This window comes from Kitasatospora sp. NPDC002522, assembly GCF_053595195.1.
In genome coordinates, this window is sequence record NZ_JBSFXE010000016.1 from 1 (window position 1) to 113049 (window position 113049).

102 protein-coding genes and 5 pseudogenes (1 of these 107 only partly in view) are annotated in these 113049 nt (G+C 72.5%); 57 read left to right on the top strand and 50 right to left on the bottom strand.

Features of this window, described 5'->3' with window-relative positions:
* Positions 1–149 precede the first annotated feature (149 nt).
* Complete coding sequence (locus tag ACWD4U_RS15810) at positions 150–2438, top strand: alpha-L-fucosidase (RefSeq protein ID WP_363460526.1); 2289 nt, start codon at positions 150–152, stop codon at positions 2436–2438.
* Between the two features lie 74 nt (positions 2439–2512).
* Here the strand turns inward: ACWD4U_RS15810 and ACWD4U_RS15815 are convergent, their stop codons facing one another.
* From ACWD4U_RS15815 to ACWD4U_RS15840, 6 genes are all read right to left on the bottom strand, one after another.
* Positions 2513–2746 (bottom strand): hypothetical protein, encoded by a 234-nt coding sequence (locus tag ACWD4U_RS15815; protein ID WP_449787204.1) that lies wholly within the window; start codon positions 2744–2746, stop codon positions 2513–2515.
* A gap of 161 nt (positions 2747–2907) precedes the next feature.
* Complete coding sequence (locus ACWD4U_RS15820; RefSeq protein ID WP_363460530.1) at positions 2908–3270, bottom strand: zinc ribbon domain-containing protein YjdM; 363 nt, start codon at positions 3268–3270, stop codon at positions 2908–2910.
* A 93-nt stretch (positions 3271–3363) separates the two neighbouring features.
* Entirely contained in the window at positions 3364–4605 is a 1242-nt protein-coding gene (locus ACWD4U_RS15825; RefSeq protein ID WP_363460532.1) for an MFS transporter, read from the bottom strand.
* 79 nt (positions 4606–4684) lie between these two features.
* Positions 4685–5518 carry an SDR family NAD(P)-dependent oxidoreductase gene (locus tag ACWD4U_RS15830; RefSeq protein WP_363460534.1) on the bottom strand — a complete coding sequence of 278 codons (834 nt, stop codon included), beginning with the start codon at positions 5516–5518 and terminating at the stop codon, positions 4685–4687.
* Positions 5519–5619: 101 nt separating this feature from the next.
* Positions 5620–6141: an SRPBCC family protein gene (locus tag ACWD4U_RS15835; RefSeq protein ID WP_363460536.1), complete on the bottom strand. Its 522-nt coding sequence runs from the start codon at positions 6139–6141 to the stop codon at positions 5620–5622.
* Positions 6138–6644, bottom strand: a complete 507-nt coding sequence (locus ACWD4U_RS15840) for an RNA polymerase sigma factor (RefSeq protein WP_363460538.1) — start codon at positions 6642–6644, stop codon at positions 6138–6140. The genes ACWD4U_RS15835 and ACWD4U_RS15840 overlap by 4 nt, the downstream gene beginning before the upstream one ends.
* Before the next feature lie 171 nt (positions 6645–6815).
* Between ACWD4U_RS15840 and ACWD4U_RS15845 the strand changes: the two genes are divergently transcribed.
* Positions 6816–7346, top strand: a complete 531-nt coding sequence (locus tag ACWD4U_RS15845) for a DUF3995 domain-containing protein (protein ID WP_363460540.1) — start codon at positions 6816–6818, stop codon at positions 7344–7346.
* A gap of 97 nt (positions 7347–7443) precedes the next feature.
* Positions 7444–8163, top strand: a complete 720-nt coding sequence (locus tag ACWD4U_RS15850; RefSeq protein ID WP_363460542.1) for a hypothetical protein — start codon at positions 7444–7446, stop codon at positions 8161–8163.
* A gap of 44 nt (positions 8164–8207) precedes the next feature.
* On the opposite strand, the gene ACWD4U_RS15855 is transcribed toward ACWD4U_RS15850, so the two are convergent.
* From ACWD4U_RS15855 to ACWD4U_RS15870, 4 genes and pseudogenes are all read right to left on the bottom strand, one after another.
* A complete protein-coding gene (locus ACWD4U_RS15855) occupies positions 8208–8507 on the bottom strand; it encodes a hypothetical protein (RefSeq protein ID WP_363460544.1) in 300 nt (99 codons plus the stop codon).
* Between the two features lie 93 nt (positions 8508–8600).
* Positions 8601–9395 carry an MBL fold metallo-hydrolase gene (locus ACWD4U_RS15860; protein WP_363460546.1) on the bottom strand — a complete coding sequence of 265 codons (795 nt, stop codon included), beginning with the start codon at positions 9393–9395 and terminating at the stop codon, positions 8601–8603.
* 169 nt (positions 9396–9564) lie between these two features.
* Positions 9565–10539, bottom strand: a complete 975-nt coding sequence (locus tag ACWD4U_RS15865) for a GlxA family transcriptional regulator (protein ID WP_363460548.1) — start codon at positions 10537–10539, stop codon at positions 9565–9567.
* 171 nt (positions 10540–10710) lie between these two features.
* Positions 10711–10863: pseudogene (locus tag ACWD4U_RS15870) on the bottom strand (alpha/beta hydrolase fold domain-containing protein); the annotation flags it as partial.
* A gap of 107 nt (positions 10864–10970) precedes the next feature.
* Between ACWD4U_RS15870 and ACWD4U_RS15875 the strand changes: the two are divergent.
* A complete protein-coding gene (locus tag ACWD4U_RS15875) occupies positions 10971–11495 on the top strand; it encodes an NUDIX domain-containing protein (RefSeq protein ID WP_363460550.1) in 525 nt (174 codons plus the stop codon).
* Positions 11496–11710: 215 nt separating this feature from the next.
* Positions 11711–14920 (top strand): hypothetical protein, encoded by a 3210-nt coding sequence (locus ACWD4U_RS15880; RefSeq protein WP_363460552.1) that lies wholly within the window; start codon positions 11711–11713, stop codon positions 14918–14920.
* Positions 14921–15009: 89 nt separating this feature from the next.
* Here the strand turns inward: ACWD4U_RS15880 and ACWD4U_RS15885 are convergent, their stop codons facing one another.
* Both ACWD4U_RS15885 and ACWD4U_RS15890 read right to left on the bottom strand, forming a co-directional pair.
* Positions 15010–15444, bottom strand: coding sequence for a hypothetical protein (locus ACWD4U_RS15885; RefSeq protein WP_363460554.1), 435 nt, complete (start codon positions 15442–15444; stop codon positions 15010–15012).
* A gap of 305 nt (positions 15445–15749) precedes the next feature.
* Positions 15750–16565 carry a cupin domain-containing protein gene (locus tag ACWD4U_RS15890; RefSeq protein ID WP_363460556.1) on the bottom strand — a complete coding sequence of 272 codons (816 nt, stop codon included), beginning with the start codon at positions 16563–16565 and terminating at the stop codon, positions 15750–15752.
* Positions 16566–16640: 75 nt separating this feature from the next.
* Here ACWD4U_RS15890 and ACWD4U_RS15895 point away from each other — a divergent pair, with 75 nt between their 5' ends.
* Entirely contained in the window at positions 16641–17207 is a 567-nt protein-coding gene (locus tag ACWD4U_RS15895; RefSeq protein WP_363460558.1) for a TetR/AcrR family transcriptional regulator, read from the top strand.
* A gap of 242 nt (positions 17208–17449) precedes the next feature.
* On the opposite strand, the gene ACWD4U_RS15900 is transcribed toward ACWD4U_RS15895, so the two are convergent.
* Positions 17450–17911 (bottom strand): MarR family winged helix-turn-helix transcriptional regulator, encoded by a 462-nt coding sequence (locus tag ACWD4U_RS15900; protein ID WP_363460560.1) that lies wholly within the window; start codon positions 17909–17911, stop codon positions 17450–17452.
* A 111-nt stretch (positions 17912–18022) separates the two neighbouring features.
* On the opposite strand from ACWD4U_RS15900, the gene ACWD4U_RS15905 reads away from it, so the two are divergent.
* Positions 18023–19417, top strand: a complete 1395-nt coding sequence (locus ACWD4U_RS15905) for a DHA2 family efflux MFS transporter permease subunit (RefSeq protein WP_363460562.1) — start codon at positions 18023–18025, stop codon at positions 19415–19417.
* 68 nt (positions 19418–19485) lie between these two features.
* On the opposite strand, the gene ACWD4U_RS15910 is transcribed toward ACWD4U_RS15905, so the two are convergent.
* On the bottom strand, positions 19486–20028 hold the full coding sequence (locus ACWD4U_RS15910; RefSeq protein ID WP_363460564.1) for a MarR family winged helix-turn-helix transcriptional regulator: 543 nt from the start codon (positions 20026–20028) through the stop codon (positions 19486–19488).
* A 65-nt stretch (positions 20029–20093) separates the two neighbouring features.
* Here ACWD4U_RS15910 and ACWD4U_RS15915 point away from each other — a divergent pair, with 65 nt between their 5' ends.
* Both ACWD4U_RS15915 and ACWD4U_RS15920 read left to right on the top strand, forming a co-directional pair.
* Entirely contained in the window at positions 20094–22217 is a 2124-nt protein-coding gene (locus ACWD4U_RS15915) for an MMPL family transporter (RefSeq protein ID WP_363460566.1), read from the top strand.
* A 292-nt stretch (positions 22218–22509) separates the two neighbouring features.
* Positions 22510–23352, top strand: coding sequence for a hypothetical protein (locus ACWD4U_RS15920; RefSeq protein WP_363460568.1), 843 nt, complete (start codon positions 22510–22512; stop codon positions 23350–23352).
* A gap of 465 nt (positions 23353–23817) precedes the next feature.
* Here the strand turns inward: ACWD4U_RS15920 and ACWD4U_RS15925 are convergent, their stop codons facing one another.
* Positions 23818–24348 carry a glycine-rich domain-containing protein gene (locus ACWD4U_RS15925; protein WP_363460570.1) on the bottom strand — a complete coding sequence of 177 codons (531 nt, stop codon included), beginning with the start codon at positions 24346–24348 and terminating at the stop codon, positions 23818–23820.
* Positions 24349–24879: 531 nt separating this feature from the next.
* Here ACWD4U_RS15925 and ACWD4U_RS15930 point away from each other — a divergent pair.
* Positions 24880–25743: a helix-turn-helix domain-containing protein gene (locus tag ACWD4U_RS15930; RefSeq protein ID WP_363460572.1), complete on the top strand. Its 864-nt coding sequence runs from the start codon at positions 24880–24882 to the stop codon at positions 25741–25743.
* Positions 25721–25927 carry a DUF397 domain-containing protein gene (locus ACWD4U_RS15935; RefSeq protein WP_449787205.1) on the top strand — a complete coding sequence of 69 codons (207 nt, stop codon included), beginning with the start codon at positions 25721–25723 and terminating at the stop codon, positions 25925–25927. The genes ACWD4U_RS15930 and ACWD4U_RS15935 overlap by 23 nt, the downstream gene beginning before the upstream one ends.
* An 80-nt stretch (positions 25928–26007) precedes the next feature.
* Here ACWD4U_RS15935 and ACWD4U_RS15940 read toward each other — a convergent pair.
* Positions 26008–26553, bottom strand: a pseudogene (locus tag ACWD4U_RS15940) (IS30 family transposase); the annotation flags it as partial.
* Positions 26554–26744: 191 nt separating this feature from the next.
* Complete coding sequence (locus tag ACWD4U_RS15945; RefSeq protein ID WP_363460576.1) at positions 26745–28142, bottom strand: ThuA domain-containing protein; 1398 nt, start codon at positions 28140–28142, stop codon at positions 26745–26747.
* Between the two features lie 376 nt (positions 28143–28518).
* On the opposite strand from ACWD4U_RS15945, the gene ACWD4U_RS15950 reads away from it, so the two are divergent.
* Positions 28519–29493 (top strand): LacI family DNA-binding transcriptional regulator, encoded by a 975-nt coding sequence (locus tag ACWD4U_RS15950; RefSeq protein WP_363460578.1) that lies wholly within the window; start codon positions 28519–28521, stop codon positions 29491–29493.
* Between the two features lie 477 nt (positions 29494–29970).
* Here the strand turns inward: ACWD4U_RS15950 and ACWD4U_RS15955 are convergent, their stop codons facing one another.
* The 5 genes from ACWD4U_RS15955 to ACWD4U_RS15975 form a co-directional block, all read right to left on the bottom strand.
* On the bottom strand, positions 29971–30354 hold the full coding sequence (locus ACWD4U_RS15955) for a VOC family protein (protein WP_363460580.1): 384 nt from the start codon (positions 30352–30354) through the stop codon (positions 29971–29973).
* 209 nt (positions 30355–30563) lie between these two features.
* On the bottom strand, positions 30564–30950 hold the full coding sequence (locus ACWD4U_RS15960; protein ID WP_363460582.1) for a hypothetical protein: 387 nt from the start codon (positions 30948–30950) through the stop codon (positions 30564–30566).
* 372 nt (positions 30951–31322) lie between these two features.
* Positions 31323–31940 carry a hypothetical protein gene (locus ACWD4U_RS15965; protein ID WP_363460584.1) on the bottom strand — a complete coding sequence of 206 codons (618 nt, stop codon included), beginning with the start codon at positions 31938–31940 and terminating at the stop codon, positions 31323–31325.
* A 560-nt stretch (positions 31941–32500) separates the two neighbouring features.
* A complete protein-coding gene (locus ACWD4U_RS15970; protein ID WP_363460586.1) occupies positions 32501–32767 on the bottom strand; it encodes a hypothetical protein in 267 nt (88 codons plus the stop codon).
* A 208-nt stretch (positions 32768–32975) separates the two neighbouring features.
* Positions 32976–33392, bottom strand: a complete 417-nt coding sequence (locus ACWD4U_RS15975; protein WP_363460588.1) for a helix-turn-helix domain-containing protein — start codon at positions 33390–33392, stop codon at positions 32976–32978.
* A 230-nt stretch (positions 33393–33622) separates the two neighbouring features.
* Between ACWD4U_RS15975 and ACWD4U_RS15980 the strand changes: the two genes are divergently transcribed.
* The 6 genes from ACWD4U_RS15980 to ACWD4U_RS16005 all read left to right on the top strand — a co-directional run bounded on the left by ACWD4U_RS15980 (position 33623) and on the right by ACWD4U_RS16005 (position 38329).
* A complete protein-coding gene (locus ACWD4U_RS15980) occupies positions 33623–33823 on the top strand; it encodes a hypothetical protein (RefSeq protein WP_363460596.1) in 201 nt (66 codons plus the stop codon).
* A gap of 65 nt (positions 33824–33888) precedes the next feature.
* Positions 33889–35298, top strand: coding sequence for a hypothetical protein (locus ACWD4U_RS15985; protein ID WP_363460590.1), 1410 nt, complete (start codon positions 33889–33891; stop codon positions 35296–35298).
* Positions 35295–35993, top strand: coding sequence for a hypothetical protein (locus ACWD4U_RS15990; protein ID WP_363460592.1), 699 nt, complete (start codon positions 35295–35297; stop codon positions 35991–35993). Before ACWD4U_RS15985 ends, ACWD4U_RS15990 begins: the two co-directional genes overlap by 4 nt.
* Before the next feature lie 209 nt (positions 35994–36202).
* A complete protein-coding gene (locus tag ACWD4U_RS15995) occupies positions 36203–37066 on the top strand; it encodes an SMP-30/gluconolactonase/LRE family protein (protein WP_363460594.1) in 864 nt (287 codons plus the stop codon).
* 210 nt (positions 37067–37276) lie between these two features.
* A complete protein-coding gene (locus tag ACWD4U_RS16000; RefSeq protein WP_363454426.1) occupies positions 37277–37672 on the top strand; it encodes an ASCH domain-containing protein in 396 nt (131 codons plus the stop codon).
* A gap of 111 nt (positions 37673–37783) precedes the next feature.
* Positions 37784–38329 (top strand): DUF4383 domain-containing protein, encoded by a 546-nt coding sequence (locus ACWD4U_RS16005; RefSeq protein WP_363454230.1) that lies wholly within the window; start codon positions 37784–37786, stop codon positions 38327–38329.
* A 70-nt stretch (positions 38330–38399) separates the two neighbouring features.
* On the opposite strand, the gene ACWD4U_RS16010 is transcribed toward ACWD4U_RS16005, so the two are convergent.
* Both ACWD4U_RS16010 and ACWD4U_RS16015 read right to left on the bottom strand, forming a co-directional pair.
* A complete protein-coding gene (locus ACWD4U_RS16010; RefSeq protein ID WP_363454232.1) occupies positions 38400–39644 on the bottom strand; it encodes an NAD(P)/FAD-dependent oxidoreductase in 1245 nt (414 codons plus the stop codon).
* A 114-nt stretch (positions 39645–39758) separates the two neighbouring features.
* Positions 39759–40889, bottom strand: a complete 1131-nt coding sequence (locus ACWD4U_RS16015) for a helix-turn-helix domain-containing protein (protein ID WP_363454234.1) — start codon at positions 40887–40889, stop codon at positions 39759–39761.
* Positions 40890–41138: 249 nt separating this feature from the next.
* On the opposite strand from ACWD4U_RS16015, the gene ACWD4U_RS16020 reads away from it, so the two are divergent.
* The 9 genes and pseudogenes from ACWD4U_RS16020 to ACWD4U_RS16060 all read left to right on the top strand — a co-directional run bounded on the left by ACWD4U_RS16020 (position 41139) and on the right by ACWD4U_RS16060 (position 51621).
* Entirely contained in the window at positions 41139–41432 is a 294-nt protein-coding gene (locus ACWD4U_RS16020; protein WP_363454236.1) for a DUF3040 domain-containing protein, read from the top strand.
* Positions 41433–41593: 161 nt separating this feature from the next.
* Positions 41594–41764, top strand: a pseudogene (locus tag ACWD4U_RS16025) (MerR family transcriptional regulator); the annotation flags it as partial.
* Between the two features lie 9 nt (positions 41765–41773).
* Positions 41774–42535 carry a B12-binding domain-containing protein gene (locus tag ACWD4U_RS16030; protein WP_449787208.1) on the top strand — a complete coding sequence of 254 codons (762 nt, stop codon included), beginning with the start codon at positions 41774–41776 and terminating at the stop codon, positions 42533–42535.
* 83 nt (positions 42536–42618) lie between these two features.
* Positions 42619–43062 carry an SRPBCC family protein gene (locus ACWD4U_RS16035; protein WP_363454240.1) on the top strand — a complete coding sequence of 148 codons (444 nt, stop codon included), beginning with the start codon at positions 42619–42621 and terminating at the stop codon, positions 43060–43062.
* 33 nt (positions 43063–43095) lie between these two features.
* A complete protein-coding gene (locus ACWD4U_RS16040; protein WP_363454242.1) occupies positions 43096–43278 on the top strand; it encodes a hypothetical protein in 183 nt (60 codons plus the stop codon).
* A 343-nt stretch (positions 43279–43621) separates the two neighbouring features.
* Positions 43622–44941 carry an alpha/beta hydrolase gene (locus tag ACWD4U_RS16045; RefSeq protein WP_363454244.1) on the top strand — a complete coding sequence of 440 codons (1320 nt, stop codon included), beginning with the start codon at positions 43622–43624 and terminating at the stop codon, positions 44939–44941.
* Positions 44938–47478: a bifunctional lysylphosphatidylglycerol flippase/synthetase MprF gene (locus ACWD4U_RS16050; RefSeq protein WP_363454246.1), complete on the top strand. Its 2541-nt coding sequence runs from the start codon at positions 44938–44940 to the stop codon at positions 47476–47478. Before ACWD4U_RS16045 ends, ACWD4U_RS16050 begins: the two co-directional genes overlap by 4 nt.
* Positions 47479–47680: 202 nt before the next feature.
* On the top strand, positions 47681–48808 hold the full coding sequence (locus tag ACWD4U_RS16055) for a DUF3103 family protein (RefSeq protein ID WP_363454248.1): 1128 nt from the start codon (positions 47681–47683) through the stop codon (positions 48806–48808).
* Between the two features lie 215 nt (positions 48809–49023).
* On the top strand, positions 49024–51621 hold the full coding sequence (locus ACWD4U_RS16060; RefSeq protein WP_363454250.1) for an alpha-N-acetylglucosaminidase: 2598 nt from the start codon (positions 49024–49026) through the stop codon (positions 51619–51621).
* A gap of 41 nt (positions 51622–51662) precedes the next feature.
* Here ACWD4U_RS16060 and ACWD4U_RS16065 read toward each other — a convergent pair whose 3' ends face one another.
* Positions 51663–51989, bottom strand: a complete 327-nt coding sequence (locus ACWD4U_RS16065) for a hypothetical protein (RefSeq protein ID WP_363454252.1) — start codon at positions 51987–51989, stop codon at positions 51663–51665.
* 159 nt (positions 51990–52148) lie between these two features.
* Positions 52149–52997: an NmrA family NAD(P)-binding protein gene (locus ACWD4U_RS16070; RefSeq protein WP_363454254.1), complete on the bottom strand. Its 849-nt coding sequence runs from the start codon at positions 52995–52997 to the stop codon at positions 52149–52151.
* Positions 52998–53084: 87 nt separating this feature from the next.
* Here ACWD4U_RS16070 and ACWD4U_RS16075 point away from each other — a divergent pair, with 87 nt between their 5' ends.
* Together ACWD4U_RS16075 and ACWD4U_RS16080 are read left to right on the top strand one after the other, a co-directional pair.
* Entirely contained in the window at positions 53085–53798 is a 714-nt protein-coding gene (locus tag ACWD4U_RS16075) for a TetR/AcrR family transcriptional regulator (RefSeq protein ID WP_363454256.1), read from the top strand.
* A 134-nt stretch (positions 53799–53932) separates the two neighbouring features.
* Entirely contained in the window at positions 53933–54343 is a 411-nt protein-coding gene (locus tag ACWD4U_RS16080) for a hypothetical protein (RefSeq protein WP_363454258.1), read from the top strand.
* A 21-nt stretch (positions 54344–54364) separates the two neighbouring features.
* Here ACWD4U_RS16080 and ACWD4U_RS16085 read toward each other — a convergent pair whose 3' ends face one another.
* The 5 genes and pseudogenes from ACWD4U_RS16085 to ACWD4U_RS16105 all read right to left on the bottom strand — a co-directional run bounded on the left by ACWD4U_RS16085 (position 54365) and on the right by ACWD4U_RS16105 (position 58056).
* Positions 54365–56200 (bottom strand): glycoside hydrolase family 15 protein, encoded by a 1836-nt coding sequence (locus ACWD4U_RS16085; protein WP_363454260.1) that lies wholly within the window; start codon positions 56198–56200, stop codon positions 54365–54367.
* A gap of 110 nt (positions 56201–56310) precedes the next feature.
* Positions 56311–56589 carry a zinc-binding dehydrogenase gene (locus tag ACWD4U_RS16090; RefSeq protein ID WP_363454262.1) on the bottom strand — a complete coding sequence of 93 codons (279 nt, stop codon included), beginning with the start codon at positions 56587–56589 and terminating at the stop codon, positions 56311–56313.
* Between the two features lie 175 nt (positions 56590–56764).
* Positions 56765–56971: pseudogene (locus tag ACWD4U_RS16095) on the bottom strand (NADP-dependent oxidoreductase); the annotation flags it as partial.
* Positions 56972–57013: 42 nt separating this feature from the next.
* Entirely contained in the window at positions 57014–57442 is a 429-nt protein-coding gene (locus ACWD4U_RS16100) for a nitroreductase family deazaflavin-dependent oxidoreductase (protein WP_363454264.1), read from the bottom strand.
* 38 nt (positions 57443–57480) lie between these two features.
* Complete coding sequence (locus tag ACWD4U_RS16105) at positions 57481–58056, bottom strand: NADPH-dependent FMN reductase (RefSeq protein WP_363454266.1); 576 nt, start codon at positions 58054–58056, stop codon at positions 57481–57483.
* 112 nt (positions 58057–58168) lie between these two features.
* Between ACWD4U_RS16105 and ACWD4U_RS16110 the strand changes: the two genes are divergently transcribed.
* The 7 genes from ACWD4U_RS16110 to ACWD4U_RS16140 all read left to right on the top strand — a co-directional run bounded on the left by ACWD4U_RS16110 (position 58169) and on the right by ACWD4U_RS16140 (position 66238).
* Positions 58169–58711 carry a MarR family winged helix-turn-helix transcriptional regulator gene (locus tag ACWD4U_RS16110; protein ID WP_363454268.1) on the top strand — a complete coding sequence of 181 codons (543 nt, stop codon included), beginning with the start codon at positions 58169–58171 and terminating at the stop codon, positions 58709–58711.
* A 121-nt stretch (positions 58712–58832) separates the two neighbouring features.
* Complete coding sequence (locus ACWD4U_RS16115) at positions 58833–59243, top strand: SseB family protein (protein ID WP_363454270.1); 411 nt, start codon at positions 58833–58835, stop codon at positions 59241–59243.
* Positions 59233–59865, top strand: coding sequence for a hypothetical protein (locus tag ACWD4U_RS16120; protein WP_363454272.1), 633 nt, complete (start codon positions 59233–59235; stop codon positions 59863–59865). Before ACWD4U_RS16115 ends, ACWD4U_RS16120 begins: the two co-directional genes overlap by 11 nt.
* Before the next feature lies 1 nt (position 59866).
* A complete protein-coding gene (locus ACWD4U_RS16125; protein WP_363454274.1) occupies positions 59867–64672 on the top strand; it encodes a putative T7SS-secreted protein in 4806 nt (1601 codons plus the stop codon).
* The gene (locus ACWD4U_RS16130; protein WP_363454276.1) at positions 64653–65156 is read left to right on the top strand and encodes an Imm50 family immunity protein; all 504 of its coding nucleotides are present in this window, start codon (positions 64653–64655) and stop codon (positions 65154–65156) included. The genes ACWD4U_RS16125 and ACWD4U_RS16130 overlap by 20 nt, the downstream gene beginning before the upstream one ends.
* Positions 65143–65547 (top strand): Imm50 family immunity protein, encoded by a 405-nt coding sequence (locus ACWD4U_RS16135; protein WP_363454278.1) that lies wholly within the window; start codon positions 65143–65145, stop codon positions 65545–65547. Before ACWD4U_RS16130 ends, ACWD4U_RS16135 begins: the two co-directional genes overlap by 14 nt.
* A gap of 64 nt (positions 65548–65611) precedes the next feature.
* Complete coding sequence (locus tag ACWD4U_RS16140; RefSeq protein ID WP_363454280.1) at positions 65612–66238, top strand: class I SAM-dependent methyltransferase; 627 nt, start codon at positions 65612–65614, stop codon at positions 66236–66238.
* A gap of 54 nt (positions 66239–66292) precedes the next feature.
* On the opposite strand, the gene ACWD4U_RS16145 is transcribed toward ACWD4U_RS16140, so the two are convergent.
* Positions 66293–68599: an FUSC family protein gene (locus ACWD4U_RS16145; RefSeq protein ID WP_363454282.1), complete on the bottom strand. Its 2307-nt coding sequence runs from the start codon at positions 68597–68599 to the stop codon at positions 66293–66295.
* Between the two features lie 238 nt (positions 68600–68837).
* On the opposite strand from ACWD4U_RS16145, the gene ACWD4U_RS16150 reads away from it, so the two are divergent.
* Positions 68838–70118 carry a chitosanase gene (locus tag ACWD4U_RS16150; RefSeq protein WP_449787206.1) on the top strand — a complete coding sequence of 427 codons (1281 nt, stop codon included), beginning with the start codon at positions 68838–68840 and terminating at the stop codon, positions 70116–70118.
* A 66-nt stretch (positions 70119–70184) separates the two neighbouring features.
* Here ACWD4U_RS16150 and ACWD4U_RS16155 read toward each other — a convergent pair whose 3' ends face one another.
* Together ACWD4U_RS16155 and ACWD4U_RS16160 are read right to left on the bottom strand one after the other, a co-directional pair.
* A complete protein-coding gene (locus ACWD4U_RS16155) occupies positions 70185–70862 on the bottom strand; it encodes a Type 1 glutamine amidotransferase-like domain-containing protein (protein ID WP_363454284.1) in 678 nt (225 codons plus the stop codon).
* 98 nt (positions 70863–70960) lie between these two features.
* Positions 70961–71527: a winged helix-turn-helix transcriptional regulator gene (locus ACWD4U_RS16160; RefSeq protein WP_363454286.1), complete on the bottom strand. Its 567-nt coding sequence runs from the start codon at positions 71525–71527 to the stop codon at positions 70961–70963.
* 153 nt (positions 71528–71680) lie between these two features.
* On the opposite strand from ACWD4U_RS16160, the gene ACWD4U_RS16165 reads away from it, so the two are divergent.
* Complete coding sequence (locus ACWD4U_RS16165; protein WP_363454288.1) at positions 71681–73012, top strand: MFS transporter; 1332 nt, start codon at positions 71681–71683, stop codon at positions 73010–73012.
* 39 nt (positions 73013–73051) lie between these two features.
* Here ACWD4U_RS16165 and ACWD4U_RS16170 read toward each other — a convergent pair whose 3' ends face one another.
* Positions 73052–73756 (bottom strand): TetR/AcrR family transcriptional regulator, encoded by a 705-nt coding sequence (locus ACWD4U_RS16170; RefSeq protein ID WP_363454290.1) that lies wholly within the window; start codon positions 73754–73756, stop codon positions 73052–73054.
* A 149-nt stretch (positions 73757–73905) separates the two neighbouring features.
* Here ACWD4U_RS16170 and ACWD4U_RS16175 point away from each other — a divergent pair, with 149 nt between their 5' ends.
* Positions 73906–74451: an NAD(P)H-dependent oxidoreductase gene (locus ACWD4U_RS16175; RefSeq protein ID WP_363454292.1), complete on the top strand. Its 546-nt coding sequence runs from the start codon at positions 73906–73908 to the stop codon at positions 74449–74451.
* Between the two features lie 327 nt (positions 74452–74778).
* On the opposite strand, the gene ACWD4U_RS16180 is transcribed toward ACWD4U_RS16175, so the two are convergent.
* The 3 genes from ACWD4U_RS16180 to ACWD4U_RS16190 form a co-directional block, all read right to left on the bottom strand.
* Entirely contained in the window at positions 74779–75387 is a 609-nt protein-coding gene (locus ACWD4U_RS16180; RefSeq protein ID WP_363454294.1) for a hypothetical protein, read from the bottom strand.
* A 305-nt stretch (positions 75388–75692) separates the two neighbouring features.
* Positions 75693–76721, bottom strand: a complete 1029-nt coding sequence (locus ACWD4U_RS16185) for a hypothetical protein (RefSeq protein WP_363454296.1) — start codon at positions 76719–76721, stop codon at positions 75693–75695.
* Positions 76722–76798: 77 nt separating this feature from the next.
* Positions 76799–78232, bottom strand: a complete 1434-nt coding sequence (locus ACWD4U_RS16190) for a glycoside hydrolase family 43 protein (protein WP_363454298.1) — start codon at positions 78230–78232, stop codon at positions 76799–76801.
* An 892-nt stretch (positions 78233–79124) separates the two neighbouring features.
* Here ACWD4U_RS16190 and ACWD4U_RS16195 point away from each other — a divergent pair.
* The 5 genes from ACWD4U_RS16195 (at position 79125) to trhA (ending at position 84808) form a co-directional block, all read left to right on the top strand.
* Positions 79125–79730 (top strand): DUF1326 domain-containing protein, encoded by a 606-nt coding sequence (locus ACWD4U_RS16195; protein ID WP_363454300.1) that lies wholly within the window; start codon positions 79125–79127, stop codon positions 79728–79730.
* Positions 79731–80478: 748 nt separating this feature from the next.
* Positions 80479–81828 (top strand): flavin-containing monooxygenase, encoded by a 1350-nt coding sequence (locus ACWD4U_RS16200; RefSeq protein ID WP_363454302.1) that lies wholly within the window; start codon positions 80479–80481, stop codon positions 81826–81828.
* Positions 81825–82700 (top strand): SDR family NAD(P)-dependent oxidoreductase, encoded by an 876-nt coding sequence (locus ACWD4U_RS16205; RefSeq protein ID WP_363454304.1) that lies wholly within the window; start codon positions 81825–81827, stop codon positions 82698–82700. Before ACWD4U_RS16200 ends, ACWD4U_RS16205 begins: the two co-directional genes overlap by 4 nt.
* On the top strand, positions 82697–84124 hold the full coding sequence (locus ACWD4U_RS16210; protein ID WP_363454306.1) for an aldehyde dehydrogenase family protein: 1428 nt from the start codon (positions 82697–82699) through the stop codon (positions 84122–84124). Before ACWD4U_RS16205 ends, ACWD4U_RS16210 begins: the two co-directional genes overlap by 4 nt.
* A gap of 9 nt (positions 84125–84133) precedes the next feature.
* Positions 84134–84808: a PAQR family membrane homeostasis protein TrhA gene (trhA, locus tag ACWD4U_RS16215; RefSeq protein WP_363454308.1), complete on the top strand. Its 675-nt coding sequence runs from the start codon at positions 84134–84136 to the stop codon at positions 84806–84808.
* Here trhA and ACWD4U_RS16220 read toward each other — a convergent pair.
* On the bottom strand, positions 84795–85883 hold the full coding sequence (locus tag ACWD4U_RS16220) for an AraC family transcriptional regulator (protein WP_363454310.1): 1089 nt from the start codon (positions 85881–85883) through the stop codon (positions 84795–84797). The two genes, trhA and ACWD4U_RS16220, sit on opposite strands and share 14 nt — an antisense overlap.
* Positions 85884–85979: 96 nt before the next feature.
* Here ACWD4U_RS16220 and ACWD4U_RS16225 point away from each other — a divergent pair, with 96 nt between their 5' ends.
* The 4 genes from ACWD4U_RS16225 to ACWD4U_RS16240 all read left to right on the top strand — a co-directional run bounded on the left by ACWD4U_RS16225 (position 85980) and on the right by ACWD4U_RS16240 (position 88922).
* On the top strand, positions 85980–87209 hold the full coding sequence (locus ACWD4U_RS16225; RefSeq protein ID WP_363454312.1) for an MFS transporter: 1230 nt from the start codon (positions 85980–85982) through the stop codon (positions 87207–87209).
* A 129-nt stretch (positions 87210–87338) separates the two neighbouring features.
* Complete coding sequence (locus tag ACWD4U_RS16230; RefSeq protein WP_363454314.1) at positions 87339–88130, top strand: heavy metal-responsive transcriptional regulator; 792 nt, start codon at positions 87339–87341, stop codon at positions 88128–88130.
* Positions 88127–88450 carry a hypothetical protein gene (locus ACWD4U_RS16235; protein ID WP_363454316.1) on the top strand — a complete coding sequence of 108 codons (324 nt, stop codon included), beginning with the start codon at positions 88127–88129 and terminating at the stop codon, positions 88448–88450. Before ACWD4U_RS16230 ends, ACWD4U_RS16235 begins: the two co-directional genes overlap by 4 nt.
* Positions 88451–88589: 139 nt before the next feature.
* On the top strand, positions 88590–88922 hold the full coding sequence (locus tag ACWD4U_RS16240; RefSeq protein ID WP_363454318.1) for a hypothetical protein: 333 nt from the start codon (positions 88590–88592) through the stop codon (positions 88920–88922).
* A gap of 643 nt (positions 88923–89565) precedes the next feature.
* On the opposite strand, the gene ACWD4U_RS16245 is transcribed toward ACWD4U_RS16240, so the two are convergent.
* Positions 89566–90132: a hypothetical protein gene (locus ACWD4U_RS16245; protein ID WP_363454320.1), complete on the bottom strand. Its 567-nt coding sequence runs from the start codon at positions 90130–90132 to the stop codon at positions 89566–89568.
* Between the two features lie 19 nt (positions 90133–90151).
* The gene (locus tag ACWD4U_RS16250; RefSeq protein WP_363454322.1) at positions 90152–90595 is read right to left on the bottom strand and encodes a hypothetical protein; all 444 of its coding nucleotides are present in this window, start codon (positions 90593–90595) and stop codon (positions 90152–90154) included.
* A gap of 257 nt (positions 90596–90852) precedes the next feature.
* Here ACWD4U_RS16250 and ACWD4U_RS16255 point away from each other — a divergent pair, with 257 nt between their 5' ends.
* Positions 90853–93168 carry an ATP-binding protein gene (locus tag ACWD4U_RS16255; protein ID WP_363454324.1) on the top strand — a complete coding sequence of 772 codons (2316 nt, stop codon included), beginning with the start codon at positions 90853–90855 and terminating at the stop codon, positions 93166–93168.
* A gap of 114 nt (positions 93169–93282) precedes the next feature.
* Here ACWD4U_RS16255 and ACWD4U_RS16260 read toward each other — a convergent pair whose 3' ends face one another.
* Positions 93283–93987, bottom strand: a complete 705-nt coding sequence (locus ACWD4U_RS16260) for a TetR/AcrR family transcriptional regulator C-terminal domain-containing protein (protein ID WP_363454326.1) — start codon at positions 93985–93987, stop codon at positions 93283–93285.
* A 54-nt stretch (positions 93988–94041) separates the two neighbouring features.
* Between ACWD4U_RS16260 and ACWD4U_RS16265 the strand changes: the two genes are divergently transcribed.
* Positions 94042–95628: an FAD-dependent monooxygenase gene (locus ACWD4U_RS16265; protein ID WP_363454328.1), complete on the top strand. Its 1587-nt coding sequence runs from the start codon at positions 94042–94044 to the stop codon at positions 95626–95628.
* A gap of 62 nt (positions 95629–95690) precedes the next feature.
* On the opposite strand, the gene ACWD4U_RS16270 is transcribed toward ACWD4U_RS16265, so the two are convergent.
* Together ACWD4U_RS16270 and ACWD4U_RS16275 are read right to left on the bottom strand one after the other, a co-directional pair.
* Complete coding sequence (locus ACWD4U_RS16270) at positions 95691–96335, bottom strand: response regulator transcription factor (RefSeq protein ID WP_363454330.1); 645 nt, start codon at positions 96333–96335, stop codon at positions 95691–95693.
* A complete protein-coding gene (locus ACWD4U_RS16275; protein WP_363454332.1) occupies positions 96323–97477 on the bottom strand; it encodes a sensor histidine kinase in 1155 nt (384 codons plus the stop codon). The genes ACWD4U_RS16270 and ACWD4U_RS16275 overlap by 13 nt, the downstream gene beginning before the upstream one ends.
* A 113-nt stretch (positions 97478–97590) precedes the next feature.
* On the opposite strand from ACWD4U_RS16275, the gene ACWD4U_RS16280 reads away from it, so the two are divergent.
* Complete coding sequence (locus ACWD4U_RS16280) at positions 97591–98823, top strand: serine hydrolase domain-containing protein (protein WP_363454334.1); 1233 nt, start codon at positions 97591–97593, stop codon at positions 98821–98823.
* Positions 98824–99212: 389 nt separating this feature from the next.
* The gene (locus ACWD4U_RS16285) at positions 99213–99539 is read left to right on the top strand and encodes a carboxymuconolactone decarboxylase family protein (protein WP_363454336.1); all 327 of its coding nucleotides are present in this window, start codon (positions 99213–99215) and stop codon (positions 99537–99539) included.
* Positions 99540–99656: 117 nt separating this feature from the next.
* On the opposite strand, the gene ACWD4U_RS16290 is transcribed toward ACWD4U_RS16285, so the two are convergent.
* The 3 genes and pseudogenes from ACWD4U_RS16290 to ACWD4U_RS16300 all read right to left on the bottom strand — a co-directional run bounded on the left by ACWD4U_RS16290 (position 99657) and on the right by ACWD4U_RS16300 (position 103989).
* Positions 99657–100118: an NPCBM/NEW2 domain-containing protein gene (locus ACWD4U_RS16290; RefSeq protein WP_449787209.1), complete on the bottom strand. Its 462-nt coding sequence runs from the start codon at positions 100116–100118 to the stop codon at positions 99657–99659.
* Positions 100110–101627: pseudogene (locus tag ACWD4U_RS16295) on the bottom strand (NPCBM/NEW2 domain-containing protein); the annotation flags it as partial. The gene ACWD4U_RS16290 and the pseudogene ACWD4U_RS16295, both read right to left, overlap by 9 nt.
* 274 nt (positions 101628–101901) lie before the next feature.
* Entirely contained in the window at positions 101902–103989 is a 2088-nt protein-coding gene (locus ACWD4U_RS16300; RefSeq protein ID WP_363454338.1) for an alpha-galactosidase, read from the bottom strand.
* A 564-nt stretch (positions 103990–104553) separates the two neighbouring features.
* On the opposite strand from ACWD4U_RS16300, the gene ACWD4U_RS16305 reads away from it, so the two are divergent.
* The 5 genes from ACWD4U_RS16305 (at position 104554) to ACWD4U_RS16325 (ending at position 109721) form a co-directional block, all read left to right on the top strand.
* On the top strand, positions 104554–105594 hold the full coding sequence (locus ACWD4U_RS16305; protein ID WP_363454340.1) for a substrate-binding domain-containing protein: 1041 nt from the start codon (positions 104554–104556) through the stop codon (positions 105592–105594).
* Positions 105595–105671: 77 nt separating this feature from the next.
* On the top strand, positions 105672–107246 hold the full coding sequence (locus tag ACWD4U_RS16310; protein ID WP_363454342.1) for a sugar ABC transporter ATP-binding protein: 1575 nt from the start codon (positions 105672–105674) through the stop codon (positions 107244–107246).
* The gene (locus ACWD4U_RS16315) at positions 107243–108277 is read left to right on the top strand and encodes an ABC transporter permease (RefSeq protein WP_363454344.1); all 1035 of its coding nucleotides are present in this window, start codon (positions 107243–107245) and stop codon (positions 108275–108277) included. Before ACWD4U_RS16310 ends, ACWD4U_RS16315 begins: the two co-directional genes overlap by 4 nt.
* Positions 108278–108509: 232 nt before the next feature.
* Complete coding sequence (locus ACWD4U_RS16320) at positions 108510–109244, top strand: DUF6333 family protein (protein WP_363454346.1); 735 nt, start codon at positions 108510–108512, stop codon at positions 109242–109244.
* A gap of 69 nt (positions 109245–109313) precedes the next feature.
* Positions 109314–109721: an NUDIX hydrolase gene (locus ACWD4U_RS16325; RefSeq protein WP_363454348.1), complete on the top strand. Its 408-nt coding sequence runs from the start codon at positions 109314–109316 to the stop codon at positions 109719–109721.
* A gap of 10 nt (positions 109722–109731) precedes the next feature.
* Here the strand turns inward: ACWD4U_RS16325 and ACWD4U_RS16330 are convergent, their stop codons facing one another.
* The 3 genes in view from ACWD4U_RS16330 to ACWD4U_RS16340 are tightly spaced (each overlapping or abutting the next) and all read right to left on the bottom strand, a layout consistent with a single transcriptional unit that may run on beyond the window.
* Positions 109732–110766: an ABC transporter ATP-binding protein gene (locus ACWD4U_RS16330; RefSeq protein ID WP_363454350.1), complete on the bottom strand. Its 1035-nt coding sequence runs from the start codon at positions 110764–110766 to the stop codon at positions 109732–109734.
* Complete coding sequence (locus ACWD4U_RS16335) at positions 110763–112037, bottom strand: cytochrome d ubiquinol oxidase subunit II (RefSeq protein WP_363454352.1); 1275 nt, start codon at positions 112035–112037, stop codon at positions 110763–110765. The genes ACWD4U_RS16330 and ACWD4U_RS16335 overlap by 4 nt, the downstream gene beginning before the upstream one ends.
* Positions 112030–113049 carry the 3' portion of a cytochrome ubiquinol oxidase subunit I gene (locus ACWD4U_RS16340; RefSeq protein WP_363454354.1) on the bottom strand. Its footprint extends 351 nt past the window's final position, so 1020 of the gene's 1371 nt are visible here — the last part of the coding sequence; its start codon lies off the right edge, out of view — the gene reads right to left on this strand; its stop codon occupies positions 112030–112032. Before ACWD4U_RS16340 ends, ACWD4U_RS16335 begins: the two co-directional genes overlap by 8 nt.

Consider the following 113049-nt stretch of genomic DNA (forward strand, 5'->3'; position numbering starts at 1 on the left):
CCCGGAGGACCGGGCGGCCATTCCTTCCGAGCCCTCGAGGGCAACGCGCCATCAGCCATACCCGGTCCTCCCGGACCGCCTCACATTCTTAGGGACGCGCCATGCCGGAACACCTCTCGCGCCGATCGGTACTCGCCGGAATGGCGGCCATGACGGTCGCCAGCGCCGTCGGCTCCGTGGCCATGTCGACGCCCGCGTACGCCGCGGCCGCCGCCGACCCGCTGCCGCTCCCGCCGCTGCGCATCCCGCAGACCGACCTGGGCCTGGAACAGCAGCCCGACTCCAAGATCCAGTGGCTGCAGGACGCCAAACTGGGCATGTTCATCCACTGGGGACCGTACGCGGGCCCGGCCCAGGGCGAGTGGTACATGCACAACTCCGCGGTCACGCCGGACAACTACCGGAAGCTCGTCACCGACGCGACCGGCCAGCAGTTCACCGCCGACGCCTACAACCCGGCGGCCTGGGCCCAGTTGGCGAAGGACTTCGGCGCGAAGTACACGACGCTGACCACGCGTCACCACGACGGCTTCGCGCTCTGGCCGCTGAACCACCCCAACGCCTGGAGCTCCGGGCAGGCGCCGCTCAACCGCGACTTCGTCAAGGACTACGTCGCCGCGGTGCGGGCCGCCGGTCTGAAGGTCGGCCTCTACTACTCGCCGATCGACTGGCGCTACCCCGGCTACTACGACGTGACCGGCACCAACTGCGCGACCAACCCGTGGGGTTACACCACCGATCCCGCGCACAAGGAGAACGCGCGGATCATGAAGACCGAGGTGTACCAGTCGGTCAAGGAACTGGTCACCCAGTACGGCGTGATCGACGACCTGTGGTGGGACGGCGGCTGGATCGCGGAGCAGGGCACCGACGCGGCGGGCGCGTTCTTCTGGGAGCCCGGCCAGTTCCGCGACGCCGCCAACCAGTGGCAGGTGGACGCCGCGTACGGCGAGACCGACGCCAACGGCAAGCCGCTCGGCCTGATGGGCATGGTCCGCAAGCACCAGCCCGACATCGTCGCCACCTCGCGCTCCGGCTGGAAGGGCGACTACGACAGCGACGAGGGCCCGGGCGTCCCGAGCGGGGCGATCCGCACGGGCCGGCTGGTCGAGAAGGTGTTCACCGTCGGCAGTGCGTGGGGTTACACCAACGGCGGCACGATGAGCTATGCCACCGCGATGAACATCCTGGTCAACTGCTGGGTGCGGAACATGACCGCGATGGTCAACGTCGGCCCCGACCGGCACGGCACCGTGCCCGACGCGCAGGCCAACCTGCTGCGGCAGATCGGCACCTTCATGAGCGCCTGCGGCCAGTCGATCTACGGCACCCGCGGCGGCCCGTGGAACCCCGTCGACGGCCAGTACGGCTTCACGTACAAGGACGACACCTTCTACGTCCACCTGCTCCCCGGCTACAGCGGCACCTCGTTCACCACCCCGGCGGTCGGCGACGCGCAGGTCACCCGGGTGTTCGACGTCCGCTCCGGCAGCAACCTCTCCTTCAGCGTCACCGGCGGCAAGGTCACCGTCACCGGCATCGACCGCACCACCCACCCGCAGGACAGCGTCATCGGCGTCGTCCTCGACCGGAGCGTGCAGCCGGGCGACATCGCCGCCGGCAAGGCCGCGACCGCCGACAGCGAGGAGAGCGCCAAGGGCAACACCGCGGCCAAGGCGATCGACGGAGCCACCGCCACCCGCTGGTGCGCCAACGACGGCGGCACCGGGCACTGGCTGAAGGTCGACCTCGGCTCGACCCGCTCGCTGACCGGCACCCGGATCGCCTGGGAGCTCGACCAGACCAACTACCGGTACAAGATCGAGGGTTCGACCGACAACAGCGCGTGGACCGTGCTGGCCGACCTCACCGCGACGACCGGCACCAGCCAGGTCCAGACCGCCCAGTTCCGCACCCAGGCGCGGTACGTGCGGGTCACCGTCACCGGGCTGCCGGCCAACGTCTACGCCTCCATCCGCAACCTCGAGGTCTACGACCGGCCGTTCGCCGCGGACCTCGGCACCGTCAAGCTGGTCAACCGCAACAGCGGCAAGGTGCTGGACGTCAGCGGCGGCTCCAGCTCCGACGGGGCCCTGGTCGTCCAGTCGACCTGGAACGCCGGGACCAGCCAGCAGTGGAAGCTGCTGCCGAACTCCGACGGGTCCTACCGGCTGTCCAACGTCAAGAGCGGCAAGGTCCTCGACAGCCCCGGCAGCTCCGCCCAGGGCGCCGACCTCGACCAGTGGACCGCCGACAGCGGCGACAACCAGTCGTGGCAGCTCTCCCCGTCCGCCACCAACGGCTACTACCGGCTGGTGAACGTCCGCAACGGCTGGTGCGCCGACGTGTCCGGCGCCTCGACCGCCGAGGGCGCCAACGTCCTCCAGTGGACCACCACCGGCGGCGCCAACCAGGACTGGCAGATCGTCGCGGTCTGAGTCCGACCGCGCGGGCGGGACGGGTCGACTGACGGGCCGTCAGGTGAAAGGGGAGGCCGGCGGATCGGCACCCGTCACCCGATCCCGCTCGCGCGGACGCGGGCCAGGTCTCGGAGCAGGTCGAGGAAGGCCGCATCGTCGGCGACGGGTTCGGGCCGGTCCTGGCCGCGCTCGACGTAGTGGACGATCCAACTGCCCGACGACGCCTCGAACTCGGCCGTGACCACCGGGTCGCCGTCCAGGAGCAGGAAGGAGGTCGTGCTCGGGTTCGGCCGGACGTCAGGGGTCAGCGGGCTGACGTCCTGCATGGCCATTCCCGGTGGGTCTCCGGCCGGCAGGCCGCGCACAGGTGGGTGCCGCGCGGGGCGGGCAGCGCCACGGCCTGCTGGAGCAGGTCGGCGGGGAGCCCGGCCGGCTCGCCCGGCGGCGTCAACTCCCGGAGGAACAGCGACAGCGACCCCTGCCCCGGTCAGGCCTTCTTGACCACGCTGGACTTGAGCTGCATGGCGCCGAATCCCTCGATGCGGCAGTCGATGTCGTGGCCGTCGACGCCGTCGACCAGGCGGATGTTGCGGACCTTGGTGCCGGCCTTGATCCCCGAGGGGCTGCCCTTGACCTTGAGCGCCTTGACGACGGTGACGGTGTCGCCGTCCACCAGCACGTTGCCGACGGAATCGCGAACGACCCGCCCGCCCGGGGCACCGGCGTCGCCGGCGTCGGCGCTCTCGGCGGGAGTCCACTCGTGGCCGCACTCCGGGCAGACCATCAGCGTGTCCATCGGGTAGGTGTACTCGCCGGCGCACTTCGGGCAGGGCGGCATGGTCGCCGTCATTCGTTCATCCTCATCTGGTGCTGGTCGCAGGGGACCGCGGGGACTGCCCGAGGGCGACCTCACAGTTGCGAATGTTAGCAACTGTGCATGTCGTCATGCGGTGAGGGGCCTCGGACCGTCGCTGCGCCGCAGCTCGGGGGTGGAGCCGGCGACCGTGAGCACCGCGAGGAGGCAGAGCAGTCCGCCGGTGACCAGGGCGGTGGCCCCCGAGGTCCAGCCGGCGACGGCTCCGCCGCGGAGGTTGCCGAGTTGCGGGCCGGCCTGGGCGACGATGGTCTCGGCCGCGGTGACCCGGCCGAGCAGGGCGTCGGGGGTGCAGGTCTGGACGATGGTGGTGCGGGAGACGACGGCGATGGCGTCCGCGGCGCCGGCGAGCGCGAGCAGGGCCAGGCCCGTCCACGCGCTGCGGGTCAGCCCGAAGACGCCGAGGGCGGCCGCCCAGGTGGCGCTCGCCCCGAGCATGACGGGGCCCGGGCGGGCGAGGCGGGTGACCGGGCCGGAGAACGCGGTGGCGGCCACGCCGCCCACGGCCAGCGCGGACATGAACAGCCCGAGCGTGCGCGGGTCGCCGCCGAAGCGCTCGCTGTTGACGAGCGGGAAGACGCTGACGGGCATGGCGAGCACGGTGGCGGCCAGGTCGGTCAGCAGAGCGCCGCGCACCACCCGATGCCCCGTCAGGAACCGCAGCCCGTCGGCGATTCCGCTCAGCCCGGGCCGGGACGCCCCGCCGACGGGCGGCATCGCGGGCAGGGCGAACGCCGCGGCGAAGGAGCAGCCGAAACTCACGGCGTCCAGCAGGTAGCAGACGCCGATGCCCCACCAGCCGATGACCACACCCGCGGCGGCCGGGCCGAGCAGCATCATCGCCTGCCCGGTGGCCTGGTTCAGTGCCACCGCCGCCGCGACCTGCTCCTTCGGCACCAGGCGCGGGATGAACACGCCCGCCGCAGGTGCGCCGACGGCCCCGAACGCGGCCTGCACCGCCACCAGTCCCAGGACGGCGGCGACGGGTGCGTGCCCGGTGAACCCCTGGACCGCCAGCAGCAGCGAGCAGCCGGCCTGGCCCGCGTTGCCCAGCAGGTAGACCCTGCGCCGGTCCGCCCGGTCCACCCAGGACCCCGCGAACAGGCCGATCCCGATCATCGGCAGCGCCTGGGCCAGCCCCACGGCGCCGCTCCACACCGCGCTGTGGGTCATGCCCCAGACCTGGAACATCACGGCGACCACGGTCATGAAGCTGCCGAACGTGGACACCGTCCGCCCGATCAGCAGCCGTCGGAACGGCGGCGACGACCGCAACGGCCGGACGTCGACCAACGCGCGGGAGAGCTTCATTCGGCCACGACCACGGGTGGCAAGGGCTGCTGCACGTCGCGACCCTAGCCGACCGGCCGGGGGTTCTCCGACGGAGTTTCTACAGGCCGACCGCCTCGGCGGTGGCGTCCCACAACGAGGCGGCAGCGGTCGGGTCGGCCGCGTGGGCGGCGGGCGGGGTGAGCCCGGTGGCCTTGGCGGCCTCGTAGTAGCCGCCGTTGACCAGCTCGGCGGCCGGGAGGGTGGCGAGGCGGACCAGTCGGGCGCCGGCCGCCCGCGGGGAGACCAGGAACGGCGCGTACCGGTAGAAGAGCCGGGACGCGGTGCCGTCGCTCCCGAAGTTCGTCCGGACGACGCCCGGGTGGAAGGCGACGCTGGTCAACTCGGGCCAGCGGCGGGCCGCCTCGGCGGTGAAGAGGATGTTCGCGGACTTGCTCCAGCCGTAGGCCGTGAACGACCGGTACTCCTGCGGGTCGCCGGTGAAGTCGGTCGGCCCGCCCGGGCCGGGGCGGCCCTGACGGTGCGCCCGGGAGGCGGTGTTCACCACCCGCGCCCCGGCGAGGTTCTCCCGCAGCAGTCCGGTCAGCAGGAACGGGGCCAGGTGGTTGCCCTGGAGGGTGGCCTCGAAGCCGTCCGCGGTCCGGCGGTAGCCCGGGACCAGGGCGCCCGCGTTGTTGGCGAGCACGTCGATCCTCGGGTAGCGCTCGGCCAAGGCGGCGGCGAGGTCGCGTACCTGGCCGAGGGATTCGAAGTCGGCGCAGAACCGGTCCGGCTCCCGGCCGTCGCCCGCGGCCCGCACCCGGTCGACGGCCGCGGCGAGCCGTTCCGGGTTGCGGCCGACCAGGACGAGGTGGTCACCCGCGGCAGCCGACTGTTCGGCGGCGGCCAGCCCGACGCCGGAGCTGGCACCGGTGATGACGACGATTCGGCTCATGGTGCTCGGTTCTCGATTCGGGTTCGGAGGTCTTCAGCGGCCGGACGGGACACCGCCCATGTCCTACCACTCCGGTCCTCGCGGCAGCCAGACCCGGGTCGTCAGCCGTCAGCCTTTCCTTCCTGGCCGATCTCCTGGTCGATGTCCTGGTCGAGGAGGGCGGCGAACCGGGCCAGGGGGCTGCCGGTGAACGGGCGCAGCGCGGGGGCGAGGAGGCGTGCGCCGGGGAAGCGCAGGCCGCCGAGGAAGGCGAAGCGGGTCGTGCGGTCGGTCTCGGGGTGGGCCGCCATCCCGCCGAGGACGAGGCGGCTCTGCATCAGGCACCACCCGGGGGAGAGGTCGATGGCGAAGGTGGCACGGAGCCGGGTGTGACCGTGGATCCGGGCCTGGAGCGGGGCGCCGGTCGTCCCGGAGGTGCGGAGAGCGACCGTGCGGACGTCGGGGATCCACAGCGGCATCGTGCGTTCCAGGTCCGCGGCGACCGACCAGACCCGGTCGAACGGTGCGTCGAGCACGGCCTCGTCGATCCGCGCCGATCCGGGCGCTGTCGCGGCGATCACGTGCAGGCGGCGGACCGGGTCGAAGTCGGCGACGGGCCACTGCGGCATCGGGGTCTCGGTCACTGCTGCCACGCCTTTCGGAAACTGAGTCGGGCCCGGGAGAGCCGGGACTTGACCGTGCCGGGGGCGACCGCGAGGAGTGCCGCGGTCTCCCGTTCGTCCAGCCCCTCCAGGTCGCGCAGCAGCAGCACGGCGCGGTGCTCCGGGGAGAGCCGGGACAGCACGTCGCGGATGTCCGCGGCGAGTTGCGGGTCGCCGGGGGCGGGGAGTTCGCCGAGCTCGGCGGGCTGCGAGCGTGCCGACCGGGTGGCGTGCCGCACCGCCTCGCGCACCGCGATGGCCCGGACCCACCCGAACAGGGCTGCGGGATCGCGGAGTTGGGGCAGCTTGCGGAAGACCGCGATGAGCGCCTCCTGGGTCGCGTCCGCGCCGTCGTCCAGCGCGATCGGGCCGCAGAGCCGGCGGACGTACGGGGTGATCAGGTCCAGCAGCCGGCCGACCGCGAGTTGGTCGCCGCCCTGGGCGGCCCGGACCAGCTCGGCAAGGCCGGGCGGTGGCTCCTGCATGGCGCGCCCTCCGTCGATCGGTGACAGGGGTCCGTGGAGGGAGGCGCCGAGACGGCGATCGGTTCCCCGCGACTTCCGCCCGGCCGTAGTGTTCCTCGCCACAGGAACGGATCGACGGGCGGGGTGCTCCTTCGGGTGTCCAAGCGTCCTGACACTCCGTGAGGTGACGACATGAAGCCGCTGACGTCGGCGAACACCCGCAGCAAGGCCACCGCGATCGGCGCGGTGCTGGCGGTGGACGGTCTGGTCCACCTGTACTGGGCCACCGGGCAGACCTGGCCGGTGCACACCACCACCCGGCTCTCCCACCTGGTCCTCAACACCCAGGTGCCGTTCACCCCGCAGGGACTGGTCCCGCTCGCGGCGCTGCTCTGCTCGGCGGCGACGCTGGTGCTGGCGCACGGCGGAGCGCTCCCGGCCCTGGCCCGCCGACTGCCCGCCGTGCTCCCGCGCTGGGCGAGCCGGGCGGTGGCCGCCGGACTGCTGGCCCGCGGCACGGTCGGACTGGTGTGGGTGACGGGGGCGTGGGCGGACCCCGGAGACGCGTTCTACTGGCTCAACCTGCTGCTCTACACCCCGCTGTGCCTGCTGCTGGGCCTCGCCGCCTGGCAGGTGGCCGGCCACCCGGCCGGCGTCGGACGAGCCGTCCGGGGCGTCATGTGGGGCTTGGCTCGGGGCGTCGTGCGGGGTGAGAACAGGTAAAGCGACATCGAGCTGTCATCCCGGCGCGGTACCGTCCGGACCGTCAGCGGCCGCGGGCCGACTGCGTACTGGTGTCGTCGGCTGCTCGGAGGGTGTCGTGGGGATCGTGGTGCGGGTGGCCGCAGGTGGGGCGGCGGTGCTGCTGGCCCTGTCGGTGACGGGTTGTACGCCTGCGGCCAAGGGGGCGAAGTCCGGAGACGGGACGAAGGCGTCGGCGGCCGGCTCGGCGGGCGCGGGCAGCGGCGGTGCGGCCATCGCGGTCGGACCGGGCCCGAAGTCCGCGTACCAGGCGCAGGCGCAGCCCGCGGCCGGCTCGTGCCACTACCGGTACACGGCCGACAAGCAGCCGCTGCCCGACACGGCCTGCACGCCGGGCGCCCTGAGCCCGGCGGTGACCCAGGCGACCGTCAACGACACCATCTGCAAGCCGGGTGGCTACACCTCCACGATCCGCCCGCCCGCGAACATCACCGGCAAGGAGAAGGCGGAGAACGCCAAGTCGTACGGCTACACCGGTCCGATGGGCGATGCCGAGTACGACCACCTGATAAGCCTTCAACTCGGCGGTGACCCGAACGACCCGCGGAACCTGTGGGTGCAGCCCCCGTCACCGGACCACGTCGCGGGCAAGGGGCCGAACAACCCGAAGGACTCCGTCGAGACCCACCTGCACACCGCCATCTGCAAGGGCCAGGTCACCCTCGCCGCCGCTCAGCAGGCCATCGCGACCGACTGGACCACCGCCGAGGCCAAGCTCGGCATCAAGCCCGCCGGGACGAGTACGCCGGACCCGGCGGCGGACGGCGACGGCGAGTGACCTGCGGCCCGCGCGACGACGCGGCATCCGGGTAGGGCGCGGGTCTACGCGGCGCCGGTGACCCCAGGTGCGACGAACCGGCGGTGGAGCGGGGCGTACGACACCTCCGGGGTGCCGGCGATGCCCGCCTTCTCGATCTCCGGGGCGAGCCGCTCGGCCATGAACGTCTCGAACGCCTGCTGGGACTCCCACACGTCGGTCACGTGCAGGGCCCCGGCGTCGAACCAGGCGACGTGGACGTGACCACCGGCCGCCGGAACCAACTCCCAGTCCACCGCGGCCCGCACCGTGTCGTACTGCTCCGGCGTCGCACCGGCCCAGACCATCGACATCACCACAGCCATGACCCTCTCCCTTGCACTCGCCTTTGCACTCGGCAGCGGATTCCCGCCCCTACCAGCCAACGCCTGGCGGTCGCGGTGCGCACGTCGCGACGGTCACCGGCGGGTGGTGGCGGGTGGCGGCGGTGCGGCGGGTCCGGCGGGTCGCTCTGCGCGGGTGGTGAGGCGGCCGGCGGCGTCGAGTCGGGCGAGGCGGTCGTGTTCGCGGGCGGCCCAGCGCCGTACCCGGGCGGGGTCGAGCGGGGTGCCGTGGCCGACGTGGAGGGCGGTCGGGTGGTGGGCGAGCATGGCGCGGAGGCTGGCGAGGTTCCGGCGGGGGTCGTCGTGGAAGGGCGGGTTGGCGGGCCTGCCCGGGATCAGGCCCATGAAGGAGTTGGCGATCAGGTCGCCCGCGACGAGGTCGCCGTCGTCGGTGAGCACGGAGACGGAGCCGGCGGTGTGCCCCGGCGTGGGCATGATGCGCGCGGCGAGGCCGAAGTCGTCGAGGCTCGTCTCGCCGCGGATGAGCACGGCGGGTTCGACGGGTTCGACCCGGGCGTGGAGCTTCCGGTTGCGGGCCATCAGGCGGCCCATCGCGCCGGTGGGCAGGTAGGGCTCGCGGACCCGGCCGGAGCGGTAGGGGCCGAGGTCGGCGACGTGGCCGGCGACCGGCGCGCCCGTGAGCCGGTGCAGTTCGGCGGCGGAGCCGAAGTGGTCGATGTGGCCGTGGGTGATGACGATCAGTGAGACGTCGGCGGGGTCGACGCCGTGGGCGGTGATCCGGTCGAGGATCTGGCGGCCGCTGCCGGGGGTTCCGGCGTCAACGATGACCGGTCGGCGGCCGAGCAGGAGGTAGGCGTTGATGTTGTGCCGTCCCATGACCGGGATGGGGACGACCTTCGTGCGGGACATGGATCTCCTCCGAGGTGTGCGGGTCGATGCCGCGTGTGTGTGCGTCGATGCCGCGCGGGTGGGCATGCCGGAGCTCGGCCGGGCCCGAGTGCGGTGGCGCGCGGGTGGGCGTGCGGGCGGGCGCGGTGCGGGTGCGCGGTGTGGGCGGGTGGTGCGGGCGCGGGTCGGGTCAGAAGCGGCGGCGGTACTCGGCCGGGGTGGTGCCCAGCCGGCGGCGGAAGACGCGGTGCAGTGTCTCGACGGAGCCGAGGCCGCTGGCCGCGGCGACCTCCGGCAGACCGTGGTCGCTGTCCTCCAGCAGGCGGCGGGCGGCCTCAAGGCGGGCCGCCTCCACGTAGGCGGACGGTGTCATCGACGTGCGTCGGCGGAACGTCCGGATGAAGTGACGCGTGCTCAGGTGCGTCCTGGCCGCGAGGGCTTCGAGCGAGAGGTCCGCGGTGAGGTGTTCGGCGATCCACCTGCGCAGGTCGTCGATCCGGTCGTCCTCGGAGCCCTGCACGGACAGCGGCACGCTGAACTGGCTCTGCCCGCCGGAGCGTTTGAGGTACATGACCATCATCCGGGCCGTCGCGAGCGCGAGTTCCTGGCCGTGGTCCTCGGCGACCATGGCGAGCGCCATGTCCATCCCCGAGGTGACGCCGGCGCAGGTCCACACCCGCCCGTCCCGGATGAAGATCGGATCGGGATCGACCCGGACGTCCGGGTGCTCGGCCGCCAGCCGGTCCGCGGTCAGCCAGTGGGTCGTGGCGGGCCGTCCGTCGAGCAGCCCGGAGGCGGCCAGCAGGTGCGCGCCCGCGCAGATCGACCCGGTGCGCCGGGATCGGGGCGCCGCACGGCGCAGCCAGTCGACGACCTGATGGTCGATCACCGGCTCCACGCCACCGTCGACGACTTCGATCGCGCCCGACACCAGCAGCGTGTCGATCGGACCGGTCACCTCGTCGAACGCCAGGTCGGCCATCAACCGGACGCCGCTGGAGGTGGTCACCGGAGCGCCGTCCGGTGTGGCGATCACCACCAGGTAGCCGGGCCGGTACGCGCCGGCGACCCGCGAGGCAACCGAGAACACCTCGGCCGGTCCGGTGGCGTCCAGCAGTTCGATGCCGGGGAAGGCGACGATCACGACGCGGTGCTGTGGGGGCATGCCCCGATCATTCCGGCCGGTCGGGCACGGCCGCAACGACCAGGATCTGTCACATCGGGCCATCCGGCGGGGCGCGGAGGGTGACGACGGATCACATCGGCGACCGAAGGGCGGGAAGGGGCGGGGCCGCTCAGCGAGCGGCGGTAGGTGAGTTGACGTCCGTTCGGTCGGGGCCACCGTGACGGTGAGGCCGCCGTCGGCGGAGTCCGCGGCGAACGCGATGGTCGAAGGGTCCTCGCCGCTGTCGAGGAGGGCGCGGCAGGCGCTCAGCGCGTCCTCGATCGCGGCCGGGAACGGGTGCTCGGGGGCGAGCCGGTAGTCCAGTCGGCTCCCCGCCGGTGATGCGTCGCGTCAGGTGTCGCGGTGACGGCCCTTGCTGCGGTCGACCGCTGCGGCCCGGTGGTGTCGGTGGCGGTCCGTAGCCTGTCGCCATGATCCGTAGCGGGTTCGAGCAGCGTCCGCTTGATGCCGCGGTCGCTGACGCCGCGAGTTCGACGCTGGAGTTCGACCGGGCCAGGGACTGGTTGCGTTCTGCGCTGGTTGGCGCCCTGGAGCCGTTGGGCGCCGAGGTGTGGGTCCTGGACGCAGCCTTGGAGCGGATCGTGCTGGTCCGGCATCCGTGGCGCGGGCTGGTCCCGCCGGGTGGCAAGGTCGAGCCCGGCGAGTGTCCGCGTGACGGCGCGGCCCGGGAGTTGGCCGAGGAGACCGGGCTGCGGCCACGGTTGTTGGAGCGGCCCGCCGCGGTGGCGGTGCGGTCGTTCGGTCCGGGTCTGCCGGAGACGCTGTCCCTCTCCTACGCCGCGATCGGCGACCCGGAACAGCCACTGACCGCGGAGGACGGTCAGCCCGCGGCCTGGCTGCGGCTGGACCAGGGCTGGGACAGCTGCTTCCCCGATGACGTGCTGCGCATCCGGCAGTACGTGGAGCTGCTGAGATCGGGTTCCCCCGCTCGGTGAGTGTGGCCGAGCCCGTGTTGGCGCCGGTGGAACGCAGCTGCGACGCGACGCGAACTGAGCGACGGCGAGTGGGATTTGGCCGAGTCGTTCGTGCCGGTCGGTCGCTACGGCCGCTACCCGCATCGGCTTGCTGATCACTTTGGAAAGGGATTCAAAAGGGCTTCCGAAGGCGCGAATATCCGGCACCCTGGCATTCAGGCGATCAACTCCCATGAGTGTTAACCGAGTTGGGTCCGCCGGGTGGGGCACTGATTCTGGCCAAGTTCTGCAAAGTGTGCCGCTGCTGTGAACGGGTTGTGTACTTTCGAGCGATCCGGAAGGCGCCATTTCCTCCGCAGACGGGAATCGTGATGACCACCCCGACCACCGGAACACCTGCCACCACACCAGCGCCGACGCCGGCGGCCCCGGCGAGCCCGGCGGCCCCGGTGAGTACGTCGCCCAAGTTCGAAGTGGACAAGGCGATGCTCGACGGCCCGACGCCGAAGGACCTGCTTCCGAGCACCGGCAACTACCCGGTGGAGATCGTCCGGTACCGCTCGGTGGTGCTCACCGACATCCCCGGAGCGAAACCGACGCGCAAGCTGACCGGCGCCATCGACCTCGGCGAGGAGAACCTGCCGTTCTACGACCGCCCGGCCGAGGGCATGATCGTCACGACGGAGCAGAGCTGGTCGGCCCAGGGTGTCACGCTCGGCCGGCTGTTACACAGCCTCGCGCTCGCGCCCGGTGAGAGCACCAAGGTCGCGGTCGTCGACTGGGAGCGCAGCACCAAGGCCACCGGCACCGAGACGACTGCCGAGAACGACACGCTGTCCGCCACCAGCGACCAGAACCGGTCGATCAGCGAAGTGGCGAACGCGATCGCCCGCGAGGAGCAGTACGGCACATCCCGGGCGTCCCAGTCGAGCAGGTCCTCCAGCTCCGGCGGCAGCGTCGGAGCTGCGCTCGGCATCATCAGCGGCGGCCTGAACTGGGGCGAGTCCTCGAACTCGGGCTTCACGACCTCGGTGTCGCGATCGACCGGCGTGCAATCGGTCGCGGCCGAGGCGACGCAGCGCATCAGCGCGCGGACCCAGCAGCTGGCGACCGCGGCCCGCAGCCGGAACATGACGGTCGTGCGCGAGACGACGCAGTCGGAGAAGGACAAGGTCCTGACCCGGGTCGTCACCAACTACAACCACATGCACGCGATGTCGGTGCAGTACTACGAGGTCGTCCAGGTCTACACAGTGACGACCAAGCCGACCAAGCTGGAGCGGTGCCTGTTCATCCCGCTGCAGGAGCTCACCTTCAACTACACCAGCCTGCAGCGGTACAAGGAGGCGCTCGCGTCGGTGGCGCCGACCGACTGGGCGGCGAAGATCCGGGCCGCCAACCCGTTCGACACCAGCATGCGCAAGCTCGACGCGTGCACGGCGCCGGAGACACCGCCGGGCATCCAGGTGTTCGACGGGGCGGAGCTGGCCGACATCGCCGCTTCGGCCATGGGCGTGTACGGGGTGCGCAAGTCCGACGGCAGTCCGGTCCGGTTCGATCCGGTGGCCCGACAGTGGAACCCGCTGCCCACCGCCGGACTGGACGGCGAGCTGATCCGCATAGCCGCGGGCAAGAGCATCGTGTGGGCGCTCAGGGCCGACAACGTACTCGTGCAGTTCGACGGGACGGCCTGGCGGCGCGACCCGAGCGACTGGGCGGGGCGGAGCCTCGCCTGCGGCCCGGACGGCACGCTCTACCTCATCGGCATGGACAGCTCGATCTATCGGCGCGACCCGAAGGGCGTATCGCAGAACCTGAACATCACGGCTGACGACGTCGCCGTCGTCGGCAAGAACAAGGTGTGGTACTGCCGGGAGGGGCGGACCTGGGAGCGCAGCGGCACCAGCTGGGTGGAGCGGCTTCCGGCACCGAACGTGAAGCGCCTGTCCGCCGGCCCGGACGGCGTGCTCTGGGGCATCACGGCAGACGGCAAGGCCCTCATGGTGGAGGACGGTGCGACGACCTGGTCCGCTCCCCAGTACCTCGGCGCGTACCCCAAGAAGTTGGATGTCGTCTCCTCCGCCGGCGGGGAGTACTGGGCGCTCCTGAGCACCGGATCCGTGCTCCGGCTCTTCACCGCATCACGGGAGACGCCCATATCCTTCGACGCCCCGCCGAAGGCCGACTCCCCCTACGCGACCAAGATCGACGTCTGGCACGACGAGGCCGGACTCCGCAGCATCCAGGTGGTCTTCCAGGGCCAGACCTTCCGCTGCGGCGACACCGGCGGCTCCGGCGTGCAGCAGCGCGCGTCCTACACCTTCGGAGGTGCCGACAAGCTGCTCTCCGTCGACGCCTGGTACGGCACGGCCGCCCGTGGCAGCCTCTCCGGGTTGCGCCTGACGATGACCTCGGGCGTGGCCAACTTCGGGGTCGCCGCGACCACCACCGTCGCCCCCGACATGACCGAGGACGCCGGCGGCGCGGCCATCTGCGGGCTGTTCGGTTCGACGGTGAAGTCCGGCAGCCGCACCTATGTCGCGTCGCTCGGCTTCCACGTGCGCGGCGGGAACGTGCCGCAGGCGGTCCTGGACCACCTGAACGACAACCGCCGCCACTACAGCCAGGCCGTCTGGGCCAACGCCGACGAGCTGACGCTCAGCCGCATCCTCGCCAACTACTCCTACACGCCCGCGGGTTCGAACGCCGCGCCGGTCCTGCTCGGCACCCTGCTGGACCCCAAGCCGATCGCCGTCACCGGCAACTACCTCGGTTTCCGGTGGAACTTCGGCAGCGAGCAGGAACGAGAGGCGTGGACCAAGGCCCGCCAACCCGGCGACGCCACCTTCGGGGCACCGGTGACCAACACGATCGCCATCGCCACCAAGGGCGTCTTCGCCGAGGCCGTACTGGGCCGGGCCAACGCGGCCGAGAAGATCGACCTCACCCGGTTCTGGAACTGGAAGGACTCGCCCATCCAGATCACGCCGGCCGACATCGCGCCGGTCGCCACCGGAACGCGCGGGCAGAACCTCGACCTCACGGTGGCCGCCCTGGGTGCTTCCGAGGCGAAGTTCACGCAGCTGGCGGCGATGCCCGACCCGGCCGGCCTGCAGACGCTGCAGGCCATCGCCACCGCGAACCTGTTCCGCGACATGAGCGGCCTCAACTCCATGAGCCAGGTGCTCACCAAGGGCATCGAAGCCGCCGCCAGCAACGACAAGGACGCCGGCGCACGCGCCCAGGAGGCCATGAAGATCGCCACCCAACACATGGAGAAGGTGGTCCAGATCGCGGCCGACGCCGCCCGCAAGGCGGCACCGGCCGCGGCAGGCGGCGGCGCCAACGTGACCGCCCTCGGCGGCATGCTCAACCAGGGCGACAAGGCCGCCTCGGACGCCAAGCCCGACGCTCCGTCCACCACCGGGTCCGCAGCGAAATCCTGACCACCGCACCACGCGGGCCCGGGCTGCCACCCGGGCCCGCCCCGCCAGAGGCGCGCGGCAGATGTGACATCACGTCACCTACCGACGTCTCAGGTCTGCGAGGCCTGCTCGACGTTCCGGCGGACCGGGTCGGTGCGGGTGCGCTCGGCGCGCTGGTGGGCGGCCCAGTCCCGCATCCGCTGGACGGCGTCCGGGTCGTTGGCGGCGCCGGTGTCGAGCGCGGTCGTCGCGCCGTCGCCGAGGTCGACGATGTGGTGCTCCATCGTTCCGGTGGCGACGATGGACAGGACTGCGAGGAGCTCGTTCCTGACCTCGGGGGTGAGGTGCGCCTCGTCCTCGTCCTGGAGGTCGATGACGTGTTCGGGGGCGGGGGCGGCGAGGGAGACCACGCTACGGCGGAGGAGCCCGCCCAGTACGCGGAACTCGGCCGGGTCCATGCGGGCCCGCAGCGTGTCGAGGTAGAGGCGGACCTGTTCGGCCCGGGTCGGGGCGGTGTCGGCGGTGTCAGCGGCGGCGTCGTCCATGCGGCCATCCTGCCAGCGGCCGACACCGCCGCGCGGAGCCTGGTGGGTCGGGCAAGGGTGCCCGGGCCGAGCAGTCCGGCCCGGCACCGGGAACGGTGGGGCCGCAGCTCAGTTGACGTCGCAGACGAGGCAGCGCACGCGCCACGTCCTCCACCGGCTCGCCCCAAGGGGACGTCTCGAGCCCGTCCCACACCACCGCCTCCAGCGCTTCCAGCGACATTCCCACCCCTCGTCATCCCGTCCGTCGGGGCGCCGCCCCCCGGCACCGGCCGTCATCGTCCACGAGATCCGCCGTCCTGTCGCTCCTAATTCTCGTAGGTGATGCCGTGGCGGGCCGCGATGCGGTTGAGGGCGCGGGGGTCGAGTCGGCCGGCGGTGCTGACGGAGGGTCGGGCCTCGGTGAAGTCCTCGACGAAGCACTCCCAGCCGCCGGGGGAGGAGATCTGGAGCACGCGCGGGGGTGGCGTGGAGCCGGGGGCCAGGGCGTGCGGGATGCCGTGCGGGAGGAGGACGAAGTCGCCGGGGGCGAGCAGGTGGTGCCGACCGTCGAACTCGACGGCGAGGTGGCCGGTGAGGACGAACACCGCCTCGTCGGCCAGGTGGTGGACGTGCCGGGGAATCGGCTGAGCCACCGTCATCTCCAGCAGCGAGAGCCGGCCGTCGGTGTCGGTGCCGCGGACCTTGGCGGCGAAGGCCGGTGGTACGGGGATCCGTCCGGGCCGCGCGGCGCCCGGTGGCAGGACGTGGGCCGGGCGGTCGGCGGCGGGCCCGTCGCCGGCGGGTCCGTCGGGGGCGGGCGTCCGGAGGCGGAGGGCGTGCAGGTGGGTGTCGGGGCGGGCGTCGATGGTGCGGGCGGTGCCGTGCGGGAGGAAGGCGCACGTGCCGGGGGAGAGGCGGTGGGTGCCGCCGTCGGTGGTGACGGTCAGTTCGCCGTCGAGCAGGTACAGGATCTCGTCGCCGCCCGACGGGTGGGCCGGCGGCAGGGGGCCGGGGCCGTGGTACTCGGTGAGGGTGAAGCGTCCCTCGGTGTCGTCGGTGCTCGCCTTGACGGTGACGCCTCGGGGGAGCGGGGTGGTGGCGGGGCGCGACGCGCCGGCCCTGAGCAGGATGAAGCGGTCCACGGCGGTATCCTTTCCGAAACGGAGGCGGATACGGAATCCGATTCCGTTTAGAGCATAGGCGGAGGAGTGACCGAGATGTCAACGAGTGCCGGCCGAAAGCCGCGGACGGACGCGGAACGCAACCGCGGCCGAGTGCTCCAGGCGGCCGCCGAGCTGTTCGCCGCGCACGGCGACGCGGTGCAGATGGCCGAGGTCGCCAAGGCGGCGGGCGTCGGCGTCGGCACGGTCTACCGGCACTTCCCGACCCGGCAGGCACTGGTCGCCGCCGTCGCCGAGGAACGGTTCGCCGGAATCCTGCGGCAGGCGCGGGAGGAGTGCCTGGTGCTTCCCGACACCCGCCAGGCGCTGGCGGGCTTCCTGGAGGCGATCGGGCGGACGCACGAGGAGGGCCGCGGGGTGTCCGGCGCGATCGAGGCGACCTTCGGCAACACCGAGCCGAGCGGCGAGGTGGGGGCCCAACTGCTGGACATCGGCGAGCAGTTGCTGGCCCGGGGCCGGGCGGACGGCACCGTGCGGGAGGACGCCGTCGTCTCCGACCTCTACATGATCGCCGGGGCGGTGGCGGCGCTGAGCCGCAACGCGGTGGGCGACTGGCGGCGCTTCGTCGAGCTCGCCCTGGACGGACTGCGCCCGCAGCGCTGACGCCGCCGGCCGGGTGGGGCGTCGTGGGATCACGTGAGGCTGATGAGCCGTCGGTTCGGGGTCTGATGGTCCGACAGCCCGACGGTAGAACTGTTCGGTGGTCCGACTCCGGCGGTCCGTCAGGCCGACGATCCGTCAGGTCGGCAGTCCGTCAGGTCGGCAGTCCGTCAGGTCGACGGTCCGGCCCAGGCCGACGGTCCGGCCCGGCCGTCCGGAGCGTGCTCTCCGGACGGCCGGGTCGCTCACTCGTCGGGGGTGACGGCGGTGCGGATGCGGGCGAGCAGGGTGCGCAGCTGCTCGCGTTCGGCGCTGCTCAGCGCGCCGGTGGCGGTGGCGAGGGCGGCCCGGTCCAGTTCCTCGGCCTCGCGGTGACGGCGCGCCCCCTCCTCGGTGAGGGTCAGCAGGAACGCGCGCCGGTCGGACGGGTGCCGGACCCGCTCGACCAGCCCGTCGCGTTCGAGGCTGTCGACGATCGTGGTCGTGGTGCGGGCGGCGTTGCCCACGTACTCGGCGAGGTCGCGCATGCGCAGCGGGCCGCCCGCGCGAGCCAGGACGCGCAACGTCCGCAGCCGGGCCACCGACGCGCCGTGCTCGCGCAGTCTGCCGTCCACGAAGACGCGCAACCTCTGTGTGGTGTCGAAGAGTTCGTCCACCAGGACGTCGCTGCTGCCGAACTGGCGTCGCGACGCCGCTTCCTCTGCCATGCCGTGCCTTCCGCGTTCTCTTCGTGCCGGCGAACTTTCTGAGCATAGTCATAGTGAGTATGCTCAGCTTCTATGAACACCAACTTGGGCCAGCGCCGTGTCGTGCCCATCATGGCTGTCCTGACCACCTTCATCTGCATCATCGACGGCGCGATCACCACTGTCGCCCTCCCCAGCATCGCCCGGCAGTTCGACCTGACCCCGGCCGCCCTCACCGGCGTCGTCGTGGTCTACCCCGTCTGCGTCGGCATGATGATCCCCGGCTCCGCCTGGCTGGTGGAGCGGTACGGCGGCCGCCGAACGCTGCTGCTCTCGCTCGCCGCCTTCACCGCCGCCAGCGGCCTGTGCGGCGCGGCCCCGAACCTCACCGCCCTCGTCGGCGCGCGCGCCCTGCAGGGCCTGGCCGCCGGTCTGCTCATGCCCACCTCGCAGGCCCTGCTGTTCCGCACCTTCAGCCAGGCCGAACAGGTCCGGCTGTCCCGGCTGATGATCATCCCGCAGCAGATCGCCCCGGCGATCGCGCCGCTGCTCGGCGGCCTGCTGATCACCGGACTGTCCTGGCGGTGGGTGTTCTACGTCAACGTGCCCTTCGGCGCCGCGGCGGTGCTTTTCGGTGCGCTCTTCCTCGCCGAGCACCGCGACCACGCCGCCGGCCGCCTCGACCTGCCCGGCCTGCTGCTCTGCGGCGCCGGCACGGCCACCCTGATGTACGGCGTCTGCGCGGGACCCGACCTCGGCTGGGACCGTCCGCCGGTGGTCAGCGCGCTGGCAGTCGGCGCCGTCCTGCTCGCGGTCGCGGTCCGGCACCAACTCCGCACACCCGAACCGATCCTGCGGCTGCGGCTGTTCCGCGACCGGCTGTTCCGCGACACCAACCTGATCAGCCTGGTCGGCTACGTGCCGATGATGGGCGCGATGTTCCTCGGCCCGCTCTTCATCCAGGAGGCCCGCGGCGGCTCGGCGCTGGACAGCGGCAGCACCACCTTCACCGAGGCGTTCGGCGTCCTGGTGACGATGCAGGTGGTCGCCGCGGTCTACCCGCGGGTGGGACCGCGCCGCATCATCGGCACCGGACTGCTGGGCGTCGCCGCCGTCATGCTGCTGTTCGCCACCGCCGACGCGGGCACCGGCCTGTGGACCCTCCGCGGCTACATGTTCCTGCTGGGCCTGGCCATGGGCGCCGTCTTCATCCCGACCACCATCGCCTCCTTCAGCACCATCGACCGCGCGGACGTCGCGCACGCCGCCACCCTCAACACCGTCGTCCGGCAGACCGCGAGCTCGCTGGCCCCGGCCGTCGTGACCACCGTCCTGGTGCTCGGCGCCACGGGCTCGCAGCGCGCCCACCCGCCCCTGGCCTCCTACCAGCTCAGCTACTTCGTCCTGGCTGCGGTCGCGGTCGCCGCCGGCCTGTTCGCCTTCACCATGCCCGACGGCCCCGCCCGCGGCGCCGTGACCGTCGGCCCGCGGGCCACCACCAGTCGCCGCCGACAGGAGGTCGGCTGAGCGGACCCGGACCTGCCGCCGGACCCGTCGCCGGACCCGGGTCGGGCGGTGGGTCCGGCGGTGGGTCGCTAGGGAGCGGGTGTTCGGGGGGCTTGGTCGAGGTAGCGGCGGTAGGCGGACGCCACCTGTTCGAGGTAGCGCCTGGCGCCGGCGCGTTCGGTGTCGTCGAGGCCCTCGGCCGCGTCGTAGAGGAGGCCGAGGAGCGGGGCCAGTTCGCCCATGACGTGCTCGAACCCGGTCGGCGTGACGTCCAGGATCTGGCGGCGGCGGTCGTCCGGGTGCGGGAGGCGGGTCATGTGGCCTTCCGACACCAGGCGGTTCACCGACTGCGTGGCGGCGGCGCTGGTGACGCCGAGCCTGCGGGAGAGCTCGACCGGTCCGATGGGTGCCCCGGAGCCCTTGGCGAGGACGACGTGCTCGACCGCCTCGACGTTCGTCAGCGGCATGCCCAGCCGTTCGGCGAGGGCGGCACGCGCCAGCTGGGTGAGGGTCAGGACCTCTCGCAGCGCCCCCGAGAGCTCGTCGCCTTCCGGTGCGCCGCCGCGGTGGCCTGACGGTCCGGCAGGCCAATCCGCGCGGGGGGCGGCTTCGAACGGGTCGTGTTGCGCCATGCCGGCAATTCTGGCACGGTGTGGATCGCTAAGTTACTTAACTACTCTCCCGAGGGTGCGCCTCCGTGTCCCGAACCCTGACCGGCCGCCCGGGCCGGTCCGCCGCCACCGCCGATCGCGTCGAGGGGCCGAGGCGTCCCCGCGTCCTCGCGTGGCTGATCCTGTTGGTGACCGTCGTCGGCCTGGGTGCGGCGTTCGCCCTCGGGCCCGCGGACGCCACCACCACCGAGGCCACCGGCACCTCCCTCCCGGCCTCGTCGCAGTCCGCCAAGGTCGCCGGGATCGTCCGGACCTTCCCGGCCGGCGCCGTCGCCCCCGCGATCGTCGTCTTCAGCAACACCGACGGCAGCCCCCTCACCGCCGCCCAACAAGTCGTCGTCGCCGAGCGGTCCGTGGCACTCGGCGCACTCGGGCTGGCCCCCGAGGCCGCACGTCCGCAGGTCGTCGAGAACAAGGTCGCCACCGTCGCCGTCCTGCTGCCGACCGGGGCTGGCGACGAAGCGAACACCGCGACCGTCGACCGCATCCGCCACAGCGCCGCGCAGGACCTCGCCGCGCCGCTGCAGGCACAGGTCACCGGCGGACCGGCCTTCCGCGCCGACGTCACCAAGGTCTTCGCCGGAGCCGACACCAACCTGCTCATCGCCACGGCCTCGGTCGTCGCGGTCCTGCTGCTCCTCACCTACCGCAGCCCGATCCTCTGGCTGGTCCCGCTGCTCGTCGTCGGAGCCGGCGACCGCGCGGCCGGTGTCCTGGTCGGCGTCCTGGCCCCGCACGCGGGCGTCGAGGTCGACGCCTCCGCGGCGGGCATCCAATCCGTCCTGGTCTTCGGCGCCGGCACCGACTACGCCCTGCTGCTCGTCTCCCGCTACCGCGACGAACTCCACCTCACCGACGACCGGTTCACCGCGATGGCCCGCGCGTGGCGCGGCACCGCCCCCGCCGTCCTCGCCAGCGGCACCACCGTCGTGCTCAGCCTGCTCACGCTGCTCGCCGCCGAACTCACCGGCAACCGCGGCCTCGGCTTCGCCGGTGCCGTCGGCATCCTCACCGCCGTGCTGTTCGGGCTGGTCGTCCTGCCCGCCGCCCTCGTCCTGCCCGGCCGCCGGCTGTTCTGGCCGCTGGTCCCCAAGGTCGGCGATCCCGTCACGGCAGACCGCCGCGGCGTGTGGTCCCGCATCGGCGAGGCCGTCGCCCGGCGCCCGGTCCAGGTCGCCGTGGCGGCGACCGCCGTGCTGCTGGTCCTCGCGTCCGGAGCCCTCGGCCTCAGGACGGGCCTGGCCCAGGCCGACTCCTTCCGGAAGACCCCCGAAGCCGTTCTCGGGCAGCGCACCCTCGCGGCCGTCCAACCCGCCGGCGCCGCCGACCCCCTGACGCTGGTGTCCACCACCGCGACGGCCGAGCAGGTCGCCGCGGCCGCCCGCCAGGTCCGGGGCGTCTCCACCGTCACCCCCGGAGCGCACACCGACCGCTGGGCACGCGCCGACGTCGTCCTCGACTCCGCACCCGGCACCGCCGCCTCCGACCTCACCCTCCGTCAACTGCGCGAGCGCGTCGCACGGATCCCCGGCTCCGACGCGCTGGTGGGCGGCGCCACCGCGCAGGCCTACGACACCTCGCGCGCCAACGCCCACGACACCCGCGTCGTCGTCCCCCTGGTCCTCGCGATCGTCCTCGTCGTCCTGATCGCCCTGCTGCGCGCCCTCGTCGCGCCGCTCCTGCTGGTCGCCACCGTGATCCTGTCCTACTTCGCCGCCCTCGGAGCGAGTTGGACGATCTTCCGGACCGCCTACGACTTCCCGGCCATGGACACCAACGTCCCGCTGCTGTCGTTCCTCTTCCTGGTCGCCCTCGGCGTCGACTACAACATCTTCCTCATTGCCCGCACCCGTGAGGACACCGTGGCCGGCCACGACACCCGCGGCGCCGTCCTCCGCGCCCTCGCCTCCACCGGCGGCGTCATCACCAGCGCCGGCATCCTGCTCGCCGCGGTGTTCGCCGTCCTGGGCGTCCTCCCGCTCATCACCCTCACCCAGATCGGCATCATCGTCGGCCTCGGCGTCCTCCTCGACACCCTCCTGGTGCGCACCGTCCTGGTCCCCGCCCTGGTCCTGCTCACCGCCCGACGCTTCTGGTGGCCGGGCCGACCCGAGACCGCACGCACGGTCGACGAGCCCCGGACGGCCTGAGCGGACCGCGGCCCGAGGTCCCTTGTCGTCCGTGCCGGAGGAACCCGATGAGCAGCTCATGCCCAAGAGGTAGGTGACTCGGGGCGGCAGGGTCGGGTTCACACGTGTCGTACGGCTGATCGGAGTAACGCGGGTGCGGGACAGCGGTCCTGCACCGGCTGCTCTGGCAGAGTCGCTGGACGCAGGGCTCCGTGGCAGACGGTGCCCGTCCCGCACCGACCCGGGGGAGCGCGATGAGTGGCACGGCAGGAGACGGGGGCCGGCTTGGCACGAGTGGTGGGGTGCCGCTCGCATGACGGAGTCCGAGCAGCGTGCCGAGGGTGCCGGGCCGTTCACCTCGCGGGTCGGGTGGCGGCTTCCCGGCGGTGGCAGTGCGGTGTGGGAGTCGCGGCTCGCCCGGCGTCGCGGGGTCATCGCCGTCCGCCCGCACGGTGCGGACCGGGCGCACCACGCCAGGGCCGACGACACCGCCCTCGCGCGGCTGCGCAGGCTCAACGTCATCGCGGCCACCGCCTTCGTGGTCGGCGGCGCGCTGTTCGCGGTCGGCGCGGGCGTCGCGCAGTTCGGCTCCGGCGACGCCACCACCTGTTGCTCGATCTACTTCGCGGGCGGCCTGTTCTTCAACACCGGCGGCTACGTCTCGCTGCTCCAGGTGGTCAACGCACCCCGCCATGTGCCCGGCGGGGAAGGGCGGTTGGTCACCCGGCCGTGGCGGTGGTGGAGTTACGAGCCGATGCGGGTGGACTGGCTGGGCGCGTTCGTCCTGTTCGTCGGCACCCTGGTGTTCGGGGTCAACCTGCTGGCGTCCTTCCTGCAGGGTCTGAGCGTCCAGCAGGTCAACCGGCTGATCTGGACACCCGACGTGATCGGCTGTGTCCTCTTCCTGATCTCCGGTCACCTCGGCTTCGTCGAGATCTGCCACGGACGGCCGTGCATCCGGCAGCGCAACCTCGGCTGGTGGATCGTCGCCGTGAACCAGCTCGGATCCGTCCTCTTCATGGTCTCCGCCCTCGCCGCCTTCACCCGCCCCGCCACCGGCAGCCTCGTCAACGCCGACATCGCCAACTGGGGCACGCTGCTCGGCGCGCTCTGCTTCTCCGTCGGCGGTGTCCTCCAACTGGTGGAACGGCCCTGAGCGTTCACCGTGCGAGGAGTGCTGCCACGGCGCCGGGGCTTGAGCGTCAGCCTGTCGTATCCCGCAGTCGATGCAACGTCTTCAGCGCTGTGGCACGCGAACGAGCCCGGCCGACGCCCGCGGGGTGGACCAGGGGGCGTCGGCCGGACGGCCGTGGATGTTCAGCCCGCATGCCGGCTGAACATTCATGCAGATGCCAGCTCTCGCTACTCGGTTGTGGCTGCGGCCGGTGGTTCGAGCAGGAAGCCGCGTGTCGGCGGGTCCCAGGGGTGCACGCCGGGCATTTTCGGGACGCTTAGGGCTGTCGGGTCCTCCGGCGTTGCCAGGGCGGGACTCGGAAGCCCCTGGAAGTACTCGACTGCTTTGGCGTACGCCGAGTTGGTCCATTCGCTCACAGGCGTGCCTCCTCTTCTTGTTGGAGGGTACCGAGCCTCACCCGGCGGCGGTTGGACTCTCGTTGAGCTTTCACACGCCGATGTCGACCGGCCAGTCCGGCTTCGGCATGGGCTTGACGGAGCAGGACGGCGGCGAGTGCTGGCAGTTGGCGGTGACGATGACGAGGCTGTCGTCGGTGGGGGCACGCCAGAGGTCGGTGTCGACGTCGAATCCGGCGCTGTGGATCGACTGCTGGGTGTGGGTGAGGATGTCGGGGTCGAAGTGCTCGGGGTTGTATCCCGGGTAGTGGTGGACGAAGGTGCCGTGCCGGGTGCAGAGCGCGGCGTACGCCTCGGTGTGGACGATGAGGGCGTGCCAGCCTTCATCGACGATGCGGCTGGGGGCCATGGCGCGGCTTGGGTTCTGGGCAGCCGTGACGACGAACTTGAGGCCCTCGGCGGCGATTCGTGCGGCCATGTCGCGGGACATGCCGGGGTTGTTGTCGAGGACGGTCGCGACGACGTTCTCGAACGTGCGGGTGGGGAGGAGCGACCGCGGGTCGCTGGTGGGAAGCAGCCCGGGGCCGGTGTCGCCCGGCGGCCGTTGGGTCGGCGTGGTCATACTGGTGTCTCCTCGCATCGTGCGGGATGTCCCGGCGCCGGTTGGCGTCCGGGCTGTGCGGTGTTGCGGGAGCCTCGCCTCGGCCGGTGGCCTGCCAGGGATGGCGGCCGGGGCGGGGCAGTTCGAGGGCCATCCACGGTGAGGGATGGCGGTTGACGGCGCGGAGTCCGTAGCGGGCACCGTTGGCGCGGCCGTTGATTCCGTAGGCGCTGATCGCGTACGACTTCAGGGGGCGTCAGGCTGCGTCCGAGCCGCTGTGGGCGGCAGGGTGGGGGCGGTGCCGGGGGCAGGCGCATGCCGGCCAGGCGAGGCTGGACACGGGCGGCCGCACGGGCTCGTCGCTGCTGGTGAACGCGCGGTGTGTGCGGGTACCGTCCGGACTCACCGTGTAGGTGGTGATGGTGAGTCGGGGCGTTGAGGACGAGTAGGTCATGGCGGTACCTCGAGGTGCTGCTTCCGGGGATCGGCGACGGTTACAGCTTCGGTACGCGGCGCTACGATCGGTAGGGGTAGCGATCCAACAGCCGATCTGTGAGACGAGGGACCTTGCCGAGCCCGCGAGACCTTGACCCGTCGGCGTCACTCGCTGCCCTGTTCGGGACCGAGCTTCGGCGGGTGCGGACCGCCGCGAGGTTGAGCCAGGACAGCCTGGGTGAAGTCCTGGGCTACACCGGCTCGTTGGTCGGGCAGGTGGAGACTGCCCGGCGCGCACCGACGCTGGAGTTCGCGGCGCGGGTAGACGGAGCGCTGGAAACCGGGGGCTTGTTCAGCCGGCTCTGGCCCCACGTCGTGAGAGGCCCCTTCCCGGACTACTTCAGGACGTACGCCGGGCTGGAGCCGAGGGCTACGGGAATCCTCGAGTACGGCGGGTTCCTGGTGCCGGGGTTGGGCCAGACCCGACCGTACATGGAGGCTGTGTTCCGCGCGGCGATGCCGCTTGCGCCTGACGCCGAGATCGAGGGCAAGGTGCTGGCTCGGTTGTCGCGGCAGGAGTTGATAGCGGGTCCAACGCGGCCGCTGTTGTGGTGGCTGCTCGACGAGGCGGCGATCCTGCGGCCTGTCGGCGGTCGCGCGGTGATGGCCGGTCAGTTGCGGCACCTCGCAGAGCTGATCCGGTCAAGGCTAGCGGTTGTTCAGGTCCTTGAGCAGCGTACTGGTGCGCACGCCGCTCTTGAGGGTGCCCTGACGCTATTGTCGTTTGCCGATGGGAGCCCGGACGTGGCATACATCGAGGGACCGCACACGGGTGTGCTGGTCGAGAGCGCGGAGACCGTCAGGCGGATCCGCCTGACCTACGATCTTGCACGGGCTGACGCCCTCTCGCCGGAGGCGTCGCTGGCTCTCATCGACAATGCGGCAGAGGAGCACGCGAGTGGAGAAGACGAAGCAGCTTGACTGGCGCAAGAGCAGCTACAGCGGCGGTTCGGGCGGCAACTGCGTTGAGGTCGCGGACCCGGACGGGGTGACGACCGCGGTGCGCGACTCGAAGGACCCGAACGGCCCGGAGTTGCGCTTCTCGAAGGAGGCGTGGGCGGCGTTCGCCTCCGCCGCTGCGGCTGGCGAGTTCGGCACGGTCTGAACCGGACGTCCCTACAACCCACGTGAGCCCCCTCCACTTTCGGCGGTTTCCAGCGGTCGTTGCAACACGTGGTTAGTTGATCAAGCGGCGATCAGTCTATGCAGGCGCTCGGCTGGGGTTTCCCAGCCGAGCGTTTCGCGTGGGCGGCCGTTGAGCCGGGCCGCGATGGCGGTCAGGTGCTCGGGGCTGTGGCCGGACAGATCGGTGCCCTTGGGGAAGTACTGCCGGAGCAGGCCGTTCGTGTTCTCGTTGGAGCCGCGCTGCCAGGGGCTGGCGGGGTCGCAGAAGTAGACCGGGACGCCGGTGGCGACGGTGAACGAGCCGTGGGCTGCCATCTCCGAGCCCTGGTCCCAGGTCAGTGAGCGTCGCAGGTGGCCGGGCAGGGCCTGGACGGTGGTCACGAGGGCGTCGCGGACGTGTTCGGCGGTGCGGCCGTTCGGCAGGTGCAGGAGCATGCCGTAGCGAGTGGTGCGCTCGACCAGGGTGCCGATCGCGGAGGCGCCGTTCTTGCCGACGATGAGATCGCCCTCCCAGTGCCCGGGGATCGCCCGGTCCTCGGCTTCGGCGGGGCGCTCGCTGATCATGACCATCGGGTCGGTGAACCGCGGTTGGCGCCGGTCGGCCCGGCGTTGCGCCACCGCTTGCCCGTCCGGACATCGATGCCGACGATTCGACAGGCCTCTCTGCTGCGGTACCCCTGACGCATGAGGTGGAAGTATGCCTCCCGCTCACGAGTCAGACGTGGCCCCTTGGCGCCCCGATCCTTCCGAATCTCGAAGTCCATCGCACCCCTTGAACTGGGGTGTTGCAACGACCACTAGAACCTAGGTTCGGTGGTGGGGGCTTCGTCGTGTCCGCGCGGGCGGGGCCGGGTGCGGGGTGCAACCGGCCCCGGGGTGGGGGATCGGGGTTGGGCGGTCAGGCGGAAGCTCTGGGCGGGGGAGTTGTCGCAGGTGCGTTGGACGAGTTGGACGGAGTTGGTCGCGGCGGTGGTGGCGACGGTGAGGCACTTGCCGCTGTGGCGGGCGACGAAGTGCTGGGTGCCGTTGGCTTCTGCGACGGGGCGCCATTGTTGGTTGGTGCCGCCGCCGTAGGTCCACAGCTGGAGGGGGGCGTTGTCGGCGGTGGAGACGCCGGTGACGTCGACGACCTGGTCGGGGTTGTTGCGGGCGGCCAGGCGGACGTAGCCGCTGTCGGTGGCGGTGAGCCGGAAGTGCTGGGCGGTGGTGCCGTTGCAGGTGTACTGCTGGATCGCGGTGCCGTTGGCGGTCGCGGCGGCGCGGGCGTCCACGCACAGCCCGTTGGCCTGCGAGGTCAGGCTGTACCAAGGGTCGGTGGTGACCGGCGCCTTGCCCAGCCACTTGAGCGCGTCGATCAGCATGCGGTTCTGGGTGGCGGACGCGAAGGTCGAGGAGGTGCGGGTGTTGGTCGAGTAGTTCATCGCGTTGTGGCCGAAGTTGGCGTACACCATCCGGTACTGGGTGTTCGTCCAGATGATCGGGTAATCACCGCTGTACCAGGCCTGGTTGGGGTCGCTGCCGAGCGGGAAGCTGGACGGGTCGACGGAGGCCAGGACCTTGATCGAGGGGTTGGCCCGCAGGTTGTTCGACCACGAGTACCACTCGCTGACCGCCGAGGTCCAGGTCGGGGGCAGCGAGGCCGCGACGGGGTGGGAGCCGTTCTCGGTGCGCAGCACGGCGGTGGTCGGACCCCAGGTGTTGGAGCGGAAGTTGCCGCTGCCGAGGAACTGGTTGTAGTACCAGTCCCAGTCGGAGGCGCTGGTGGTGAAGGCCGAGACGTGGAAGCCGAGCCAGGCGCCGCCGCCGCGCATGTAGCGCTCGAAGCCGGCGCGCTGGGTGGCGGTCTGCGGGGCGTCGTCGAGGAACAGGACGACGTTGTACGCGTCGACGCCGCCGTTGGCGAGCAGGTCCCAGTTCGTGGTGGCGGTGTAGGTGAAGTTGTTCGCCGCGGCGGTCTTCGGGAACCAGTCGTTGGCTTCCTTGTCGAAGTCGATGTGGGCGGCGTCCCAGGCACCGCTGTAGAACGCGATGACGCGGAAGTCCGGTGTGGCCGCCGCGGCTTGGGTGGCGGCCGGTACCGCAGTGCCGAGCAGTAGCGCGATCAGGGCCAGGACGGCCGGCAGGAGCCGTTTCAGGCTCTCTGCGGCGGGCGACAGCGGCCGGAGTTCGCCGGTCCGGTGGGGGCGGATGGGCATGGGGGTCCTCTCGACAGGCGTGCGGGGCTCGTCGGTGGGGCGTGCGTGGGGAAGCGAGGGCCGGTGGGGCGATGGCGGGAGGGGCAGTGGCCGGTGTGGTCTTGGCCGTGTGGTGTTGGGCGCGGCTCGTGGCCCGGTCGGACCTCGCTCGTCTGAGCCGGGAACCTAAAGGTCTGAACCAGACGCGTCAAGAGTCGGCGTCTTCGGGTCTTGAACGCTCAACGTGCTTATGCCGCCTGGCCTCTGACGATTCGTCGGTGTTGGATCGAAGTCTTGACGCCGGGCTGGAGCGGCTGTTGACTCGGTCCCACCGTCCGGAACCGGTTCCGGGACCGGTTCCGGACGGTCGCGCCGACCGGTCCAGGAGGCAATCCCTTTGACCGTCACCATTTCTGACGTCGCACGTCAGGCAGGGGTCAGCAAGAGCACCGTCTCTCGGGTCCTGAACGCCGGCGCGGACGTCGACGCCGCAACCGCTGCCCGCGTTCGAGAAGTGATCGATGCGCTCGGGTACGTCCCCCGGCTCGGCGCCGTGCAGCTCGCCCGCGGCAGCAGTCGTACTCTCGCGATGTTCGCGCCATCGGTGACATGGCCGTGGATGGGCGAGGTCCTGCAGGGCGTCGCCGATACCGTCGAGGCGGCCGGCTACGCCCTGATGCTGTTCACCGCGGGCGGCGGCCCGGCGTCGATGGCGCACTTCACCGCCCAGGTCTCCGCCCGGGCTTGCGACGGACTCCTGGCGATCGTGCCCGAGCGCAGCCTGCCCGCGATCGAGGAGATGCGCAGCCGCGGCATGCCCGTCGTCCTCATCGACGACCACGGCCACCACCGCCCCGCACTCCCCTCCGTCGCCACCACCAACCACACCGGCGGAGCCCAGGCCGCGGCCCACCTCCACGCGGCGGGCCGGAGGCGGCCCCTGGTGATCACCGGCCCCGTGCGCTTCGGGTGCGTCGGCCAGCGACTGTCCGGCTTCCAGGACGTGCTGCCGGCCACCTTCGTGCTGGAGGGTGAGTTCACCGAACGGACCGGCCACGAGGCCGTGGAACACGCCCTGGCCGCGGGGGCGGAGTTCGACGCCGTCTTCGCGCACAACGACCAGATCGCCGCCGGGGCGCTGCGCGCGCTGCGCGCTTCCGGCCGCACCGTCCCGGACGACGTCGCCGTCGTCGGCTTCGACGACCTGCCGTTGGCGCGGAGCACCGACCCGGCGCTGACCACGGTGCGCCAGCCGATGCGCGCCATGGGCCGCGCCGCGGCGACGCTGCTGCTGGCCGAACTCGGGGGCACGCCGATACCCGACGAGCCGCTGATCATTCCGACCGACCTCGTCCGTCGTGAGTCCGCCTGAGAGTGCCGGTCGCCCACACGAGTCGTCAGGAAGAAGTGGGCGGGCGGGGCTTGGGCCGCAGTGGGCGGACGGGACGTGTGCGCGGTGGTCGAAGCAGTGCGCGACGTCCGGCGGCAGGGCGCGGCCGGGGTGCTCATCGGCGGACGGGTGGCACCGCAGCAGCGGAAGCATGGCCGGTGACACCCCGTCAGAGTTCGGCATCACCTTGTCCCCGCCTGGCTTGCCCCGCTCGGGTTCCCGACGGCCCAGGCGAGCCAGTGTCCGGGTGGCCTGAGCGTGCAGGACGACGACCTCGAAACCCCTGTGCACCGAGATCGCCGCCTACCTGAGCCTGCACCCGGACCGGACCGAGGACGTCGTCGGCACGCTGTCGATATGTCGAGGCCGAGTACGGCGGGCCCGGGTTCAATGGCCGCGACGGCGGTCGGCAGATCCACCTCGTCCGGAAGCTCGCCTGGCTGCGTGACCGGGTCGGTGTCAGTGCGGCGGGGCGGGTGTGACCGGGGTCGGCTGGGTGAGGTTCACCGCGTTGCCGTCCGGGTCCTTGATGTGGGCGACGCGCTGGCCCCAGGGCATGTCGGTGGGACCGCCGCCGACCGAGCCGCCCAGCGCCTCCACCCGGCCGAGGGTCTCGTCGACGTCGTCGACGGCGATGCTGAGCAGGAGCCGCGGTGCCGCGGCGGCGCCCAGGTCGGCCCTGGCCACCAGCCCGAGGTCGGTGTCGCCGATGCGCAGGCCGAGGTAGAACGCCGGGCCGTCCGCCGGTACCCGGAAGACCTCCTCGGCGCCGAACAGGTTCGTGTAGAAGTCGCGCAGGACGTCCTGGTCGGCGGTCAGGATCACTGGCTGGATGGTGGACATGGCACTCCTGTCGAGAACGGTCGCGTCAACCGGTAGACGGTTCGAGGAGCGAGAACTCATCGGTGCCACCAGCCTGCCGGACGAGCCGACCCGCGCGCGCCGCGGCGATGCGGCGGCGGAGCGGCGCGTCGTGGTCGCGCACAGCGTCGGCGAAGGCGGTCGAGTCGGCGCGGCGGACGGCCGTGACCCATTGGCCGAGGGCGGCGGGGTCACCCCCGCGGGCGGTCCGGGGTGAGGGTGACGACGAGGGCGCAGAGCGCGGTGGTCGCGGCGAGCGTCGCGGCTGCGGCCAGGCCGGCCCCGATGACGAACAGCCCGCTCCCGTCGTCGGACCAGTCGTACCCGAGGGCGGCGGTCAAGCCGGCCGTGGTGCCGACCACCGCGTCCGCCACGTACCGCCGGAACGCAGCCCAGCCGACCGCCGGCAGCAGGGTCACGACCAGCCCGATCACCTGCCAGGCCTCGTACGGCCCGGTCACCGAGCCGTCGGGGTGGATGTCGCGGAGCTGGTCCCAACCCAGCCAGGCAGCCCACGCGGTCATCGGCACCAAGGCCAGCAGCAGGGAACGGACGGGATTCAGGGGCTTCGAGCGCATGCCCCGAGTCTCCCGAGCCGGCCCGGACCCGTCGCAGAGCGCGGGTACTCACCTCCCGCATGAGTACCCGCCCGCTGCGTGTGGGCTCTAGGGAGCGTCCTCGTCGTGCGGTCCGAGGGAGGGGAGGAGCCGTTCGATGTCGAGGTCGTCGGCTCCTTCGACGTCGATGTCGCCCGCCACGTGCAGGTCGAGAGTGTTCGGGATCGGCCGGGTCGACGGCCCGGGTGTGCGGCAGCTCCGCCAGCAACCGTTCCACCAGCCCCCGGCGGCGGGCCCCGGCGTCCGGCACGAGCCGGAAGGCCGCCTCGTCGACGAAGCCGCGGGACCACGTGAACCGCCGGGAACCGTCGGCCGGTAGCAGTCAAGGTGCTCCTACTGCAGGATGTTGATCGCGCGGGCGATCACCAGCCCGCCGATTCCGAGAGACGCCACTGCTTCCGTCATCATCAACAGCTTGGCCCACCGTCTGATCGCGGAGATGTCGGTGGGGCTGAACGCGGTGGCGGTCCAGAACGCGAGCACCAGATAGTCGGCGAAGATCGGCACCCAGGTGGTCGGCACGTAGGTCGTGTGCTGCATCTCGGGGAACACCAACGCCGGATTCGCATACGGTCGGTGCGCGCGGGCAGCGGCACCACCGCGATCCAGATCCCAGTACCACAGGCCGAAGGCGATCACGTTCGTGGCCCAGATCACTCCGCCGGTGGCCAGCAGCCCGGTGGCGTTGTTGGCGAACAGCTTGTTGTTGGTCAGGATGTCGGCGATCAGGTGGACGGCGGCGTACAGATTCGCCACCGTGATGAAGGCGATGACGACGCCGGTCGTGATCCGCAGCCATGGTTTCACGCGATCGATGCGGCCCGGGTCCCCGATGATCAGCGCGGCCAGCAACACGACCAGGACCACCGGGACCACCCATGTGGGGCTCACCCGGTACTTCGCAGGCAGCCCGACGTGGAGCAACGCGGCGACCAGAATCGCCAGCGCCACGGGCCACCACCGCTCACCCCGTGCAGTGGCCTGAACCGGCGTCAGCGGGGGCGGAGCGACCGGCTGCGGACCTGATGCCATACCGCATTGTGGCTTCGCCGGTTCCGATGGCGAAGCAGTGACGCGCCGCTTCCGCGACCATCTGCGATGACTCCCTGCACCGCGCGAAGCGGTTGCGGTCGGTGCACATGCGCCGCTGCCGCTGAGAGGGCCACCACGGATCGCAGCGGTATTCCGAGAAGTCATCATGACGGTATGTCAGATCATGTCGGGAAAGCGCCGGGGAGCAGACTCGTCCCGGATCGGGGATCATCACGATCGGCACCCTGGCCCGGCACGCCGCTCGGGTGGGCGACGCGCTTCAGCATGGGTGCCACGGTCGCGCTCGAGAGGGTGGCGACCGGAGCCTTCACGGGCCCGGCCGTGTTGATGGGCATCGGCATGTCGCCAGCGGACGAACCCAGGGCGCGCACGCGCGGCGCACGGTGGAGGACTGCCCGCACGCGACGATGGTCACGATCCCCGGCACCAGCTTCTCGAGGGTCCCGCCGGCGGGGTGCTCAGACCTCGCCGTAGAGGGTGAGGACCACGCCCTCGACCTCCATGCGGCTGTGCTTGATCAGGTCGCCGCGGCGCAGCGCGGCGAGGCAGTGTTCGAGACGCTCGGTCTCCCCTGCGGTCAGCACGGCGGCGGCCAGGTTGCGCAGGCTGGTCAGTATGGCCGAGGTGAGGGCCCCGGGGTGCGGACCTGACAGCAGGACGACGGGTTGGCCCGTGCGGTCGCGGACGATCGCGGTGGTCGAGCCTCCGTGGACGACGAGCACCATCGCCTCCGTGTCCGACGAGCACGCTGCACGTGCCGGAGGCTCGTGCGGCTCACAGCCTCGGGTAGGAGAAGACGATAGCCCTGATCTCCCGATTTTTATCCTTTTCGACCCTCGAACGGCGGTATGTCGTGCCCGGGTTCACGGCGGGCGGGTTCATGCCACCCCCTCGCGCACCACGCCGCCGATGCCGCGCGTGGGGGAGGGGGCGCTACTCCGGCTGTCGGCTGCGCCGCAGCAGGGAGTCCACGAGTGCGGCCACGTGCTGCCGGTCGGCGGCGGACAACTGCTGGAGGCTGGCGATGAGGGTGGCGACCTCGGGATCGGTGCTCGCTCCGGGCTCGCCCTCCGCGTACAGGTAGATCCCGCAGGTCTCGGCGGCCGCGCGCCGCACCGCGTCGAGTGGCAACTCCAGCCCGGCGGCGAGGCGTTCGAGCGTCGCGGGCTGCGGCATCCGCACCAGGCGCTCGGTGGTGGCGAGGTGGTGGACGGTGGAGCGGGGGAGGCCGCCGCGACGGGCGACGTCGCCGTAGGACCAGCCCTGCGCGTCCAGTTGGCGCCTCATCATTCGCTGCAGTGCGTTGTCCACGGGATGGGGTGCTTCCTGCTGTCGGAGCCGGCGGAACACGTCCGGGTGGCCCCGATTCTACGGGCGTACGGCGCGCCGTCCATGCGATCACGCATCCCACCTGCCGATTTCGCTCCATCGAGCGGCGGTGGCGCAACGTGTTCGTGTCTGTGCTTGTCGTCGCCCCCGGTGAGCGACTAGCGTCCAATCTCGTCGGACAGAACGTCCGATCTGACTGGACAGGAGTCGGGGGACCTCCCCGGCCCCGATAGAGAGGCACTGCCATGAGCATGAACGTCACCGAGCTCGACGCCGAGACCGTGGAGCTGCTGCCGAGCCGCGAGGCGCTGGGACGGCTGAAGTTCGTGAAGGTCCACGCCAACGTCGCCTTCGTCCACGCCCACAACGAGTCGTGGGCCGTGAACGACTACTCGCCGCTCGCGGTCGCGCAGTCCGAGGCGGCGCAGTCGGTCAACGTGTACCAGCGGTAACAGCCCGCACGTGGGCGGACCGCGCCCCGTGGCGCGGTCCGCCCACAAGGAAGGACGGGTCCAGCGTGGCTGGAGACCTACCGACGGCGGCCGGCGGCCGCCGGCCGGCGGCGCCCTTCCCGGTGCCGCGACTGACCACCGGGCTGCGGCTGCACGGCGAGTACCAGGGCAGCGGGTTCACCGAGCCCCGCTACCTCGCTCGTCGCGGGGACGGCCAGGTGGTGCAACTGACCCTGCTGCTGCACCTGGTGGCGGGATCGATCGACGGTGTCCGGGACACCGAGGCCATCGCGCACCGGGTCAGCGCCCGCTACGGACGCGAGGTCAGCGCGGACAACGTCGACTACCTCGTCGAGCACAAGCTCCGGCCGATGGGGATCACCGCACCGCCCGGCGGCGACGGCCACCCGGTCGGCGCCCCTCGCTCGGACCTCCTGCTCGCCCTCACCGGCCGCCGCGTGCTGCTGCGTGAGCGCCAAGTCGTCCGGATCGCCCGGTCGTTGGCCTGGCTGCACCGCCCGTGGGTGGTGGCCGTCGTCCTGACGGCCGCCGTCGCCCTGGACGTCTGGCTGTTCGCCGTCCACGGGGCGATGGGTCCCGTGCTGCAGGTGCTGGACCAGCCCGTGCTCCTGCTCGCCGTGTTCGGCCTCACGGTCGCCTCGTTGCTGTTCCACGAGTTCGGACACGCGTCGGCCTGCCGTTACGGCGGCGCACAGCCGGGCCCGATCGGCTGCGGCCTGTACGTGCTGTGGCCCTCGCTCTACACGGACGTCACCGACGTGTACCGGATCGGCCGGGCCGGTCGGCTGCGCACCGATCTCGGCGGCGTCTACTTCAACGTCGTCTTCATACTGGGCCTGGCCGGGGGCTACGCCCTCACCGGCCGGCCGCTGTTCCTGGCCGCGGTGCTCGTCGCGCACGTCGAGATCGTCGAACAGCTCATGCCGGTCGTGCGCCTGGACGGGTACTTCATCCTCGGTGACCTCGCCGGCGTCCCCGACCTGTTCGGCAGGATCCGGCCGACGTTGCTGAGCCTGCTGCCCGGACGCCCCGTCAGACCCGAGGTCGCCGACCTCAAGAAGTCCGCCCGCGCGGTGGTCACCGGCTGGGTACTGACCATGGTCCCGCTGCTCGTCGGCGAGCTCGGCTACGTCCTGTGGCACCTGCCGAGGATCCTCGCCGCGGCCGCGCACTCGCTCGCCGCGCAGGGCGCCGACGCCCTCACCGCCTTCTCGGACGGGCGGTTCTCCACCGCGGCGGTCGACGCCATCGGGACCTTCACCCTGCTGTGCCCGCTGGTCGGAGGCACCTACCTCGCCGCTCGGACCGTCGCCCGGCTGCTCCGCCGGATCCTCGTCCGCCCGCTCTCGCGCTGGCGGGCGCCCGCGGCAGCGCACCGCCGCATGCCAACCGCCCCGCACGCCTCGGCCGAACAGCTGCCGGATCCCGTGCACACCCTCAGGAGGTATTCGTGAAGCACCGTACTCCGCAACGGAGTTCGATCATCGGTCGGACGGCCGGACGCCTCGGCGTGCTGAGCGGCGCGTGCCTGGCCGTACTCGCCGTTGCCGCGCCCGCCGGCGCCGTCCCGTTCTCGGACCACCCCGGCCGCGGCGTCGCAGCCTTCGCGGACCGCGCGACCACGCACGCCAGCCGCGTACATCCGGACCAGTACGAGGACTCGTTCACCGTCCACCAACTCGGCACCGTGTTCAGCGTCGGCGCGAACAACCGGGCCACCGCCGTCTCGGCCGGCTGCTCGACCCCGCACCCGTGCCGGTCGATCGCGCTGTCCTTCCAGATCGTCACCATGGCCGGGGACGACGTCCGGCTCAATGCCACCAACCTCGGCCGAGCAGTCAACGAGCAGTGCCCCAGCTGCCAGACCCTGGCCGGCGCCTACCAGTTCATCGTCTCCACCGCGCAGCCGTTCCGGCTCAGCCCCGGGGCCAGCGGCCAACTGGCCGCCATCCACCGCAGACTGGACGCGCTTGGCGCCTCGCACGACCCGATCCCCGTCGTCAAACAGCGCGCCGACGACCTGGCCGCCCAGGTGAAGGCGATCCTCGACCACGAGGCGCTGACCGCCCCCAGGGCCGCGGGGATGTCCCCCCTGGCGAAGTCCGGCCCGAGTGTGACCATGCACCGCCACTACGACGGGGCGAACTGACGACCTGACCCGGCAGACGGGGGGTGCGTGCTGGTGGTCGCGCCCGGGGCGGCCCCGCCGTTACCCTTCCTCCCGGGGGCGGCGGGGGCATCGCCTACGACCCGCCGATCCCGGGTGCGGCGCAGGCTGACCACGCATCACCGCATCGTTCTCTCCTGAGACCGGCCGCCCTCACCGGCCACCCCGTACCCGCCCGACCAGGAGCCCCGATGCCCCGCACCCTGCACGCCGAGCCGGTCGTCCGTGACCGCGCCCACCTCAACGAGAGTCCGCTCTGGGACGACCGCCACCAGATCCTGCGCTGGGTCGACATCCTGGCCGGCCGGGTACACGGGTGGGACCCGGCCACCGGGGAGCGGACGCTCTTCGAGGCTGGCCTACCGGTCGGTGCGGTGGCGCTGCGCGAGTCCGGCGGGCTCGTCCTGGCCGTCGCCGACGGCTTCGCGGTGTTGGACGGCGAGCAGCTGACCCGGATCGCCGACCTCGACTCCGAGGGCGGCGAGCTGCGGATGAACGACGCCGTCTGCGACCCCGAGGGCCGGCTGCTCGCTGGCACCATGGCGTTCACGCACGAGCCGGGCCGCGGCACCCTGCACCGCCTGGACCCGGACCACACCGTGCACACCGCCCTCCCGTCGGTCACCATCTCCAACGGCCTCGACTGGTCCGCGGACGGCACGACCGCCTACTACGCGGACAGTCCGACCCGCGAGGTCCGCGCCTACCGCTACCACGAGGGCCGGCTGCTCGACCCCCGCCCGTTCGTGACCACCGAGGACGGCGTGCCGGACGGCCTCGCGGTCGACGCCGAGGGCGGGGTGTGGGTCGCGGTGGCCTTCAGCGGCACGGTCCGCCGCTACCTGCCCGACGGCACCCTCGACACGGTCGTCCGCGTCCCGGCCACCGTGACCACCAGCTGCGCCTTCGGCGGCCCCGACCTGGACACGCTGTACATCACCACCGCCACCGAGAACCTCACCCCCGCTCAGCTCGCCGAACAGCCGCTGGCCGGCGGGATATTCGCCTGCACCCCCGGTGTCCTCGGCCGCCGCGCCCACCGCTACCGCGGCTGACCCGGCCTGCCGCGCCGGTAGGCCCGATGAAGCACGTCGTTGCAGTGTGGCGTGCGAGGGGCGGTGGGGCAGTCGGCGATTTGCGACGTCAGAGGGGCCGATGTGACTGGCCATCAGCGCACCAAGGGGAGCGGCAACGACCCCCTTGGTGCGCTGATGGCCAGTCACATCGGTAGTCTGCGAGGCGTGAACCTCGATGATCTTCCCGTGATGGAGTTCGAGTTCCCCGGGCCGTTGCGGGACCAGTTGGTGGCTGCGGTGCTGTCCGGTGCCAAGACCTCCACCTCTGCGCTGGCGGTGGGGTACGAGCGGGAGAACGAGCCGTTGCCCGAGGTGGGCCACCTGTGGGCGGTGGTCGACTCGGAGGGGCGGCGGGTCGCGGTGATCGAGCTGACGGAGGTTCGGACGGTCCGGCTTGCGGACGTGGACCTGCGGCACGTGCTCGACGAGGGCGAGGGCTACGCGTCGTTGGCCGAGTGGCGGGCCGTGCACGAGCGGCTGTGGCACAGCGCGGAGGTGCGGGCGGAGCTGGGCGACCCGGAGTTCACGGTCGAGGACGACACCCGGGTGGTGGCGCAGCGCTTCCGGCTGGTGCAGCGGGTCTGACGGGGCGTGCGTGCGAAGCGGTGCGGGAACGCTGCAACTTTCGCCCCGGGAAGCCGTTGGCGACGGTGGGACGCGGAGGCGTTCGTCTCCGGGAACGGATGGAGGGCAGTCATGGACTTCCGCGACGAGCTTCCCGTCGACCACCGGCTCGCGCAGGTCTACCGGGTCGGGGCCGGTCTGTGCGGGGTGGTCCTGCTGGTGTTCGGGTGCCTGGGCCTGGCCGACGGGTTGTCGTTCTTCAGCACCACCGGTGAGAGCGTGGCGGGGCTGTCGAGCAACGGTCTGCTGAGCCTGGTCTCGATCGCCACGGCCGCGTGCCTGATCGTCGGGGCCGTGATCGGCGGCAACACCGCCTCGACCGTCAACATCGTGGTGGGAGGGCTGTTCGTCCTCAGCGGCTTCGTCAACCTCGCCCTGCTGGACTCGGGAGCCAACGTCCTGGCCTTCCGGATCCCCAACGTCGTCTTCAGCTTCGTGATGGGCCTGGTCATCGCGACGTTCGGGATGTACGGACGGGTCAGTGGCAGGCTGCCGCGGGACAACCCCTACTGGCGCCACCGCCACCCCGAGTCCGCCGCGGAGTCCGCCGCACCGGACAACCGGGGAGCCCTCGCCGGCCCCGCGTCCCGGCCGGGCATCGCCGGTCCGCCGCGATGAGCGCAGCGCGCGTGCTGCGGGCCACCGCGCGGTTGGTGGACCGTCAGCTCCCTGATCCGGGCGCGGGCCGTCAGCGAAGTGACCCGGTCGCGAGGTCGGCCAGGAGTTCGCGGGCGGCCCGGGCTCCCGAGGCGAGTGCGCCCTGGACGGAGCCGGTCGTGCGGTGGTCGCCGCACACGTACCGGCCCGGTGACCAGCGGCTGCCGCGGGTCAGCGGGTGCGGGGCCGGCATGGCGGGCAGGGCGCTCGGGATCCGGTACGTGGCGAGCGGGTGCCAGCCCGAGGTGTCACAGGCGTAGAGCTCCGCGAGCCGGGACCGGACCGCCGCCTCGTCGGCGTCCGTGCCCAGCACCGAGGTCGACACCAGCGAGAGCCCCGGCGGCGCGCAGCCGGGCACCACCTCCGAAAGGACCACCGAGTTGAGCAGCTGGCGGTCGGAGTCGACCAGCAGCATCGGCTCGGGCAGCGGGCTGACCTCGGCCACGTGGTAGAAGGTCGTCACCGCCCGGAGCTCGGGCACCGGCAGGCCCGGGAGCAGCGCCCCTGCCGTGACCGGGTCGGTGGCGACGACCACGCAGCGCGCCGCGGCCTCGCGGCCGTCGTCCAGGAGCGCGCCGTGCTCGCCCAGGCCGACCACGCGGGTCTCCAACTCCAGTGTTCCTGTGGGGAGTTGTGCGGCGAGCGCCGCCGGCACGGCTCCGATCCCGGCCTCGGGCAGCGCGAGCGTCCCGCGCATCATGCTGCGCCAGTAGAGGTGGAACACGCGGCTGGAGGTCGTCAGCGCGTCCTCCAGGAACACCCCGGCGAGGAACGGCCGCAGCATCGTGTCGATCGTCCGCGGCGACACCCCGGCGGCGCGCAGCGCCGCTGCCGTCGACACGTCCCGTCCGCCGCGCAGCGTACGGGCGGGCAGCAGCCGGTCGCGCGCACCGAGCAGGCCGAGCGCCAGCGCGTCCCGGGGCGGCAGCAGCCGGCCGGTCAGCAGGTCCCCGGCCAGGTCGGGCCGGCGCAGCGGATCGGCGAACCGGAACCGCCCGCGCGAACCGGCCAGGACGAATCCCGGGGTGAACCGGTGCAGTTGCAGCGGCCCCAGCTCCACGCGGCGCCTGACCTGGGGGTAGGCGGTGTTGAACACCTGGAAGCCGCGGTCCAGCCGGAACCCGTCCACGCGATCGGTGCGCATCCGCCCGCCCACCCCGTCCGACGCCTCCAGCAGCCGCACCCGCAGTCCGGCCGCCGCCGCGTCCCGCGCACAGGCCAGACCTGCCGAACCGGCCCCGACCACCACGACATCCGCCGCACCGTCCGCGCCCATCACGCCTCCTCGGTCACCGCGTCCCGTCCCGGCCGATGCCGGCGGGTACGACCTGTTCGGAGCCGACCGGCCGAACGGATTCCGGCAGCGCGAAGTGCCGCGGGAGGGGTGGGATCAGAGCGGTACCCCGAGCGTGGCGGCCGCGTCGGCCACCGCGGCGGCGGGCGCGGTGCGCAGCAGCTCGGCGACCAGGGGGTGGGTCCGGACGACCTGGGCGCCCACCCGGTCGGCGGCCAGCAGTTCGCGGGCCGCGCCCGCGGCGTCGCCCACACGGGCCAGGACGCGCGCCCGGTCGATGCCGTGCCGGGCGCGGCGCTCCGCGGGCAGGTCGCCGAGGTCCATCCCGTCGATCCGCTCCAGCGCCCCGAGGTCCTCGCCGAGCTCCAGCGCGGCGTGGACGGTGTGGACGGCCCACTCGCCCTCCCCGAAACCGGTAGCTCCGGCCGTCGACGCGTCGGTGTGCGCGAGGGCCGCCGCGGCCTCCGCCAGGTGCCCGGAGGACTCCGCCTGGCGTCCGCGCTGCCCCTCCAGGACGGCCGAGACCAGGTGCAGGGTGCCCCACACCGCCCAGGCGTGACGGTCCTGGCGGCCGAGCAACCCGCCCGCGGCCGCCAGTCCCGCCTCCAGCAGCGCGGCGGCCTCGTCCGTCGCCCCCGCACTGAGGGCGACCTCCGCCTGCAGCCACACGGTGGACGCCACCAGCGCCGGGTCCCCGCCCGCCGTGGCACTGCGCCGCGCTTCGGCTGCCGCCAACGCCGCCAGGTCGTGCGCGCCGAGCCGCTTCGCCAGCAGGGCGCTCTCGTGCAGGGCCGCCGCGAGCAGGTCCGTCACCTCGGGTGACTCGGCCGCGCGCAGGTCGTCCAGCAGGGCGGGGAGCGTCAGGGCGAGGTCCGTCCACCGCGCCTCCCGCCGCAGGCCGGTCACCGCCGAGAGCCGGCCGCGCAGACCGCCGGCCGACCCGCGCTGCGCCGCCGGCCCGGGCGGCAGTGCCGTCCGCAGCACCGCACGCCGCAGGGCCGGCAGCGCCCGGTGGGTCGCACCCGCCACGGGGTCCTCCCGCCCGCAGGGCACGCCCAGCAGCTCCCCGGTCGACACGCCCAGCGCGTCCGCGAGCGCGACGAGCATCGCCTGTCGGTCGATGCGCTGACGGCCCGCTTCGACGGTTCGCAGCCAGTCGGGGTTGCGTCCCACCGCGTCCGCGACCTCGGCCCGCGACAGGCCGAACGCCTCACGCAGCAGCCCCACCCGACGCCCTACGGACAGCCCCGCCACCACCGACGGCCCCGTACCCATTGCCACCTCGCCTCGTGGACCCGCCTCGGGCAGCGGGCGACACGGCCCACGCTAGGCCCGGCGCCCTGCTCAGCATGGAACGCCTGGCTCCGTGCCGTGTCATGTCGGCGCCGCGGTACCGCTGCACAAGCGAGGCAAGAGGACCAGGACCGGGAAGCCTGGGAGGCTCGGACCGGCACCGTTGACGGAGGTGGGAAGGTCATGGCCGTCCGACTCAGCAGCAGCGAGCGGTACCTCCTCGGTGAGATGGAGGCGGTTCTCAGAACCACCGATCCGGCGCTGGACCGGTTGCTCGGACGCCGTCGGAACGCGGTGATCCGGCTCGCCTGGCGCCCGCTGCCGCTGGTCGTCTGGGTGGCGACGACGGCGGTCGTGACGGCGGGCTGCCTGCTCTGCGCGGGCGCCTACAGCGCGGCGGCGGCCGTCCCGGCGGTGCTGGGCGCCGCCGGGACGGTCTGGGGCTTCCGGCGGCTCGCTCGGCTGGACCGGGGCTGATCTCCGTGGCCCGAGGCGAGCACGCACGGGTCCGTGAGCGCCGACCGCCCGGACCCGGCGTCGTGCCTGACGACGTGTCACGGCTCGCGCCTGACGACGTGTCACGGCCCGTGCGCGGTGAGGGCGATCAGCACCGGGGAGCGCGGGTCACGACGGGGGACGTGGCCCGCCGTTTCGGGGTGTCACCGGCGACGGTCCGCTCCTGGGAGCGTCGGTACGGCGTCGGCCCCACGGATCACGAGACCGGCCGGCACCGCCGGTGGAGCCCGCAGGACGTCGCCGTGCTCGACGTGATGTGCGGTCTGACGGCGCGCGGGGTGGCACCGGGAGAGGCGGCGCGCGTGGCCCTGCGGTCGGCCGCCGATCCGGCCGGCGCCAGCCGAGGTGCCGAGGCCGACGAGGTCCCGTCGCCCGGCGCCGAGCGACCCGCCGCGCCGGGCGGCCGGTCCGCTCTGCCGGTCGGACCCGTCCGGCCCGAGTGCCGCGGGCTGGCGCGGGCCGCGGTCCGGCTCGATGCGGCGAAGGTGTCGCGGATCCTCCGCACGGTGGTCGCCGACCTCGGGACCGTCACCGCGTGGACCGAGGTGATGGCGCCCGCGCTGCGCGCCGCGGGCCGGAAGTGGGCCACCGGTGGGGACCGCTACGTCGAGGTCGAGCACCTGCTCTCCTGGCACGTCTCGACCGCGCTTCGCGTGGTCGCGGACCGCCAGGGCGACGCCCGACCGGGCCCCTGCGCGCTGCTCGCCGGGACGCCGGGCGAACTCCACACCCTGCCGCTGGACGCCCTCGTCGCCGGACTCGCCGAACGCCGTCTGCCCTGCCTGATCCTCGGTCCGGCCGTTCCCGCGCCGGCCCTCCTCGAAGCCGTCCGCCGGACCGGGCCCGCGGCCGTCGCGCTGTGGGCCCAGAGCGCGCACACGGCGGACCACCCGCTCGCCCGGCAGACCGCGGAGGTCGCGTGGGGCGGCCGCGGCAGCCGCTCGCGCCCCACCGTGCTCGTCGCAGGGCCCGGCTGGGCGCCACGGCGGATACCGGATGAGTTGATCCGACCCCACGACCTGCCGAGCGCCCTGGACCACATCGAGCGGCTCCTCACGGTGTGACCCGCGTGAAGGCATCCGATCGCCGGTGCGCGACGAAGACCGGGGTGAGGGCAGGAGCGGGGCCGCGAGAGAGGAACGCGACGATGGTCACCGTCGAACGGAGCATCACGATCGGTCGTCCGGCCGACGAGGTCATCGCGTACCTCGCCGACTTCGGGAACGCCCCCGCGTGGGATCCGGGAACGGAGAGCTGCGACCGGATCGACGGCGGGCCTGTCACGGCCGGCGCGACCTGGCTCAACGTCTCGCGCTTCCGCGGCCGCCGTACCCGGCTCACCTACACCCTGGAACGCTACGACGCGGACCGGCTCGTCTTCGTCGGCCGCAACCGCACCGTCACCGCGACCGACGACATGACGCTGCAGTCGGCGGGCGATCGGACCCTGCTCGTCTACCGGGCCGAGCTGCGCTTCCACGGCGCCGCCCGCCTCGCGGGCCCGTTCCTGCGGCGGGCGTTCGAGCACCTCGCCGACGAGGTCGCCGAGCGGCTTCCACGGGTTCTCGCCGCGCAGGCGCCGGAGCGCTGATCCAGGGCGGCTCACCGTTCGGAGGAGAGAGCAATGGACACCGGAATCGCCGTCCACCGGCAGCGCGAGCTGGTGGACCGGATCGCCCGAGCGGTCGCGGACGACGACCGGATGACGCTGGAGATTCTGCTGATCGCCCTGGAGGCAGTGGCGGACGAGTCGATGCTCCGCCGCCTGGAAGCCGCGATGGGTCGTGCTCCCCGCGCAAAGCGCTGACCGGCGCACGCAACCGCGTCGGCGCGGCGTACGTCGAAGGTCATGGCGGACGCGCGTCGACGTGCTCTCGGTTGCCGGGTGGTGGGGGTGCGGGGGGCCGTGGCCCCGCCGATCGGCGGGTCTCGGTAGGGACGTCGTGCGTACGTGGGCTAGGGTCCCGTTCGTTTGAATTGTTCTCAGGAAACTCCCAGCAAGAGTCGGGGTTCCGCCAGGAGAGGGGGAGCGCCGTGGGCGTCCAGCAGAATCGGAGTCGGGACGGGGTCGGTCCCGACCCCGCCGGGCGCATCGACGGCGCGGTCGACCCCGTCGGCAAGGCCGTCTCCCGTCGGCCGGGTGCGGCCGCATGACGACGCTTCCCCTCGCCACCCGTTGGAACCCGGTCGACTGGCCGCTCACCCACGGACCGGTGCCGCTGGCGGTGCTCGCGGGCGGGTGGGCGGCGCTGGCCATGCTCGCGTTGTCGCGCAACGAGCGCTGGCGGGCGCCGCGGCTGTTCGGGACCCTGCTGCTGGCCGGCGGGCTCACCGCGCTGGTGAAGATCGGCGTCGACGGCTGGTGGCACCCGTTCCCGGAGGGCACGCCGGACTTCGTACTGCGCTGGATCGCCGTCGCACTGTTCGGCATATCCCTGCTCTGCTTCCGCGCGCCGCTGCTCCCCACCCGCGGCGGGCGCCTGCTGGCGGCGGGCGGCGCGGTGCTGGTGCTGGTGATGGCCGCCTCCCAGGTCAACCGGGGCTTCGACCAGTACCCGACCGCCCGGGCCATGCTGGCGCCGCCGAGCGAGGCGCTGACGGTCGGCAAGACGGCCGAGACCGTCGCGGCCGGGCCCGGCAAACCGCTGGAGGAGATCTGGCACGCACCGCCCGACCTGCCCGCCAAGGGCACCCTCTCCACCGTGACCATCCCCGGCCCGAAGTCCGGCTTCAAGGCCCGCCCGGGCTACGTCTATCTGCCGCCCGCCTACCAGGCGACGCCCCGGCCGCTGCTGCCCGTCGTGGTGCTGCTGCCCGGCCAGCCCGGCGCGCCGGAGGACTGGGTCAACTCCGGTGCGATCCGCGAGATCCTGGACACCTTCGCCGCCTCGCACCACGGCCTCGCCCCGATCGTCGTCGTCGCGGACCCCACCGGAAGCCCGTGGGTCAACACGCTCTGCATGGACTCCCGCATCGCCAAGGCGCACACCTACCTGTCCGTCGACGTCCCGAACTGGATCCACCGGAACCTGCAGACCGCCACCGGCCGCACCGCGTTCGCCATCGGCGGGCTGTCGCTCGGCGGCACCTGCTCGCTCCAACTCGCCGTCAACGCCCCCGACGTCTACGGCAGCTTCCTCGACGTCTCCGGCCAGGCCGAGCCGACCCTCGGCGGCCACGGCGAGACCGTCGCCAAGGCCTTCGGCGGGAACGAGGCCGCCTTCGACGCGGTCGACCCGCTGCACGTGATGGCCCGTCAGAAGTTCCCGGACACCGCGGGCCGGTTCGTGGTCGGCGCCAACGACGACGACTTCCGCGGCATGCAGGAGAAGGCCTTCGCCGCGGCGCAGGCGGCCGGGATGAGCGTCGCCTACCAGACCATCCCCGGCTGGCACAGCTGGGAGGTGTTCCGGCAGGCCTTCGACCAGAACCTGACCTGGCTCGCCCAGCGGACGGGGCTGGTCCGGTGACGCCGCTCCTGACGGCCCCCGCGCCGACCGACGACGAGCAGGCCCCCGCCTGTACGCCCGCCGCCGCCCGCACACCCGACCCGCGGGCCCAGCGCCTGCGCCGGGCCGCCGGCGCCCTCGGCGGCCGACTGCGCGCAGCGCCGCTGACGCTCACCCTGCTGGCCGGGCTCTGGACGCTCGGTGCGGCCACCGGCGGCCTGGCGCACGGGCCGTCCGAGGCACTGCTCGCCCACGTCGGGGTCGGCCTGCCCACCCTGGCCGAGGGTCGCTGGTGGACGCCCCTCAGCTCGCTGCTCTGGTGCTCCGGCGCCGGGTCGTACGTGTTCACCAGCCTGCTGCTGCTCCTGGTGGGACCCGCCGCCGAGCGCCGGCTGGGCCGGGTCCGGACGCTCGCCGTGCTGGTGGGCGGGCAACTGGCGGGCACCCTGGCGGGCACCTGCCTGGTCGCGGCCGGATCGCTCGCCGACGAGCCGTGGACCGCCTCGGTGGCCGACCAGACCGCGGTCGGCCCCGGCGTCGGCGTGTTCGCCCTGGCCGCGGTGCTCGGCTACCGGCTCACCGCACTCTGGCGCCGCCGCCTGCACCTGCTGGTCCTGCTCGTCCCGCTGGTCACCACGCTCTACGTCGGCCACCTGCAGAGCGTGCAGCGCTTCGCCGCCGCGCTCATCGGCCTCGCAGCCGGCGCGCTGCTCAGCCGGGACCGGCCGCGGCTGCGCACGCACCGCTCCTCGCACTCCGAGACCCGGGTGCTGGTCGCGCTCTGCCTGGTCGCCGCCGCCCTCGGCCCGCTCGTCGCCGCGCTGTACGACAACGCCAGCGGGCCGCTCAACACCTTCTCCGAGCTGTACTTCTCGCACCGGCTCAGCCCCGAGGAAGTGGCCGACACCTGCCTGATGTCCGTGCACGACTGCGCCCGCGCGCACGCCGTCGAGCGGATCTTCGACACCCCGGGCCGGCTGATGGCCGCCCTCTTCCCGGCGCTGCTGATGGTCCTGGCCGACGGACTGCGCCGCGGGCTCCGGCTGACCTGGCGGATCGCCGTCGCGACCGAGCTGCTCTGGGTGGCCCTGCTGGGCTGGCTCTACCTGGACGCCGGACCGTCCGGCGGTGACGAGGCCCCGTACTTCGCCGAGGCGATGCTGCTGCCGCTGCTCACCCTCGGACTGCTGCTGGCCACCCGGCAGCGGTTCCGGCTGCGCCTGGCCGACCGGGCGGTGCGCCGACTGGGCGTGGCGATCGGCGGCGCCGCGCTGGCCGCCTCCGCCGCCTACGCGGGCGGGGGAGTGATGGTGGCCGACCAGTTCGAGCCGGGGGCGAACCTGCGCCGCCTGCTGCACGGCCTGCCGGCGCAGTTCCTGCCGCCCGCGTACAACGACCTGACGCCGGACTACCCGATCGCCGTCGGCAGGGTGGCGGTCCTGCTGGAGACGTACTGCGGGCTGGCCTTCTGGGTGGTCACGCTGGGCGCGCTGCTGGTCGCCTTCCGCCAGCCGGTGATGCGGAGCGACGCGGCCGCGGCCGCCCGGGCCCGGGCGCTGCTGACCGCGCACGGCGGCGGGACGCTGTCCTTCATCACCACCTGGGACGGCAACCACTACTGGTTCGACGAGGAGGGCCGCGCGGCGGTCGCCTACCGGGTGCACGGCACGGTCGCGCTGACCGCCGGCGACCCGTTCGGTGCGGAGGACGCCAGGGAGCGGGCGGTGGCCGGGTTCGCCCGGTACTGCGACGCGCGCGGCTGGACCCCGTGCTTCTTCAGCGTCTCCCCGCAGACCCGGGCGGCGGCGGCCCGCCTCGGCTGGCGCTCGGTGCAGGTCGCCGAGGACACCCTGGTCGCGCTGCCCGAGCTGGCCTTCACCGGCCGCAAGTGGCAGGACATCCGGACCGCGCTGAACAAGGCGGGCCGGCAGGGCATCACCGCCGAGTGGCTGGTCTACCGGGAGGCGCCGCGCGGGGTGCGGGAGCAGATCCGCGAGATCTCCGAGGAGTGGGTCTCCGCGAAGGGCCTGCCCGAGATGGGCTTCACGCTCGGCGGGCTGGAGGAGCTGGACGACCCGGAGGTGCGGGTGCTGGTCGCGGTGGACGAGCAGGGCGTCGTGCACGGGCTGACCAGCTGGATGCCGGTGCACGAGAACGGCGTGCCGGTCGGCTGGACGCTGGACTTCATGCGCCGCCGCTCCGACGGCTTCCGCGGCGTCAACGAGTTCCTGATCGCCTCGGCCGCGCTGGGCTTCAAGGCGGAGGGCGCACGCTTCCTCTCGCTGTCCGGCTCACCGCTGGCCCGCTCCGGTCCGAGCGAGGGCCCGACCGGGCTGCAGCGCCTGCTCGACTGGGCGAGCCAGCGGCTGGAGCCGGTGTACGGCTTCCGCTCGCTGCTCGCGTTCAAGTCGAAGTTCCAGCCCGAGTACCGGCCGATGTACATGGCGTACCCCGATCCGGCCGCGCTGCCGAGCATCAGCAGGGCGATCGGCAAGGCGTACCTGCCGCACCTGACGCCGGTTCAGGGCGTGCGGCTGATGCGGCGGTTGTCGGGCTGAGCAGGTGCCCGCCCCGGCGCCCCGCCTGGACGCGTGCCGGGGCGGGGTGACGGCGGAGGGCCCACGGGCCGTTCGCTCGGCGGGGGTTGATCCTGCGTCAGGTAACCACTTCACTTGTCATGACACCGACGCCTCCCGGTGGCGGTGTCGTTCCGTGTGCCTGTTGCTCCGACGCTCACCCCGACGAGTCTGGAGATCCCGCATGCCCCAGTTCCGCCTGCGGCGCGCCGTCGCCGCCCTCGTGGCCCTGCCCGTGCTCGCGCTCGGCGCGGGCCAGGCCGCGGCCGCACCCGGCCCCGAGGCCCAGCCGCGCGCTGCCACCAGCCGCGTCCCGGCGATCGAGGACGGCGTCGCCCGCACCCTCGCCACCGCCCTCGCCGACCCCGCCCTGAGCGAGCGGGTGCGGACCGCCACGGCCGCCACCGGAGGGCCGGCCGCGCTCGGCCCGCTGGCCGCCGCCGTCCCCGGCGCCTCCGCGCGGAAGCTCGCCGGCACGACCGCCGAGGCGGACAGCGCAGTGGCGGCGGCCAAGGGACTCGGCACCGACCTCGGCCCCCTGCTGCGCGTGCAGCTGGCCGACCGCACGATGCGCACCGCGCTGGACGCCGGGGCCGCACCGCTGGTGGCGGTGGCCGCCACCGACGACCACGCCCGCACGCTGCGCGCCTACGACACCGCCGGCCGGGCCCATGTCCTGTCGACCGCGGGCCTGCCCGCCCAGCCGGTCTACCTGGTCGACGTCGACACCGCCAAGACCCTCGCCGCCGGAACGGCCCTGCTCCAGCGGGAGTTGGGCACCCGGGGGACCGGCGCGGCTCCCGCGACGGCCACCGCGGCGGGCGGCTGGTGGGCCACCAAGATCACCTCGATCGAGGTCGCGGACGACGAGGAGCCCTGGTTCAAGGGCGCCGCCGAGATGTTCGCCCTGGTGACCGGCTTCGGCCAGGACGGCAAGGTCCGGGTCGACTCGGTCGCGATGCCGTACCTCCAGTACGACGGCACGGTCTACCGGCCGAACCAGATCCTGGTGAACTGGTCGAACTACAAGTACAACCTGGCCGACGTCGTGCTGATGGAGGACGACGGCGACACCAACTACCTCGCCCTCGCCCAGGCCGTCGCCGCGGTCCTGCTCACCATCGCCGACCAGGGGGCCTACATCCCGCTGGTGAACGCCGTCCTGGGCGCGCTGCCCTCCTCGTGGTGGACCGACGACCCGGACTACGTCGACTCCTGGTACACCCTCGCCCGCACCAGCTCCGGCCGCCTCGACGGCGCCCGGGCCAACGGCTGGATGACCGTCGAACCGTACTTCGTCGAGCAGTTCTGACCCCGGTCCCGTGACGCCGTCACCGGCGGTGCGGGTGAGGAACGACCCCGGGGGCAGCCGACGTGCCGGCCGGTCACGACGACGGTCGGCGCGTCGAGGGCTCCACATCCGGGATCGGTCCGGACGGCGTCGAGACACGGCCGCGACGAGCCCTCATGGTGACGAACGCTCAGTTGATAATTGGTGCTCGTCCCGACCGGATGAGGTATCCCCACGTGAGAGCACTCCCTCCCTCGGCCACCGTCCGTGCCGCGCTGGCCGCCGCCCTCCTCGCCGTCCTGCCGACCGCCGCGCCGACGGCTGCAACCGCAGCCCCCACCGCTACCGCCGCCGTCTTCGACACCGCACCGGCCCAGGCGGCGCTGGCCCGCCTCCTGCCGCACCACGCAGGGCAGTTCACGCTGGAGGCGGTCGCCCGCCCTGCCACCGGTGACTGGTTCGGCGTCTCCGGCAGCGCGGGCGCCGTCCGCATCCAGGGCACCAGCCCGGCCGTGCTGCTCAGCGGCGTCAACGAGTACCTGCACTCCAGCGCCCACGTCGACATCGGCTTCCCCGGCGACAGCACCAGCAGTCTCCCCGCCACCCTGCCGGCACCGGTCGCGGTCACCCGCTCCGCGTCGGTGGCCAACCGGTTCGCGCTCAACGACACCGACGACGGCTACGCCGGGGCCCACCGCGACTGGGCCGCCTGGGAGCGGGAGATCGACGTCCTCGCCCTGCACGGCGTCAACGAGGTCTTCCTGCCGATCGGCACCGAGGCCGCCTACGTCGACGCGCTCCAGGAGTTCGGCTACACCAGGGACGACCTGCTCGCCTGGGTCCCCGGCGCCTCGCACCAGCCGTGGTGGCTGCTGCAGAACATGTCCTCCTTCGGCGGACCGCTCACCCCGCAGCAGCTCGCCGACCGGGCCGCGCTCGGCCGCAGACTCGCCGACCGGCTCCGGGAGTTGGGCATGACGCCCGTCCTGCCCGGCTACTTCGGCACCGTCCCCCCGGGCTTCGCCGCCAAGAACCCCGGCGCGGCCGTCGTCCCGCAGGGCAGCTGGGTCGGCTTCCAGCGCCCGGACTGGCTCGACCCGCGGACCACGGCCTACACCGCCCTGGCCGCCTCCTTCTACCGCCACCAGCGCACCCTGCTGGGCGACTCGGCGATGTACAAGATGGACCTCCTGCACGAAGGCGGCAGCCCCGGCACCGTGCCCGTGCCCGACGCGGCCAGGGCGGTCATGAACGCCCTGCAGACCGCCCGCCCCGGTGTGACCTGGGTCCTGCTGGGCTGGCAGGACAACCCCTCCACCCAGATCATCGACGCGGTCGACAAGACCAGGCTGTTCATCGTCGACGGCCTCTCCGACCGCTACGACAACCTCGACCGCGAGACCTCCTGGCACGGCGCCCCGTACGCCTTCGGCACCATCCCCAACTTCGGCGGCCACACCACGATCGGCGCCAACACCGCCGTCTGGACCGCCCGCTTCGAGCAGTGGCGCAGCAAGCCGGGCAGCGCCCTCCAGGGCATCGCCTACCTGCCCGAGGGCACGGGCGGCAACCCGGCCGCCTTCGACCTGTTCACCACCCTCGCCTGGCGCACCGGCCCGACCGACCAGCAGAAGTGGTACGCCGACTACGCCGCCTACCGCTACGGCGGACCCGACACCCACGCCGCCAAGGCGTGGGAGCTGCTGCGCACCGGCCCGTACAGCATGCCCTCCGGCACCTGGAGCGAGGCGCAGGACAGCCTCTTCACCGCCCGACCCTCGCTCACCGTCGCCACCGCCGCCTCGTGGAGCCCGACGGCCATGCGCTACGACCCCGCCACCGTCCAGCGGGCGCTGACCGAACTCCTCCAGGTCGCCCCGGCGTTGCAGACCAGCGACGCCTACCGCTTCGACCTGGTGGACGTGGCCCGGCAGGCGCTGGCCAACCGCAGCCGCACCCTGCTGCCGCAGCTCAAGGCCGCCTACGACGCGAAGAACCTCACCGCCTTTCGCGCCGCCGCCACGGAGTGGAAGAACGACCTCGCCCGGCTGGACACGCTGCTCGCCACCGACACCCGCTTCCTGCTCGGCCCCTGGCTGGACGCCGCCCACAGGTGCAGCACCCTGGACGCCGAACAGGCCGCCTGCGAGTTCGACGCCCGCTCGGTCCTCACCACCTGGGGCGACCGCTCCGGCAGCGAGTCGGGCGGACTGCACGACTACGCCGACCGCGAATGGTCCGGCCTGGTCTCCGACTTCTACACGATGCGCTGGACCAGGTACCTCGACAGCCTGGACGCCGCCCTGACGACCGGTCAGCTCCCCGCCGCCATCGACTGGTTCACGGTGGAGAACGCCTGGAACCACCAGCGGAACACCTACCCGACCACCGCGACGGGCGACCCCGTCGCGCAGGCCGCCGTGGTCCGCGACGCCCTCCCGCCGCTCGCCGCCGGCGGACCGGTCACCGGCATCGCCGGCGCCTGCGTGGACGTCACCGGCGGCAACTCCGCCAACGGCACCGGACTCCAGCTGTACACCTGCAACGGCACCCCGGCCCAGACCTGGACCCTGCCCGGCGACGGCACGCTGCGCGCCTACGGCAAGTGCATGGACGTCCGCAACGGTGCCACCACGGCCGGCACCGCGGTCCAGCTGTACGCCTGCAACGGCACGCCCGCCCAAGCGTGGGTCCACCGCGCCGACCAGACCCTGCAGAACACCAAGTCCGATCTGTGCCTGGACGCGAGCGGCGGCGGCAGCGCCAACGGCACGCCGTTGATCATCTGGACTTGCACCGCCACCGCCAACCAGCGCTGGACCCTACCGGCCTGAGCCCCGCCGCCCGCGCCTCGTCACCGAAGCCGGGTGCGGGCTCAGGGGCGCCGGGCGTTCCGGCGGACCAGCCACACCACCAGGACGATCGCCAGGACCACCAGGATCGCGACCAGCAGGAGGACGATCAGCCAGCCCTTGGACTTCTTCTTGCTCTTGCTCTTGGTCTTGCTCTTCGCCAACCGGGTGGCGGCGGCCTGCTCCCGCTGCCCGGTTGGTGCCAGGGCCGGCGCGCCGACCGCGGGTGCCTGCTGTACGGCTGCGACCGCTGCGGTGCGGGGCGCGGCCGTCGCCGTGCCGGTGGCGAGCGTGGCGCCGCCGCCCACCAGCGCCAGGGCGAGCAGTACCCCTGCCAGACGTGTTCTCATCCGATTGACCTCTTTCCCCCGGCCCGACCTGTGATCGGATCACTGTGGCAGGCGCCGGCCGCACCGCGACAGGGGGAACGCGCGGCCCGTTCCCGGACTGTGACGGTGTCACAGCACTGTGGCAGCGGGTTGCTCCGGCGCGGGGCCCGGCCGCTCTGGTCAGGAGGCGGCGAGCAACTCGCTGACGGTGCGCGGTTCGCGGCCGAGGAGCGTGCCGAGCAGCGGGTCGACACCGGCGAAGTAGCCCTGTGCGGCGGCCTGGTAGATGCCGAGGGTGAAGCGTGCCATGAACTCCTGCGTGCCCCGGGCGGTCTGGGCCGCGACCCACTCCTCGGGGTCGACGGTGACGCACTCCACCGTGCGGCCGCTGAGCTCGGAGGCGAGGGCGGCGACCTGCTGGAACGTCGGCGCCGCGCCTGCGGTGAGGGTCGTCGGGCCGTCGTGCGCGCCGTCGGAGGCGATCACCGCGGCGGCGGCCTCGGCGGCGTCCTCGCGCGCGGTCCACGACACCGGGCCGTCGGCGGGGACGGTGATGATGCCGGTCTCGCGCCATGGGCCGGCCAGCCAGGCGAGGCTGTGCGCGTAGAAGCCGTTGCGCAGGGAGGTCCAGGCGACGCCGGAATCGGCGAGCAGCTGTTCGGTCGCGGCGTGGGTGCGCGCGGGGCCGAAGGCGCTGCCGGGGTGGGCGCCCTGGTGGCTGGTGTAGAGGATGCGGCCGACGCCCGCGGCGGCGGCCGCGTCGATCGCGGTGCGGTGCAGGGCGACGGCGTCGGCGCCGGGGTCGCTGGCGGAGACCAGCAGCAGCTGGTCGGCGCCCTCGAAGGCGCGGGGGAGGGAGGCCGGGTCGGCGTAGTCGCCGTGGCGCACCTGTATGCCGAGGTCGGCGAACCGCCGGGCCTTGGCGGTGTCCCGGACGGCGACGGCGAGGTCGGCGGCGGGGACGCGTTCGAGGAGATGGTCGACGGTGGCGCCGTTGAGCGCGCCGGTGGCACCGGTGATGACGATCATGGTTCGCTCCCAGGTGTTATCGGTGATTCTCTCGTCACGTTAACAGTGAAACTCCATCGATAACAAACATGAGATACCGTTGGAAACGTGAACGATCCCGATCCCCGACCCCCGCAGACCTCGCGTGACGCCGTGCGCTCCCGACTGGTCGAGGTCGCCGCCCACCTACTCGCCACCGAAGGCCCCGACGCGGTCACCACCCGCTCCGTGGCACTCGCCGCAGGCGTCCAGGCGCCCACCATCTACCGCCTGTTCGGCGACAAGGACGGGCTGCTCAACGCCGTGACGGAACACGGCCTCACCAGCTACCTGGCGCAGAAGCACCCGGTCGACGCCGACGACGACCCGGTGCAGGGCCTGCGCACCGGATGGGAGCTGCACATCGGCTTCGGCCTCGCCAACCCGGCGCTGTTCCGGCTGATGAACACCAGGGTGCCGACCGCAGAAGGACGCTCCGCCGCCGAAGCCGGTGAGCAAATCCTGCGCCAGCGGGTGCACCGCGTCGCCCGCGCCGGACGCCTCCGCGTCCCCGAGCACCGCGCCGTCGACCTCGTGCACGCCGCAGGCACCGGCGTCGTCCTCACTCTGATCGACCAGCCCGAGGACCGCCGCGACACCGCCCTCGCGGACCTGGCCTGGGACGCACTCTGCGCCGCCGTCCTCACCGACCCCTGCGCCGCACCCCCCGGTCCGGCCGCCGCCGCCGTGACCCTGCACGCCGCGCTGCCCACCCTCACCATGCTCACCCCGCACGAACGCGCCCTGCTCGGCGACTGGCTGCACCGCATCGCCACCACCTGACACGCCGTCACCGGCCCGGTGCGGCTCGGTGCCGTGCCCATCCGGATCGGCGCGGGCTCCGAAGGAGATGGCGGGACCACACTCGGGGCGCGGTTCGTGGATGACATGATCGCGAGCGGGGAACAGGGAGTCGTGTGGAGATCACCGGGAGTAGCAGCGGGCGGGCGTGGGAGCCGTGGCCGGAACTGATGGCCGGTCACCGTCCCGTTCTCGTGGCCCCGTCGGACCCGGCACGTCCCGCGCACGCCGGGGAGGGATGGGGCGGTGACAACGCGCTGCCCCAGCTGCGGGAGGACTGGTCCGCGGCGTACGACGGCACCCGCTTGACCGTCCACCGGCTCGGCCGCGCCGCCTGGTACGACGGACCGCTCTCGGCCGGCCGCGAATGGGCGCGCGCCCTGCGCTCGCACCGCACCCTGCTGCTGCTCACCGGACCGTTCACCAGCCCGTTCGACTTCCCCGCCGCCGCTGCCGAAGGCCGCCTGCTGCTGCTCGCCGTCCCCGCCCGCGTGGTCGACGCCCACCAGCACCCGCCCGCGGCCTGAGGCGGCCGTGGTGATGCCGCGTCAGCCCAGGGCGCGGTCGAGGTTGAAGGCGGCGCTGATCAGGGAGAGGTGGGTGAAGGCCTGGGGGAAGTTGCCCAGTTGCTCGCCGGTCGGGCCGATCTCCTCCGCGAACAGGCCGAGGTGGTTGGCGTAGGTGAGCATCTTCTCGAAGGCGAGCCTGGCCTCCTCCAACCGGCCCGCCCGGGCCAGCGCCTCCACGTACCAGAAGGAGCAGATCGAGAAGGTGCCCTCGGGGCCGTGCAGGCCGTCCGGGCTGGTGGCGGGGTCGTAGCGGTACACCAGCGAGTCGGAGACCAGGTCGGTGGAGAGCGCGTCCAGGGTGGAGAGCCACTTGGGGTCGGTGGGCGAGATGAACTTGGCCATCGGCATCATCAGCAGCGAGGCGTCCAGCACGTGGCCGTCCAGCCCCTGGACGAACGCGCCCCGCCGGTCCGACCAGCCGCGCCGCATGATCTGCCGGTAGATCGCGTCCCGGGACGCCCGCCAGCGGGGCAGGTCCGCCGGCAGGCCGCGGTGGTTCGCCATGCGTATCGCGCGTTCCAGCGCCACCCAGCACATCAGCCGCGAGTACACGAAGTCCCGGCGGCCCGCCCTGGTCTCCCACACCCCCTCGTCGGGCTGGTCCCAGTGCTCGCAGAGCCAGTCGGCCACCCCGCCGACCTCGTCCCAGCGGTCACTGCTGATCGGCTGCCCCCACTTGTCGTAGAGGTAGACGGAGTCGATCAGCGCACCGTAGATGTCCAGTTGGAGCTGGCCGGTGGCGGCGTTGCCCACCCGGACCGGTGCGGAGCCGAGGTAGCCCTCCAGGTGCGGCAGTTCGCGTTCGGGCAGGTCGGTGCGCCCGTCGATGCCGTACATGATCTGCAGCGGACCGCTCTCCGCCGAGCCCCGCAGGATGCCCCGCTCGTCGAGGAACCCCATGAACGCCTCGGCCTCCGAGGTGAACCCCAGGCGCAGCATGGCGTAGACGCAGAAGGCGGCGTCCCGCACCCAGACGTAGCGGTAGTCCCAGTTGCGCTCGCCGCCGACCTGCTCGGGCAGGCTGGTGGTCGGTGCGGCGATGATCGCGCCGGTCGGCACATAGGTGAGCAGCTTCAGCACCAGCGCGGAGCGGTTCACCATCTCCCGCCACCGCCCGTGGTAGCGCGAGCGGGCCAGCCAGTGGCGCCAGAACCGGACGGTCGCCTCGGCCTGCTCCTGCGCCTCGGCCCGCGGGCAGGACCGGAGCGGGACGTCGTCGCCGATCTGGTCGAGCGCGAACACGTGGGACTCGCCCTCGAGGAGCTTGAAGTGCGACCGGACGTCCGGTCCGTCGCCCTCCAGCGGTGCGGTGGCGGTCAGGGCGAGCGTCAGCGACGGGGAGCGGAACACCGCCCGGTCGCCCTCGAGGTGCATGGTGTGCGTCTCGGCGCCGTACCCGAAGCGCGGGGCGATCCGCGCCCGGAAGGGGAGGGTCCCGCGGACGCAGACCACCCGCCGGATCAGCCGGTGCCGGGCCGCCTCGCGGGACTCGTCGACCACCGGCATGAAGTCCTGGATCTCCGCCACCCCGTCCGCGGCGAAGAACCGCGTGATCAGCACGTTCGTGTCGGGGAAGTAGAACTGCCTGGTGCGGGTCGGGACCTCGGCAGCCAGCTCGAACGACCCGCCCCGGTCTGCGTCCAGGATGGAGCCGAAGACGCTCGGCGCATCGAAGCGCGGGCAGCAGTACCAGTCGATGGTGCCGTTCGTGCCGACCAGGGCGGCGGTCCGAAGATCGCCGATCAGGCCGTGCTCGGCGATGGGCAGGTAGCGGCAGCTGTCCGCCTGCTCGAAACCAGTCAGGTCGAACGCCATGTCGGCTCCCTGCCGCTGCGGTTCGGGTCTGGAGATCAAGCCTTTTTCATGCTAGTACGCCAGTCGTAATCCGCTATGGAGGCTGGTCGGCGGCCTGGCGGCGGGGACTCCTACGGCCTGAGGACGATCTTGCCGTGGGTGTGGCGGCGTTCGAGCTCGGTGTAGGCCTCGCGGACCCGGGCCAGCGGGTAGACGTTCGCGATCGGCAGGTCCAGCCGTCCGTCGGCGATCAGGCCGGCGAGTTCGGTGAGCACCTTGGCGCCCGGCCCGGCCGCGACCCCTCCGTCGGTCTTCACTCCGTGCTTCTCGGCGGCCGTGAAATCGGCGATGGTGTCGATCCGATCGGTCGCGACGCCGAGGGCGAGGGCCAGTTCGACAGGCCGTGACACCGACGACGTACAGGCTGCCCGCCACCTCCCACGAGACCCCGTCCGGCTTGCGCGTCAGGTCCCCGGCCTCGACCAGGACCAACTCGGCCTGGGAGGACCGCCTCTGGGAGAACCCGATCACTCCGTCGCCGGGCGAGAACCCGCCGACCCCGGGGCCGACCTCCTCGACGACCCCGGCGAGGTCGCTGCCCTGACCGGACGGGAACGTCGACGGGAACAGCTGCGCCACCGCCCCCGTGCGGATGGCCGCCTCACTCGGGTTGATGCCGGCCGCCTTCACGCGTACGAGCAGCTGCCCGTCCCCGGGCGCCGGGCGCTCCACCTCGTCGACCCGCAGCACGTCGATCCCGCCGAACCCGTCGTACCTGACGGCCTTGGGCATGATCGCTCTCCTTCGACTCGCTGGAGCCGGCCGGGGCGTGGGCTACGCCCGCCGGAGTTCGAGCACCGGAATGACGCGGATTCCGGCGGTCCGGCGCTCGTAGTCGGCGAAGCCGGGGTAACGCCGCGCCTGCTCGGCGTAGACGCGGTCGCGTTCGGCGCCGACCACTTCGCGGACGGTCACCCGGTAGGTCGCGGTGCCGCGTTCGACGCTGCCCGCGCCGGCGGCGGTCAGGTTGCGGTACCAGTCCGGGTCGGTGGGGGCTCCGCCCTTGCTCGCGAAGACGTAGACGGTGTCCGGCTCGGCGTCGTGCGGGAGGTACATCATCGGGGTGACGCGCTCCTGCCCGCTCTTGCGCCCGCGGTGGTGGACGAGGACCAGCGGGGCGCCCTCGAAGGCCCCGCCGACCCTGCCCTCGTTCGCGCGGAACTCCGCGATGGTCTTCGCGTTCCAGTCGGCTGCGTCGCTCATGTCGGGCTCCTGTCGTTCACGATCGGGACGGGTGGAGGTCAGGCGGCGACGGGCGCGGCCGTGCGCAGCGGTGCGAGCGCGGCGCTCCAGGCGATGACCTGGTCGAGCATCGTGTTCAGGGCGGCCAGGTTGTACTCGCCGGGCTTGAAGACGCGGTAGTTCTCGAACTCGGTGACCATCGACAGTGCGACCTGCTGGCGCACGTCGGCCATCTGCAGTTCGGCGGCGACCATGCGCAGGTGCTCGACGGACCGGACGCCGCCGACCCCGCCGTAGGACACGAAGCCGACCGCCTTGTTGTTCCACTCCGCGTAGAGGAAGTCGAGGGCGTTCTTCAGCACGCCGGGGATGCCGTGGTTGTACTCGGGAGTCACGATGACGAACCCGTCGAACGGGGCGATCGTGGCTGCCCACTGCCTGGTGTGCTCGTGCTGGTACCGGCCGAAGGACGGCGGCAGCGGCTCGTCGAGGAGCGGCAGGGGGTGGTCGCGGAGGTCGACGAGTTCGAACTCGGCGTCGTCGCGGCGCGAGGCGATGTCGAGCACCCACTTCGCCACCTGTTCGCCGTTGCGGTTGGGGCGGGTGCTGCCGAGGATGATGCCGATCTTGACCATGACGTTTGCCTTCTCACCTGCGGCGCTTCGTCTGCGGAAGTGCGCTGTCCGATAGATCACATGCTGGCCAGATGATCTGTCCAACAACGGATCGGCGGGTACAATTCCGGTTATGAGCACGGAGAGTCCGACCACGCCGACCACGCCGACCACGCTGGCCGACGGCGCCGACTTCGCCGGGGACTTCGGTCTCTCCCTCCTCGTCCTGATCCGCGCCTACCGGACCGTCGTCGCGTCGGCCCTCGACGGCATCCCGCAGGGGGCCCGCGGCTACCAGACGCTCGCCGCCGCCGTTCGCGGGGACCAGCACAACCAGCTCGCCCTGGCCGCGTACCTGGGGATCGACCGCACGGTGATGACCTACCTGATCGACGAACTCGTCGCGGCCGGCCTGGTCGAGCGCCGGCTCACCCCCGCCGACCGGCGCCAACGCAAGATCGTCGCCACCGCCCAGGGCGTACGGACCCTGCAGGACCTGCAGCGGCGGGTACGGGAAGCCGAGGACCGGCTCCTGGCCGCGCTCGACGAGAACGAGCGCCAGGCGTTCCGAACCCTGCTGGGCCGAATCGCCTGCGACGTCCGGGACATGGACCTGAGCGATGCCCCGTGCGACGACACGTCCGACTCGTGCGACCTCGCCGAACCGGAGTCCTAGCTCGCCGGGTTGAGGGTGCGTCAGCCCGCACAGGGGCGGGACACCCGAGGTGTTTTCGGTGCCGGCGGCCCCCGGGTCGGCTACCCTCTGGCCGACGGTCGTCGTACCTCCTGGGGATGGCATGGTCGCTGTGGAACTGGCCGCGCGTGCGGCCGAGTTGGGGACGGACCGGTACGACCCGGCCGCGCTGCTGGGGGAGTTCCGGCGCAGTGCCGTGCTGGTGCCGGTGACCGGTGAGGGCGGGTGGTGGGCGGCCGACGCCGGTGGGATCCGGTGGATCCACGCCTTCTCGGGCGAGGAGGCGTTCTCCCGGTTCGCGGTGGAGCGGGACGGCCGCGCCGGGGTGGAGTGGTCGTACGTCTCGGTGTACGGGGCGCGGCTGCTGGACGTGGCGGTGCCCGCCGCGCCGGTACCGACCGGGGTGGTGCTGGACGTCGCCGGGCCCGCACCGGCGTTCTTCCCTCCGGTGCGGGGGATCGTGCCGGACGCGGCGGCGCTGGCCGGTGCGGGGGCGGACGACGGTGACCGATAGCTATGCGGTGGACCCGGCGGCGCTGAAGCTGGCCGCGGACGGCATCAACCAGGCGATCACGGAGCTGAAGACGCTGGGGATCGACGAGTCCGCCGAGGTGGGCCGGGGATTCTCGAACGTCGACCTGACCGCCCTGCAGGTCGGGCACGGCGGTCTGCACGGCGCGTTCTCCGGCTTCGCCGAGCGCTGGGCGTGGGGCGTGCGCTCCCTGGTCCAGGACGGCAACGAGATCGCGGTGCGGCTCGGCCTGTCGGCCGGGCTGTACCACGACCAGGAGCAGTACGTGTCGGGCACGCTCAAGGACGTGGTGAACGCCGCGATGGGCAACCCGGACCTGACGCAGGAACAGGTCGAGGCGCAGTCCTGGGGGAAGACGCTGTCCGACAACCCGTACACGCAGCTCCGGGACGCCGACTACTCGGCCCAGTCCGCGGCCGAGGCCGCCGACCACATGAAGCAGAGCTGGCAGGCGGAGGGCCGCGACCTGATGGACGGTCCGATGGGGATCAACCGGCAGGCGAACGAGGCGCTGGGCCTGGGGGACGCGTACGACCAGGCGCAGACCGACCTGTTCGGCACCCGGCCGGTGCCGCGGCAGCGGAGTGACGGCGGGGAGGGCTGAGGTGGGCTTCGGTGACTTCCTCGACAGCGTCGGCGACAGCCTGGAGAGCGGCTTCGACACGGTCAAGGCCGGCGTGGGCTCGGTCCTCGACGCGGAGGCCCACCTGGTCGGTGACGGCCTGGACCTGGTGGGTCTGCACGGCGCCGCGCACGCGGTCGACTCGTTCGGGGACAGCGTCGCGGACTCGCTGGGCGCGCAGATCGGCGAGGCGCAGCTCGGCGAGTCCGAGGACCCCGAGGACCTGGTGCACGGCGACGTGGGGGCGATCGGCACGTCGGTCGGACACCTGCGGAAGTTCTCGGCGGCGTTCGAGTCGACCGGCGAGGGCCTGACCCGGCTGGACCACGACCACTGGCAGGGGCAGGCGGCCGACGCGTTCCGGGCGAAGTTCGCGCCGCACCCCAAGCTGTGGCTGACGGCGGCGGACGCCTGCCGGACGGCCGCGGACGCGCTGGAGCAGTACGCGCAGACCGTGCAGTGGGCGCAGCAGCAGGCCCAGCAGGCCGTCGACGCGTACCGGGCGGCGAAGCAGGCGTCCGAACAGGCCAGGGACGCGTACAACCAGGACGTCGACCGGTACAACCGTCAGGCGCGGGCCTGGAACGAAGAGGCCGGGGCCGGGAACGACCCGGGTCCCGCGCCGACCAGGCCGGCCGCATTCAGCGACCCGGGCGAGGCCGGGCTGAAGGAGGCTCAGGAACTGCTGCGGACCGCCCGGCAGCAGCGGGACTCCGCGGGCGAGGCCGCGAAGGCCGCGGTGGACGCGGCGACCGCGACCGCGCCGGCCGAGCCGAGCTTCCTCGAACGGATGGGCAAGGACCTGTCGGACGCGTTCCAGGGGTCGATGGTCGGTCAGCTGCACCTGGCCGGCGGCATCGTCAAGGGCGCGGCGGACATCGTGAAGTTCGCCCGCGGGCTGAACTCGATGGACCCGTACAACACGACCCACCCCGCCCAGTACGCCGACCACGTGTCGACCACGGCCGTGGGTCTGCTGCACGCCGCGAACCACCCGACCGAGCTGCTGTCGGCGGTGGTCGGCTCGGGGTGGGGCTCGGACCCGTTCGAGGCGGGCGGCAAGCTGATCACCAACCTGGCGTTCGGCGCGGTGACCGGCGGTGGCGGCGAGGCGGCCGCGGTCGCCGAGCGGGCCGGGCTCACCGTCGCCGAGGACGCCGCGGAGAACGCCGCCCGCAACGTCGCCGAGGACGCCGGGCAGAACGCCGCGCGCAACGCCGCAGAGGAGACCGCGGAGAACGCCGCCCGGCAGGACGCCTCGGTGGCCGCCCGGGACGCGGCGGAGGACGCGCCGAAGGAGGCCCGCGCCCCGGAGGAGGTCAAGACCTGCGGCGACCCGGTCGACGTGGCCACCGGGCAGATGGTCCTCCGGCACACCGACCTCTCGCTGGCCGGCTCGCTCCCGCTGCTGTTCGAGCGCGCCCACACCTCCGCCCACCGCTCCGGCCGCTGGCTCGGACCGAGCTGGGCGAGCAGCCTGGACGAGCGGCTGGTGATCGACGCCGAGGGCGTGCTGCTGCTGCGCGCGGACTGCGGACTGCTGTCCTACCCGCACCCGGTGCCCGGCGTGCCGACCATGCCGGTGGCGGGCACCACACGCTGGCCGCTGGCCCGCGACGCCGAGGGCGCGTACACCGTGGTGGATCCGCGGGCCGGGCTGACCCGGACGTACCTGCCGGAGCCCGAGGACCCCTCGATCGCGCTGCTGACCGAGGTCCGCGACCGCAACGGCCGCTGGATCGCCTACGACTACGACGACGCGGGCGCCCCGGTGGCGATCCGCCACCACGCCGGACACCGGGTCGAGGTCGACGTCGCGGACGGCCGGATCACCGCGCTGCGCCTCGCCGACGCGGGGCCCGACGGCGCCGAGATCGTCCGCTTCGCCTACACCGACGGCCATCTGACGGGCGTTCGGAACTCCTCCGGCCTCGCTCAGCGCTTCGCCTACGACCAGCGGGGCCGGATCACCGCCTGGCTGGACCGCAACGACCGGCGCTACGACTACGCCTACGACCACCTCGACCGCTGCACCGACCAGGGTGCGCCCGGCGGCGAGCTGCGCTACCACTACGACTACGCGCCGCGCGACCCCGCGACCGGCCACCGGACCACGGCCGCCACCGACTCGCTCGGCCACACCACGCGGTACCTGGTGGACGAGCAGAGCCGGGTGGTGGCCGAGACCGACCCGCTGGGCCACACCACCCGGTACGCGTTCGACCGCCACGGCCGCCCGGCGACCGTCACCGACCCGATGGGCCGGGTCACCGCCTACACGTACGACGAACGCGGCAACGTCACCACCGTGATCCGGCCCGACGGGGCGCAGATCCTGGCGGTCCACAACGAGCTGGACCTCCCGACCGTGGTGGTGGACGCCGACGGCTCCACCTGGCGGCACAGCTACGACGAGCGCGGCAACATGACGGTCTCGGTCGACCCGGAGGGCGGGACGACCCGGTACGCGTACGACGGGCTCGGGCACCTGGTGGCAGTGACCGACCCGCTCGGCGCGGTCACCCGGGTGGTGCGCGACGAGGCGGGCCGGCTGCTCCGGGTCACCGATCCGCTCGGCGCGAGCGTCAGTTACACCCGGGACGCCTTCGGCCGCGCGGTCGCCAGCGAGGACCCGGTGGGCGGGGTGACCCGCTACCGGTGGACGGTGGAGGGCCGCCTCGCCGAGCGGGTGACACCGGCCGGGGGCCGCGAGCAGTGGCGCTACGACGGCGAGGGCAACGTCGTCGAGCACGTCGGCGCGGCGGGCGGGGTGACCCGCTTCGCCTACTCCCACTTCGACCAGCTCGCCGCGCGCACCGGCCCGGAGGGCTCCCGGGTGGAGTTCGGGTACGACACCGAGCTGCGGCTGGTCCGGGTGACCAACGCCGAGGGGCTGACCTGGGACTACGTCCGGGACGCGGCGGGCCGGGTGGTCTCCGAGTCGGACTTCAACGGGCGGACGCTCGCCTACCGGCGCGACGCCTGCGGGCGGGTGACGGTCCGCACCGACGGGGCCGGCGGAACCGTTCGCTACGAGCACGACGCACTGTCGCGGGTCGTCCGCAGGCTGGTGGACGGCGCCGCCACCGGCTTCGAGTGGGACCGGGCGGGCCGGATGGTCCGCGCGGTCGGACCCGACGTGGAGCTGACCCGCGAGTACGACCGGCTGGGCCGGATCACCGCCGAGGTCTGCGACGGCCGGCGGATCGAGAGCGCCTACGACGGCGCGGGCCGCCGGGTCCGCCGGGTCACGCCCTCCGGCGTGGCGAGCCACTGGCAGTACGACGCGGCGGGCAACCGCACCGCGCTCAGCTCCCTCGGCGGCCGGATCGACTTCGGCTACGACCGGGCGGGCCGGGAGACCGAACGGACGCCGGGGCCGGACCGGCGGGTGACCGTCGCCAGCCGCTGGGACGCCGACCACCGGCTCGCCTGGCGCGGCCTGCTGCGCGCGCAGGACCCGGCCGAGCCGGTGCCCGCGAAGCCCTTCCACGGGCGGAGCTACACCTACCGCCCGGACGGCCTGCTCACCGCCGTCGACGACCACCTGTCGGGCCGTCAGGACATCGCGCTGGACCTCGACGGCCGGATCACCGCGGTGACCGGCCAGGAGTGGAGCGAGCGGTACGTCTACGACACCGCGGGACCGATCGCCGAGGCCCACTGGCCCGAGTCGGCCGGCACCGAGGGCACCACGGGCACCCGCGCGTACGCGGGCACCCGGGTCGTCCGGGCCGGGCGGGTCCGCTACGAGTACGACGCCCAGGGCCGGATCACCCTGCGGCAGAAGACCCGGCTGTCGAAGAAGCCCGACACCTGGCGGTTCAGCTGGGACGCCGAGGACCGGCTGACCGGCGTGGTCACACCGGACGGCGCGTCCTGGGCGTACCGCTACGACCCGCTGGGCCGCCGGGTGGCCAAACTCCGGCTGGAGGCCGACGGCTCCATCGCGGAGGAGACGCGCTTCACCTGGGACGGGTTCAACCTGGCCGAGCAGCGCAGCCGGGAGGCCGGCTCCCCGGACCTCCACGTGCTCACCTGGCAGCACAAGGGCACCCACCCGGTCGCGCAGATCGAGCAGGTGGTCCGTGGCGGTGGGCCGGCTGCCGTCGACCAGGCCGCCGTCGACCACCGGTTCTTCGCCATCGTCACCGACCTGGTCGGGGCCCCGACCGAGCTGCTGGACGCGTCCGGTGCGATCGCCTGGCGCAGCCGCCGGACGGCCTGGGGGTCGACCACCTGGCCGCGGAAGAGCGCGACCTACACCCCGCTGCGCTTCCCCGGGCAGTACTTCGACCCCGAGACCCGGCTGCACTACAACGTCCACCGCTACTACGACCCGGAGTCCGGGCGGTACGCCTCGGCGGACCCGCTGGGCGCCGCGCCCGGCCCGGACAACTACGCGTACGTCGCCAACCCGACCGGCTGGATCGACCCGCTCGGCCTCACGCCCTGCCGGGAGGCCGCCAAGCAGCAGGCGCTGCGCGACGCCGGGGTCCCCGAGGGTGCGGAGCCGCTGGAGGAACGGCTGGTGCCCGCGACCACGCCGCGCGGCAAGCAGATCCTGGACGCCAACCACCAGCCGGTGTACTTCAAGGAGGAGGTCTACCTCAACGCCGACGACGAGCTCGTGGTGTTCCAGGACCACCACACCGGCCACCTCTACGGTGAGGGCGGCGTGGGCGACCAGCCCCCGCACGTCCACGTCCGCCCGTTCGACGACCCCCGCAACGGACAGATGCCGCCCCCGGCACAGGAGCACTACTACTATGACCCCGACCTGGGTTGACGCCCTGCGCAACCCCGAACAGCTGCTCGCGCTGTTCCGCTACCCGCCCGCCGACGAGCCGCTGCGGCTGCACTCCTGCCACCTCAACCGGCGGGGACCGGCCGTGACCCTGCGGCTGTCCACGCTGCGCTTCGTCGACGTCCCGCCCGCCGAGTGGCGGGCGGAGGAGGGGCTGGACGTCTTCGAGTTCCAGCTCCGCTTCCTCGACGTGGCGCAGGTCGCGATCACCGGCGGGCGGCTGCCGGTGGAGTGCCGGATCTCGCTGGCCGAACGTCCGGAGAACCGCTTCGCCGTGGTGGTGGAAGGGCCGGGCGTCCGGCTGGAGTTCAGCGCCAACCGGGAGCTCGCCATCGGCCACCTGAACGCCCACGCCTCGGCCGCCGGCCCGTACGGCACACCGCGCCGCCACCTCGGCAAGGTCGACGCGATCCGTTATCCGCAGACGCCGGACACCTGGGAGAAGACCTACTTTGAACGGCTCTGACTGGACCTCGCTGCTGCGCAACGGCGACGTGCTCCGCGGGCTGTTCGACCCGGTGCCGGCGCTGGAGTCGCTCGACCTGTTCTCGCTCCTGGTGGACGAGCGCGAGCACGGCCTGACCCTCGGGTTCGAGTCGCCCGGCCTGCCGGCGCAGGCCCCGCGACCCTGGGTCGAGCAGGGGCTGAACACCGTGGAGTTCCACCTGGTGTTCACGGGCCTGCGCCACCTGGACATCACCGGCTGGTCGTCCACCGGGATGACCGGCTACCGGTTCGAGCCGGAGGCCCACGGCGGCCTTCACCTGCTGATGACGGGGCCCGACGCGTTGGTGCGGCTGTCGGCCGACTCCTGCCGCGTCGAGGGCGTGCGCGCCTACCGGGCCGGCGGCGTCTAGCACGTTCACCGACCGAGACTGCCGGTCCCGGTGCCAGACTTGGTGGTGAGGGTTGGAGGCCGTGATGGGGTTCTACGCCGAGCAGGTCGTGCCGCGGATCGTCAACGTCGTCTGCGGGATGAAGGAGGCCGAGGAGCTGAGGCGCCGGGTCTGCGAGGGCCTGGAGGGCGAGGTCCTGGAGCTCGGGTTCGGCTCGGGCCTGAACGTGCCGTTCTATCCGGCGGCCGTCACGAGGGTGGACGCGGTCGAGCCCTCCGACGTGGGCTGGAAGCTGGCGGCGAAGCGGCTGGCGGCGACCTCCGTCCACGTGGAGCGCGGGGGGCTGGACGGCCAGGCGCTGCCGTTCGCGGACCACAGCTACGACGCCGCACTGTCGACCTGGACGCTGTGCACCATCCCCGACGCCGGTGCCGCGCTCCACGAGGTGCGGCGCGTCCTCAAGCCGGGCGGGACGCTGCACTTCCTGGAGCACGGCCTGGCCCCGGTCGAGGACGAGAGCGTGCGGCGCTGGCAGCAGCGGCTCGACCCGCTGGAGCAGCGGCTGTTCGCCGGGTGCCACCTGACCCGCCCGATCGTCGACCTGCTGACCGAGGCGGGCTTCGTCGTCACGGACCTGGACGTGTTCTACGAGAAGGGCGCCCCGAAGCCGATGGGCGCGGACTCGCTCGGGATCGCGATGTCACCCGCGTGAGGTGACCCGGGGCCGCGCGGTGCTCGAAGCCCCCGCGGTGCGGCGGGCGGGGCTTCAGTGGTCCGTGTGCGTTCTCGTCGCGGTGGCGAGGCCGGGTTGGAGGCGGCGGGCCACGTCGACGTGGTCGCCGGTCCAGATCAGCCGGATCGCGGCCGCCGTGGGCCTGCCGGTCCGGCCGGTCAGGTCGGTCCGGACGGATTCGACCAGGCGCGCCTCGGCGGCGGGACGGTACGCGACCGGTTCGGGGATCGGCGAGCGCTGCTCCAGGCCGGCCGCGAGGCCCCGGTACCACCCGGTCACCGCGGCGGTGGCACCGATGACCTCCCGGTGGGCGCCGGTGCGCGGGTCCGCCGCCCGCCCCGTCTCCGCGCGCCGCCACAGCGACACCACCGAGTCGGCGGCCAGCCGCAGTCCGACCACCCCGGTCACCAGCGTGGTCATCGCCGCCAACGGCACCCGCTTCGCGCCCCGCTCGGCGAGGTAGCTGCGGAACGCGTCGTCGAGCCGGCGCGCGGCGGCGGCCGCCGCCCGACTGGCCCGCTCGGGATCGTCGCCAGGCTCGGTGGTTCCGGCCGCGCCGGGGCCGAGGGCGTGCCCGACCGCGGCGGACAGGTACCCGGCGCTGGCCGTGTAGGCGTCCGCCAGGGCCCGGTCGATGGCGGCCGAGGCACCCCGGGGCCAGAAGAACAGCGCGACCAGCACGCTCACCGCGCACCCGAGGCCGATGTCCTGGACCCGCAGCAGGACGATGTGCCAGTCCGGGGCCTGGTTGATGTTGAACAGGATCGCCAGGGTGACCGTGAAGGCGGCCTGGCCAGCGGTGAAGGAGATCGCCGCAGGGGCGATCCCCGCCAGCAGGACGGCGAGCGGCAGCAGGAACCACAGGACCGTGCCGTGATGGCCCAGCAGCTGCAGCAAAGCCGCGCCCAGGACCGAGCCGATGACCGTGCCGAGCACCGCCCGCGCCGCGTTCTGCCCGGTGTTGAGGGCGTTCGAGCGCAGCACCGACAGCGTGCCGAGCAGCACCCAGAACGAGTGCTGGGCGCTGGTCACGTTCGCCAGCAGCACGCCGACGCCGAGGCCGACCGCGCCGCGCAGGCTGTTGTGCAGCCAGACGGAGTGCGGCTGCAGGTGGGCCGCCGCCCGCTGCCGTGCCGAGGCGAGCGGCATCGTCACCGCGCCGGGTTCGCGCCCCAGCAGCCGCTCCGGCCAGCTGCGCCGCTCGGCGGAGCCGGCCCGTTCGACGTTGCCCGCGACCTGCAGAACCGCGAACGCGAGTTCCTGGGCGCGGAACGACGGGTCGAGCGCGGCCAGGTACGCGTGGACCTCGGTGAGCGCCAGGCCGTCGGCACCGGTCGGCGGAGGTCCGGCGGGCAGCCGGGTGGTCGCGCCGGCCTCCAGGTCCGCGAGCGCCGCGCGCAGGTCCGCGGCGGCGGCGTGCAGCGGTCCCTGGTCGCCGCGCAGGTCGTCGAGGAGCTCGGCCGTGCGGTCGAGGACGGCCGCGGCCGAGCGGCGCACCGTGCGGGCGGCGGGATCGCAGGCCGGCGGCGTGTCGGTGTACACGGGGCGGTCGGCCAGGATGTCGCACAGCCAGGTGAGTTCGTCGACCAGCCGGACCAGGGCCCGCGAGGTCGTGGACAGCCCGGTCGGACGGTACGGCGTGGCGCCGAAGGCCCGGCGCAGGTCGGTCGCGGCGCGCGCCGTGCGCTCGGCCGCGGCGAGGCACGCGGACCGGTCCGGGGCGCCGCTCCCACCGGCCAGGAGGGCGGCCTCCGTCCGCAGCCGGTCCGAGGCGGCGCGGCACATCCGGGCGGCGGGTCCGCTGAGCGGGTCCGTGCCGGACAGCGGCCACAGCAGCGCGATCGCGGGGAGGGCCGCAGCCGTCGCCAGGCCCGCGCCCGCCAGCCGTTCCGGCAGCTGCGACACCGCCGCCGGCGCACTGACCGGCAGGACGAACGCCAGCAGCAGCGCGGTCGACGCGCCCGCGAGCACCGAGCTGACCACGCCGGAGAAGAGCACCAGGAAGGCGACCGCCATGGTCCCGACGACCGCGGTCCAGGTGTGCTGGGCCGCCAGCGTGCCGAGACAGATCAGCACCGCCCACGCGAGTCCCAGGCCCGCCTGCGCCCGCAGCCGCTCCACCATCGGCCCGCCGAAGTCGACCAGCAGCAGCATCGAGAACGACCCGAAGGCGGCGTAGCTCGCCATCGCCGGAGAGTGGAACACCTGGTTGCACAGCGCGAACAGCGCCGGCATCACCAGTGCCGTCCGGGCCGCCCGCCTGGTCGCCGCCAGCCGTGGGTCGCGAGCGCGCAGCCAGGCCGACACCCGTCCGGGCAGCAGACGCTCCGGCCATCGCACGGCTCAGCGCACCTCCCCTCGGCGGGCGGACACACCTACGAGTCTGAGCACCGTCCCCGATCCCCGCCCGCCGTACCGGCGGAAGGCGATCGCTCCGGTCTCTTTACCCGATGTTGGACGGGGCATTGCGGAGGCCGACCGGCGGGCCCTAGGCTCACCCCGCCATCAGTTAGGAAAGTTTCCTAATGTGAACAGGCATGTGAACCGGCACCCATCCCGTCCCCACACGAGGAGTGGCATGTCCTTCATCGGAACCGCCCGCGGCACCGCGATCGCCGTCGCCGCCGCGGCCACCGGCGGCCTGCTGGCCGCCGCGATCGGCACCACCACGGCGACCGCCGCCAGCACCAACCTCGCGCTGAACCGTCCCGTCACCGTCTCCTCCACCGAGTCCAGCAGCTACGGCGGTGCCAAGGCCGTCGACGGCTCCGGCACCACCCGCTGGGCCAGCACCGAGGGCGTCGACAACCAGTGGATCCGGATCGACCTCGGCACCGCCACCGGCGTCAACCGCGTGGTGCTGAAGTGGGAGGCCGCCTACGCCAAGGCGTACCGGATCGAGCTGTCCGACGACGGCTCCACCTGGCGGCAGATCTACTCGACCGGCACCGGAGACGGCGGCACCGACGACCTCGCGGTCAGCGGCACCGGCCGCTACCTGCGGGTCTACGGAACCCAGCGCGGCACCGCGTACGGCTACTCGCTCTGGGAGGTCGAGGCGTACGGCTCCGGCACCGCCACCCCCAGCCCGTCGCCGACCCCCACGTCCAGCGCCAGCCCGTCGCCCAGCCCCAGTCCGACGTCCTCGCCCTCCACCGGCGTGAACCTGGACGACCCGGCGAAGAAGGAGATCGCGATGAAGCTGGTCTCCAGCGCCGAGAACTCCTCGCTGGACTGGCGTGCCCAGTTCTCCTACATCGAGGACATCAACGACGGCCGCGGCTACACCGCGGGCATCATCGGGTTCTGCTCGGGCACCGGTGACATGCTCGACCTGGTCGAGGCCTACACGGCCAAGAAGCCGGGCAACGTGCTGGCCCCCTACCTGCCCGCGCTGCGCTCGGTCAACGGCACCAGCTCCCACCAGGGTCTGGACCCGGGCTTCCCCGCCGCCTGGCGGCAGGCCGCCACCGACCCGGTCTTCACCCAGACCCAGGAGTCGGAACGCGACCGCGTCTACTTCAACCCGGCCGTCGCCCAGGCGAAGTCGGACGGCCTGCGGGCGCTCGGCCAGTTCGCCTACTACGACGCCGCCGTGATGCACGGCCCCGACGGCCTGGCCGCCATCCGGAAGGCGGCGCTCGCCAAGGCCAAGCCCCCGGCGCAGGGCGGCAACGAGACCACGTACCTGAACGCGTTCCTCGACGCGCGCGAGACCGAGATGCGCAAGGAGGAGGCGCACAGCGACACCACCCGGGTCAGCACCGAGCAGCGGAAGTTCCTCAACGAGGGCAACTTCGACCTGACCCCGCCGCTGTCCTGGAGCGTCTACGGGGAGCCGTACACCCTCAACTCCTGACCTGACGGCACGCCGCTTCCCCGGTCCGCGCACGCGACCGGGGAAGCGGCATGCCGGCGCCCGATGTCATGACGGCAGGTTGAACGGCCGCCAGTTTCCCTCGGAGACGATCTCGACCTCGCCGTCGACCACCATGACGGCGGTCTGGTCGTCGATGGCGTACGCCGGACCCGTGATCTCGGTGGCGGCCCACCGCTCCGCCTCGGCCGTGGTGTTCTCCGGGCAGGCCGGGTGGTCGAGGTGCGGGAAGAGGGAGAAGTCGACGACTCCCAGGGTGCGGTCGTCGCCGGTGGGCGACCTCCAGCCGACGAAGGCCTCCCCGATGCGGGGCGTCAGGACCATGCTCCCGGCGCTGAGTCCGACGTAGACCGTGTCGTGCAGCGACGGGAGGAGGGCGGCGAGTCCGGACTCCCGCATCCAGTGGCCCAGGTACAGCGCGTCCCCGCCGTTCACCAGCAGGACGTCCGCCTCCCGGACCCAGGAGACCCAGCGCTCCTCCTCGATGCTGGGCAGCGCAGTGAGCTCGAGCAGGCCCACCGACTTCCACCCCAGGTCGGTCATGGGGTGCTGCGTCCGCCCGCTGACGAACCGCCACGGACCGGTCGGACCGCCGTGCGGGCCGCCGTACCCGGCGGTGGGGATGCACAGGGCGGTGGCCTCGGCGACGGGCTTGCCCAGGAGCTCGACCAAGGCCGCCAGGATGCTGGGGTTCGTGACCCCGGAGTCGGTCAGCAGAAGCTTCATCGCACCACCGTAGGGCGGGGGTACGACACCGGCGGCGGCCTGCCTCGGCGGGCGTCCGGATCGCGCAGCCGATGGCGAGAGCGGGTCGTGACGGGCCGTCAGTCCTGCGACGTCCCGGAGCCCGCGCCGCTGTCGGGGCCGGGGGCGGGGTCGGCGAGGCCCTGGCGGGTCCAGCCCGGGGAGTGGATCTCCAGGGTGAGGTCCGGGTTGCGCACCTCCGTCCCGCAGGTGCGGCAGGTCCAGGCCGCGTCCAGCGGGTGGTCCGGGTGGTCGGAGTGGTCGGGGTGGTGGCGCAGCACCACCGGGGGCTCGGGCGACAGCCAGCGGTCGCCCCAGGCGAGCAGGGCCTGGGTGACCGGGGCGAGGTCGCGGCCGGCCTCGGTGAGGTGGTACTCGAATCGCGGCGGGCGCTCGCTGTAGGCGCGGCGTTCGACCACCCCGGCTTCCTCCAGGGCGCGCAGCCGGGCGGTGAGCCGGTCGCGCGGGGCTCCGGTGTTGCGGGCGATCCGGTCGAACCGGTGGTTGCCGTAGAAGAGTTCACGCACGGCGAGCAGCGCCCACTTCTCGCCGAGGACCTGCAGCGCGGCCGCGATGGAGCAGGGACGGCCCGGCAGCGCGGCGGCGGAGCGGGCGGCGGTGGGCTTGGCATCGGTGTGCGGGGTCACCCTGCCAGCCTGCCATGGAGGGTTGCGAATTCAAACTCACTGCCGCTAGCGTTCCCGGCCATGGAGACAGTTGGAATATCAAACCCACTAGTCGCGCCGCCCGGTCGGGCCCAGCCCCACCGCCGCGCCGCGTTCCTGGTGGTCGCCGCCGCGGTGTTCGTCTCGAACCTCGACCTGTTCATCGTCAACGTCGCCCTCCCGGCGATGCAGCAGCACTTCCACGGCAGCAGCCTGGCCACCCTGTCCTGGGTCCTGAACGGCTACGCCATCGTCTTCGCCGCGCTGCTGGTCCCCGCCGGACGGCTCGCGGACCGCATCGGCCACCGGACGGTGTTCCTCGCCGGACTGGCCGTCTTCACCACCGCCTCCGCACTCTGCGCGCTCGCCCCGGCCGTCGGCTGGCTCGACGCCGCCCGGGTGGTCCAGGCGGCGGGCGCCGCCGCGCTGATGCCGACCTCACTGGCGCTGCTGCTGGACGCCACGCCGCCGGCCGAGCGGCCCGGCGCCATCCGGGCCTGGGCCTCGATCGGCGGGATCGCCGCCGGGCTCGGGCCGGTCCTCGGCGGGCTGCTGGTCGAAGCAGACTGGCGCTGGGTGTTCATCGTCAACGTCCCGGTCGGCATCGCCGCCATCGCGGTGGGCGCACGCGTCCTGCCCAGGCTGCGCGGCAAGGAGGACGGACCCCTGCCGGACCTGTTCGGCGCGGTCCTGCTCACCGCCGCCATCGCCGCCCTCACCGTGGCCCTGGTCAAGGGCGACGACTGGGGCTGGGTCTCGCTCCGGGTCCTGGGCAGCCTGCTCGCGGGCGCCCTGCTGACCGCCTGGTTCCTCCGCCGCTCGGCGCGCCACCGCGCCCCCATCGTCGAACTCCCGCTGCTGCGCGTGCCCAGCTTCGCCGCCGCCAACACCGCAGCCCTGCTGTTCACCCTCGCTTTCGCCGGCATGCTGCTGACCTCGGTCCTGTGGTGCCAGCAGATCTGGGGGTACTCGGCGCTGCGCACCGGCCTCGCCATCGCCCCCGGACCGCTGCTGGTACCGCCGGTCGCCCTGGGCAGTGCCGCACTGGTGTGCAGGCTCGGCCCCGGACGACTGGCCGCGCTCGGCACCCTGCTGTTCGCGGCGGGCATCGCCTGGTGGGCCACCGCCATCGACGTCCGCCCCGGCTACGCCACCGAACTCCTGCCCGGGATGCTGCTCACCGGCCTGGGCGTCGGACTGACCCTGCCCACCCTCATCGGATCCGCCGCGGCGGCGCTCCCGCCCACGCGCTTCGCCACCGGTTCCGCGATCACCACGATGGCCCGGCAGATCGGTGCGGTGGTGGGCGTCGCGCTGACGGTCAGTCTGATCGGCAGCCCGCACGGGCCGCAGGCCGCGCTGGACGGCTTCCGCCGCGGCTGGACGGCCGTGATCGTGGCGGCATTGCTGGCTTCCGCGGCCGCCCTGGTGCTCGCTGCCGCCCAACGTCGGGCCGCGGCGAAGTAGCACCGTCCCCCTGGGGCCCGCGGGGCTCGGCTGCCTGTCTCAGGACGCGGAGGCGAGCGGGGCGGCTCCGCAGTGGTGGGTGAGGCGGGCGACCAGGTCGCGCCAGCCGGCGGCGAGGTCGTCGGGGGTGCGGCCGCGGCGGGTCAACAGGTCGTGGACGAGGGCCGGGTCCAGCATGCCGAGCAGCGTGTCGGCGAGGAGTTCCAGGTCGCCGTGGACGCCGGCCTGGCGCAGCAGGACGACGACGTGCCGGGCGCGGACGGCGCGCGGTGCGGCGGTGTAGCGGGTCGCGGTGCGCTGGTCGGACTCGAGGTAGACGTCCATGTGGTCCAGCTGGTGGCGCAGCGCCGTCTCGCCGAAGGCGTTCAGCCGGGCGAGCGGGTCGGCTCCCGGTCCGAGCGGCGGCGGGCCGAACATGAAGGCGGCCTGGAACTCGCGTTCGCTGCTGTCCAGCACGGCGTACAGCAGGCCGATCCGGTCGCCGAAGCGGCGGAAGACCGTCCCCTTTCCGACTCCGGCTGCGGCGGCGACCGCATCCATGGTGAGGTGTTCTGCGCCCCGTTCCTGGATCAGTGCGGCGGCCGCCGCGAGCACCTTGGTGCGGTTCCGTGCGGCATCCGCGCGCTCGAACGACTCCTGGTCGCAGAGCGGCAGGACGAGGCCGGCGGCCGGTCCGGCGGCCGGCGTGGGCGGGACCGGTTGACACGGGCCGCAGGGGTCGGACGGGCCGGGGGAGGAGGTCATGGCGCCAAGCCTAGCCCCCGGAAGACGAAAATGGACTGTGGTCCGCTTTCGTGGCAGACTTCAAGCGGACCGCAGTCCGGTAGTTCCGGTCCGATCCTTCCCCGCGACCCGGCAGGGTCTCGGGCAGATGCCGTCTCTCGGGAGTCTCCATGTCCGTCCGTATCCTCGCCCTCGTCGGCAGCCTCCGCGCCGGCTCGCACAACCGTCAGCTCGCCGAGGCCGCCGTCAAGCTGGCGCCCGAGGGTGCCGAGGTGACCATCGCCGAGGGCCTGGCCGAGATCCCGTTCTACAACGAGGACATCGACGTCGAGGGCAGCGTCCCGGCCGCCGCCGTCGCGCTGCGTGAGGCCGCTGCCGCCGCCGACGCCCTGCTGCTCTTCTCGCCCGAGTACAACGGCACCATCCCGGCCGTCCTCAAGAACGCGATCGACTGGCTGTCCCGCCCCTACGGCGCCGGCGCCCTGACCGACAAGCCGGTCGCCGTGGTCGGCACCGCCTACGGCCAGTTCGGTGGCGTCTGGGCCCAGGACGAGGCCCGCAAGGCCGCCGGCATCGCCGGTGCCAAGGTGCTCCAGGACGTCAAGCTCTCGGTCGCCGGCTCGGTCGTCCGCTTCGCCGAGACCCACCCGGCCGACGACGCCGAGGTCGCCGACCAGCTGACCGCCGTCCTCGGCCAGCTCACCGCGGCTGCCTGACCCACGCGTTCTCGCTGCCCGCGACGGCCGCGCTCCGCTTCCCCGGAGCGCGGCCGCGCGCATTCCGGGAGCAACTTGCCGGTAGCCCGAGCGCCGTTCCGCGTGGCTGCAGAGGCAGGAAACGTCCGGCTCCCGCCATGCCGCAGGGGCACTGGTCGAGACGGACCGCCGGGCGCGGGACGCCGCCGCCGATGCCTCGCCCGTCGGGAGCCCGGGGGAGCCCCCCCGAGGGCTGGCCGGTTCGGGCCTGCCTCGAGGGCGGTCTGCAGCCGGCTCTGCCTACCGTCTAGGTCCCGCCCGTGCTGACGGGCCGTCAGCGGGCTGGTGTCAGTGCCTGCGCGGGCGGTGGCGGTCGGTGGGCCTGCGCCTGCGCCGGATCCTGAGCGCGAGGAGGACCAGTCCGGCCGCGGTCGCCAAGGCAGCGGCGGCGACCGCCGCGAGCGTCCTCCAGGGCGTGCCGCCAGCCCGGGCGGCGGCCGTACTGTCGGCGGACCCTGCGGGGGCCGAAGGTTCGGGCTGGCCGGGGGCCCCGGCCGTGGAACTTGCGGACGGGGAGGCGGATTCGGTGGTCGCCGTGGTGGCCGTCAGCTCGAGGTGATCGGTCGTGCGGGCGAGCGAGAAGGTCGCGCCTGCCACGCTGAGGGTGTCGCCGGAGAGGGCGGCGTCCTGTGAGCCCACGGTGAAGTCCTGGAGCCCGCCGGGCAGAACGATCTTCGCGCCCGGGACGACCTCGAGCCTGCGCAGCGTCGTCGATTTCGCCGCGCCGAGGTCGAGGACCGCGGACGCGCCGGTGAGGGCGACCCCGCTGGACGAGGTGAGCGAGGTGCCGGTCACCGCGAGCGTCCCTTTGGCCACAGTGGTGGCGCCGGTGTAGGAGGCGGCGGTCAGCGTCGTCGTCGCGGTGCCGTTCTGCGTGACCGATCCGGAGCCGGACACCGTCGGGAGGGTGACGGGCGTCCGGACGTTCTGAACGACCAGCGAGCCCTCGTCGCTGATCGCGTCGAGGGCGCCCTTCGTGTAGAGGCTCCCGTCCGCTCCTGCCGTCCCGGATCCGAGGCGCAGCGTCGCACCCCGCTGGATGGTGGTCGAGCCGTCGTAGAACTGCGCGGCGGCGAAGGTGACGTCGTTCCCGGACGTGCCGGCGATGACGATGTCGCCCGCCCCGGGAGCGGCGAGGGTGTCGTGGTACTTCCCGCCGCCGATGGGCAGGCCGAGGGTGACCGGGCCGTTGTAGTCGAAGGTCAGCCGCGAGCGCTGCGAGTTGGCGTGCAGGTTGATGTACGCGGTCTCGGGGTTCCCGGCATGAAGATCTGGTGGGTGCTGCCGTCCCCCCAGTGGACGTCGGCGCCCTCGATGTTGGTGCCGCGCTTGTTCAACTGGTGGGCGACCGGTACCAGGTTGAGGTTGCCGTTGCTCAGCGCCGGCGAGGCCGTGCCGGTGTTGTCGCTGTAGCTGTAGGTGCCCGTCAGGACCACCTTGCTGCCGGGCCGGGAGTGGACGTTGACGTCGTTGCCGTATTCGCGGCTGTAGAAGTTCTGGCGCTGGACGACCGTCTGGTTCAGCGGGGTGTCGATGATCCACGAGCCGCGGTTGATGACGGCCTTGGCGTTCGGCAGGTCGGCGGCGCAGGTGGTGGCGGCGTAGTTGGCGCCGGTGCCGATGTCGAACACCCCGGAGAAGGGACTGCTTCCGCACAGTTGGAGCGTGCCCCACAGGTTGCGGGGCTGGAAGACCGTCCCGGAGCCGCTGATGGTGCCCAGGTTGAACAGCCGCGTGAGCGACAGGTTGAGCGTGCCGTCGACCCGGATGTTGTCCTGGTTCTGTTGGTAGCCGGGCGAGTTGTAGGGGAAGGCACCGATCAGGCCGGTGCTTCCGCCGTTGCCGTACTGCAGGGTGGCGCCGGCGTCGACGGTGATCGCGGGCCGGTCGGGGTTGTCGACCACCACGTAGGGGTGGTTCCCGCCAGGGATGCTGACCGACTGGCCCTGCTGGGAGCCGGGCAGGGTGAAGGTGCTGTCCTTGGTGAGGATCAGGGTGCCCGTGCCGGAGACCCGCAGGGACCCCTGCCCGCTGATCACCCCCGAGTAGGTGTGCGCCCCGGGCGGTACGTTCACGACGGCGTTTCCGCCGAGGACGACGTCGCTGTTGGCGAGGATCGACGAGGTGATGTCACCGTCGGCCGCGACGGCGCCGGTCGGTGCCAGGGCCACGGGCGCGGTCGTCGCCGCCACGATCGCGGACGCCAGCAGTGCATGCCATGAACGTTTCATCGGGGTGCTTCCTGGGTGCGGGCAGGGAAAGTAGGCGGTGCCGGCGCGCTCCTCGGAGGCGCCGGCACCCGGTCGGGTCAGCTGGTCACGCGGAAGGTGGCGTCAGCGCGACCGGTCGCGGTGGTGATCGGGTCGAGCTTCAACTCGTACGCGTAGTGCCGGATGTAGTGGTCGGGGTGGTTGTACGACTGGAACGAGGACCAGGTCGGGTCGGCGAGTCCGGCGACCTGGCGGAAGGTCGCGTCCTCGGCGAACTGGGTGGTGCCGTCGTTGTAGACGAGCTGGAAGTCGTAGTTGAAGTGCCGCAGGAAGTACTCGGGGAAGTTCACCGACTCGAAGGAGACGGTGCCGGTGCCCGCAAGGCCGGGCCGCAGCCGGAACCGGGAGTCGTCGAGGGGGCTGACGTTCGGGTCGATGCGCGCGTCGAAGTCGGTGTGCCGCACGTACCGGTCCGGGAAGTTGAAGGACTGGATCCGCTGGGCGGGGGTGTTGGGCCAGCGGGCGAGCACGCGGCTCTCCTCGGCGGCCGTCAGGTTCAGGATCCAGCCGTGGCGCTTCTTCGTGCCTCCCATGTCGTAGGCGCTCGACGACTGCCGCTGGTAGACCGCCGGGTTGGACGGGTCGGTGGTCAGGACCGGCATGTAGCCGCGGTTGCTGGCGTACTGGTCGAGGTAGAGCCCCCACTTGTCGGTGCCGTTGAACTTCATCCACATCGGGCCCTCGACCTGCGAGCCGGTGAGGCCGATGCCGGAGAGGTCGCCCAGGTTGGTCCACGTCCCGAAGATCGAGCTGCTGCCCTCGAGGGTGATCTGTCCGTCACCGGAGGCCCGCACGTAGCGGAAGTTGCCGACGCCCGGCGGCACTTCGATGATCTGGGTGTCGATGATGCCCTGGGTGCCGGGGCGGTCGATGTAAAGCTGCGGGGTGGTGATGGTGTGGAAGTCCGTGGTGCGGGCGGCGTAGATGCGGTGCTTCAGCACGCCGTTCAGGGTCGCGTTGGTCGCCCAGTACAGGACGTAGCTGTTGCTCTCAGGGTCCCAGATCGCCTCGGGCGCCCAGGCGTTGCGGCCGTCGGGGATCGCGCCGGCGACGTTGAGCAGCCACGGCTGGGACCAGGTGGCCAGGTCGGTGGACTCCCACACCACCAGGTTGCGGCTGGCGTTGTTCACGGCCTGGTCCCAGTTCTGCCCGCAGCCGATGCACAGGTCGGTCGCGATGATCCAGTACCGGCTGCCGTCGGGGGAGCGCACCAGCGCGGGGTCGCGCACGCCGTGCGTGCCGACGGTCGAACGCAGGACCATCCCGCCGCCGTTGAGGTCGGTCCAGTGCACGCCGTCCGTGCTGTGCGAGAGGTACATCTGCTGACCGGTCGATCCGTCGCCGGTGAAGTGCACCATCAGGTAGCCGGGACCGGCGGCCGCGGCCTGCTGGGGGACGGCCGCGGCCAGGCCGGTGAAGAGCAGGCAGGCGGCGAGCAGCATCGCCGACAACCGTGCGCGAAGCGTGGACATGGACATCTCCTGTCGATCTGCGGTGCCACCGGGTGGATGGGTCCGGGCAGCGGTGTGGGCTGAACCGGAGGTGGCTGCACCGTTTCGCTCTCGGGAGAGTGTTAACGCTAACAATTCTGCGGGCAAGACGCCGGGGCGCGCGTTACCCAATCTTGACCGGTCGCGCACAAGTCTGCTGAATCCGGCGGCCCGAGCCCGAGTTGACGGCCAGTCGGCAGACCCGGGCTCAGGTCGCCGGGCCGGCGGTTCGGATGTGCCGGGTCGGGAGGCGGGCCACTGAGGGCGGCGCTGCCGGATCGGCTCTGTCGGTTCACGGGGGCCGTGGGCCTGGGGTGACGAGGCTGTCGCGGATCTGAAGGGCGTCGAGAAAGCTGAGGCGTTGGAAGCCCGTACGCGTGGCCGGGCTGTCCGGCCGCGGATCTTCGACGGCGGCGCGTCGCTTCTCGACGACCCGGACGAGACGGTTCGGGAAGCGCGCTCGGCCGGCGGCCAGGGCGACAGCAGCCTCGACTTTGCCGAACCCCGGAAACGTCAGCTCCAGGCAACCCTCGACGCCAGCGGCACCACCGTCCTGACCTGGGGAAACGCCTGGCCCCGGCCTGTGTGCGTGCCCTGCTCGCCTTCCCGATGGACCCCGCGAGCGACGCCACCCACCTCGTGGACAACACCATGGCGATCAGGACGGCCGGGGAGCAGGCGCAGCAGGACTGACAACCCGTGGTGCGGCGTACGGCGCTGAATTGCATGCACCGTGGACAGGGCGAAACGGGTCAAGCGGGGTGAGTGCGGGCGCAGCCTGTCGCGACCGCAGTCGAGCTGACCGCCCGGGCGTGACGCGTGATCCTCGCGGGCCGAGAATGGAGGTGCCGCGGCCCAGGAAGGGAGCTTCCCCATGGCATGGCGTATCGAGGGGACGTATTTCGAGAACTGCAACTGCAACATGGTGTGTCCCTGCTCCACCTCCGGCCTCTCGGCTCCGGCGGACTACGACCGCTGCCGGGTGGTCCTGGCCTTCCACGTCGACTCCGGACAGGTCGACGAGGTCGACGTGAGCGGTCTGACGGTCGCCGTGGTGGCCGATGCCCCGCCGCTCATGAGCGAGGGCAACTGGCGGCTGGGCATGATCATGGACGAGGCCGCCTCCCCGGAGCAGGCCGAAGCGCTCGGGGCGGTCTTCTCCGGTCAGCGCGGCGGCCCGATGGGGGACCTCGCACCGCTGGTCGGCGACATGCTCGGGCTGGAGGTCGCCCGGATCGACTACGCCGATGACCGCCGGATCCACCGCGTGGCGATCGGCGACGCGGTCGACATCGAAGTCGAGGACTTCGTCTCCCCGCTCGACGCGACCGGAAAGGGCATCAGGGTCAGCGGGGTGGGATTCCCCGCGGACACGCTCGCGGCCGGAGTCGCGACGAGGTCGCGGGTGAACGCGTTCGGCCTCGAGTTCGGCAACGAAGGGAAGAACTCCTTCTCGGCGCCGTTCTCCTGGGCGGCCTGAAATCCGCCGCGGCTTCGTCGACGGGCCGCGGTCCCGGGCGAGCCACCCTCGGGGCGGCGCCGCTTGACACGCGCCCAGGTTCCGGACGGACTGTCAGCCCGGAGCCCGCGGCGTCAGCGCACCCGGATCCGCACCGGGGCCGCCACTCGTCCCGAGGTTGAGCTGCCGCGCGGCGACCTGGGCCGGCGTCCTGTACAAACCCGTGCGGGACAGCGTCGAGTTCCTCTTCTTCGAGTCCACCCCGTGCGGTCTTGGTGCAGTGCAGCGATGGAGTCGTTGAAGAGGAACTTGGTCAGCGTGGTCGACCTTCCGGGTCGCCCTGCTCGGCGCCGCCGTCTCGTGCTCGCAGGAGCGGGTACTGCGCCACGAGGCCCGTGCCGCCCGCCGCCCGCAGACGTTAGCTGTTCGACGGATGCGTCGCGGCGCTCGCGCAGATGCCGTGCGAAGTGTTCTAGACAGGGTGCGCGCCCGCCGTTCCGGGCTCGTCGCCCGGTCCCTGCGTCACTCCCAAGTCATCGAGTGGCGGGCCGCGTGCGATGCTCATCGGCGCTGCAGGCCGGCGGCACATGGCCTTTGACCTCACGCGGAAGCGGCCGGCGGTGCGCGGGCAAGTCGACTCCGGGCAGCTACGGGATGCCAACCGCATGGCCGCTACGGTCCTCCCGGTGGCCGCGCGGGCCAGTCCGCGCTGACCTGCGGGTCCGTAGGTTTCCCTCATCGGCGGATCGCGACAGAGGGAGGCGGACCCGTGGAAGACATCCAGTACGACACGTGTGTGATCGGAGCGGGACCTGCTGGACTGGCGGTCGCGCGGGCGCTGGCGGAGCGGGACATCCCCTACACGCACATCGAGCGGCACACCGGCCCAGGGGGTCTGTGGGACATCGACAACCCCGGTGGTCCGATGTACGAGTCGGCCCACTTCATCTCCAGTAAGACCCTGTCGGGCTTCGGCGGGTGGCCGATGCCGGACCACTTCGCGGACTACCCGTCGCACCGTCAGATCTTCTCCTATCTCACGTCGTTCGCCGACGTGTACGGACTGACGGACCGGATCGAGTTCGGCACCGAGGTCCGCAGCATCGGGAAGAACGCGGACGGCAGTTGGACGGTGACGCAGGCCGACGGGCGGCAGAGCGTCCACGGGCAGGTCGTGGTGTGCACGGGCTCGCAGTGGCATCCCAACGTCCCCGTCCTGCCTGGTCACTTCACCGGTGAGGTACGGCACACGGTCGGTTACCGCAGCGCGGACGAGCTGCGAGGCAAGCGCGTGCTGGTCGTCGGGGCCGGGAACTCGGGCTGCGACATCGCCTGCGACGCGGCCCGGGCCGCCGACCATGCGGTGATCAGCATGCGGCGCGGCTACTGGTTCATCCCCAAGCACCTCTTCGGCCGGCCGGTGGACACGATCGCGCAGAGCGGGCCGAAGCTGCCGATGTGGTTGGAGCAGCGGGTCTTCGGTGCGCTCCTTCGCGTCATCAACGGCGACCCGCGCCGGCTGGGCCTGCAGAAGCCCGACCACAAGCTGTTCGAGACGCACCCCGCGATCAACTCGATGCTGATCCATCACCTCCAGCACGGGGACATCACGGCCAAGCCGGGGATCGCCCGTACCGAGGGCCGGACGGTGCACTTCACGGACGGAACCCGCGACGACTTCGACCTCGTCCTGCTGGCGACCGGATACGTGCACAAGGTGCCGGTCGCACAGCAGTACTTCGGCAGTGAGCAGCACCCCGATCTCTACCTGTCGTCGTTCTCCCGCGAGCACCGAGGGCTGTTCGGCGTCGGCTTTGTGGAGACGAACTCCGGGGCCTACCAACTCTTCGACACCCAGGCGCAGTTGATCGCCGGGTTCATCCAGGACACGCAGCGCGGGCTGCCGAGCGCGCAGCGCTTCGCCGAGCTGATCCGAAGCGACCGTCCGGATCTGTCCGGTGGACTCAAATTCGTCGCCTCGCCCCGGCACACCGGCTACGTGGACGGCGGGGCCATCGTGAAGCACCTGGCCAAGGTGGCCGGTCAGATGGGCTGGCGCACCCAAGGCAACCCGCCCTCGGCCTCGGCCTCGGCCCGCCAGGCGGCGGTGCGGTCATGAGCTACGACTTCAGCGGCAGGGTCATCCTGGTCACGGGCGGTGCGGGCGGGATCGGCAGCGCCCTGTGCCGCCGGTTCGCCGCCGGCGGCGCGCGGTGCATCGTCGTCGACATCGACGCGGCCCGCGCCGAGCAGGTCGCCGGTGACCTGCCCGGGACGGGGCACGCCGGGATGGCATGCGATCTGCTGGACCGCGCTGCGGTGCAGCGGCTGTTCGACCAGGTCGCGGCCACCCACGGACGCCTGGACGTCCTGGTCAACAACGTCGGCATGACCAGCGCCGAACGCTTCGACGTGCGCAGCATCGAGAGCATCGAGCGGGAGATCGACCTGAACCTGCTCTCTCCGCTGGTCACGACAAGGATCGCGATCCCGCTGCTGCGGGCGTCGAGCGACGCCCGGGTGGTCACCACGGTCTCCCTCGGGGGCATCTTCCCGCTGGGCGAGACGCCGATCTACACCGCCTCGAAGTTCGGGCTGCGCGGCGCGATGCTCTCCATCGCTCTCGACCTGCGGGACAAGGGCATCCTGGCCGGGTCGGTGCTGCCGTCGGCCACCGACACCCGGATGCTCCGTCAGGAGGCCGTGGACGGCGGCAACGCCATGCAGTTCCAGGACCCGCCCCAGCAGCCCGCCGACGTCGTGGCCGCAGTGGTGAGTCTGCTGGACAGGCCCCGCCTGGAGGTCTATCCCAAGCCGAGCGAGTCCCTGCTGGTGCGGCTGGCGATGCTGGCCCCGAACCTGCTGCCCAAGGTCTTCCCGCTCTTCCGCGGGCGGGGCGAGCGCGGCATGGCCCGCTACCTGGAGGACCTGCGAAGCCGAGGGCTGGCGCGCCAGGTCGGCGGCCGCTGGGAACTCGTGGAGGAAGCATGACCGTGACGGATGCGACTGAGGAAGCGGTGCTGCGGGTGACCAACCCGGCGACCGGAGAGCTGATCACCGTACTGCCCGCTGTGAGCGCCCGTCAGGTCGCCGAGGCGGCCGAGCGGGCCCAGCGGGTCTTCGAGAGCGGGTCGTGGTCCCGACTGCCGCCCAGGGAACGGGCGTCGGTGCTGCTGCGGCTCGCCGACCTGATGGAACGGGACGCCGAGACGCTGGCCCGTCTGGACAGCGAGGACGCGGGCAAGCCGATCACCGAGTGCCGCACCGGCGACGTGCCCGGTGCGATCGAGTCGATCCGCTGGTTCGCCGAGGCGGCCGACAAGCTCTTCGGGCGTCTCGCCCCCACCGGCCGGGACCACCTCGGGCTGATCAGCCGTGAGCCGGTCGGGGTGGTCGCGGCGATCCTGCCGTGGAACTACCCGCTGGCCATGGCCGCCTGGAAGGTCGGGCCCGCACTCGCCGCCGGCAACTGCCTGCTGCTGAAGCCGGCCGAGGCGACACCGCGCTCGGCGCTGCACCTGGCGCGCCTGGCCACCGAGGCCGGTCTGCCGGACGGGGTGCTCACGGTGCTGCCCGGTCACGGGCCGGTTGCCGGCACGGCACTGGCCCGCGATCCCCTGGTGGGGGCGCTGTCCTTCACGGGCTCCACCGCCACCGGGCGCCGGATCCTGACCGACGCGGCGCAGACCAACTTCAAACGCGTCTCGCTGGAGATGGGCGGCAAGAGCCCCCAGATCCTGATGGCCGACGCGCTCGGCTTCGGCGACGAGCTCATCGACGACATGACCGAGGCCGCCTTCCTGACGATGGGTCAGAACTGTACGGCCGGCTCCCGCGTGCTGGTCCACCAGGACGTCGCCGAGGAGGTGCTGGCCCGGTTCGTGGCCGCGGCCGCGTCGCTGGTCATCGGCGACCCCGCCGAACCGGAGACCCGCGTCGGCCCCCTGATCAGCCACACCGCCCGTGACCGGGTCGCCGCCGCCGTGGATGCCGCCGCCGCGGCCGGCGCGCGCATCCACACCGCGGGCCTTCCCGACGGTCTGCCCGGCGCCGGCGCCTACTACCCGCCCACCGTCGTCACCGGAGCCCCCGCCGGCAGCGACGTGCTGACCAAGGAGCTCTTCGGACCGGTCGTCACCGTCCAGACCTTCACCACCGAGCCCGAGGCGATCCGCCTGGCCAACGCCACCGAGTACGGGCTCGCGGCCTCCGTGTGGACCCGCGACCTCGACACCGCGCTGCGCCTGTCGCGCGAGGTCCAGGCCGGCGTGGTCTCCGTGAACGCCTACAGCGAAGGGGACATCAGCACGCCGTTCGGCGGTTGGAAGCAGTCCGGGTTCGGCGGTGCGGAGAAGTCCACCGCGGCCTTCGCCCAGTGGACCAGGGAGAAGACCGTCTGGATCCGCACCCGCTGAAAGCCGACGATGACCCATCACCTTGCCCACCCCGTACCGCCGCCCGCGCCGGTCGAGGAGCGGCCGAGGCTGCGCGGCGTCCTGCACGCCGCGACGGCCCCGCTCGCCCTGTCCGTCGGCCTCGCTCTCACCGCCACCGCTCCCGACGGCCGGGGCCGCGCGGCCTGCGCGGTCTTCGCCCTCACCGCCACGCTGTTGTTCACCACCAGCGCCGCGTACCACACCGGCCGGTGGACCCGCGGCACGGAAGAGGCGCTGCGCCGCCTCGACCACACCAACATCTTCCTGGTCATCGCCGGGACTTACACCCCGCTGGCGGTCCTGCTGCTGCCAGCACCGGCAGGTCGGGACCTGCTCTGGACGGTCTGGGGCGCGGCGGCGGTCGGCACCGCACTCCAGTGGCTGTGGCCCGCCGCACCTCGGTGGCTCTCCGCCCCCGTCTACCTGGCGGTCGGCTGGATCGTGTTGCTGTTCCTCCCGGACTTCGCCCACAGCGGTCGGCCCGTCGTCCTCGCCCTCGTGCTGGCCGGGGGCCTGCTCTACAGTGCGGGCGGCATCGTCTACGCCCGCAAACGCCCCGACCCGTCACCGGCCTGGTTCGGCTTCCACGAGGTGTTCCACGCCCTGACGACGGCGGCGTTCGCCGCGCACGCCACCGCCATCGGCCTGCTCACCTCCCGGTGACGCCGCCGGGCTCCTCGGACCGCTCGAACCGCCTGCGCAACTCCAGCGGGGCCATGCCGTGCCAGCGGCGCACGGCTCGGCGAAGGGCGCGTTCGTCGGAGAAACCGGCCTGGTGGGCGACCTCGCGCAGGGTCGGTTCCGAACGCCGCAGCAGCTGTTCGACCCGTTCGCGTCGTACCCCGTCGACGATCGCCTCGTAGGTGGTGCCGCAGTCGGCCAGCCGCCGGCGCAGGGTGCGCTCGCTGGCCGCGTGCCGGCGCGCCTGCTCGGCGAAGGACGGCACCGACGGGAGGCCCTGCGCGATCGAGACCTCCAGCACTTCGAGCAACTCCTGCTGGTCGCGCCGGGCCGCCACCTGAGCGTCCAACAGCTCGAGCACCGAGGCGAGGATGACCGGGTCGCGGCCCGGCATCATGGTGCGGGCCCACGCCGGAGGGACGACCAGCCGGTTGTCCTGCGCCCCGAAGCCCACCGGGCAGGCGAACAGGTCGCTGAACGGGGTGAGGTCACGCGGGGCGTGATGGACGAACGCGACCCGGCTCGGCGCGAAAGCCGGGCCGACGATGAGGCGGGTCAGCGTGACGACGCTGGAGAACGCCTCCTCGGTCAGGAAGACACCCACCGCCGGGTCGAGGGCGGGGTCGGGCAGCCTCGCCCGCAGCACGAAGCCGTCCTCCTCCGCCCCCGCCGACCAGACCGTCATCGCTCCGGACAGGTTCTGGTACCTCACTCCGGTCGTGATCGCGTGCTCCAGGGTGTCGCAGGCCATCAGCGCGAAGCCGAGCAGTCCCCACGCGGTCAGGTGCTGCGCCGAGCCCACCCGCAGGCCCAGACGGTCGTCCCCGGTCAGCGCCAGCGCGCGGCGGATGACGGTGCTGCCCTGGCGGTACGAGACCCGCAGGGCGGCGGACCGCATCACGGCCTCCTCCAGGCCGACCCGGGCCAGTTCGGGCCGCAGGTCGACACCGTCCTCGGCGGCCACGACCGAGAGGGAGCGCAGGATGTTCGGCGGAATGGTCGCCGAGGTGCTGCGGCTGGTTCCCGGCGGACTCGCCGGGCCGGGGGTGTCGGGCATCGCGGTCCCTCTCACCAGGGCCTGGACAGGGACGGTAGGACCACTGTAGACGGGCGGACACCTCCGGTCCGCGTGCTGGCCGCCGGAGTCCGGCAGATGGCCTCCGGCGCCCTGAGTCCGGCCCGATCCGCTCCGTACGGTTGCGGCAATCCGATCCTTCGAGATGCGCCGGTGCCCAACGAGCGCCCGGCAGTCAGGCGCGCCATGACCCTCTTCCTGCAGGCCGCGGTACCGGCGGACGATCGACGCACAGGCCCGCTCGCGGGCGCCCGACGAGTCACCGCAACCGCGTTCGCCGCCCAGGGCGCCGCCGTGGCGGCGGTGTTCACCACGGTGCCGGGCATCCAGCAGCATCTCGGGCTGTCGTCGCTGATGACCACCGTGCTGATGGTCACCGTCGCACTCGCCGCGGGCGCCGGCAGCTTCGCCGGGTTGGCCGCGATCCGACGGGTGGGCGCGGTCGCCGCCATGCGCTGGGCCGCTGTGGCGACCGCCGCCGCCCTGCTGCTGATCGGGTGGGCGCCCGGTCAGGCCAGCGTCACCGTCGCCTACCTGCTGTTCGGAACGGCCCTGGGTGGCATCGACGTCTCCGTGAACACCCGGGCCTCGGCGGTCGAGCGAGCGTACGGGCGCAGCATCTTCTCGTCGTTCTACGCCCTCTGGAGCGTGGGAGGCGTCGCCTCGGCCCTCCTGACGGCGGGCATGGCTCGCCTCGGCAGTCCGCCCGAGCAGACCCTGACCGCTCAGGCCGCCCTCGTCCTGGCTCTCGCCCTGACCATCCGCTCCCACCCGATCGCGGACCCGACGGCAGCCGGCACACCGTCCGAGAGCGCCGCGGTGCCGCTCGGCCGGAGGATGTGGGCCAAGCTCGTCCCGTTCGGCCTGGTCCTCCTCGTCGCGTACGTCATCGACTCCACGGTCTCGGCCTGGTCGACCGTCTACCTCCACCAGGTCCTCGCCGCCTCCCTGCCGACGGCTCCGCTGGCCTACGCGGCATACCAGGCGGGCACCATCACCGGACGAGCCTGCGCTGATCACCTGATCCGCAGAGCGGGGCCGGCCGCGGTGGTCCGCGCCGCCGCGCTGGTCGCCGCCACCGCCCTGGCCGCGCTCGCCGCGGCTCCGAGCTGGCCGTACGCGATCGCGGGCGCGCCTGGTGGCTCCCTCGCGGGCTCGACCGCATGCTGCCCAACGTCGACATCGAAGGCAGCCGACTGCCCGCGCGCACACCGACAGGAAACACGCCGGAGACCACTCCGATTCGGCAGCACGAGCCCGAGCCGAGCATCCGCTGATCCACAGGTGTTGCCGACCCACAGCTGTTGACGACCGCTCAGCGGGATCCGGATGCTCCGGATCCCGCAGAGCAGGAGGCCGCGGCCAGAGCGGCGCGTGATGGCCCGGCTCCGTCGGGGCTTGACCTTCGAGTCGGGTCGAAGGTCTACCGTCGGCGGTGTGACGAGCTACCGCATCTCGCAGCTCGCCGAACGCTCCGGTGTTCCGGCGACGACGCTGCGCTTCTACGAGGGCGCCGGGCTGCTGCCGGCCGAGCGGACCCCGGCCGGGTACCGCGTGTACGGGGAGGAGGCGGTGGAGCGGCTGGGGTTCATCTCCTCGGCGAAGCTGCTGGGCCTGCCGTTGGAGGAGATCCGCGAACTCCTCGACGTCCGGGAGCAGGGGGTGTGCGCGCCGGTGCGAGGGCGGATGCGGGCGCTGGTCGCCGACCGGATCGCCGACACCGACGCGCGGATCGCCGAGCTGACCGCGTTCTCCTCCCGCCTGGCCGCTGTCCACGCCGCCCTGGAGGGCCCGGCCCCCGCGGGCGGGTGCGGGCCGGACTGCGGCTGCACCACCACCGCGGCCCCCGCCGGCACCGGGCCGGTGGCCGTGGACCTGTCTCCCACGCGCACCGCATCCGAGTCGGGAGCGGGGGAGGGGGAGGAGTGGCGGCGGGCCCCGGTGGCGTGCACCCTCGGCGGCGACCAGGTAGGCGAGCGCAGCGCCCAGTGGCGCCAGCTGGTCGCCGAGGCCGTACGGCGCGAGAAGATCCCCGACGGACTGCGGCTGACCTTCCCCGCCGACCCGCGCCTGGCAGGCCGACTCGCCGAACTCGCGGCGGCCGAGCAGAGCTGCTGCGGATTCCTCGACTTCGCCCTGCATCTCACCCCCACCGCCGTCCAGTTGGCCGTGCGCGCCCCTGAGGACGGCGCCGGCATGCTGGCCGACCTGTTCGGAGCGACCCCGTGACCCGCACCCCTGCCCGCGCGTCGAAGCCGTGGGGCCTGCTGGGCACCGGCACGGCCGCGGTCGCCGCCTGCGCGGTGTGCTGCGCCGGTCCGCGGCTGGCCGCCCTCGGCGGTGTCGGCGTACTCTCCGCGATCGGCGCCCTGTGGGTGCCCGGCCTCGCCGTCCTGGCCGCGGTCGCTGTCACCGCGCTGGTGGTCGTGCGTCGGCGCCGCCGTGCCGCCGCGTGCTCCACCGGCCCGGCGAAGGCCGACCTCGGGATGCCTTCGCTCGGCCCGCCCGGCGGGAGCGACACCACGGTTCGGCGAGGCTGGAGCCGGTGACGGCTTTCGCCCGTCGGCACGGGCGAGCGATGTCGGGCTCGGCTCGGCAGGTTTCGATCGGCAGGCGGGTGCAATTCAGGTCAACTGCGTGGGAATCGACTCCATGGGGCGGGCTGCTGCGGCACTCTCGATGCTGAGGATGCCGACCGAGGGGGAGAACGTGGCGCCGTACGACCCGATGGAGCCGTTGAGGAGCAGCGCCCGCTCCGTTGCCGGCGTGGCCGACGACATCGCGGTGGGGCGTACCGGGTGGGGGCGGCCGTCGGACGTCGCCAACTCCCTGGACTGGACGCAGCGCCTGGCGGCGGCCCTCGCGGACGTCGTGCGACACCAGGCCGAGGCGCTGCCGGGGCTCACCGGTGATCCGCGGGCGTCGGAGGCGGCGAAGCTCATGTCCGTTGCGGCTGCCACCGCCGCGCAGTTGACCGACGAGCTCAAGCAGGCCCTGGACGCGGCCGGCACCGTTCGCTGAGGGCAGTGCGGCCAGATCCGCGGCGGGGTCCGCCGCGGGCGGCAGCGTCGCGGCATGCCCGCTCAGCAGGACCCGAACGGTGATGCCGACCGCCCCGGCGTGGGCTCTCGGGGCGCGCCGATGGCGGCGGCTGTGGTCGAGGGTCCGGCCGGGCAGGCACTCGACCGAGGTCGTGGAGCGAGGCGGTGCGGCGCTACGGGGTGCCGGGGTGGAAGCGGAAGAGGCGAACGCCGCGTCCCTGGCCACGGCTTCGGCCAGGGACGCGCGGAGCTGATAGCGCGTCAGCGTCGTGGGCGTGGCCAGTCCCGAGGCGGCCTCCCGCTCCAGTCGCGCGACCGCGCCGCCCGCGCCGAGGTACTCCACGACCACGTCCCGCACCCGGCCCGCTGCCGCCCACGCATCCCCTGCGGCCGGGCGCTCTCCGTCCGGGCGCGCGGTGTACGCGGCCCACGCGAACACGCAGTCCACGACGACATCCACCTCGGACACCCGACCCCCACCCGACCCGCACCGTCCCTGCGCCGACCGTACCGACAACACGGCCCGCCCGCTGGCCAGTTGTCCGAGGCGTGTGCGGCAACGGGTGCCGGATTCGAAGGCGGCGCAGGCGGGCGGGGACCGGGAGCCGGGACGAGCGCCTACCTCAGCACTTCTCGGAGGAGTGGTCCGAGCTGTTGTAGCCGTTGTAGAAGTCGTGGTAGTTGCCGTGGTAGTCGTGCTCGCCGATGCAGGTGGGGAACATGTGGCCGCTGACCGGCCCCATGATCACGGTGGTGACCCAGTTGATGGCGATGTGCGGGGTCGAGTAGTAGTAGCCGTTGAAGTCGCCGGTGTACCCGTCGATCGGGATGAACTGGGAGCCGTTGAAGCCGGTGAGGTCCTTGCCGCCGAAGTAGACCTTGCCGGCCTGGTGGCCGTAGGCGTCCTCCAGCCAGATCGAGCCGGAGTTGGCGTGGTAGTCCGAGTTGGTCCAGCGGACCTCGGCGTACTCCTTGCGGCAGGTGCCGCCGATGTAGCCGATGTAGAGGACGCCGAGGTGGTCGCCGTACATGTCGTTGATCTGCGTCGGCACGTTGGACACGATCGGCGCGGGGCACGCGCCCGCGGCGGAGGCCGGGGCGGCGAGGACGGTCACCGTCGTCGCCGCTGCGGCGAGCGCGACCAGTCCGGCGACGGCGGTCCGGACGGGCCGGTTGGACTTCGAAGTCATCTCGGAGTTCTCTCCTGGGCTAGATGCAGATGGGCTTGGACTGGGCGCCGTAGTGCCAGACGCCGGACTCGGTGAAGAACGTGACGGCCGTGTAGCAGTGGCCGGTGTGCCCGATCCCCCCGGTGCCGTTGGACGGGTCGCCGTCGCTGATGGAGCCGTTGTACGAGCCGTTCTGATAGGTCGTCAGGTTGCCCGTCGGCCAGCTCTGCGAGATGTACCAGCCGCTGTAGGGGCTGCTCGGCGGGGCCTCCATGACCGCGAATCCCATGCGGATGTCGGTGCTGCCGCCGCGGTAGGACGCGAAGCGGGTGAACTTGGGCGTTCCCCACTCCAGCCCGGTCATCGTCAGGCAGGCCTGCGCCGTGTAGTTGTAGTTCACCGCATGGGTGGGCCCGCAGAGCCGCACCGGGCTGTCGGCGTGAGCCGTGCCCGTGGCGGCGGTCAGCAGGCCTGCTGTCGACAACAGCGACAGGCCCGTAGCGGCGATCCTTCGAAAACGCATACGTCCCCCTTCTCGTGCGGGTGGTGAAGGGGGCGATCCGCCGGGACGCCGGTGCCTCGACGGCGCCTGCACGGCACCTGCCGATCGGCGTCCCGGCGGCCTCCCCCCGTGACTCAAGAGTCCCGTGGGTGGCGGCTGCGGTCACGGATCCCACACGACCCCACACACGTCCTAGACTCTGGCCGACACGGACGGGGACGGCATCGAGGGGGACGGCTGTGGCGGATGCGATCAACGGTGCTCCTCCGGATCCGCTCCGGGCCGCCGACCTGGCCGAATTCATCGGCCTGTTGGGCGAGTTACGCCGGTGGGCGGGGCAGCCGTCCTACCGCGTCCTGGCCGCCCGGACCGGACCGCTGTTGCGGCCACCCCGCACGGTCTCGGCGTTCACCGTGGTCGACGCCTTCAAGCCCGGTCGGCGGCGGCTCGACCTGGACCTGGTGGTCGGCATCGTCCGAGCCCTCGGGCTGGGCGAATCCGAGGTGGCGCAGTGGCGGGAGGCGTGCCTCGCGGTGCACGCCACAGCCAAGTCCGGAGGGTCTTCCGGGGTGTTCCGGCAGCTGCCGGCCGACCTGGCCACCTTCACCGGTCGCGACCGCGTGGTGCGCGAGGTGATGGCCGCCGCGACCGGTCCCGGCCGCCGCGCGGCCACCGTGGTGATCTCGGCGATCGAGGGGATGGCCGGCGTCGGGAAGACCCGGCTCGCCGTGCACGTGGCACACCGGCTGGTCCGGGACGGACGGTTCACGGACGCGCAGCTCTACGTGGACCTGCACGGGTTCGACCCCGAGCAGGAGCCCGCTGACCCGTCGGAGGTGCTGGCGGCGTTCCTGCGCCAACTCGGCGTACCGCCCGCCCAGGTGCCCACCGGCCGCGCCGAACGCGCGGCGATGTTCCGGGACCGGCTACAGGACCAGGCCGCGCTCGTCCTGCTCGACAACGCGGCCGACGAGGAACAGGTCCGCGACCTCGTACCGGGCGGCCCCGACTGCCTGGTCCTGGTCACCAGCAGGCGCAGCCTCGCCGGCCTCGACGGAGCCGACCTGTACCCGCTGGACGTCTTCACCGAGCAGGAGGCCCTGGCGCTGCTCGCGCGCATCGTCGGACCGCAGCGGACGGAGGCGGAACCGGCCGCCTCCCGGGCGATCGCCAAGGCCTGCGGATACCTGCCGCTGGCCCTCGCCATCGTCGCCGCGCGGCTGCGCGCCCGACCGGCCTGGTCGCTGGACCACTTCGCCGAGCGCCTCGAACGCGGTCTCTCCGAGCTGGAGACCGGCGGCCGCCGGCTGCGGCACGTGTTCGCGCTCTCGCTGCGCAGCCTTCCGAACCCGCTGCGCGCGTTGTTCCACACCCTCGGGCTGCATCCGGGCGCCGACTTGACCCCGGACTCGGTCGCCGCTCTGCACGGAGTCGACCCGGCGCGGGCCGAGGACCTCCTCGAACGGCTCGTCGACGAGCACCTGCTCCAGCAGCCGAGCCCCGGGCGGTACGCCCTGCACGACCTGCTGCGGGTGTACGCGGCCGAACTCGCCGCCGCAGCACCGCCGGAGGCCCGAGCCGCCGCGCAACGGCGGCTCGCCGACTGGTACGTGGACACGGTCCACCGCGCGGCGCTCGCCATCAGGACACCGGAGCTGCCGGAGCCCGGACCGTGCCGGTGGTCGGGAATCGCGACCTCATTCGACTCGTACGACCGGGCCCTCGCATGGTTCGACGCGGAGGCGGCCAACTCCGGTGCGGTGGTGCGATGGCTGGCGGCCTGCGACTTGCCCGACCACGTGTGGCGGATCGCGCTCTACCAGAAGGGCTACTTCATGCTGCGCTGGCGCCTGGAGGAGTACGTCCAGAGCCACGCCCTCGCCCTCGCCGCCGGCCGGGCCCTGGACGACCGGTACGCGCAGGCACGGGCCCTGCACGGGATGGGCGTCGCGCAGAGCCAGCTCGGCCGTCTGGACGAGGCCGAGCCCCAACTACAGGCGGCGGTCGACCTGTTCCGCGCGATCGGCGAGCGCGGTCTTGAGGTGGCGGCCCTCGCGGACATCGGTCTGATCCACGAGGCGCGCAAGGACTACCGTGCTGCACTCACGGCGTACGACGGGGCCCTGGCCGTCATCGGAAGCGCGGACGGCAAGCTGCGCAGCCGCGGCGTGATCCGCTTGAACGCCGGGTGGTTCCGTCACCTGCTGGGCGACCACGCCGGGGCGCGCGCGCAGTACGAGGACGCCATGGCGGACCTCCGCGCCGCGGACGAGATCCGCGGTCAGGTCATCGTCCTGGGCAACCTGGCCCTGCTGCACCGCGACACGGGAGACCACGCCTCCGCCCTGAGCTGCTTCCAACAGCAGTTCGAGACCAGCCGGTCGATCGGCGACGAGTACTTCCAGGCGCACAGCCTGATGGGAAGCACCCTCGTGCTGGAGGCCCTGGGGAGGGACGCCGAGGCGCGGTCCTTCCGCGAGCGGGCGCTCACTTTCGCGCGGAAGGCCGGAATGTCCGAGGAGGAGATCCTGGCCAGGCTGAACTCCACCGGTTGACGCGAGGCCGAGTCCAGGCCCTGGATCGTCTCGGATCCCCGGCACCGGATCCCCGGCACCGGATCCCCGGCATCGGGTTCGCGTGGCACCAGGTCCGGGTGCTCGTGGTGCCGGTCAGCGGCCCGCGCGGGTGGCGAGGCCGTCGAGGACGCAGTCGAGGCCGAATGCGAACTCCGTGTCGGGGTCGGGTTCTTGGGTCTCGTGGACGCGGCGGGCGAGCATCGGGTGTTCGCCCGCCGCGAGGACGGCGCTGATGTAGGGGCCGAGGCTGCGCTGCCACTGTTCCTCGGTCAGGCCGGTGCGTTGTTCGGCGCGCCGGGCGGCCTGCTGGGTGGCGACCGAACCGAGCACGTAGGCGTGCAGGGTGCTGAGGGCCTGCGAGGCCAGGGTGATGTCGGGGGTGAGGGCGACGGCGGCGCGGAGGGCGGATTCGGCCCGGCGCAGCGTATTGGGGCCGAGTGAGGGCCGGCCCGCGAGTTCGGCGGCCAGCCACGGGTGGCGCAGCAGGGTCGCGCGTTGGGCGTGCGCGACCGCGGCGAGGTCGGTGCGCCAGTCGGGGGTGGGCTCGGGGAGCGGGTCCTCGCCCTGGGCCGCGTCGACCATCAGGTCCACCAGCTCGTCGCGGTTGGTGATGTAGCGGTAGAGGGTGGCCGTGCCGGAACCGAGGTCGCCGGCGACCCGGCGCATCGAGACCGCGGCCAGGCCCTCCGCGTCGGCGACGGCCAGCGCGGCGGCCACGTACTGGTCCACGCCCGGGGCGCGGCGGGCCGGTTCGGGGCGGGGCCTGGTCCACACCGACCAGGGAGCGGGTTCGGTCATCGGGGGCTCCCATTCTCGTTGACCGGCATTCTAGCTTCTGGCTACGGTGTATCCATGACGGAAACAGTGTATCCAGAAGTGCCGGTCGTGGTGGTCGGAGGCGGCAGCGTCGGGCTGCTCACCGCTGCGTTGCTCGCCCACCACGGCGTCCCCGCGGTGCTCGTCGAACGCCGCCCGGGGCCGTCCGTCCACCCGCGTGCCACCGGCATCGGGCCCCGGACGGTCGAGATCCTGCGCGAACTCGGGCTGGACGCCGCCGTCGACGCCGTCGCCGTCGACCTGCGCGGTGCCACGGCCAAGGCGGTGGCGCGGACCGTCGTCGAGATGGGCGCGGGTGACGTCGTGGCCGTGCCCATGCCGGTCCCGTCCGCCACCGAGCTGGACACGACGCCGTTCCGGCTGCGCGGCGTCTGCGCACAGGACCGGCTCGACGCCGCGGTGGCGGCCGACCTGGCGCGGCGCGGAGCGGACGTGCGCTGGTCGACCCGCCTGGTCGGCATCGCGCAGGACGCCGACGGGGTCGACGTCGAGCTCGAGGGACCCGACGGTCGCTACCGGCTGCGCGCCGCGTACGTGGTGGCCGCGGACGGTGCGCGCAGCCCCGTGCGGACCGCGCTCGGCGTGGGCACCTCCGGCGCGGGCGACCTCGGCAAGTCGAAGATCAACATTCTGTTCCGCGCCGACCTCCGTCCCCACCTGCGGGGGATGTCCTTCGGCACCTGCACGATCACCACGCCCGCGGCGCCCGGCCTGCTGGTCACCGTGGACGGGGCGACCACCTGGGTCTTCCACGTCACCTGCGACGTGGACGGCGGCGAGCACCCCGAGGACTACACCGACGAACGCTGCGTCGAGGTCGTGCGCGCGGCGGTCGGCGATCCCGACCTGGACGTCGAGGTGCGCAGCGTGTTGCCGTGGCGGCCCCGCAGTGCCCAGGCCGACCGCTTCGCCGTCGGGCGCGTGTTCCTGGTCGGCGACGCCGCGCACACCGTGGCACCCCTGGGCGCGTTCGGCCTCAACACCGGCGTCGCCGACGCCCACAACCTGGCGTGGAAGCTGGCCGCCGTCCACCACGGCGAGGCGGGCGCCGGCCTGCTCGACACCTACGCGCAGGAACGCGAGCCGGTCGCCGCGGCGACGCTGGACCAGGCCATGCGCAGGTACGCCGACCCGGCACTGCACTGGGGACGTGGACCCGAGGCCGACGCCGCCCGGGCAGCGGCGGGGGTCTGGGCGGCGCCGGTCGTCCACCTCGGTCAGCGGTACGACTCAGCCGCCGTCGTCGACCCGCGGCCCGAACTCCCATCCACGGTCGACCTGGTGGCGTCGCTGGACGGGTCGCCCGGTTCCCGGGTGCCGCACGCGTGGGTCGACGACGTCTCCACGCTCGACCTGGTCGCCTCCCGGTGGACTCTGTTGGTGGGCGTCGCGGGGAAGCGCTGGCGCGCGGCCGCGGTGGCCATCGGCCTGCCGGCGCATCAGGTCCGGACACCGTGGCTGCCGGACGACGGGGCGCTGCTCGTGCGACCGGACGCGATCGTCGCGCTGCGGGCCGAGGCGCCGGTCCCGGACCCGGCGCGGCACCTCGCCGACGCCTTGGACCAGGTGCTGGCCCGCCCGGTCGCGGCACCGGCCACCTGACCCGCCGTCACCCGTGCGGCGGCGCCCGACGCACGGTCGTCCACGGGTGCCGGCCGGGCCGGCTAGCGGCGGCTGAGGTAGGTGAGGACCGCGAGGACGCGGCGGTGGCCGCTGTCGTCGGGGGAGAGGCCGAGCTTGGTGAAGACGTTGCCGATGTGTTTGTGGACGGCGTTGTCGGTGATGACGAGGCGGGCCGCGATCGTGGCGTTGTCCATTCCTTCGGCCATCAGGGCGAGGACCTCGCGTTCGCGTCGGGTGAGGGCGGCGATCGGGTCGCGAGCGGGACGGGTGAGGAGCTGCCCGATCACCTCGGGGTCCATGACGGTGCCGCCGGCGGCGACCCGGCGCAGCGCGTCGACGAACTCGCTGACCCGGCCCACCCGGTCCTTGAGGAGGTAGCCGATGCCGCCGAGACCGTCCGAGACCAGCTCGCCCGCGTACTGCTGCTCGACGTACTGCGAGAGGACGAGCACCGGCAGGCCGGGGTGCCGGCGGCGGGCGCGGATGGCGGCGTGGATGCCCTCGTCCCGGAAGGTCGGTGGCAGTCGCACGTCGACGATGGCGACGTCCGGCCGGTGTTCGGCGACGGCGGTGGCGAAGCCGGGAGCGTCCCGGGTGATCGCGGCGACGTGGAAGCCCTTGGCGGTCAGCAGGAGTTCCAGGCCGCTGGACAGCAGGACGTTGTCCTCGGCGATCACGACCCGCACGGCAGGCTCACCTCGATCGTGGTCGGGCCGCCGCGCGGGCTGTGGATCCGGACGGCGCCGTCGAACGCCAGGACCCGGTGGCGGATCCCGGCGAGGCCGGTACCCCGGGTCTCGTCGGCGCCGCCGACGCCGTCGTCGCTGACCTCGATCGACAGGTGGTCGTCGGCGCGTGCGACGCGGACGGCGGTGCGGGTGGCCCGGCTGTGCTTGGCGGCGTTGGTGAGCGCCTCGGCGACGGTGAAGTACGCCACCGCCTCGACCGCGGCGGGGATCGTGCCGAGCTCGCCGACGTCGAGGGCCGTGTCGATCGCCGATCGGGTGCCCAGCGCGGCCAACGCCCCGGCGAGGCCGCGGTCGGCGAGGATCGGCGGATGGATCGACCGGAGCACGGTGCGGAGCTCCACCATGGCCTCCTCGGTGTTCCGGTGCGCCTCCTCCAGCAGCGCGGCCACCATCGCGGGGTCCTCGTGCAGCACCTCGCGGGCCACGCCCAGCCGCAGCGCGATGGCCACCAGCCGGGCCTGGGTGCCGTCGTGCAGGTCGCGTTCGATCCGGCGGAGTTCCGCGCCGTGCGCCTTCATGGCGTTGGCCCGCGTCTCGGTCAGCGCCCCCACCCGCTGCGTCAGGCGGTCGGCGGCCGAGGGGGACAGCAGCACCGTGCAGATCCGGGCGTGCAGGCGCGCCAGCGGGGGAACCAGCCAGCAGGTCAGGGCCGCGAAGGCGACGGCCTGGGCGGTCCCCAGGGTCAACGCCGTTCCCCACCCCGAGAGTTGGAACCCGGCGGCGAAACCGCCCGCGCGGGTGCCGGCGGGCAGCGCCCACCACACGGGCACGGTGACGGCCGCGGTCACCGCGTTGCCCGCGCACAGCACCACGACCGACCCGAACGCCAGACCGGTCACGATCCAGCCGCCCAGCCAGCCGAGGACCCGCCACCCACCCACGACGACGGGACCGGTGGCCGGGATCGCCAACTGCCGTTCGGCGCGGCGCCGTTGCCAGGACGCCCAGGCCCCCGCCGTGGTCGGGACGAGGAGTACGGGCAGCGCGAGGAGGGCGAGCGCGGCGGTGCCGAGGCTGCCCAGCAGGTAGCCCAGAGCGCGCCACGTCGCCGACAGTCGATCGGCCACGGAGTGGTTCATCCGCGCAAGTCTGGGCCATCGCGACCGCGCCCGGCACTACAGCCCGCTCCACCTTTTTCCCACCCGTGGGCTGTACTGCCCGCGCTCCCCGACCCGACCTAGCGTCAACGCCCATGACGAACCCACAGATTCTCCCGGTCCGGCGACGCGGCAGGTCCGCCCGACGGAACCTGGTCCTGGCCGCCGTGGTGGCCGCGACCCTGTCCACCTGCGTGCCCGGCGTGGCGGCCGCCGGGCAGGAGGACGGCCGGCTCCGGCACCGGCTCCAGCTCCAGCGGGACGCCGATGCGATCGCCGCACTCGGTGTGACGGGTGTCCAGGCCCGCCTGGTCAGCGCCGACGGGCGGGACCTGACCGCCACGAGCGGCGTCGCCGACCTGACGAGCGGTCAGCCGGTTTCGGCGGACGGATACTTCCGGGTGGCCAGCGTCACCAAGGCGTTCGTGGCCACCGTGGTCCTGCAACTGACCGGTGAGGGCAAGCTCTCGCTGGACGACCCGGTGGAGCGGTGGTTGCCGGGCGTGGTGTCCGGGAACGGCAACGACGGACGCAAGATCACCGTCCGCCACCTGCTCCAGCACACCAGCGGCATCCACGACGACTACCCCGACTACACCTCGGCGGACGACTTCCAGGAGCACCGGTACGACACCTCCACGCCCGAGCAGACCGTCGCCCGGGCGATGCGCCACCACCCGGACTTCCGGCCCGGCAAGCACTGGCGGTACTCCAACACCGGCTACGTCCTGCTCGGCATGATCATCGAGAAGGTCACCGGAAGCCCCTGGCACCAGGATGTGGCGGACCGGATCGTCCGCCCGCTCGGCCTCGACCACACCTTCCGGCCGGGCACCTCGCCGACGCTGCCCCAGCCGCACGCCGAGACCTACCAGCGGTTCGCGCCCGACGGTCCGTTGGTGGACGTCACCGAGCAGGTCGGCTTCGGCACCAACGGAGAGGCGGGGCTGGTCTCCACCACCGCCGATCTCGACCTGTTCTTCCGCGCCCTGCTCGGCGGCCGGCTCCTGCCCCCGGCGCAACTCCGGCAGATGACGCGGACCGTCCCCGTCGGCGAGGAGTTCGAGCCGCTGATGCCGGGCGCCCGCGACGGACTGGGGCTCTTCTCCCGCCCGCTGTCCTGCGGCGGGGTGTACTGGGGCCACGAGGGCGGCGACGCGGGTTGGATCACCGCGACCGGCGTCACAGCTGACGGCCGACGGGGCGTCACCGTCTCGCTGTCGGGCGTCCTCGCCGCATCGACCGAGGACGTCCTGGGGGTGACGCAGGCGGAGAGCAGGCTGGTCGACGACGCGCTGTGCGGCGCGACGGACACCGACCGGCGCTAGCCGGGCCCCGTTCCGTACGAGGCTGCGGAACCGGGCGATCGGCGGCACGGGGAACGCGTCTTCGGTACGACGGATGAGATCCGGATCCTCCTGTCGGAGGCACGTGGCCTGCGGGCGAACGCCGTGGCGACGCGTTCCGGACGCTGACGGGAGTCGGCCTGATGACCAGCCAGAACCCGGCGCCGCCGCGGCCCGTGCCACCGGACGGGTCCCGAACCGGCCGAGCCGAGTGGTGGCGGGAGTTCACCTGGACGGCTTGCTCGTCCTGCGCCCGCTCCTACGGGTTCCTAGAGTCTGGGCGTGGGGGGCGATGCCCTCCGGCATCGCACGGGCGCTTCCGCGTCGTCTCGGGAGTCGTGCCGGTGCACTCCAGCTCTGAGGAGAGTCACGTGACCACTGCATCCGACACGCCCGTCCTCGACACGCTTGCGGCCATGACGATGGATTCGATCGAGCGCTGCGGTCTGCCGCAGGACATGCTCATTCTCACCCGCATCGCGGCCCTCGCCGCGATGGACGCCCCGCCGCTGTCCTACCTCGCACACATCGAGCCCGCGATGAAGGCCAACCTCACCGCCGCCCAACTGCAGGACGTCCTGGTCGCCATCGCCCCGATCGTCGGGACCGCCCGCGTCATGTCCGCCGCCGGACACATCGCCGAGGCGCTCGGCATCGCGATCGCCGTCGCCGACGAGGAAGTCTCGAAGGGGGCCTAGGCCCCGGCAGCCGCTCGACGGCTGCGCCGCCTGTCGGAGCTGTCGCTGCCGACGTCGAAGGCTCCGCCGGGTGGAACCGGCGGAGCCTTCGACGTCGCGGCGGAAACCGAGCGGGTGTCAGCAGGTCAGGACGGGACCGGCCCAGTCGGCGTGGTCGCTGTTGCTGCCGTCTCCGCCGTCGGTGACCACGAGGTGGAGCTCGTTGGCGCCGGTGAGGTCGGCGGTGAGGTGCTTGACGCCGGTCGAGGCGGTGACCAGGCCGCTGTCGGCGGCCTTGGCGCCGTCCTTGTAGATCTGGAAGGCGACGGTGCCACGGCCCATGGCTTCGGTGTCGACGCCGACGTCAGTGGTCAGCGTGGTGCAGGAACCGCCGAGGTAGTAGACGATCTCGCTGGACGCGTTGACGCCGAGGCCCTTGGCGTAGGTGGTGGTGCCGATGGTGAGGGTGTGGCCGTCGCCGGACTGGTTGTCGCCGTTGCTCATGTCCTTCTCGACCTGGCCCCAGCCGTTGCTCGCGGAGGACCAGGTGAGGTCGGAGAGCTGGTGCGCGCCGGCAGCGGGGCCGTTGCCGCAGGCGATCTCGGCGTCGGCCCAGTCTGCGTGGTCCCAACTGGTGCCGTCGCCGGCGTCGGTGACCACCAGGCGCAGGGTGGTGGCGCCGGTGAGGTCGGCGGTCAGCTTCTTGGCGGGGTCCTTGCCGGTGAGCTTCCCGCTGTCGGCGGCCTTGGTGCCGTCCTTGAATATCTGGAAGACCGCCGAACCGTTGCCGTAGGCCTCGTCGTCGATGCCGACGCTGGTCACCAGGTTCTTGCAGGCGCCGCCGAGGTGGAAGGTGATGTCGCTGGACGCGTTGACGCCCAGGCCCTTGGCGTAGGTGGTGCCGCGGATGGCGAGGGTGTGGCCGTCGCCCGCTGCCCAGTCGCCGTTGCTGTGGTCGCGCTCGACCGGGCCCCAGCCGCTGGACTGGCTGAGGAACGGCAGGTCGCTCAGGTAGCTCATGCCGGTGGCCGGCGGGACGGGCGCGCTCGGGGTGACCCGGAACATGGCCGTGCCGTGGCCGGGAACCGTGGCGCTGATGCTGCCGGTGCTGGTGGTGGTCTTCTTCGACCACAGGTCCTTGACCGTGTACGAGGGCGCACCGGCGATACCGACGGTCTGGACCGTGGTGGTGATGGTGGCGTCGTAGGAGCCCTCGTTGGTGAGGGTGACCGCGCGGCTGCCGTCCGCCAGCGGCTTGCTCATCACGACCAGGCCGTTGTCGCCTGAGACGACGGAGCCCTGCTTGCCGAGCGGGTCCTGGTCGACGGCGATGACGTCGGTGTTGGTGAGGATGTCGAGGGTCTCCTGCTGGGCGGTGCGCAGGTCGGCGCCGATCAGCAGCGGGGCGTTCATCTCGGCCCACAGGCTGAAGTGGGTGCGGTACTCGGTGCCGGTCATGCCGCCGTTGCCGACCTCCAGCATGTCGGGGTCGTTGTACGCGCCGGGCTTGGCGTAGGCGGACAGGCCCTGGTTGGCGTGCGCGATGGCGATCATGCTCTGCCAGGTGTCGCTGATGTCGCCGGTGGTGCGCCAGGAGTTGCCGACCGGCGGTGCCCAGTTCCACGGGCCGGTGGAGCCCCACTCGCAGATGCTGTACAGGATCGGGCGGCCGGTCTTCTTCAGCGCGTCGCCCATCGCCTGGTAGCGGGTCTGCGCGTCGACGCCCTGGTTGTTGCAGTTGTCGTACTTCAGGTAGTCGACACCCCAGGACGCCCACAGGTCGGCGTCCTGCTGCTCGTGGCCGAGGCCGCCCGGAAAGCCCCGGACGTCACAGGTCCTGGTGCCGGCACTGGAGTAGATGCCGAACTTCAAGCCCTTGCCGTGCACGTAGTCGGCGAGCGCCTTGATGCCGTGCGGAAAGCGCACCGGGTCGGGGACCAGGTTGCCGGCGGCGTCGCGTTGCGGCAGCGCCCAGCAGTCGTCGAGGTTGACGTACCGGTAGCCGGCCGCCTTGAGGCCCTTGCTGACGAACAGGTCGGCCATGCCCTTGACCAGGTCCTCGTTGAACTCGGACCCGCACCCGGTGGTGTTCCAGTTGTTGAACCCCATCTGCGGGGTCAGGTTGATCCCGTTGTCCAGCGCCGACGCGGCCGGTGCGGTGGCGAGTTGGAATCCGACGGCGAGGGCGCCGCCTCCGGTGAGCAGACTGAGCGCGGTCAACGCCGAGGCGAACCGACGGCGCGGCGTGCTGCGTGATGAGCGCAAGGCTCTTCCTCCTGTGGTGCAGGGATGCGGAACGGGACAGGTGGTGCTGGTACGGGTCGCGCCGGCCGCGGCGCGCGGCTCCGGCAGGCGCGACCCGGGCTCACGGGGTGACGGGCCGTCAGGACAGCAGCGTCCAGCTCTGGCCGGGGGTGTTGCCGTTGGGGGTGTTGGTGACGACGCCGGAGGTGGGCGTGGTGGAGGTGGTGTCGAGAATCAGGCCGGTGGCGACGTTGGTGATGGTCAGTGCGCCGGTGGCGGTGTTCTGCACGACCTTCCACTCCTGCCAGGGGTTGCCGGCGGAGTAGTTGAGCAGGTAAGCGCTGTTGCCGGGCTGGGTGCCGGCAGCGAGCACGGTGTGCTGGTGGGTGGGGGTGTAGCAGTTGTCGCTGATCCGGACGGTGCCGTCCGGGTTGGTGGTGAAGGTCCACTGCTCGGAGGTGTGGTCGGTCCACCAGGTGTTGATGTCGGCCGAGGAGCCGAGCGGGGAGCTGCAGGTGCCGGAGACCTCGAGGGCCTGGCCGCCGGTGCCGCCGGCGGTGAGGGAGTGGTAGCGGCCGTCGCCGACGATGGTGGCGGGGATGGTGGTGGGCAGCGGCTTGAGCCGGTACATGGCGACGCCGTGCGCGGGGATCGAGGCATTGATCGGCCCGGTGATGTTGCCGGTGGCACCGGTCCACAGCTCCTTGGAGGAGTAGCCGGGGCCGGTCAGGCCGAGCGCGCTCAGGCTGGTCGAGACGGTCTGGGCGTTGGTCGGGTCCTGATTGAGCAGGAGGACCGCGGTGTCCCCGCCGGAGAGTTGGCGCTTGAGGACGATCGGGGCGGTGCTGCTGTTCGGCGGGTTGCCGACCAGGGTGGCGGGCTTGGCGAGGGCGTCCTGGTCGACCTTGATGACGTCGGCGTTCTTGTAGATCGCCAGTGCGGAGGCGCCGATGCCGGTGGACCAGGTGAGGCCGTTGTCGGTGTGCTGGGAGTCGGCGGTGCTGCGCAGGTCCGCGCCGGAGATGAGCGGGGAGGCCATCATCGCCAGGACCGACATCTCGCTGCGCGACTCGGTGTCGCTCATCGGCTTGTGGCAGGTGCACGTGTCGGTGACGCCGTAGACCCCGTACGGGTTCAGCCAGCCCGCGAACATCATGTCCATGTCGTTCCAGCTGCCGGCCCGGACGTTGCCCGGGTACTGCAGGGCGGTCCGCAACTGGCCGTTGTACAGCACGCCCTCCAGGTCGGGGCCGCGGTCGCCGCCGATCCGGCAGAGGTTCGCCACCTGGCCGCACCAGACGCCGGTCGGCGCGTAGCCCGGGGCCTGACGGGCGGGGGTGCCGGTCGCACGGATGACCGGGTCGGTCCGGGCCGGGTCGTCCCCGGCCAGCAGGTACGGGACACCCGAGTGCACGGGCTGGGCGGAGACGCTGAGCGCGACCCGCGGCTTCCCCTGGGCGGCGGAGGCGGAGTCCAGGGCGCGCTGGAAGTCCTGGGTGCGGGCGTAGATGGAGCGGGTCAACTCCCGTCCCTCGCCCTGGGTGTAGTAGTCGTACCCGTCCGGGCCGATGATCTGCGGACCGTAGGGGCAGTCGTCGTACTTGACGAAGTCCACGCCCCAGGCGACGAAGTCGGTCGCGTCCGTGGACTCGTGCCCGAGGCTGCCCGGGTGGCCCTGGCAGGTGGTGTACGTGTCGGTGGCGTAGAGGCCGAACTTCATGCCCTTGCTGTGGGCGTACCAGGACAGGTACTGGATCCCGTTCAGGGTCTGACCGTTGACGACGTGTGAGGGGAAGTGGTTCGGGTCCGGGATCAGGTGGCCCGTCGTCGGATCGAAGCCGCTGCCGTCGGTGCCGCTCGTCGGGTTGCGGTTGGAGTCGTACAACTGCATCGCACCGTAGGAGTTCTTCACCAGATCGGTGCTCTGGCCGTCGCGGTGGGACAGCGACCAGCCGTCGTCGATCGTCACGGTGTTGTAGCCGGCCTGGACCATGCCGTTGGCGGACATGAAGTCGATCGTCTGGACGACCTGTTCCTGGGTCACCGCGGTGCCCAGGGTGTTCCAGGAGTTCCACCCCATGGGAGGGGTGAGGGCGAGTCCGTTGTCGAGCGCCGCCGCAGGGGTGGAGGTGGCGACGACGGCGGTGAGTCCGGATGCCGCGAGCGACAGCGCGGCGAGGGCGTGCAGCACGGCGCGGGGCATGGGTGGGCGCAGGGGTGGGCGCATGGGGGTGCTCCAGGTGAGCGGGTGGGGGTGTGGGGTATCTCGGCTGTTTCTGTTGAATCCATCTCCAGAGGTCGACGGCTGGAGGAATCTTCAAACAGAAAGCAACGCATGCTAGCCACGTGGGGGGCAACTACTCAAGACCCTGCACGCATCGGCCTCGCGAACCCGCTTGCCGGACCACCTCCTTGACGCGCCGTCATGGAGCGCAGGGGGCGGTGCACGGGTCGGGCGAGGCCGGAAGGAGCCGCTCGGACGACCCGGTGTCGGCGCACAACCGGGCAGAATGTCCGGAAAACAGGCAACTTGCCTGTAGCGGTCGCTAGTTGCCTACCTCTCCGCACGCGAGCATCACGGGGCGACATCGCCCGGCGATCCTCTTGACTTCGTAGTGCAATGGCACTGTGATATGTCACGTAACGTTTGAGCCTGTTGGTTTCTGGTGGTTTGACGGGCCGCCGGAGCCTGCATGTCAGCCCCATGGCCGCCCGACCGGTCACCACTCACCTCGAACCCCCACCCGCGCCTGGGCCGCCCTGCGGCGAAGGCGCAAAGGAGCGTCCCCTCATGTTCCGAACCACCAACCGCCGTGCCGCCGCCGGTCTGCTGATCGCCCTCGGTCTGACCACCACGGCCTGTTCCACCGGCCAGGAGTCCGCCTCCGGTGCCGCCTCGGTCGCCCCGGTGAACGGGAAGGTCTCGATCACGTACCTGCAGAAGCAGGGCGACCAGGAGTACTTCATCGGCGAGGCGGCCGGCGCCAAGGCGAAGGCGGCCGAACTCGGCATCGACCTCAAGGTGGTGAACCTGGGCAACGACGCGAACAAGACGGTCAGCGAGGTGCAGGCGGCGATCGCGCAGAAGACCAACGGCGTGATCATCGTCGTCCCGGACCCGGCGGTGGGCCCGCAGGTGGTGCAGACCGCCAAGGACGCCAAGATCGCCCTTCTCACGTCGGACGACCAGGTCTGCGCCACCGGGCCGGACCCGGCCGCCTGCGCGAAGTCCGACCTGGTGCCGCGGATCGGCTTCTCCGGCGCCCAGATGGGCGGCGAGGTCGGCAAGCGCGCCGCCGAGGAGTTCAAGAAGTCCGGCTGGAATCCGGCCGACACGCGGATCATCTCGGCCTGGAAGCAGGACGTCACGGTCTGCGGCGACCGGGTCAAGGCCGCCAAGGAGGCCTTCACCTCCGCCGTGTCCGGCGTGCAGAACGTCGACGTCGCCACCGACAACACCCCCACCGGCGCGCAGGACAAGGTCGCCGCCACGGTCACGGCCAACGCGGGCGTCAAGCACTGGGTGGTGTGGGGCTGCAACGACGAGAACGTCCAGGGCGGCGTCACCGCCCTGCAGAACGCCGGGGTCAGCCCCGCCGACATCGACGGCGTCGGCCTCGGCGCCTACCTGGCCTGCAAGGACTGGAGCGGCGGCAAGCCGTCCGGCATGAAGGCCGCGCTGTTCATCAACGGCAAGGACGTCGGCGCGCTCGCCGTCCAGACCATGTACGACCGGCTCAAGAACGGCAAGGACATGCCGGCCGAGGCGTTCGCCCCCACCACCATGGTCGACGCCGCCAGCTGGAAGAGCGCCGGCGTCGGCTGCAACTGACCACTTCGCCCGGCAGCCGCCCGGTGGGGCGGGCGGCTGCCTCCACTCCTTCGTTCCGCACATGAGGTGACCCAGCAGTGAGCAGAGCACGCCGCTCGACCCCGGACCGCCGCCCTCCCGAGCCTCGGCCTGCCGCCACCGGAGCACGGGTCGAGCGCATCACCAAGCGATTCGGGGAGATCCAGGCCCTGAGCGACGTGACCCTGGACTTCCCCAGCGGAAGGGTCACCGCCCTCATGGGCGAGAACGGGGCGGGCAAGTCCACCCTGCTGAAGATCCTCACCGGAGACCATCGGCCCACCGAGGGCCGGGTCCTGCTCGACGGGCAACCGGTCGACCCGCGTTCCCCGGCGGAGGCACGGGCCGCGGGCATCCGGATCATCCCGCAGGAACCCGAGATCATTCCGCACGTCTCGGTCGCCGAGAACGTCTACGCCGGTTCCCTTCCCCGGGCATTCGGCCGCCGCCTGGACCGGGCCGAACTGCGTCGTCGCATCACCGCAGACCTCGATCGTCTCGGCTTCGCCGACGTCCTCGACCCGGACCTGCTCGGCTCCCAGCTGACCCCCGCCCAGCGCCAACTGGTGGAGATCATGCGGGCGTTGACCGGTACGGCACGGGTGATCGCGTTCGACGAGCCGACCTCCTCGCTCTCCGAGCACGAGGTCGACGCGCTGTTCGCGCTCATCAACCGCCTGCGCGACCAGGACATCGCCGTCGTCTACGTCTCCCACCGGATGCAGGAGATCTTCCAACTCGCCGACCGCATAGCCGTCCTGCGCGACGGCGCCCTGGTCGGCGTCCAGGACGCCCGGACCACCACCGAGGACGACCTGGTACGCCTGATGGTCGGTCGCGACCTGTCCACGATGTTCGTCCGGCGGCCCGTCGCCACCGACCGGGTCGTCCTGGACGTCCGCGACCTGACCACCGACCAGGTCCACGGCATCGACCTGCGCGTCCACGCCGGTGAAGTCGTCGGCCTGGCCGGCCTGATCGGCGCCGGACGCTCCGAACTCGCCCTCGCGCTCGCCGGCGACCTGCCCGTCCACAGCGGCAGCATCACCCTGGACGGTCGTCCGCTGCCGTCCGGCGACCCCGGCGCGGTGATCCGCGCGGGACTCGGCCTGGCCCCGGAGGAGCGCAAGGCGCAGGCCCTGTTCCTGCACCGCACGATCCGCGACAACACCTCGATCGCCGTACTGGAGCGGCTGCGGCGTTTCCGCTTCGTGCGGCGCGGCGCCGAGCGCGAGCTGGCGCAGGAGTACACCGACCGGCTGCGGGTGCGCACCCCCTCGATCGAGCACGAGGTCCGCAAGCTCTCCGGCGGCAACCAGCAGAAGGTCGTCCTCGCCCGCTGGCTCGCCCGCAAACCGAAACTGCTGATCCTCGACGAGCCCACCCGGGGCATCGACGTCGGCGCCAAGGCCGAGATCTACCAGATCATCGCCGACCTCGCCGAACAGGGCACCGCACTGCTCGTCATCTCCTCCGAACTGCCCGAACTGCTCGGTCTCGCCGACCGGATCGTCGTCATGCAGAACGGCCGGGTCACCGGCGAGCTGAGCCGGCAGGCAGCCACCGAGGAGGCCGTCCTGCAACTCGCCATGGCCGACGACATCAGCGCAACCGCATCAGGAGCACTCTCATGACCACCGCCACCACCCCGCCGACCGTCGCGGACACCAAGAACCGCAGCCTGCCCGGCAAGCGGCTTCCCCTGCTCGGCACCGTCGGCGGGCAGAACCTCAGCCTGATCGGTGCCCTCGTCGCGGTGCTGGCCGTCTTCGGGGTGCTCAACGACAACTACCTCAGCCTGAACAACATGCAGGTCATCGCCGAGGCCGCCACCATCACCGGGCTCCTCGCCGTCGTCCAGACCGTCGTCATCATCTGCGGCGGCCTCGACATCTCGGTCGGCTCCCAGGCCGGCGTCGCCTCGGTCGTGAGCGCCATGGTCTTCACCTCCACCGGCTCCGACGCCCTCATCGGCATCGCCGCAGCGGCAGCCGTCGGCCTGCTCATCGGCGCCCTCAACGGCGCGGTCATCGTCTACGGTCGGGTCAACCCCACCATCGCCACCCTGGCCGGGCTCGCCGCCTACAAGGGCCTCGCCCAACTGCTCTCCGACGGCCGGGCCCAGGGCTACGTCCTCAACAACCCCGTCTTCGTCTTCCTCGGCCGAGGGAAGATCGCCGGACTCCCGATCATGGTCTGGATGCTCATCGCGGTCGCCGGCGCCGTCCATGTCCTGCTCAGGTACACCGACATCGGCCGCAACCTCTACGCGATCGGCGGCAACGACACCGCCGCCCGGCTGGCCGGCATCAACATCAACAAGTACCTGATCGCCGTCTACGGCCTGATCGGCGTGGTCGCCGCCCTCGCCGGCGTGCTGCTCACCGCCCGCACCGGCAGCGGCCAGCCCACCTCGGGCAGCGAGGGCCTCGAGCTGAAGGCGATCACCGCGGCCGCGCTCGGCGGGTGCGCACTCAAGGGCGGCAAGGGCGGCGTCGGCGGCACCCTGCTCGCCGTCGCCCTGCTCGGCGCGCTGGAGAACGGCCTCACCGTCCAGGGCATCAACTCCTTCTGGCAGAACGTCGCCCAGGGCGCCCTCCTCGTCATCGCCGTCGTCATCCAGCAGCGCCGCACCAAGGAACGCGCCATCGGACTCCCGGCCTGACGGCGCCAGGCCACCGCTCATCCTGCTCGCACGGCAGGCAAGGCGGTGGCCTCCGGCCCGTCATGACCGCTCGGTCACGGACGGCCGGACGATTTGGAGAAGCGGCAGGGAGCGACGCATCCATCGGGCTGGCCATGACCAGCCGTCAGAGGCCGTAAAAGCAGCCGGTGTTGGCCGTGCCGTAGACGATGACCGTCGATCAGCGTCGGTGGCAGCCGTTACGGTGACGGCCGTGACCGACACCAACTACTGGCGGCTCCCGCCCGGGCGGGAGCTCAAGGGATACGGCGAGTGCGCCATCACCGTGGTCCTGCCGCCGTTCCGGCCGTACTCGCCTGCCACTCCCGATGTCGTGGCGAGGTTCGGCCCGCACGACCCGGTACGGGCTCGGGCCTTCGTCGAGTCCTTCCCCACGATCGAGGCCGTTCTCGAGGAACTTCCCCTCACCGACGCCGGGCCCGAGTCCCCGCGGACGGTGGCCGACCTGGACCTGGTCCGGGTCGGATGCTGGGGCAACGTCATCGCGATCTCGGACTGCGCCCTCTCGGGTCGCGGCCTCCACGACTCGCTGCTGGAGCAGACCGATGCCCTGGCCGACCGATTTCCCGACGCCCGGATCGTCGGGTCGGCGAGCGTGGACTGCGGGGAGAACCACACGGAGACCAGTGTCCACCTGCCCGGCGGGCTCAGGCTGCACACCGAAGGGTGGACGGCCACGGACCAGTGCCACGTCGACGGCGACCCGCACGCGGTCGTGCGCGCGCTCGGGATCAGTGCCGACGTCCTCACGGGGGAGTGGGTCGACCTGGACGGTGACCTGACGTCCGTGCCCTGGGAGCACTTCGGCCACATCCTGCTGACGCCGTACAGCCCTTGGGGCTATGACGCCCTCGCGATGTCCCAGTTCCGGGTACGCCACACCGAGGACGCCACGATCCGCATGGAAGAGGCGTGGCTGCTGGAGTGACTGCCGGTCAGGACGAGCGCGCATCCACCATGAGTACTTCGCTTCGCCCTGGATGGGTACGGTCCCGGCATGGAGAAGGTCGAGGCGGTACCCGAGAAGGTGGCCTGGGTTCTGGTGCGCGGCGGCCGGGTGCTGGTGACGCGTGTCCGCGGTGTGGACGTCTTCTACTTCCCCGGTGGGAAGAGGGAACCGGGTGAGTCCGATGCGGAGACCCTGGCGCGCGAGATCGACGAGGAACTCCGGTCCCGAGTCGACACGGCCACGATGGTGCACGTCGGCACGTTCGAGACGCGGAGGGAATCCGACGGACGCATCGAGTTCCGGATGATCTGCTACACCGCCGAGCACACTGGTCCGCTGGTTGCCTCGAGCGAGATCGAGGAGTTGGACTGGTTCGGATACGGCGATCGCGCACGGGTCTCGGCAGTGGACCAGATGGTGTTCGACATGCTGCATTCGGCCGGCCGGCTGCCCTGAGGAGGCACGGTCAGGAGATCGTTGCGGTGCCGGAGGCTCTGGCAGAACGCGTCCGACCGGTTCGGCGGGCCGGCTGAGCCGGTGTCAGGTCGACGATGACGTCCGGGTGCCAGGGGAGGAGGGTGAGATCCTGTCCCTGCAGGGCGAGGACGAGGGCGGTCTCCGGCAGGGTACGGCGTAGTGCGTGGAGGAGTGCGACGGCGGTCGGTCGGTCCAGGCCGGCGGTGGGTTCGTCGAGGAGGAGGATGTGCGGTCGGCGCAGGACGGCGCGGGCGATGGCGAGGCGGCGTCGCTGGCCCTGGGAGAGGGCGCGGCCGGCCGGGCCGACCGGGGTGTCCGGGGGGAGGGTGTCGAGGCCGACCCCTGCCAGGGCTGCTTGCATCTGCGCCGTGGTGGCGAGCGGGGCGGCCAGGCACAGGTTGGCGGCGACGGTCGTGTCGGCGAGCCAGTCGTCGGCCTCGACCAAGGTGAGCACCTCGGCGACGGCCTCGGCCGGCAGGTCCTCGACGGGGGCGCCGCCCAGCCGGATGTGGCCGGAGGTGGTCGGCACGCGTCCGGCGAGCAGCACGGTGGCACGGGCCGGGGCGTACTCGGTGAGCCACTCGGTCAGCCGTGCGACCTCTCCGGTCAACGACTCGGCCAGGTCGGCGTCCCCCGGCCCGCTCCGGTCGGGGCCGGTAGCGGGCAGCGCTGCGGCGAGCAGGCGTCCGCGCAGGGCCGTGCGCACCCGGCGGGCGCCACGCGCGGCAGCCGCGTCGGCGGCGGAGAGCAGCACGGACCGGACGGCGATCCCCGCCAGGACGAGCCCCGCGCCGGGCAGGACCTGCCCGGGCCGGCCGTAGAGCCCGCGCTGCGCGGCCCAGGCCAGACCGGCCGCCCACAGGACGGTGCCCAGCGGCGCCAGCCCGCGCAGCACGCCCGCCCACCGCAACTCCGCACGACCGGGCGCGGCCCACCCGTCCAGCCAGGCGGACACCTCGTCGTCCCGGCCCGCGGCCGGCGGCTGCCCGCCGAGTTCGGCCAGCAGCGCGGTCGGCGCGCTCACGCCCCGCCCCGGGCGGGGTCCGCCTCGGCGCGGTCGAGGTCGAAGACCCCGGCCCGGTGGTCGCGGCGGTCGCCGGCGATCCACGCGGCCAGCGCCGTCCCCGAGAGGAGCGCGATGCCCACGGGGTCGATCCAGGTGGCGACGCCGCCGAAGACGTCCTGGGACACGGCTGCCAGCCCGACGCCCAGGACGGTGAGCAGCGCACGCCGGACGAGGACCACGAGACCGCCGCGCTCGGGCCGTGCCCGGACGGGCCCGGCCGCTCGTACCCGCAGCGGCCCGAGCGGCGCCTCGGGCAGCGGCGTGAACTTGCCCCGGAACGCCCACCACGCGTACGCGTTGTAGGCGAACACCACCGGCATGCACAGCCCCACGACGACCACCAGGAAGGCCTGCGAACCGGGCGGGCTGGACGCCTGATGGAGCGTCAGCCCCGGTGGCACGACCACCGGAGCGGTCGCGGCCACCAGCGCCAGCAGCCCGCAGACCTGGGCCGCGACCACGCCCGCGAAGGGCCGCCAGTCCGGCCGCCGTCCGAAGCCGTGCCAAGCCACCGCACCCGCGATCACCGCTCCGGCCACCGCGCTCCAGTACAGCGCCGCCCGCACCGGCTCGCCGAAGCCGAACCGCTGCGGATCGGCGTCCTCCAGGTCGGACGCGAGGACCAGCGCGGCCACGGCCGTGCCCGCCAGCAGCGGACGCCCGGCCCGCACCGCCCGCTCGCGGGCGGTGCCCTCGGTCTTGTCCTGCAGCCAGGCGGCACCGGCCAGCAGGTAGAGCACCACCAGGCCGAGCGCGCACAGCACGCTGTACGGGGTGAGCCAGTCGAAGGCGCCGCCGCCGAACGAGCCGCCCTGCTGCCGCAGGCCGGAGAGCACGCCGCCGAGCACCAGTCCCTGACAGAGGGTCACGGCGAGCGAGGCGGCGCCGAACAGCAGTGCCCAGCCCCGCCGGTACCCGGCGGCGGCACTCTGGAACTCCAGCCCCATGCCGCGCAGGATGACCGCGAGCAGCAGCCCGATCACCGGCAGGTAGACCCCCGGCAGCACGGTCGCGTAGACGCCGGGCAGCCCGGCCCACAGGGCGACGCCGGCCAGCACCAGCCAGCTCTCGTTGGCGTCCCAGGCGGTGGCGATCAGCTCGCCGTACTCGCGGCGCCGCTCGCCCCTGGCGAACAGGCTGAGCATGCCGACACCCAGGTCGTAGCCGTCCAGGACGACGTACATGCCGAGCGCGAGCAGGACGAGCGCGTAGGTCGCGTACTCAAGCAACGGGGGCCTCCGTTCCGGGAGCGGGCTGCGCGGCGGTGTCCGACGGCGCTTCGGGGCCGGCCTTGACGGTGCGGACGATGTAGCGGACCCAGACCGCGAGCAGGGCCGAGTAGAGGAGCACGAAGGCGGCCAGCGAGGCGGCGGCCTCGGCGGTGGTCAGGTGCGAGAGCGCGTCCGTGGTGCGCAGCTTGCCGTAGACCACCCAGGGCTGCCGCCCGGTCTCGGCGGTGATCCAGCCGCCGGTGATGGCGAGGACGCCGGCCGGGGTCATCCACACCAGCCAGCGCAGGAAGCGGCGGGAGTCGAACAGCCGCCCGCGCAGGCGCAGCACCAGCCCGGTGAAGGCGGTGGCGAACATCGCCAGCGCGGTGACGTACATGGCGCGGAAGCCGTAGAAGGCGCTCCACATGTTCGGCCGCTGGTCGGGCGGGGTCTGCAGCAGGCCGGGCACCTCGGCCCGGCCGGTGAGGTCGTGGCCGATCACCGCGCCCAGGTGCGGCACCGTGACGCGCAGGTCGTTCTCGCCGCGGTCGGTGTCGGGGACGACGAGCAGGTTGTACCCGTTGTTGTCGGTGCGCCAGTTCCCCTCGAAGGCCTGCAGTTTGGCGGGCTGGTGCTCGGCCATGAAGACGGCGGTGGCGTCGCCCAGGTACAGCTGGACGGGCATCAGGACGGCGAGCACGCCGAGGGCGATGGACAGGCAGCGCCGGGCGAGCGGCAGGGCGGCCCGGCGCTGTTTGACCAGGTACCAGGCGGAGATGCCGCCGACGAACCAGCTCGCGCTGATCAGCACGGCCAGCAGCATGTGCGGGAACCGGTAGGTGAAGGCCGGGTTGAGCAGGACCTCGGTCCAGTCGCTCGGGTGGAACTGGCCGGCCGTCTCGGTGTAGCCGGCCGGGTCCTGCATCCAGCTGTTGGCGGACAGGATCCAGGTGGTGGACAGCAGGGTGCCGATGGCCACCATCCAGGAGGCGAGGGCCATGGTGCGGGGCTTGACCCGGCCTTCGCCGTA

Excerpts from the sequence above, each read along its gene's own strand:
- ACWD4U_RS15810 (WP_363460526.1), top strand. The coding sequence starts at position 150 with ATGACGGTCGCCAGCGCCGTCGGCTCCGTGGCCATGTCGACGCCCGCG.
- ACWD4U_RS15815 (WP_449787204.1), bottom strand. The coding sequence starts at position 2,746 with ATGCAGGACGTCAGCCCGCTGACCCCTGACGTCCGGCCGAACCCGAGC.
- ACWD4U_RS15820 (WP_363460530.1), bottom strand. The coding sequence starts at position 3,270 with ATGACGGCGACCATGCCGCCCTGCCCGAAGTGCGCCGGCGAGTACACC.
- ACWD4U_RS15825 (WP_363460532.1), bottom strand. The coding sequence starts at position 4,605 with ATGAAGCTCTCCCGCGCGTTGGTCGACGTCCGGCCGTTGCGGTCGTCG.
- ACWD4U_RS15830 (WP_363460534.1), bottom strand. The coding sequence starts at position 5,518 with ATGAGCCGAATCGTCGTCATCACCGGTGCCAGCTCCGGCGTCGGGCTG.
- ACWD4U_RS15840 (WP_363460538.1), bottom strand. The coding sequence starts at position 6,644 with ATGCAGGAGCCACCGCCCGGCCTTGCCGAGCTGGTCCGGGCCGCCCAG.
- ACWD4U_RS15845 (WP_363460540.1), top strand. The coding sequence starts at position 6,816 with ATGAAGCCGCTGACGTCGGCGAACACCCGCAGCAAGGCCACCGCGATC.
- ACWD4U_RS15855 (WP_363460544.1), bottom strand. The coding sequence starts at position 8,507 with ATGGCTGTGGTGATGTCGATGGTCTGGGCCGGTGCGACGCCGGAGCAG.
- ACWD4U_RS15860 (WP_363460546.1), bottom strand. The coding sequence starts at position 9,395 with ATGTCCCGCACGAAGGTCGTCCCCATCCCGGTCATGGGACGGCACAAC.
- ACWD4U_RS15865 (WP_363460548.1), bottom strand. The coding sequence starts at position 10,539 with ATGCCCCCACAGCACCGCGTCGTGATCGTCGCCTTCCCCGGCATCGAA.
- ACWD4U_RS15875 (WP_363460550.1), top strand. The coding sequence starts at position 10,971 with ATGATCCGTAGCGGGTTCGAGCAGCGTCCGCTTGATGCCGCGGTCGCT.
- ACWD4U_RS15885 (WP_363460554.1), bottom strand. The coding sequence starts at position 15,444 with ATGGACGACGCCGCCGCTGACACCGCCGACACCGCCCCGACCCGGGCC.
- ACWD4U_RS15895 (WP_363460558.1), top strand. The coding sequence starts at position 16,641 with ATGTCAACGAGTGCCGGCCGAAAGCCGCGGACGGACGCGGAACGCAAC.
- ACWD4U_RS15900 (WP_363460560.1), bottom strand. The coding sequence starts at position 17,911 with ATGGCAGAGGAAGCGGCGTCGCGACGCCAGTTCGGCAGCAGCGACGTC.
- ACWD4U_RS15905 (WP_363460562.1), top strand. The coding sequence starts at position 18,023 with ATGGCTGTCCTGACCACCTTCATCTGCATCATCGACGGCGCGATCACC.
- ACWD4U_RS15910 (WP_363460564.1), bottom strand. The coding sequence starts at position 20,028 with ATGGCGCAACACGACCCGTTCGAAGCCGCCCCCCGCGCGGATTGGCCT.
- ACWD4U_RS15920 (WP_363460568.1), top strand. The coding sequence starts at position 22,510 with ATGACGGAGTCCGAGCAGCGTGCCGAGGGTGCCGGGCCGTTCACCTCG.
- ACWD4U_RS15925 (WP_363460570.1), bottom strand. The coding sequence starts at position 24,348 with ATGACCACGCCGACCCAACGGCCGCCGGGCGACACCGGCCCCGGGCTG.
- ACWD4U_RS15945 (WP_363460576.1), bottom strand. The coding sequence starts at position 28,142 with ATGCCCATCCGCCCCCACCGGACCGGCGAACTCCGGCCGCTGTCGCCC.
- ACWD4U_RS15955 (WP_363460580.1), bottom strand. The coding sequence starts at position 30,354 with ATGTCCACCATCCAGCCAGTGATCCTGACCGCCGACCAGGACGTCCTG.
- ACWD4U_RS15960 (WP_363460582.1), bottom strand. The coding sequence starts at position 30,950 with ATGCGCTCGAAGCCCCTGAATCCCGTCCGTTCCCTGCTGCTGGCCTTG.
- ACWD4U_RS15970 (WP_363460586.1), bottom strand. The coding sequence starts at position 32,767 with ATGGTGCTCGTCGTCCACGGAGGCTCGACCACCGCGATCGTCCGCGAC.
- ACWD4U_RS15980 (WP_363460596.1), top strand. The coding sequence starts at position 33,623 with ATGAACGTCACCGAGCTCGACGCCGAGACCGTGGAGCTGCTGCCGAGC.
- ACWD4U_RS15995 (WP_363460594.1), top strand. The coding sequence starts at position 36,203 with ATGCCCCGCACCCTGCACGCCGAGCCGGTCGTCCGTGACCGCGCCCAC.
- ACWD4U_RS16000 (WP_363454426.1), top strand. The coding sequence starts at position 37,277 with ATGGAGTTCGAGTTCCCCGGGCCGTTGCGGGACCAGTTGGTGGCTGCG.
- ACWD4U_RS16005 (WP_363454230.1), top strand. The coding sequence starts at position 37,784 with ATGGACTTCCGCGACGAGCTTCCCGTCGACCACCGGCTCGCGCAGGTC.
- ACWD4U_RS16010 (WP_363454232.1), bottom strand. The coding sequence starts at position 39,644 with ATGGGCGCGGACGGTGCGGCGGATGTCGTGGTGGTCGGGGCCGGTTCG.
- ACWD4U_RS16020 (WP_363454236.1), top strand. The coding sequence starts at position 41,139 with ATGGCCGTCCGACTCAGCAGCAGCGAGCGGTACCTCCTCGGTGAGATG.
- ACWD4U_RS16035 (WP_363454240.1), top strand. The coding sequence starts at position 42,619 with ATGGTCACCGTCGAACGGAGCATCACGATCGGTCGTCCGGCCGACGAG.
- ACWD4U_RS16040 (WP_363454242.1), top strand. The coding sequence starts at position 43,096 with ATGGACACCGGAATCGCCGTCCACCGGCAGCGCGAGCTGGTGGACCGG.
- ACWD4U_RS16045 (WP_363454244.1), top strand. The coding sequence starts at position 43,622 with ATGACGACGCTTCCCCTCGCCACCCGTTGGAACCCGGTCGACTGGCCG.
- ACWD4U_RS16055 (WP_363454248.1), top strand. The coding sequence starts at position 47,681 with ATGCCCCAGTTCCGCCTGCGGCGCGCCGTCGCCGCCCTCGTGGCCCTG.
- ACWD4U_RS16065 (WP_363454252.1), bottom strand. The coding sequence starts at position 51,989 with ATGAGAACACGTCTGGCAGGGGTACTGCTCGCCCTGGCGCTGGTGGGC.
- ACWD4U_RS16070 (WP_363454254.1), bottom strand. The coding sequence starts at position 52,997 with ATGATCGTCATCACCGGTGCCACCGGCGCGCTCAACGGCGCCACCGTC.
- ACWD4U_RS16085 (WP_363454260.1), bottom strand. The coding sequence starts at position 56,200 with ATGGCGTTCGACCTGACTGGTTTCGAGCAGGCGGACAGCTGCCGCTAC.
- ACWD4U_RS16100 (WP_363454264.1), bottom strand. The coding sequence starts at position 57,442 with ATGAGCGACGCAGCCGACTGGAACGCGAAGACCATCGCGGAGTTCCGC.
- ACWD4U_RS16105 (WP_363454266.1), bottom strand. The coding sequence starts at position 58,056 with ATGGTCAAGATCGGCATCATCCTCGGCAGCACCCGCCCCAACCGCAAC.
- ACWD4U_RS16110 (WP_363454268.1), top strand. The coding sequence starts at position 58,169 with ATGAGCACGGAGAGTCCGACCACGCCGACCACGCCGACCACGCTGGCC.
- ACWD4U_RS16115 (WP_363454270.1), top strand. The coding sequence starts at position 58,833 with ATGGTCGCTGTGGAACTGGCCGCGCGTGCGGCCGAGTTGGGGACGGAC.
- ACWD4U_RS16130 (WP_363454276.1), top strand. The coding sequence starts at position 64,653 with ATGACCCCGACCTGGGTTGACGCCCTGCGCAACCCCGAACAGCTGCTC.
- ACWD4U_RS16140 (WP_363454280.1), top strand. The coding sequence starts at position 65,612 with ATGGGGTTCTACGCCGAGCAGGTCGTGCCGCGGATCGTCAACGTCGTC.
- ACWD4U_RS16150 (WP_449787206.1), top strand. The coding sequence starts at position 68,838 with ATGTCCTTCATCGGAACCGCCCGCGGCACCGCGATCGCCGTCGCCGCC.
- ACWD4U_RS16155 (WP_363454284.1), bottom strand. The coding sequence starts at position 70,862 with ATGAAGCTTCTGCTGACCGACTCCGGGGTCACGAACCCCAGCATCCTG.
- ACWD4U_RS16170 (WP_363454290.1), bottom strand. The coding sequence starts at position 73,756 with ATGACCTCCTCCCCCGGCCCGTCCGACCCCTGCGGCCCGTGTCAACCG.
- ACWD4U_RS16175 (WP_363454292.1), top strand. The coding sequence starts at position 73,906 with ATGTCCGTCCGTATCCTCGCCCTCGTCGGCAGCCTCCGCGCCGGCTCG.
- ACWD4U_RS16185 (WP_363454296.1), bottom strand. The coding sequence starts at position 76,721 with ATGAAACGTTCATGGCATGCACTGCTGGCGTCCGCGATCGTGGCGGCG.
- ACWD4U_RS16190 (WP_363454298.1), bottom strand. The coding sequence starts at position 78,232 with ATGTCCACGCTTCGCGCACGGTTGTCGGCGATGCTGCTCGCCGCCTGC.
- ACWD4U_RS16195 (WP_363454300.1), top strand. The coding sequence starts at position 79,125 with ATGGCATGGCGTATCGAGGGGACGTATTTCGAGAACTGCAACTGCAAC.
- ACWD4U_RS16205 (WP_363454304.1), top strand. The coding sequence starts at position 81,825 with ATGAGCTACGACTTCAGCGGCAGGGTCATCCTGGTCACGGGCGGTGCG.
- ACWD4U_RS16210 (WP_363454306.1), top strand. The coding sequence starts at position 82,697 with ATGACCGTGACGGATGCGACTGAGGAAGCGGTGCTGCGGGTGACCAAC.
- trhA (WP_363454308.1), top strand. The coding sequence starts at position 84,134 with ATGACCCATCACCTTGCCCACCCCGTACCGCCGCCCGCGCCGGTCGAG.
- ACWD4U_RS16220 (WP_363454310.1), bottom strand. The coding sequence starts at position 85,883 with ATGCCCGACACCCCCGGCCCGGCGAGTCCGCCGGGAACCAGCCGCAGC.
- ACWD4U_RS16225 (WP_363454312.1), top strand. The coding sequence starts at position 85,980 with ATGGCCTCCGGCGCCCTGAGTCCGGCCCGATCCGCTCCGTACGGTTGC.
- ACWD4U_RS16240 (WP_363454318.1), top strand. The coding sequence starts at position 88,590 with ATGCCGACCGAGGGGGAGAACGTGGCGCCGTACGACCCGATGGAGCCG.
- ACWD4U_RS16245 (WP_363454320.1), bottom strand. The coding sequence starts at position 90,132 with ATGACTTCGAAGTCCAACCGGCCCGTCCGGACCGCCGTCGCCGGACTG.
- ACWD4U_RS16260 (WP_363454326.1), bottom strand. The coding sequence starts at position 93,987 with ATGACCGAACCCGCTCCCTGGTCGGTGTGGACCAGGCCCCGCCCCGAA.
- ACWD4U_RS16265 (WP_363454328.1), top strand. The coding sequence starts at position 94,042 with ATGACGGAAACAGTGTATCCAGAAGTGCCGGTCGTGGTGGTCGGAGGC.
- ACWD4U_RS16275 (WP_363454332.1), bottom strand. The coding sequence starts at position 97,477 with ATGAACCACTCCGTGGCCGATCGACTGTCGGCGACGTGGCGCGCTCTG.
- ACWD4U_RS16280 (WP_363454334.1), top strand. The coding sequence starts at position 97,591 with ATGACGAACCCACAGATTCTCCCGGTCCGGCGACGCGGCAGGTCCGCC.
- ACWD4U_RS16300 (WP_363454338.1), bottom strand. The coding sequence starts at position 103,989 with ATGCGCCCACCCCTGCGCCCACCCATGCCCCGCGCCGTGCTGCACGCC.
- ACWD4U_RS16305 (WP_363454340.1), top strand. The coding sequence starts at position 104,554 with ATGTTCCGAACCACCAACCGCCGTGCCGCCGCCGGTCTGCTGATCGCC.
- ACWD4U_RS16315 (WP_363454344.1), top strand. The coding sequence starts at position 107,243 with ATGACCACCGCCACCACCCCGCCGACCGTCGCGGACACCAAGAACCGC.
- ACWD4U_RS16325 (WP_363454348.1), top strand. The coding sequence starts at position 109,314 with ATGGAGAAGGTCGAGGCGGTACCCGAGAAGGTGGCCTGGGTTCTGGTG.